We start from the raw sequence: 115343 nt of genomic DNA, 5'->3' as shown, positions 1-115343 counted from the left end.
GGGTCTCCGCGCCTGCCCCGCAAGCGAGAACTCGGCAAAATGGATTCGGCACGCTTGCGGAGCGTCCCGATTGTTTGCGCGCAAAGGCTGGGCAGTTTCTAACGAAATTATGCGGGATGTGAGCCTGAAGCACGATATCCCGGATCACCACCTGTGCCGAAACCGGTCAGCCCCTGGGCTGCAAGGTATCCAAGAAGCGGACGGCGGCGCCGCCGGAGGGGCCGGTGAGTTGGCCTTCCCACATCACCTTGCGGCCGCGCACGAAGGTGCCCACGGGCCAGCCGGTGACCTCTTTGCCGTCATAGGGCGTCCATTTGGAGCGCGAGGCGATCCAGTCGTTGGTGATGGTGGCGCGCCGCTTCAGGTCCACCACCGTGAAATCGGCGTCGTAGCCCACCGCGATCCGCCCCTTGCAGGCGATGTTGAACAGGCGCGCCGGGCCGGCGCTGGACAGGTCCACGAACCGCGCCAGCGACAACCGCCCGTTCGCCACATGGTCCAGCATCAGCGGCACCAGGGTCTGCACGCCAGTCATGCCCGAGGGGCTCTCAGGATAGGGCTTGGCCTTCTCCTCCAGCAGGTGGGGCGCGTGGTCGGAGCCCAGCACGTCCACCACGCCGTTGGCGATGCCTTCCCAGAGCATGTCGCGATGGCGCGCTCCGCGCACCGGCGGGTTCATCTGGGCGAGGGTGCCGAGGCGCTCGTAGCATTCCGGCGCCGCCATGGTGAGATGGTGCGGCGTCACCTCGGACGAGGCGACGTCGCGATGGGCGGCGAGATAGAGGATTTCCTCGGCGCTGGTCACATGCAGCACATGGACCCGCGCGCCGACCTCGCGCGCCAGGGTGATGAGGCGGCGGGTGGCGGTGAGCGCCGTGATTTCGTCGCGCCAGACCGGGTGGGAGGAGGCGTCGCCCGGCACGCGCAGGGGCTTGCGCTCGTTCAGGCGCGGCTCGTCCTCGCAATGGAACGCGGCGCGGCGGCGGATCACCTTGAGGATCGCCTTGACGCCGGGATCGTCCGCCACCAGCAGCGAGCCGGTGGACGAGCCGATGAACACCTTGATGCCCGCCGCGCCGGGCAGACGCTCTAGTTCGGGCAAATCGGCCACATTCTCGTGGGTGCCGCCGACATAGAAGGCGAAATCGCAATGCATGCGGTTGGTGCCACGCTTCACCTTGTCCGCCAGCGCCTCTGCATTGATGGTAAGAGGATTGGTGTTCGGCATCTCGAACACGCCTGTTACCCCGCCCATGACCGCCGCGAGGGAGCCGCTTTCCAGATCTTCCTTGTGTTCAAGGCCCGGCTCGCGGAAATGCACCTGGGTATCGATCACGCCGGGCAGGATGTGCAGGCCGGTGCAATCCACCACATCGCCGGCCTGGGCGGCCGAGAGATTGCCGATGGCACGCACCGCGCCGTCCTTCACGCCGACGTCGCGCACGGCCGCGCCGTCCGGGGTGACGACGGTGCCGCCTTTTAGGAGGAGGTCGAAGGTCTCAGCCATCGGTGCACACTCTCTTGAGAGGGATCGATGGGGGCTTTAAGTCTCCTGTTCAAATCTGACAAGGACCGGGCCATGCCCATCAGCTTTCTTTCCGACCGCGCCGTGCTCCGGGTTTCCGGGGCTGAGGCGCGGCATTTCCTGCACAATGTCGTCACCTGCAACGTCGAAACCCTGGAGCAGGGCGGTGCGCGCTTCGGTGCGCTGCTGACGCCGCAGGGCAAGATCATCAGCGATTTCCTGGTGCATCTGCCGGTGGGAGAGCCGGAAATCTTCCTGCTCGACGTTCCCCGCGCCCTTGCGGGCGACCTGATAAAGCGGCTGACGCTCTATCGCCTGCGCGCCAAGATCGATCTGGTGCTGGGAGAGGGTCTGGCGATCGCCGCCGCCTGGGGGGACGCGTCCTTGCCCGAAGGGGTGGACGCCTTCGCCGATCCGCGCCTGCCGGCGCTGGGGTATCGCCTTCTGCTCTCCCGCGCCGAGGCGGAGGTGCTGGAGGGCGACAGCGCGGCCTATGAGGCGCATCGCATTTCGCTCGGCATCCCGAAGGGTGGCGCCGATTTTGTCTATGGCGATGCCTTCCCGCATGAAACCGACATGGACCAGTTGGACGGCATCGACTTCAAGAAGGGCTGCTATGTCGGCCAGGAGGTGGTGAGCCGCATGCAGCACCGCGGCACCGCCCGCACCCGCACCGTCATGGCCACCTTCGATGCGGCGCCCGAGGCTGGCGCGGAAATCTTCGCCGGTGAGAAGCCGGTGGGCCGCATCGGCTCCTCGGCGCATGGCCATGGCATCGCCCTGGCGCGCCTGGACCGAGTGGCGGATGCGCGGGCGGCCGGGTTGCCGCTGATGGCGGCCGGCGTGGAGGTGGTTTTGAGCAAACCGGATTGGGCACGGTTTGCGATGGGCGAGTGAGTTATTCGGCGGGGTCGGAGTGGCGGGGGCGGTCAAGACGCGTCGCGCCATACCCCATCGCGATGACCACGAGGGGTAAAATGACGTAAGCGTAAATCCAAAGCGCGGTCATTTCAGACGTCCGAGAATGCCTTTTGCCAGCAAGTGTAGCATTGCCGCCGCAAACAGCCAAAATGCGCTGCCGACGAAGATAAGAGCATTCGCCTGCATCACAGCCATGCTTCCGATACCATATAGGACGGCAGCCGCCGGCCCCAACACGCCCACAGTCAGACATGCAGTGGATGCCCGGTCCAAGGCGTTGGCGGTCAGCTTGGTTCTTTCGTTATGGATCAAGCTCATGGACAAAGTGCCGTACCGGGGACAGCCGGTCGTTTCGGGTCGCGTCCAATCTCAACTTTAAGTTACAGGGACCCAATGAGCCTAGCCACCCTCCATCCCGACGGAAAGCATCGCTGCCCCTGGTGCGGCACGGACCCGGTCTACATGGCCTATCACGACACCGAATGGGGCGTGCCGGAGCGGGATTCGCGGGCGCTGTTCGAGAAACTGCTGCTGGACGGCTTCCAGGCCGGGCTCGCCTGGATCACCATCCTGCGCAAGCGCGACAATTTCCGCCGGGCGTTCGAGGGGTTCGATCCCGAGGTCATCGCCCGCTACGATGAGGCGAAGAAGGACGCGCTGATGGCGGATGCCGGCATCGTGCGCAACCGCGCCAAGATTGAGGGGGCGGTGCTGTCCGCCCGCGCCTATCTCGACCTTCGGGATAAAGGCGCCGATTTCTCCCAACTCATGTGGGAGAGCGTCGGCGGCGAACCATTGGTGCGACGGCCCGCCATGCTTTCGGATATTCCGGCCGAGACCGCGCAATCCACGGCGCTGTCCAAGCGGCTGAAGGAGGCCGGGTTCAAGTTCGTCGGCCCCACCATCGTCTATGCCGCCATGCAGGCGTGCGGACTGGTGGATGACCATCTCGCCGACTGCCACCGGGCCAAGCCGCGCGATTAGCTATTTTCCGTCGAGCCGCTTCCCGTCGAGCCGTTTGGAGAACACGATGCGCGGCTCTTCCTCGTAGCCGATGGCACCATAGAACGCGCGCACCTGCTCGTTTTCCGGCCGTACCAGGAGCATCAGCTTGGGTACGCCGCGCCCCCGCAGCCAATCCTCGGCGGTCTGGCTCAGCGCGCGGCCGAGGCCGGTGCGGGCGAGGCGCGGGGCGACGGCGAGGTAATAGATCCACCCGCGATGTCCGTCATGGCCCACCATGGCCGAGCCGACGATGGCGCCCTCCGACCGCGCCACCAGAATGGTGGAATGCGGACCCCGGCGGGCGAGGGCGATGTCGGCGCGCGGATCGTTCCAGGGCCGGGTCAGACCCGTCTCGGTCCAAAGCGCAACCAATGCCTCGGCGTCCTCGTCGCCCATATGCGCGATCACTGGGGTCATTTCAGTTGTCCTCTGGCATCAGCGGGCGGGGCGCGGCGGCGCGGTTGAGACGGTCGGCGATGGCTTCGCCCAGCCCGTCGCGGGGCAAGGGCACCACGGCGATGGACGATGCCCCGAGGCCGTCCAGCCGCCGCAGGGCGCCATAAAGGCTTGCGGCGGCCTCGATGAGGTCGCCGTCCGGGCTGAGGTCGAGCACGATTGAGGCGTTCTGCGCACCCGGCGGAAGGTTGCCGGCGAAGGTGAGCAGCGCCTCCCCCGGCGCCACGTCCCGCGCCTCCAGACGCACAATGGCGCGAGGGGCGTAATGGGAGGCGAGGCGACCGGGCGCGCTCGGCCGCTCGGCGTCGGTGGCGTCGGCATCGGCGAGGGCGTGGCCGAGCACGCGCTCGATCTCGCCCCGGGCGAGGCCGCCGGGGCGCAAAAGCGTCGGGCGCGGGCCGGAACAGTCGACGATGGTGGATTCAACCCCGACCTGGCAGGGGCCGGCATCCAGGATGACATCGATCCGCCCATGAAGATCCGCCGCCACATGGGCGGCATCGGTGGGGGAGACGTGTCCCGAGCGGTTCGCGCTCGGCCCGACCACCGGCCGCCCGACCGCGCGCAAAAAGTCCAGCCCCACGGCATGGGCGGGCACCCGAAGCGCCAGCGTGTCGAGCCCGGCGCGGGCGAGATCGCAGACCGCCCGCGTATCCCGGCAGGGCACCACCAGCGTGAGGGGACCGGGCCAGAAGGCAGCGGCAAGCCGTTCCGCCGCATCGCAGAAATCACCTAGCCGTGCCGCAGCCGCGGTATCAGGCACATGGGAAATCAAGGGGTTGAAGGCCGGGCGCCCCTTCGCCGCGTAGACCCCGGCCACCGCGCGCGGATCGCCGGCATCGGCGCCGAGGCCATAGACTGTCTCTGTCGGGAAGGCGACCAGACCGCCCTCGTGGATGGCGCGCGCCGCCGCATTCATCGCCGCCGCGCGGGCGGTTCCGCGTGTGGTCAGTGTGCGGGTGGCGCGCAGCGCGTCATAGGTGCGGCTTGAGGTCATCGGACCTTTCCCGGTGGGGGCTTGACGAACGCGGGCTCCCGCATCGAATTGTGTGCCCGCCAAGCGGCCTCCGCATAAGGCCGCGAGCGGTGTCAGGTCAATGCGGCGCGTGTGCCGGCGGAGGGGTCCAGTCATGTCCTATCGTGCGCCCGTGGAAGAGGTTTCGTTCTTCCTGAAGACCTGCACCTCGCTTCCGCGCCTGATGGAGGAAGGGCTGGTGGACCTGTCCTTCGATGTGGTGGACAGCGTGCTCCAAGAGGCCGGCAAGTTCGCCGCCGAAGTGATCGCGCCGCTCGACCGGGTTGGCGACACGGTGGGCAACACCTTGAAGGACGGCACCGTAACCACCGCGCCCGGCTGGCGGGAAGCCTATGCGGCCTGGACAGCGGCGGGATGGAACGGGGTTTTCGCCGAGGAAGCGTTCGGCGGCCAACATCTGCCTTGCGTGGTCACGTCCGCGCTTACGGAATTCTGGAACAGCGCCGCCCCGGCCTTCGCGCTCGGCCCGGTGCTCACCATGGGCGCCATCGAGGCGCTGACCCAGCACGGCTCCAAGGCGTTGCAGGACACCTATCTGGAAAAGCTGGTCAGCGGGGCGTGGACCGGCACCATGAACCTCACCGAGCCGCAGGCGGGCTCGGATCTCGCGGCGCTGCGCGCCCGCGCCGAGCGGGCGGGGGATGGCACCTATCGCATCTTCGGCACCAAGATTTTCATCTCCTACGGCGAGCACGACATCGCCGACAACATCGTCCATCTCGTGCTTGCCCGCCTGCCGGACGCGCCTGCGGGGACGCGGGGCATTTCGCTGTTTCTGGTGCCGAAAATCCTGGTCAATGCGGACGGGACGCTGGGCGCGCGCAACGACATTGTGGCGACCGGGCTGGAGCACAAGATGGGCATCCACGGCTCGCCCACCTGCACCATGGTGTTCGGTGACAAGGGCGAAGGAGCGGTCGGCTGGCTGGTGGGCGAGGAGAACCGGGGCCTCGCCTGCATGTTCACGATGATGAACAACGCCCGCCTCGCGGTCGGCGTCCAGGGCGTCGCGGTGGCTGAGCGCGCCACGCAGCGCGCCTTCGCGTTCGCCCACGAGCGTCGCCAGGGCAGCGCGCCGGGCGCGGAAGGCGCCGGCATGAGCCCGATCATCCAGCATCCCGACGTGCGGCGCATGCTCTTGACCATGCGCGCCGAGACCGACGCCGCCCGCGCCATCTGCCTGAAGACCGCCGACGCGCTGGATCGCGCGCGGCGCCTCACCGATCCGAACTTGAAGGCGGCGGCGCTGGCCGAGGCGAGCCTGCTCACGCCGGTGGCGAAGGCTTTCTCCACCGACGCGGGCATCAAGGTATCCTCGCTCGGTGTCCAGGTGCACGGTGGCATGGGCTATATCGAGGAGACCGGCGCCGCCCAGCACATGCGCGATGCCCGCATCTTCGCCATCTACGAGGGCACCAACGGCATCCAGGCGATCGATCTCGTCACCCGCAAGCTCACCCTTGGCGGAGGCACGCTGGTGGAGGGGCTGATCGATGATTACCGCACCGTTGCGGCGGACGTGTCGGCGCTGAACGACCCCGCGTTTGGCCACGCCGGCGAGCGCCTGTCGGAAGCGGTGGATGCGCTCGGCCGCGCGACGCGCCAGATGCTCGACTGGGTGCCGGAGGAGATGGAGAAGGCGCTGGCGGGGGCAACGCCATATCTCGCGCTATTTGCCCGCGCTGCCGGGGGCGCCTATCTCGCCCGCGTCGCTCTGGCTGCCCATGCGGCGGGCGGGGCTGAGGATAAGCGCCATGCTGCCCGCATCTCGGTGGCGCGCTTCTTCGCGGAGAACCTCGCGGTGGAAGCATCCGCCCTGGAGCGTGCCGTCGTTCACGGGGCGGGCGTGATCCTTGAAGGGGCGGCTGTGCTCGACGCGTAGCCGCCGTTCAACGCCGTCCGGCCGAGGGGCGAACGCCGGGGGCGGGCCGCTCGATCAGCACGTCGCGGCGGAAGCGCACCAGGCGGGCGGGGCGCCCGCCGGTGCCGGTGATCGTCTCTCCGGTTTCTTCCACGAGACCCTGGGTCTCCACGAGCCTGCGGAAATTCTGCTTATGCAGCCGCATGCCGGAGAGGGCTTCCACAGCGCGCTGAAGCTGCAGCAGGGTGAAGGCGGGGGGCATCAATTCAAACACCACGGGGCGATACTTGATCTTGCCCCGCAGCCGGCCGATGGCGGTGGCGAGGATGCGGCGATGGTCGAACGCCATGGCGCGGCCGAGCGGCGGAGACGACGGTCGCGCGCCTTCCTCACCGGCTGCTTCCTGCACCAGCCCGGCCTCATAGAGCAGTTCGTAACGTTCCAGCACCCGCTCATCGTTCCAGGCAAGCCCTTCCCCGAAGGCGAGGTGGCGGCGCTGGCGGCGGATCTCGGCGGTCTTGGCGTCCGGCGCCACCTGCGCCCAGGCTTCCAGCGCCACCTCGATCGCATCGAGGATGGCCGGGCGTCCGTCGCGCCAGTCCTCCCAGGGAAAGCAGCCGTACCAACCGAGCCACGCCGCTTCCATCTCGCCCGCCGGTCGCGCCTCGCGCACCAGGGCGAGGTAGGCGACCGAGAGCGCGCGCGCCCCGGCATCGTGCCGGTCGAGATCGCCGAAGGTGTAAAGCTGCTCGATATAATTCAGCTTCTGATTGGTCTGCCGTTCCACCCAGGAGCGCAGGCCCGCCTCCAGCGTGCGATGCGCCGGCTCAAGCGGGCCGGAGGGCAGCGCCGGGCGCTCGCCCCCATGCAGCGCGAGAACGCGCGGCTCCTCCGCCGTCACGGCCACGACGGCGGCTGACAGGTCGATGCTGACCCCCGGCTCGGGCCGGAGGGTGCGTCGAGGCGGGGAGGAGGGTCGCGGTGCGGCTTCGCCCATTGGGAACACTGAGATGGGAACACGGAAGGTGCCTGCCTGATCCTATGGCCTGAAGGCGCGTCCGCATCAATGCGCCGTTTGGCGGTGGCTTGCGCCGTCCCGTGTTCTGCGGGCTGTGCGTGGCGTCAGGGGCGCCGACGCCGCATTGACCGGTACCAGCCTGCGGCTCATCCTCGACGATATTATTCCCGGCGGGAGTTGCGTCGGCGCGCCGTGATGCGTTTGAAAATCACATGAAATATCGGAACCGAACCTGCCGTGTATGACGCCGGTTTTCTCGCGCGGATGGAAAATGGCCTGAGGCAGGCGCTGCCGCTTTGGGAGGTGAGGCCAGACACCCGGCTTGACCTGCTCGCCATTTCCGAGAACGCCACGTTCCGCGCCACCGGGACAGGGGCGCGGGACATGGTATTTCGTGTTCACCGGCCAGGCTATCACAGCCGCGCGGAGATCAGTTCGGAACTCGCCTGGATCGAGGCCTTAAGGGTCGCCGGGAACATTGCCATTCCCCACCCGATCCCATTACGCGACGGCTCTCTCATTGCCGATATCGACGATGCGGGGACGGATCGCCAGGTGGTGGCGTTCGAGTTCATTCCGGGCAAGGAGCCGGCGGAAGGTGACGATCTCGCCTCCTGGTTCGGCCATCTCGGCGCGATCAATGCCGGCCTGCATCACCACGCGCGCACCTGGGCGCGGCCGAGGGGTTTCACCCGCAAGGTGTGGAATTTTGACACCATGCTCGGTCGCCGAAGGCTTTGGGGCGACTGGCGGGCAGCTGTCGGGCTCGACGCGCCGGGCCGTGCGGTGCTGGAGCGCACGGTTGCCGTGCTGGAAGAGGAACTGAAGCGCATCGGTGAGGATGAGGGGGATTTCGGCCTCATCCATGCCGACCTGCGCCTTGCCAATCTGCTGGTGGATGGCGACAGGCTCACCCTGATCGATTTCGACGACTGCGGCTTCTCCTGGTTTCTCTACGACTTCGCCGCGGCGATCTCGTTCATCGAGCATGAGCCCTATGTGGACGACCTGCTGAAGGCCTGGGTCGAAGGCTATCGCACCCGCATGCCGCTCTCCGACGCGCGGGCGGCGCAGATTCCGCTGTTCGTCATGCTGAGGCGCATCCTGCTCACCGCCTGGATCGCCTCGCATGCCGAGACCCCGACGGCGCAGAGCCTGGGGGCCGCCTACACGCGCGGCACGGTTGAACTGGCGGAAGGCTTTCTCTCCCGCCAGCCGCGCCTCGTGCTGGCGGCCTCCTGAGGCTCAGGCGATTCCAGCCAGCAACGCCACGCCGGCCACCGCGACGGCCGCGCCCGTGCCGCGCACGAACACCTGGCCATGGGTTTCACCAAATCGGCCGATGGCTATGCCCGCCGCCAAGCCGACGAGGTGAAGGATGGCAGTGGCAAGCATGAAGCCGAAGCCATAGGCGAGGCCGTCGGCGCTTTCCGGCATTTCCGCGCCGTGGGCGTGACCGTGGAACACGGCGAACAGGCCGACCACCGCCATAGCTGCCACAAGTGGCGCCTTCACGCCGAACGCAACGGCCGCGCCCAGCACGACGACCGAGAGGGCGATGCCGATCTCCACGAACGGCACGTCGACACCGGAGATACCGAGCGCTCCCCCCACCGCCATCAGCGCCACGAAGGTCGCCGGAACCGCCCACACGGCGCGTCCGCCAAGCTGCCAAGCGAAGATACCAACCGTCACCATGGCCAGAACATGGTCGAGGCCGGTGATGGGGTGCATGAAGCCGTGCGTGAAGCCGTGGGCATCGCCGATGCCGGTATGGGCGAACGCCAGGGTGGGGGCGAGGGTGAGGAGAACAGCGAGGGCACAGGCGCGGGCGGAACGGATCATCACGAAAATCCCCAGTATTTCGCGCCATGCTAAGCCGTGAACATCGCACTGCGCAACGGACCACCGCGCGTGGATGACGCGCACCTCCGGTTGGCACCGCCGCCCGGTATTGATATGCACTGCTGCGATCTGTTTTCTAGCGAGAGCCCGTGATGACCTTTGATCCCTCCACTGCGCGCGCGCCCCTTCCCAAGGGCGGCTTGCGCGCCGGCCTGCTGGCGGGCCTGACGCTCCTCATGGCTGCGGGTTCCGCAACGGCTCAGACGCCTGCTGCGCCCAGCTCGCCTTCCGCCACGCCTCCCGCCGCACAGACCCAGCCACGGAAGCCTGCCACCCCGCCTCCCGCCGCCGCGAAGCCGGCAGCGTCTCAGCCAGCGGCGGCGGACGGCGGCCCGACCCGCACCAGTGCCACCTATGAAGACTGGGTGGTGCGCTGCGAGCGGGGCGAGAGCACCGGCGGTGCCAAGGTGTGCGAAGTGGCGCAGACCCTTCAGATCGGCAACCAGCAACAGAATCTCACCGCGCAGGTGGTGTTCGGCAAGCTCAAGAGCGACGGGCCGTTGCGCCTCGTGCTCCAGCTTCCGGTCGGCGTGTGGCTGCCCGGTGGGGCCTCGTTCACCGCGGGCGAAAATGGCAAGGCGCTCGCAGCCACCTTCAAGTTCTGCATCCGCGCCTGCATCGCCGATATGGACCTGACGTCGCTGGAAGCCACGGCTCTGAATTCGGCCACCGGACCTGCTTCGCTGGTGTTCCAGGATCGCAACCAGGCGCAAGTGACGCTGCCGGTTTCGCTGAAGGGTCTCTCCGCCGCGCTCGCCGCGCGCGACAAGATGTGATTCTCCGGTACTGCTTTTTCTGCCAAAAATCTTACTGCCGAAAAGAAAAATGCCCGGGCACTGCCCGGGCATTTTTTATGGAGGTGGGCGGGTTCAGGCGACTTCGGCCTGCTCCAACTCGGTGATCATGCTGTCGATCAGGTTGAGGCCGGTCTGCCAGAAGGCGGGGTCGCGGGCATCAAGGCCGAAGGGTGCCAGCAACTCGGCATGGTGCTTGGTGCCGCCCGCCGACAGCATTTCCAGATACCGCTCCGCGAAACCGTCCGAGGCGTTCTGGTAGACCCCGTAGAGCGAGTTCACGAGGCAGTCGCCGAAAGAGTAGGCGTAGACGTAGAACGGCGAATGGATGAAGTGCGGGATGTAGGTCCAGAACGTCTCGTAGCCCGCGCTGAGATTGATCCCCGGCCCGAGGCTCTCGCTCTGCACCTGCATCCACAGGGCGTTGATCTGGTCCGATGTCAGTTCGCCCTTGCGCCGCTCGGTGTGCACCAGGCGCTCGAAGGAATAAAAGGCGGTCTGCCGAACCACGGTGTTGATCATGTCCTCTACCTTCTGGGCGAGCATGATCTTGCGGTTCAACGGCGTTTCCGCATGGCTCAGCAGCTTGCGGAAGGTCAGCATCTCGCCGAACACCGAGGCGGTTTCCGCTAGGGTCAGCGGGGTCGGCGCCATCAGTGCGCCCTGGCGCCCCGCCAGCACCTGATGCACGCCGTGGCCGAGTTCATGGGCCAGCGTCATCACGTCCCGCGGCTTGCCCTGGTAGTTGAGCAGCACATAGGGGTGGGCCGAGGGGACGGTCGGGTGCGCGAAGGCGCCCGGCGACTTGCCCGGACGCACCGGCGCATCGATCCAGTTCTTGTCGAAGAACGTCCGGGCGATGTCCGCCATGCGCGGCGAGAACGCGCCATAGGCGCCCAGCACGGTGTCGCGCGCCTCGCCCCAGGCGATGTCACGGGTTTCTACCTTGGGGAGCGGCGCATTGCGGTCCCAGAACTCCAGCTTGTCCTTGCCGAACCAGTGCGCCTTCAGCGTGTAATAGCGATGCGACAGACGCGGGAAGGACGCGCGGATCGCGTCCACCATGGCGTCCACCACTTCCTTTTCCACCCGGTTGGCGAGGTGGCGGGAGGAGGCGACATCAGGAAAGCCCCGCCACCGATCGGAGATTTCCTTGTCCTTCGCCAGCGTGTTGGTGATGAGCGTGAACAGGCGCAGGTTCTTGGAGAGCACGTCCGCGAGGGCAAGGCCCGCGGTCTTGCGCACCTCCTCCCGCGTGTCCTGCATCATGTTGAGCGTCGGCTCGATGGCGAGTTCCTGGCCGTTCACCGGGAAGCGCAGGCTCGAGATAGTCTCGTCGAACAGCCGGCCCCACGACCCGCGCGAAGGGTTCGATTTCTCGTGGAACAGCTGCTCGATGCGGTCTTCGAGCTGGAATTCCTTGTCCTTGCGCAGGTCTTCCAGGAACGGCCGGTAATGGCCGAGGGCGGGCACCGACATGGCGGTTTCCAGCGCCGCATCGTCCAGGCGGTTCAATTCCAGGGTGAAAAACAACAGATGCGTGGAGGCGTCGGTGAGGCGCTCCTGGATGTCGCCGTAGAATTTGGCTCGCACGGGGTCGGCGGTGTTTCCAGCATAGACCAAGCTGCCATAGGAGGCGATGCGCCCGAGCAGGTCATCGATCTCCTCATACCGCTTCACCGCAGCGCCGAGTGCGTCTCCGGCGTTCGGCCCCGCGAGAAGATCGGCAAGCTTGCCCTTGTAGGCGTCCTCGAACGCCTTGCAGGCGGCGTCACCGGTTTCCAGGTCCGCCGCGAGGGCAGGGGAATCCATCGCCGGATACAGGTCGGTGAGATTCCACTCGGGCAGGACGTCCACTGTGGCGGGAGCGGTGGCGAGTTCGGCCGCGAACGTCGGGGATAAGCGCATGAGACCTCCGGCAGTACGGATCGAAACCCGTCAGTGACGTCTCATAATGCGCGAAGGGCGCCGATGGAAGCGCGCGCCGTGCACTGGGCTTAGACATCTCTTAACCGTGCGCCGTCCAAGCTCGCAGAATCAGCGTGCGCGGAGTCCCATGAGCCACCGTATTCTTGTTGTTGAAGACGATGCCGTGGAAGCACGCCGTCTTATCTCCGCCCTGGCGTGCCTCGGCCATGTCTGCGTGCACGCGGAAGATGGCGATGCGGCGCTGGCACGCCTTGCGGCGGAAGGCTTCGATTGCGTTCTGCTGGATCTGGTTCTGCCGGGACTGGACGGCATGGGCGTCCTGCGCGCGATGGATGCGCGGGGCATCGACGTGCCAGTCGTCGCCGCCGTGACGCCGGCCGGGATCGACGCGGTCGAATCCGCGCTGCGGGCCGGCGCACGGGATTTCGTGGTGAAACCCGCCGGCGCGTTGCGCCTGAAGGTCACGATCGCCAACGCGCTGGCGCATGCGGCGCTGTCGCGCGGTGCCTTCGGGAAAGAGGCGCCCCGCTCGGCTCACGATTGCGTGCGTTCGGAAATCAATGTGGTGGCGTTTCCCACGCCGGCGCGTGATCCTTTCGAGGCAGAGGACAATCTCCCCCTGGTGGATCGCAGCGGCCATGCCCGCCCCTTGGCACATCTGGAAAAGGACGTGATTCGCGCGGCCATGGCGCTTTATGGCGGTCGGATGAGCGAGGTCGCGCGGCGTCTCGGTATCGGCCGCTCGACGCTTTATCGCCGCATCGGCGAACTTGGCCTTGTGGTGGCGGAACCTCTAGCTTCGCTTTCCGTTGCTGCTGAGTGACGAGGTGGATAACAGGGCGGCGCCTGAGCTTGTGATTTGAACTGGCGCGCCGCCGGTGCAAGCTCTGGCGCCGGCATGTCCTGCGACTAACGACGATTTTCCTGGTCCGGACCGATGGTCCGGTTGTGCGTGCGCGGATTGGAGAGGCCGATGGCCTGGCGTGGGAAGAAGCCGCTTTATGTGTTTGCCGTGCTGGCCTCCGGTCTGGCGCTTCCGGCCGCAGGTTACACGCAGGGCGTGCCGGTCAGCGGTGATGCCGGGATGGGCACCGCGGATGCCGCATCCACCGAGGGCGGAGACCGCGTGCCCGAGCACCGCATGGGTGAGGCGCCGGTTCCTGGCGATGGCACCGCGCACCCCCAGACGCATCCCCACGCCGGTGTGAGCGCCTCCGGCAATATCCCGCTGCCCGAGGAGAGGCCGGCCGAGGTCTCCGCGCCCGTCACCTCCGCGCCAGTCACTGCGGAAGCCCCTGCCGAAGCGCCCGTGCCCGTGGTGGTGGACTTGCCGGCCGAGCCGGCACCCGCGACCGGGCTGGATGCGGCGCCGATGAAGGCGGAAGCACCGGTGGTCCCGTCCACTGCGCCGCATGTCCAGGTAGGCAATGCGCCGGCCGCTGCGACCCCCGCCCCCACGGCTCAAACGCCGGCGGTTCAGGCCCCGGTTGCCCAGGTTCCGGCCGATCCGCTGGCGCCGATTGCCCAATCCATCGCCCGCCTCCTGTCCGCCACGCCGATTCCGGCCGGCAAGGATCAGGAAGCCATCGCTGCCTTCTATGGCGCGCGCGCCGATGCGCCGGTGTTCGTCGACGCCCGTGGCTACAATGCACGCGGAAAGGCAATCCTCGCCCGCTTCGCCGGGGCCGGTAAGGACGGCCTGGAGCCCGCCGACTACAAGTTCCAGCCGATCACCGCCGAAGCGGATGCCGGCAGCCTCGCGCAGGCGGAACTGCGCCTTGCCGCGAGCGCGCTGCTTTATGCGCGCCACGCCCAGGCCGGGCGGTTTGATCCTATCCGGGTTTCGGCCCTCACCACCCCCACCCGCAGCATTCCCGATGCGCTCGGGGTTCTGCACACTCTGGCGAGCGCGCCGGATGCCAGCGCCGCGCTGGAAGCCTTCAACCCGCCCCACCCCGGCTATCTCGCCCTCAAGGCGAAGCTGGCCGAGGCGCGCAACACCTCTTCCACGCGCGCCTCTCTGCCCCGCGTGCCGACTGGCCCGAGCCTGAAGCCGGGCGATGTGGATGTGCGTGTGCCGGTGCTTCGCCAGCGTCTTGGCCTGAAGGCCGGCAAGACGCAGACGAACGAGCGGCTGTACGATTACGAACTGGTGGACGCGGTGCGCTTCTTCCAGGCGGAAAACGGGCTGGAGCCGGACGGCAAGGTCGGCACCGGCACGGTCGATGCCCTGAATGGCTTTGCAAATCCCGCCGACCGCGTGGCCGACATCATCGCCAACATGGAACGCTGGCGCTGGCTGCCCCGTGACCTCGGCTCGGCCAATGTGATGGTGAACATCCCGGAATATATGGTCCGCATCAATGACGGCGGGCGCATGATCCACGAGACCCGCGTGGTGGTCGGCAAGCCGGATACCCAGACCCCGCTGCTGACTCACGACATGGAATATGTCGTGGTGAACCCCTCCTGGAACATCCCGGCCAACATCGCCCGCAAGGAGATGCTGCCGAACCTCCAGCGCGATCCCTATTATCTCAAGCGCCAGGGCATCGAAATCGAGCGCGGCGGCCGGGCGATCGATCCCGGCACGGTGAATTGGCAGGCCGGGCTCGGGGGCTACTCGTTCCGCCAGCCGCCCGGCGAGCGCAATGCGCTCGGGCGCATCAAGTTCATGTTCCCGAACGACCACTCGGTCTATCTGCACGACACCGCCTCGCGCAGCCTGTTCGCAAACGAGAAGCGCGCCTACAGCCACGGCTGCGTGCGGGTTCAGGATCCTCTGTCCTTCGGCGAGGTCATCTTCACCCTGGGCATGCCTAACGACGGGTGGACCGAGACCAAGATCAGCAAGATGTTCGGCGGGCAGGAGCGGTACATCAACCTGAAGCGCCGCATCCCGGTGCACCTGGTCTATTTCACGGCACTTGTTGATGCCTCCGGCCAGTTGTCCATGCGCCCGGACATCTACGGAATCGACGAGCGCGTGAAGGAGTTGCTGGGTCTCACGGGTGCGCAGCACCTCGCGTCCGGCAAGGCCAAGACGGTGGCCCGCTAGCCTCTTCAACGTCTTCATGGTCGGCACTGCCGACCATGAAGACGTTGGCTTGATGCATGGCGATGCTGTGGACAATTGCAGCCATGCTTAAGAATCCAGCAACCATAATCGCTGGACCGCGCGCGTTAAAAATCCGCCGCAATCCGAATTTCTCATGCTACTGCATAGTTAGTGCTTGTTCGTGATTTTTTTGTCGCATGGAACTAGCACGTTTTCGCCACACTCTCCCTCTACTCACGTCACCGTGACCGAAGCGAAAGTCGCGAATTTCGCGTATTCGTTCGGGGGGAACGGTGGCGTCAATACGCCCTTAACCGAACCCGGCAAGACTCTGTTGAGTTTCGCGTCGCGCATTCAGGTGCGCGGCAGAGAGATAGAATTGAGCCTCGGGTTCGCGACATTGCAGATTTTTCAGCGTATCCCCGTCCTTGCCCGCGCCGCAGTATCGGCGCGCCGGACGCGCGCCGCCGCCGCTGCTCTCACCCTCATCCTGGTGGGTACGACTTCGCTTCAGAACGCGGCGGCAAACGGCGACACCCGCACGATCTATCTTGAGAATGCCCACACCGGCGAAAGCGGCGCCTTCACCTTCAAGAAGGAAGGTCGCTACGACGACGACGTGCTGAAGAAGCTGAACTGGTTCCTGCGCGATTGGCGCAAGGCCGAACCCACCAAGATGGACCCCGAGCTGTTCGACCTGCTCTGGGAGGTCTATCGCGACGTTGGCGCCAAGGAAGAAATCCAGGTTCTCTGCGGCTATCGTTCCCCCTCCACCAACGCCATGCTTCGATCCCGCTCCAAGGCTGTCGCCGAGCAGAGCCAGCATGTGCGCGGCAGGGCGATGGACTTCTTCATCCCCGGCGTGAACCTCGCGGAATTGCGCGCAGCTGGCCTGCGCATGCAGCGCGGCGGCGTCGGCTTCTATCCCAGCAATAATTTCGTCCACATGGACACCGGCAGCGTGCGCATGTGGCCGCGCATGACCCACGACCAATTGGTCAAGGTGTTCCCGGACGAGAAGACCGTCCACGTTCCCGCCGACGGCAAGCCGCTCGCCAATTACCAGCAGGCGCTGGCGGAGCTTGAGGGCGGCAAGACCGTCGCGGTGGCGCAGGGCGATGCCGGTGCCGGCATCCGCAAGTTCTTCGCCTCGCTGTTCAGCGGCAAAACGGTGGACGAGGAGGAGGACGAAGAGGTGTCTCCGGCGGCCGCCAAGCTCGCCGCCCGCTCTAAGGCCGCCGAGGTCAAGGTGGCCAGCGCCGCCCCGCCGGAAGAGACCCCCGCGCCCGTCGCCGCCCCGATCAAGGTTGCCACCAAGCCGCTGCCGGTGCCCCGGCCTGCGGAGATCACCGCTGCCATCATAACCGCACAGGCGGTGGTGGCGCCTCTGCCGACCGCCCCGCTTCCGCTGCGGCGGCCCATGCCGGCTGACGCGGTGTTCACCGCGAGCGTTGCACCATTCCCGGCGCCGTTCCCGGCCGTCATCACGCGGGGCTCGCAGACGGCTCCCGAGGGGACGCTCTCTTATGCGCCCTCGAGTGGTGATCTGGATGCCCGCCGGCCGCTGTCGCAGGAGGTTATCGCCGCTCCCGCGCTCCAGGCGCGCCAGCGGTCCAAGACGGCTGAAGTGCCGTTCGGACGGCTGTTCGTGGCGCCGAGCCTGACGACCGAGCCTTATCTGCGCCCACCGGAGCTGCGGGTGTTCACCGCCTTCATGACGGCGCCGCGACAGGTGGTGGCGACTGGTTTCTCCAGCGACGCGACGCGCGGTCTCTCGACCAGCCATTTCTCAGGCACCGCGATGGCGTCCCTGCCGGTCTACGTGTTCGGCCCGCCCAATATCCAGCTGACGCAGCGCGTTCCCTGATCTTGCCAATCTGAGCTTGTCGCGCATTGCGAGCGCCCGGCCGACTAGCTGGGGGCTCGCAGAAGCGGGCTTCAGACAAGAAAAAAGGCCGCGCAGGGCGGCCTTTGGAGGGGTTTTGGAGGTGTAACAGTGGCCGGTCCGCTCGTCACCCCGGGGGGCTGGGGGGCTGGGATAGACCGGAGCAACCGCGAACCGGCCCTGCTACATTTCGAATATGATGGGGCCCATGGGCGAGGTCGGGGCCGAAAAGCGACCATAGTGTGATTGTGTTGACGACCCCGTGAGGTCGCCCCTCAGCCGGCTTCGCAATACCCTTGCAAGGCGAGGCAACCCGAACGATCATGAACCATCGCGTCCAAGAGGAGGCCCGATGGGAGAAGTCGAAACCCTACGCAAGACCGGTATGGCCGCCCAGGCGCATGCGCAGCCGGCCGGTGCACAATCCACCACCACCACACATCCATCCGCCTTATCGCCGCCCCCGGTCAGGGTGACTTTTGACCGGCGCGAGCTTGATCGCATCCTCGATCTCTACGGGCGCATGGTGGCGGCGGGCGAATGGCGGGACTACGCCATCGATTTCCTGAGGGACAAGGCGGTGTTCTCGATTTTCCGACGCGCCCTCGACGTGCCGCTCTATCGCATCGAGAAAGACCCCAAGCTGGCGCGACGGCAGGGAGAATACTGTGTGGTCTCGCAGACCGGCCTTATTCTCAAGCGCGGCCACGAGCTTCCCCGCGTGCTCGCGGTGCTTGAGAAGCCGCTGAAGGCGATCGGCTAAGGGTTGTCCCGGGCGAAGGCGTCGGGCATCGTGCGCGCCGCCTTCGAATGGAACCACCGATGTCCGCAGCTCCCCGCCCGATCCAGCCCGGTGACCATGTCTTCCTGGTGGATGGGTCCTCCTTCGTCTTCCGCGCCTATTTCCAATCCATCAATCAGGACCGGAAGTACAATTTTCGCTCGGACCGTCTGCCGACCGGCGCGGTGCGCCTGTTCTGCACCAAGCTGTTTCAGTTCATCCGCGAGGGGGCGGTGGGCATCAAGCCGACCCATCTCGCCATCATCTTCGACAAATCCGAGGATTCGTTCCGCAAGGAGCTTTATCCCGCCTACAAGGCAAACCGCTCCGATCCGCCGGATGAACTGATCCCCCAATTCCCGCTGATGCGCGAGGCGGTGAAGGCGTTCGGCCTGATCCCCGTCGAGATGGCGCGCTACGAGGCGGATGACCTGATCGCCACCTACGCCTGCCAAGCGGCGGCGGCTGGCGCGGACGTGCTGATCGTCTCGGCCGACAAGGATTTAATGCAGATGGTCGGGGAGCGGGTCGGGATGTACGACCCGGCCTCAGGCGAAGCCGGCGGGCGTGGCGCCCGGCCGGAGCGGCGCATCGGCGTGCCGGAGGTGCTGGAATATTTCGGCGTGCCGCCGGAATTGGTCACCGATGTCCAGGCACTGGCCGGGGATTCCACCGACAATGTTCCCGGCGTTCCGGGTATCGGCATCAAGACCGCCTCCGCGCTCATTCAGGAGTATGGCTCGTTGGATGCGCTTCTGGCTCGCGCCGGGGAGATCAAGCAACCCAAGCGCCGCGAGTCCCTGGAAAACAAGGAAAACCAGGACAAAGCCCGCATTTCGAAGATGCTGGTGACGCTGGTGCGCGATGTCCCGGTCGAGGTGCCCCTGGAAAACCTGGTCCTGGAGGACCCGGACGGCAAGCGCCTCATTGCCTTCCTCAAGGCCATGGAATTCACCACCATCACGCGCCGCGCCGCCGAGACCTTCGGGGTCGATGCAGCAGCGATCGAGGCCGACCCCGCGCTTGCGCCGGGCGGCGGGCAGGCGCCTTCACCGGCGACGGAAGATGCGGCGCCCGCCCCGGTCGCCCGCCCGTCCTCGTCGGGCCGTCCTGATATCCTTACCCCGTCCGATCTCGTGACCGCGCGGGCGCAGGAGGCGCGGGCGGTCAAGGTGGATCGTTCCCGCTACAAGATGCTCACCGATGCCGCGACGCTGACGGATTGGTGCGCGCGCGCTGTGGACCAGGGCCTGGTCGCCTTCGACACCGAGACCACCGGAATCGACCCGCAGCAGGCGGATCTGGTGGGCGTCTCCCTGGCGCTGGCGCCGAACGAGGCCTGCTATATCCCGCTCGCTCACATTGGCGCGGGGGACGGCCTGTTCAGCGAGGGCAAGCTGCCGGGGCAAATCCCGGTCGAGGAGGCGCTGGCGATCCTGCGGCCGATGCTTGAGGACAAGGGCACGCTGAAAATCGGCCACAACGTGAAATATGACGCCGCCATATTGGCGCGTCACGGCATCGTGGTCGCGCCCTACGACTGCACCATGTGCATGTCCTATGCGCTCGACGCCGGGCGAAACAATCATGGCATGGACGACCTTTCGGTGCGCCATCTCGGCCATCAGCCGATCGCCTTCTCCGAGGTCGCCGGGAAGGGCAAAGGCCAGATCACTTTCGACAAGGTGCCGCTAGAGGCCGCCACCGCCTATGCGGCAGAAGATGCCGACGTGACCTTGCGGCTGTGGCGCGTGCTGAAGCCGCGCCTCACCGCCGAGGGGATGAGCACGGTCTACGAGACCCTGGAGCGTCCGCTGATTCCGGTCCTGGGGCGGATGGAGGCGCGGGGCGTCTCCATCGACCGCAATATGCTCTCGCGCCTGTCCAGCGAATTCGCCCAGGGCGCGGCGCGGGTGGAGGACGAGATCGCGGAACTCGCGGGTGAGCGCCTCAATGTGGGTTCGCCCAAGCAGATGGGCGACATCCTGTTCGGCAGGATGGGCCTGCCCGGCGGCACCAAGACCGCCACAGGCGCGTGGTCCACCAAGGCGAACGTGCTGGAGGAACTGGCGGAGGCCGGTCACAAGCTGCCGCAGAAGATCCTGGAGTGGCGGCAACTCGCCAAGCTGCGCTCCACCTATACCGATGCGCTGCCCGGATACGTGAACCCGCGCACCAACCGGGTTCACACCGGCTATGCGCTGGCGGCGACCACCACCGGCCGCCTGTCCTCATCCGAGCCCAACCTTCAGAACATCCCGATCCGCACCGAGGAAGGCCGCCGCATCCGCAAGGCGTTCGTTGCGGAGCCGGGCAACCTCCTGGTTTCGGCGGATTATTCGCAGATCGAACTGCGCCTGCTTGCGGAGATCGCCAATATTCCGAGCCTGCGGCAGGCGTTCCAGGATGGGCTGGACATCCACGCCATGACGGCATCCGAAATGTTCGGCGTGCCGGTGGAGGGCATGCCGAGCGAGGTGCGCCGCCGCGCCAAGGCGATCAATTTCGGTATAATCTACGGAATCTCGGCCTTCGGGCTCGCCAATCAGCTCGGCATCCCGCGCGAGGAGGCGGGGCTCTATATCCGACGCTATTTCGAGCGTTTCCCTGGCATACGCGCCTATATGGACGAGACCCGCACCTATTGCCGCGAGCATGGCTACGTCACCACCCTTTTCGGGCGTCGCTGCCATTATCCAGACATTGCCGCTTCCAACCCGTCGATCCGCGCGTTCAACGAGCGGGCGGCGATCAATGCCCGCCTCCAGGGCACGGCGGCGGACATCATTCGCCGGGCGATGATCCGCATGGAGCCGGCCCTGGCGAAGGCCAAGCTCAACGCCCGCATGCTGCTTCAGGTGCACGATGAACTGGTGTTCGAGGTGCCTGAAGGCGAGGTGGAGGCGAGCCTGCCGGTGATCCGCGCGGTGATGGAGCAGGCCTCGCTCCCTGCGGTACAACTGGCGGTGCCGTTGAAGGTCGATGCGCGCGGGGCGCTGAACTGGGACGAGGCGCACTGAGCGCGCTTCTCTCGCCATCTTGGCAAAGCCTTCGCATACGCACACATTGATTTCTGCCGCTCTCCCTCCCCCCCTTGCGGGGGAGGGTTGGGGAGGGGGTACCGGTGTCGCAAGCGCCTTCTCGCAGGCTCGCACGGAAGCATACCCCCTCCCCAGCCCTCCCCCGCAAGGGGGGAGGGGACGTGTTTTACTCAAGGGATGACCAATGGCCCCACCGGCCGACACCGACGACATCTCCCGCGCCCCCCGCGAACGGCGTGGCGGGCGCATGGACCCGCTCGCCCGGTTGCCGGTGTTCTTCGCTCTGGCCGGCAAGCAGGTGGTGGTGGCCGGCGGCGGGGAGCCGGCGGTTTGGAAGGCGGAACTGCTCTCAGCCGCAGGCGCTCATGTCTCGGTGCTCGCCACAGACCCCTGCGCAGACATGCGCGCACTTGCGGCCTCCCCGCCCGACGGCCCGATCCTGCTGGTCGAACGCCTTTGGCAGCCGGCTGACCTTGAGGGGCGCGCGCTGGCCATCGCCGATGCAGAGGATGATGCGGAGGCCGCCCGTTTCGCAGCCGCCGCCCGTGCTGCCGGCGTACCGGTGAATGTGGTGGACCGGCCGGCCTTCTGCGATTTCGCCTTCGGTGCCATCGTCAACCGCTCGCCGCTGGTGGTCGGCATCTCCACCGATGGCGCCGCCCCGGTGTTCGGGCAGGCGATCCGCGCCAAGATCGAGGCGCTGCTGCCGTTGGGTTTCAAGAAGTGGGCGCAGGCGGCGCAGGATTGGCGCACGGCCGTGTCTGCGCTGGGCCTGTCGTTTCATGGCCGCCGCAGCTTTTGGGAGGGTTTCACTGCGCGCGCGCTCACCGCGCCGGAGCGGGTGCCGGATGAGGAAGACCGCCGTGCTCTGTTCGCCGCCGCCGAGACCGCGCGCGCCGCGCCCGACACAGGTTCTGTGGTTTTGGTGGGGGCGGGGCCGGGCGATCCCGAACTGCTCACGCTGAAGGCGGTGCGCGCGCTGCAATCCGCCGAGGTGGTGCTCTATGACGACCTGGTTTCGCCCCAGGTGCTGGATTTCGCCCGGCGCGAGGCGAAGAAGATGCTGGTGGGCAAGACCGGCTATCGCCCCTCCTGCAAGCAGGACGACATCAACACCCTCATGATCCGGTTCGCCAAAGAGGGCCGGCGGGTGGTGCGCCTGAAGGGCGGCGACCCGATGATCTTCGGTCGGGCAGGGGAGGAGATTTCCGCCTGCCGTGCCGCCGGCATTCCGGTCGAGGTGGTGCCGGGCATCTCCTCCGCCCAGGGCGCGGCGGGGCGTCTCGTGACGTCGCTGACTCATCGCGATCATGCCCGGCGGCTGCAATTCGTCACCGCCCACGCCCGCGACGGCAAGTTGCCCAAGGATTTGGACTTCAAGGCGCTTGCCGACCCCGCTGCCACCACCGTGGTCTACATGCCGCGTCGGACGCTGGCCGATCTCGTGGCCCGTCTCGACGAGGCGGGAATTGACATGGAAACGCCGGCGCTGGCGGTGTTTTCCGCGACCCGTCCCGAGGAGGTGGTGATCGCGGCGTCGCTCTCCCGCCTTCCCCCGGCGGTGGACGCAGCGGTGGAGGCCGGAGCGTCCGGTCCCTGTCTCGTTCTGTACGGCTACGCACTGGCAGAAGGTCTAGCAGCGCAGGTGCTGGCGGATAGCGTCCTACTGGTGCGCGCGAGAGGGCTGGGCTGAGGCCCTTTACAAGAGAAAACACCCTCCGCGCCGCCGCGAAGGATGTTTCACAATCCGATCAATTACTGGACGATCACTGGCAGGCGTGGCGCAGCCCGTCGTAGCCCATGAAGGTGCCGGTGCGCGGATCGAACGATCGATAGCGGTTCGAGCAATAGGCATACCATTCCGGCGAGCCGGGAGGGGGACCGGCGGGGCCAGGGGCGTAGTAGACCGCCGGAGGACGGCTGTTCTGCTGGGCGATGCTTGCCGCCGCCGCGCCGAGCGCGAGGCCGCCGATCACGCCGGCTGCGACCGCCGCGCCGTTATTGTTGTTATTGCAGTTGTTCCAGCCGCCGCAGCCGCGGTTGTAATAGCCAGGTCCGGGACCCGGACCCCAGCCGGGACGGGGACCCCACTGCACATTGGTCACGCCGCTCTCCACCACCGGCATAGCGGGCCGCAGCGCCTGGGCGTTGGCGCCCGAAGCCGCAGTGACGCCCACCACGGCCGCGGCGGCGAGGAAGGTCACAAACTTACGCATTTTTCTCGGTCTCCTTCGGGAGATAAACGCTCCAGGCGGGGAAATAGATCAGTGCGAACGGATCACTTTCCACGCGCTGGATTATGAACGGGTTTCTGCGGCAGACATCACGGGCAAGCGTGGCGTCGTCCGTCATAGCCGAGGTAGGTACCTGTGGCAGGATTATAGGATCTGAACCTTGCGGAACAGTATGCGACCGCGTTCCCGCGATAAACCGGACCGGGGGCGCTCGCGATCGCCGAGCCGACGATGATGCCTGTGGCGAAGCCTGCTCCAGGTCCCCAACCACCGCCCCAGCCGCAATTACCCCAACCGCATCCGCCCCAACCCGGGCCACCCCAGCCACCGCCGGCCCAGCCGCGATTCCAACCCGGACCCCATCCGCCGCCGCCGCGCCAGCCGCGATTCCAGCCGGGGCCACCGCCGTTCCAGCCAGGGCCACCGCGGTTCCAGCCGGGCCCGCCGCCATTCCAGCCTGTGCCACCGCGCCCTCCGCCGCCGCGCCATCCACCACCGTTCCAGCCGGGGCCGCCGCCACCGCCCCGCCACTGAACCTGTTCAGTGGGTGCAGGGACGTTGCGTGCCGCGTCCGGCATGGCGCCGAGGCGGAGCGCCTGGGCGTGACCTGGAGAGGTGAGTGCGAGGGAACCCATCATCGTGAGGGCCGTCGCGAAGATAGAAATCTGACTACGCATGTGACGTCTCTCCCTGCCGCTTTTCTGTTAAAGCCGTGGCGGCAAGCATCGGATCCCCTATCCCAGCGTGATCACACGAGATTGAAGGGGCGGCATCAAGGCGTTGCCGCGGCGTCCGCAAGGCTTTCCAGGCCCCCGCCGAAGGCTTAGCAGGGCCCCGCTTGCGTTTCCCGCCATCCTCCTGTAACGAGTGCGGCCTTCTGAACTGGCCGGCTAACAAGGGCTGCCGCGCTGGTTCTTATCGCTCACAGCAACAAAGGCTGAGCATCCCGCGCCACGCGCGCGTCGGATCACGGCCACGGAGAGCCAAATGCCCAAGATGAAGACGAAGTCGGGAGCGAAGAAACGCTTCCGTCTGACCGGTAGTGGAAAAGTGATCGCAGGCCAGGCCGGAAAGCGGCACGGCATGATCAAGCGGACCAACAACCAGATCCGCAACCAGCGCGGCACCACCATCCTGTGTGAGAGCGATGCGCGGATTATCCGCAAATCGTTCCTGCCCAACGGCTGAGCTAGCGAAGGAGATTTTCCATGTCCCGCGTCAAACGTGGCGTCACTTCGCACGCCAAGCATAAAAAGGTCTTCAAGGCCGCCAAGGGTTTCTACGGTCGTCGTAAGAACACCATCCGCGCCGCGAAGTCCGCCGTCGAACGGTCGATGCAGTATGCCTACCGCGACCGCAAGGTTAAGAAGCGCAACTTCCGTGCGCTTTGGATCCAGCGGATCAACGCCGGCGTTCGCGAACTCGACCTCGGCCTGACCTATTCGCGATTTATCGATGGTCTCACCAAGGCCGGCATCGAGGTCGATCGCAAGGTGCTCTCGGATATCGCCATCCATGAGCCCGAGTCGTTCAAGGCCCTCGTGGAGAAGGCGCAGGCTGCTCTCGCAGCCTGAGTTTTTCCACCTGAGTCGATTGGGCTCCCGCCCTTTCCGAGACCTAAGAAGCCCCGGCGGTCCACCGTTCGGGGCTTTTCGCTTTTGTCTCGCTACCGGTATAAGCACCGCGAATTCCCTCATGCGGACGTCATAGCCGGGCTTGTCCCGGCCATCCACGCCGATCCGCATGGTGGAGCTTAAGGGATAGCCGTGGATGCCTGGGACAAGCCCGGCATGACGGTTCTCTATTGGATGCGCCTTCGAAGGACCATTCCATGTCCGATCTCGTTCTGACCGATCATCCCGGCCTCGACGCCCTGGAGCGTGAGATCGCCACAAGCATCCTGGCTGCGGACGACGAGGGCGCGCTTGAGCAGGTGCGCATCGCCGCGCTGGGCAAGAAGGGCAGCGTCTCCGACCTGCTGAAGTCCTTGGGCAGCATGAGCCCTGACGAACGCAAGACCATGGGTCCGGCGATCAACGGCCTGCGCGATCGCGTGCAAGGCCTGCTTGGGGGCCGCAAGGACACGCTGAAGTCCGCCGCCCTTGAAGCGCGCCTTGCCGGCGAGCGGGTGGATGTGACGCTGCTGGTGCGCGAGGCGCCCGCCGAGATCGGCCGTGTCCATCCGATTGCGCAGGTAACGGAAGAACTCACGGCGATCTTCGCCGACATGGGCTTCTCGGTCGCCGAAGGCCCCGACATCGAGACCGACTTCCACAATTTCACCGCGCTGAACTTCCCGGAAGGGCATCCGGCGCGCGAGATGCACGACACCTTCTTCCTGCCGCCGAACGCGGACGGGCAGCGCAAGGTGCTGCGCACCCACACCTCGCCGGTCCAGGTGCGCACCATGCTCACCAAGACGCCGCCGATCCGCGTCATCTGCCCCGGCCGCACCTATCGCTGCGATTCGGACCAGACCCACACGCCGATGTTCCATCAGGTGGAAGGGCTGGTGATCGACAAGACCTCCCACATGGGCCACCTCAAGTGGATCCTCGAGGAGTTCTGCAAGGCGTTCTTCGAGGTGGAGAGCGTGACCATGCGCTTCCGCCCGTCCTTCTTCCCGTTCACCGAGCCGTCGATGGAAGTGGACATCCAGTGCGATCGCTCGCGCCCTGGCGAGATCCGCTTCGGCGAGGGTAACGATTGGCTGGAGATCCTCGGCTGCGGGATGGTGCATCCCAACGTGCTGAGGAATTGCGGCATCGACCCCGATGTCTACCAGGGCTTCGCCTGGGGCATGGGGATCGATCGCATCGCCATGCTGAAGTACGGCATGAACGATCTGCGGGCGTTCTTCGAGGCCGATGTGCGCTGGCTGTCCCATTACGGCTTCCGCCCGCTCGATTTCCCAACCCTTGCTGGAGGGCTCAGCGCATGAACGGCCCGTTGATTCCCCCCAGCATCACCAAGCTGACCCTGGAACGCACCAGCGGCGTGCGCTCGGCGCGCCCCTCTCCGGCCTTCGGCGGCGTCGGCAACTGGCGGCTGGGCAACAGCCCCTCGTCTCGGGAAGAGCGCGCCGCCTCCGACTGGCGCCTGCCGATGCGGGTGACTGTGGAGGGCGCGGACACGCGCGCCGCCGCCATGGATGCCGAGGAGAAGCTCTGGTTTGAACTGCGCGCCCATCGGCTCGTTGGCCTCGGGTTCCGCCGCCAGCATCCGGTGAGCGGGTACGTGGTGGACTTCGTCTGCAAGACCGCCAAGCTGATCGTGGAAGTGGAGGGCGGCGAGACCTCCGACGTCCGGGACGCGGTTCAGGACGCGCGCCGCACCTCCGCGCTGGGCAGGAAGGGCTTTACGCTGCTGCGGTTCAGCAAGACCGACGTGTCGCAGAACATGCGCGGCGTTCTTAAGACAATCACGGAAGCCGCACGTCCGATGCTGCCCGCCCTCCCGATTTCGGGGAAGGTGCGGGGAGAGCGGATTGGAGACGATCGATGAAATTCACCCTCTCCTGGCTCAAGGAGCATCTCGACACTTCGGCCTCGCTCGACGCCATCGCCGAGGCGCTGACTCTGATCGGCCTTGAGGTCGAGGGGATCGAGGACAAGGCGAAGGCGCTCGCCCCGTTCGTGGTGGGCGAGGTGCTGACCGCTGAAAAGCATCCCAATGCCGACAAGCTGCGGCTCTGCACCGTGTCCATCGGCACCGGCGCACCGATCCAGGTGGTGTGCGGCGCCCCCAATGCGCGCGCCGGGCTTAAGACCGTGTTCGCCGCGCCGGGAACGATCATCCCCGCCACCGGCATCGAGCTGAAGATTGGCAAGATCCGCGATGTGGAAAGCCGGGGCATGCTGTGCTCCGCGCGGGAGATGGGCCTTTCCGAGGAGCATGACGGCATTCTGGAACTTCCCGCCGATGCACCGGTGGGCAAGCCGTTCGCGGAAGTGCTCGGGCTTGGCGATCCGGTCATCGAGATCGCGGTGACGCCGAACCGGGCCGATTGCTTGGGCGTGTCTGGCATTGCCCGCGACCTCGCCGCCGCCGGCCTCGGCACGCTGAAGACGCCTGGGGTGGCGCCCGTGGCGGGGACCTTCCCGTCTCCGGTGAAGGTCCGGCTCGATTTCGGCGATACTCCCGCGCTCTGCCCGGCCTTTGCCCTGCGCGTGGTGCGCGGCGTGAAGAACGGCCCCTCGCCCGAATGGCTCCAGGCCAAGCTCCGCGCCATCGGCCTGCGCCCCATCAATGCGCTGGTGGACATCACCAATTTCCTGACCATGGACCGCGACCGCCCACTCCACGTCTTCGACTTGAAGAAGGTGCATGGCGACCTCGTGGTGCGTCGGGCGTTTTCCGGCGAAAGCCTGCTGGCGCTGGATGGGCGGACCTATCAGCTCGACCCGTCCATGTGCGTCATCGCCGACGACAAGGGCGTTGAGAGCCTCGCCGGCATCATGGGCGGCGAGGAGTCCGGCTGTGACGAGGCCACCACCGACGTGGTGATCGAAAGCGCGCTGTGGGAGCCCATCAACATCGCTCAGACCGGGCGCAAGCTCGGCATCAATTCCGACGCGCGCTTCCGCTTCGAGCGCGGCATCGATCCCGCTTTCATGGCTCCGGGTCTTGAGCTAGCGACCCGGCTGGTGCTGGACATCTGCGGTGGCGCGCCGTCCGAACTGGTGCTTGCGGGCGTCGTGCCCGACACCACGCGCACCATCGATTTCCCGCTTGCGGAGGTGAAGCGCCTGTCCGGCCTCGAAGCCTCCGAAGGCGAGATGCTCGACGTGCTCTCCCGCCTCGGCTTCAGCGTCAGCGGCACCGCGCCGGTGGTTCAGGTGGCGCCCCCGTACTGGCGTGCGGATGTGGACGGCAAGGCTGATCTCGTGGAAGAGGTGGTGCGCATCCTGGGCCTTGCCCGCGTGCCTGCCACCGAGTTCCCGCGCGAGGGTGGCGGCCGGGCGCCGGTGCTCACCGCGCTGCAATTGCGCACCCGCAAGGCGCGCCGGTCCCTGGCGGCGCGCGGTCTCGTGGAAGCGGTGACCTGGTCGTTCCTCTCCGCCAAGGAGGCCCGGCTGTTCGGCGGCGGGGCGCCGGAACTGGCGCTGTCCAACCCCATCGCCTCCGATCTCTCGGATATGCGCCCGAGCCTGCTTCCAGGACTGATCCGCTCGGCCCAGGCCAATGCCGATCGTGGCTATGGCGACGTTGCCCTGTTCGAGGTGGGGCAGGTGTTCGCTGGCGACAAGCCGGAAGACCAGCGCCAGGCCGCGTCCGGCGTGCGCCGTGCGACGGCCAAGCCCACTGGCGCGGGCCGTTTCTGGACCGGTGCCGCCACCGCCGTGGATGCCTTTGATGCCAAGGCCGATGCCCTGGCCGCACTCGCCGCCTGCGGCGCGCCGGTGGCGAACCTTCAGGTCTCGGCTGATGCGCCGGGCTGGTATCACCCCGGTCGTTCGGGATCGTTCCGCCTCGGGCCGAACGTGATCGGCACCTTCGGCGAACTGCACCCTTCCGTGCTTGAGGCGCTCGACGTCTCGGGGCCGCTGGTGGCATTCGAGATCATCCTCGACCGCGTGCCCGAGCCCAAAGCCAAGCCGACCAAGGTGAAGCCGCTGCTCGACCTCTCGGCGTTCCAGCCGGTGAAGCGCGATTTCGCCTTCGTGGTGGACCGCAGCGTGGGCGCCGCCGATATCCTGCGGGCGGCCCAGGGCGTGGACAAGAAGCTGATCTCCGGGGCCAGCGTGTTCGACGTCTATCAGGGGCCGGGCATCGAGGCGCAAAAGAAGTCGGTGGCCATCGAAGTGGTGCTCCAGCCGCGCGAGCGGACGCTGACGGACACCGAGATCGAGGCGGTGGCGACGCGGATCGTCGCCGATGTCACCAAGAAGACCGGAGCGGTGCTGCGGGGCTGATTACCCCTTGCCGCGCCCGGCGCAGGTCTGACCTGCGCCGGGAAACGCGGCTTCCGATGCGTGATTTCTTGCCGAACCACTGTGCAATTTGATATGAGGCGGTGCGCGTGCGCTGGCACAGGCCAATGCTGCGCGCAAGACAACTCGCAATATAGGCTTCATCCATTTGCAGAATACCTGGAATACCGGTCTGACCGACCGTCGCAAGGCCTCTTCCGACGCCAAGAAGGCCTTGTTCGAGAAGTTTCGTACGAAGACCGCTGAGCCTGAGCTTGCGGCCAAGCTCGCAGAGCGTGAAGCCATCGCGGCCGCGCGCGAAGAGCGTCTCGCGGAGCGGGAGCGTCAGAAGGCGCAGGAGCGTGAGGCTCTTTTGGCCGCCGAGGCAGAGGCTGCACGACTGGCGGAACTCGCCGCGAACGAAGAGGCGAACAAGCGGGAAGCCGCTGATCGCGAACGGATCGCCCGCGTTTTCACCGATCAGGCAGCCGCCAAGGCATTGCGCGACAAGCGTTATGCCGAGCGCAAGGCGCGTGGCAGGGGCTGAGGCTCCACGCGGCCGGTGGATCACCGCCGGCCTGTTACCGTGCTCAAGCACGCATCGACGCGCCCGCCCAAGGACGCGTCATTTCCGTCAAGGGCCATCAACGGGCGCGCGGCTTATCCAACGTCCCACCCCTTCGCCCGCGCTTGCCGGAATGCGGAGAGGTAGACGAGAAACAGCATGCAGAAGAACCGCTGCATGGTAGAGCCTAGGCGCGGCCCCGCGACATAGCATCCCCGCTGCGCGGTCACGACCACGAGGCCCGCCTGCTCGGCAAGGCGCAGCGTCTCCAGCGCATGGGAGCGGGACACGGAGAAACGCCGTGCCATCCCGGTGACCGAAATGGCCTGCCCTTCCCGCTGGATCAGCATGGAAAGCAGCATGGTGATGCCGGCATCCCGGTCGGCGAACGGCCGCATTTCCGGAACATAGATGAACATCTGCCCGCCGCTCTGGTAGGCGCGAACGAGAATCTGCGCGCAGTGGCCGACGAAGGCCGGGTCGCGCAACGCGTCGGTGGCGCCCTGCGCTTCGGGTGAAAGGGTCGCGAGAAGCTTGAACACAACCGACCACCGGGAGCGATGTATATCGATCAGAGCTTCGGTCGGCGCGAGCAGATTCGTGCGCCGGTCTGCGTTCTGTACCGGCGTGAGAAAGCCTGAGAGGCGGAGGGTTGCCAGGAACGCCGTGATGCGCCCGCTGCTGCACAGATTGGCGGCCAGCGCGGCTCGCTTGAGCTGGGCGGCGGTGAAGCCGCGCCCCTCACCCTCGCTGAAATGCAGGCTGAGGATCATCAGGGATGCGACGAAGCGGCCGCGATCGTTCAGCAACCGGTTGAGCAGCCAGCGTCCCTGATAGGTGTTCACCGCCGAGGTGGCGGCGCTGCGGACGACGGCGGGAAAATCCGGATGCGCTTCCAGGGCAGCGATCGCCTCGGGCCCGAGATCGGGACCAGCGGCGTCCTGAAGACATTGCTGCGCGTCCGCCACTCCGAAATCCGCCTCTTGCTCAGCTTCCGCATTCGGATCGTGCGCCACGGAATGCAGCCAATCATATCAAATTTAGCCGTCGCATCCGGCGATATGCCGAGCAAGTCGATTGCACGCAAACGTCATGCTCGACCGCGAAAACACTGTGAACAATTCATGTCGGTGGGGCAACGCACCTCACGGGGCGAGGTCACTTCAGCCAGCCGGGGAACATGGCGCCCAGTGCGCCCCCGACCATTTCCATGGCGATGGCCGCCAGGATGATGCCCATCAGGCGCTTGGAGATGGAGAGCGCAGTGGGGGACAGGCGGGCGCCGAGCAGCGGGGCGAGCGCCATTGAGGCGGCGAAAAACAGCAGGTAGCCGATGAGGCCGGTGTAGAAGCCGACCACTTCCCGCGGCGCCTGCGCGGCCTGAGCATAGACAATGATGGTCGCCATGGTGCCCGGACCGAGCGCGATGGGCAGACCGAGCGGATAGACACCGGGATTGCTGGTCGACTTGAACTGCTGCTTCTCGTCTTCGCTGCCCTTGTGGGAGGGGTGCTCGTCGCCGCTCAGCATGGAGAGCGCGATCATCAGGACAATCAGCCCGCCCGCGAGGCGGAAATGCGCGACATCGATGCCGAACAGGGCCAGCAGGGTATGGCCGGCCAGTGCGCAGACCAGCGCGCCGATGGTCACGGTGGCGATAAGGGCAATCAACGTGCTGCGCCGCGCGGCCGAATCCAGATCGGCCGTCAGAGCCAGGAAGATCGGCACGATGCTGAGCGGGCCCATGATGGCGAACAGCGCCGCGAACAGTTTCGCGGTCAGTGTGAAATCGATCATGCCCGCCCCTGCGTTGATTCGTCCGACTGCCTGTGCCTGATTTTCCGGCCGTTTTCCAGCGTCCCGACAAGATCATCTTTAGTGCGTCGCCACCGGCGGTCGACGAATGGACCCGGCATTGGCTGCCGTCCTTGATCGACCGGCCCTATCTGCTCACCTTTGCATTCCCCATTTTTGTACGGTTTTTGCTTCGATTGATCTGAAGATGATGGATTCGACGAAGAGGCCGATGAGGATGACGCTGAGGAGCCCGGCGAACACCTTTGGTGTTTCGAGTTCCGAGCGGGCCTCGAAGATGTACCAGCCGAGGCCACCGGAGCGCGAGGAGACGCCGAACACGAGTTCAGCGGCGACCAGGGTGCGCCAGGCGAAAGCCCAGCCGATCTTGAGGCCCGAGAGGATGGCGGGGAAGGCGGCGGGGACCAGGATCAGCGCGACATAACTCAGGCCCTTGAGACCGTAGTTGCGCCCCGAGAGGCGTAGGGTCTCGGGGACGGAGCGGAAGCCGGTGAGAGTGGAGAGCGACACCGCCCACAGCACCGAATGGATGATGACGAACACCAGCGAGGGGACGCCGAGCCCGAACCAGATCAGGGCCAGCGGCAGCACGGCGATGGCCGGGAGCGGGTTGAACATGGCGGTGAGGGTGGTGAGCACGTCCGCCCCGAAGCGGGATGAGACCGCGAGCGAGGTGAGGATCGCGGCGAGCGCGATGCCGCCGAGATATCCCAGCGCCAGGGGATAGAGCGAGGTGCGGGTGCGGTCGATCAGCGTGCCGTCGAGCAGATCCCGCATGAAGGTCTCGATCGTCAGGGTGAAGGTCGGAAACAACAGGGGATTGTCGAGCCAGCGGGCATAGAGTTCCCAGGCGATGACCAGGATGACGAGGACGCCGACGCGCCTGATGCCATCATTGTTGACGATGCGTTCGAGCCAGGAGAGGCGGCGCTGGACCTCGCCGATGCCGCTGGCATCCGAGAGCGCACACTCGAAGTCGGGGCGCGGCTTGGGGAGGGCGGCTTTCGGCTTCGCGATGTCGAGCGTGCCGGGGCGGGTGTCGATGATGGACATGGCTTTTCCCTCAGCTCGCTGCGGCCAGATGGGCGGGTTCGGAGGGCGCGGCAGACGCGTGGTTCACCTCCTCCTCGAACAAGAGCGCGTGGATGCGCTTTGAGAGGGCGCCGAAGGCCGGGGTGTCGACATCGGCATAGGAGAGATCGCCGGCCTCAAGTTCCGCGCGGACGCGTCCGGGATGGGGCGAGAGGATGAGGATGCGCGAGCCCACCACGATCGCCTCCTCGATGGAATGGGTGACGAACAGCACGGTGAAATGGAGCTGGTCCCAGAGCGAGAGCAGCTCCTCCTGCATCTTGCGGCGGGTGAGGGCATCAAGGGCTGCGAACGGCTCGTCCATGAGCAGGACGTCGGGCTCCATCGCCATGGCGCGGGCGATGGCGACGCGCATCTTCATGCCGCCGGACAGCATGTGGGGATAGACGTTCCTGAACTTGGTGAGGTTGACCTTGTCGATGGCCGACAGGGCGCGCTCGCGGGCCTCCGACTTCCAGTATTTGCCCGCGGCTTGCATGGGGAACATGACGTTCTGGAGCACGGTCTTCCAGGGCATGAGCTGCTCGAATTCCTGGAACACCATCATGCGGTCGGGCCCCGGCTCGCGGACCTCGCGCCCGTTGACGACGATGGAGCCGCCGACCGGCCTGATGAAGCCGCCGATCGCCTTGAGCAAAGTGGACTTTCCGCATCCCGACGGCCCGAGGATGACATAGCGATCGCCGCGCTCGACGGTGCAGGAGACCTTGTAGGTGGCGGTCACCAGATGGTCCGGCGTCTTATATTGCAGCGTCACGTCGCGGACCTGCACGAGGCCGGTCGAAGACAGGGCCGTCATGGCGCGAATCCTTTCCATCCAGGACGAGCCTGAGACTGGACTGAGACTTGGACTGGCGGCTCGCCCCTGAAGGGACGAGCCGAGCGATGGCGGGTTGGCGCGAGGGTCAGTCGCCCGGCTGGTTGTGGACGTAGACGAAAAACAGGTCCTTCCAGCTATCCGGCGTCGTCTTCATGCTGCCGATGCGCTTCAGGAAGCTCACGAACGTCATGAATTTCTGCGGCGTCAGGCTGTAGACCGTGCCGGGATCGTTCAGCAATTCGACGATATCCGCCTTCGACGTATTCTTGCTGTTGGACATCTCGATATAGATTTCCGCCGCCTTCTCCTTGTTGTTCCGGATGAAGGTCTGGGCATCATCGAGCGACTTCACAAATGCTTCCACGGCCTTGGGATTGTCCTCGCCGAACTTCGCGGTGGTGAACAGCAGGTTGAACGTGGAGGGCCCGCCCATCACCTCCTCTGAGGTAAGGATGGTGCGGATGCCGGGGGTCTTGACCTCCGTGTTCTGGAACGGCGGCGAAGTGAAATGCCCGGTGATCTCGGTCTTACCCGCGAGCAGCAGGTTCATGCCGTCGGGGTGGGACAGGGACACGGTCAGGGGATCGAACTTGGCATATTCCGCGTCGCCATAGGCTTTCGCGGCCGCCATCTGGAGCAGGACGGCGGGGGTCGAGGTCTTCACCGCCGTGATGGCGATGCGGTCTTTGTCGGTGAGGTCGCGCACCGACTTCACGTTCGGGTCGCGGGTGTTGAGCCACATGGACTGGCTGAGCAAAGGCGCGATGCCCTTGATCTCGTTCCGCGTGCCCTTGGTCTTCGACCAGAACAGCAGGAAGCCGGGCGGGCCATTGGTGATGACGTCGAGATTGCCCGAGATCAGAGCCTCATTGGCGGCCGTATTGGTGCCAAGCGTCATGTAGACCGGCTTGGTGGTGATGCCGAGTTCCGCCGCCCGCTTTTCGTAGAGCTTCTGGTTCTCCATGATCATCAGCGGCAGATAGGCAAGGCCATACTGCTTGGCGATGCGGATTTCAGCGGTCTCCGCCATTGCTGCGGAGGCAGCCGTGGCGAGCCCTGCGGCGAGAGCCAGGGCGATACCAAATCGAGATGTCCTAAGCATGCGAGTTCCCCTTTGTTATTGAATGCACGCCTTGGGAGTTTCTTCCCCTGCTCTTTGTTGTTTTCAGTTTCTGGAGCGGACCTGACCGTTGGAAGGAAACGGGCGGTCCGCTTTTTATTTCACGTTCTTATTTCGGGTCTTGCGCGGCAATCAGGTCGATTTCGACGAGATAGCCGTAGTGCAGTTCCGGCACCGGAACGACGGAACGCGCGGGCCGGGCGCCGGCGAAGACTTCGGCATAGACCCGGTTGAAGGTCGGCCAGTTTTCGCCGCCGACGATATAAGCCGAAACCTTCACCGCCCGGTCGAGCCCCGACCCGGCGGTCTCCAGGATCGCCGTGAGATTTGCGAGCACGCGGCGCAACTGGGTCTCGAACGGCGCCGCCGCATCGTGGGGGCTGCCCATGACGACCGGGAGCTGGCCGGAGACATAAACGAGGCCGCCATGAACGATGGCCTGCGAATAATGCCCGCCGGGTGCCGGGGCGTTCGGCGAGAGGATGGCGATCAGATCGTCTGTGGGCATCGGGGTCACCATCCTCTGAAGCGCGGCCAGTAGCCGTGCGTGCGGTTGGAGCCTTCGCGCACCACCACATAGCCATCGTACTGGGCGGCGGTGGAGCAGGCGTGGTTGGGCAGGATGCGCAGCTTGGTGCCGAGGGGCAGGTCGGGCATCGCGGCCGTGCTGCCGGGACGGCGCGAGATAATGCCGTGCTCCTGGTTTGCGGTGATCATGATGAGGTCCGGATACGGTTTCCCATCCGGGCCGCAGACCAAGCCATAGCCCTGGTTCACGCTCTGCGCCGCCGTGCCGAGATCCCGCGACATGGCCATCCAGCCGGCGTCGACGATGATCCAGTCGAGGTTCTTTCTATGGCCGATGACGGTGGTGAGCACCGAGATGGCGATGTCGTCCATGGTGCAGACGCCGATACCGACCTGCACGAGATCGGAGAACATAAAGACGCCCGCGCGCACTTCGGTGACACCGCTGAGATTGCGCGCATTCAGGGCGGTTGGCGTGGAGCCGACGCTGACCACCGGGCAGGGAAGGCCGGCGGCCCGTAGCGTCTCCGCGGCCTGAACCACCCCCGCTCGCTCCTGCTCGGCGCTCGCTTCACATTCCGCCTGTGTGCGATCGGCATAGCTTCCGCCGGCATGGGTGAGCACGCCGCGCAGCGCGCCCGCGGCGTGGAGGATGCGGCCGATGGCGACGATCTCCTCGCCCTCGTCCGGCGTCAGCCCCGAGCGGTGGCCGTCGCAATCGATCTCGATCAGGGTTGGAAGCACCATGCCGTCCGTTGCAGCAGCGGCGATTGCGGTGGCCTGAGCACGCGAATCCGCCACGATGGCGATATCGGTGCCGGCACGGCGCAGAGCGGCGACGCGGGAGAATTTCGAGGGAGCAATGCCCACCGCATAGATCATGTCGCTCACCCCGGCGCGGGCGAACACCTCCGCCTCCTTGAGGGTGGAGACGGTGGCGGGGCCGGAGGGATGGGACAGCACGCGCCGCGTCACATCGAGGGATTTCGCGGTCTTGAGGTGCGGCCGGAACGCGACGCCCAGCGCGGAGAGCCGCTGGCTCATCCGCTGGATGTTCGCATCAAGTCTGCCTTCGTCCAGCAGCAGGCACGGCGTATCGAGATCTTCGATGCGCTCGGGCAAGTCCAGGGACGGGTCGGCGAGGGTCTGGAGCATCAGCCTACTCGGTTCGGTTCGAGGTCGAAGCGGCCATTGTGCGTCTGGATTGCCACGGGCGTCATCTCAGGTGTTCCGCGTGCTGGGCCGGTCTTCGGCCCGAGGCGCCCCGAGGGACGCCCCGGGCCGCTCGCCGCGAGCGTGTCAGGGCTTTGACCCCGACGAATGCCAGCGCGCGGAGACGCGGTCATGCCGCGCCCTGATCCTTGTAGTCGTCGATCATGAGGCCGCTGATGCGCAACGTCTGCCAATAGGATTTGTCGGCGTAATGGACGATCGTGCATTCCGGGCTGCGGACGAGCACTTCGCCTTCGTAGGAATGACCGAGCGCGATCTGTGCCACTTCATCCGGCAGGCCCACCGTCAGGCAGACATGCATGCCGTAGGGCGGGTGTCGGAAGATCGGCCAGCCGGCCTTGCTCGGCTGCGCCTTGCGGCTCGCCTGCTTCACCGGGTCGTATTCGTAGGGCTTGCCGACGTCATGGCACAGCGCGCCGGCCACCAGGATGTCCTTGTCGACCGGAAGTTCGGGAAATTGCTGCTTCAGGGCATGGGCGATCTGGATGGCGATGGCGGCGACGCCGCGCAGATGGTCCGCCTGGGTGCCGCGGATCAGCCGGTCGGTGTTCCACATGCCCGAAGCGCGTAGGTCGCTGATGCAGGTGAACGAGGTGTGGGCGATGGCGACGGCCCAGGCTTCCACCACCCGATCCCGTATGGTGTCGCTGCCGATTTCATCAAGCTCCGGCTGAAGCTCCGCGCGGATGGTTGCGCGTAGTTCATCGGAGACTTCGTTCTGGGCGAGGTCGCTCACAGCATTGGATGTCATCGTTGGCTCTTTGCTGTTCAGATCGTTGATTGCGTAACGGCGTGGGCGCGGTGTCAGTTTTCAAAAACGATATTTAATTTCACGATTATTGCGAAAAACGAGTGTTCCGGATTTTTCGCTTTGAAAACGAAGCCATACTTCTCTCGATATCATGCGTCGGGTCGCTTGCTTCCAGTCTGCCCGGCTGATCTGGCTTGCAGTTTAGACCCAAAAAATATCAAATCTAATTTGAATAATTGAGGCTCTTAGATAGGAAATGACTATCGATGCGGTTCACCCTCGCGCAGCTTGAGGCGTTCTACTGGGTCGCCAAGCAGGGCACTGTCCGCGATGCCGCCCTGCGCCTGAACCTGTCCCAGCCATCGGTCTCTCTGCGCATCCGCGAACTGGAGACGGCGCTCTCGACCATTCTGTTCGAGCGGTCGCGCACCGGCATGCGCCTGACTGACGACGGGACCGAACTGATGGAGCGGGCCTTCCTGATGCTCGGGGAGGCGGAACGTATCCGCAATCTCGCGAAGTCCGAGGAGGCGGTGCGCGGCACGCTCAGGCTCGGCATGCCGGAAGTATTCGCCGTGCGCTGCCTGCCAACGCTGCTCGCGAGCCTTGGCGCGGCATACCCCTATCTCAGGGTGGAACTGCACATCGCCACCAGCGCCGAACTGGTGGAGGACGTGGCGGAGCGACGGATCGACCTCGGCTTCATCATCGATCCGGTGAAGGCGCAGCATCTCCACATGGTGCCACTGGGCTATCTGGAGCGCCGCTGGGTCGGCGGGCTGAAGGCGAGCGTGAAGGAACCGCTGAGAGCGGAGGACATCCGCCATATGCCGATCCTCACCATCCCGCCGCGCGGTTCGCCCGAGACGACGGTGACGCGGTGGTTCCGGAGTGGTGGCGCGGAGCCCTCGCGCCTGATCCCCTGCAATAGCGTCTATGTGATCGTCCAGCTCATCAAGCGCGGCATTGGTATCGGTATTCTGCCGCTGCCGCTGATCGAGGCGGAAAATGCCGATGGGGAGTTGCGCATCCTGGAAAGCCACCCGCCGGTGGAAAGCTCGATGATGTACGCGGCCTACAAGCTGGAAGCGACCAGCCCGAACATCGCGGCCCTGATCCGCATGACCAAGCGGACGCTTGGCGAAATCGGCTTCCTCGGAACGACGTGAGCCGGGCGACAGGCCGAAACGCCAATCAAAATGGCGACCAGCCGTCGCATAGTTGACATCCTGGATCCTGGATACTTAACTTCAGACATTGGTTTTCGCCTTGTCGGTTATGATGTTACTTATCGTTCAAAACGCTTCAGGTGCGGGCGCGGACGTGTCTTATGTCTCCGCCTCCGGCGCTACATTTCCCGTCACGGAGCCGCTGTGGTGCGCGCCGGATGGCGGCCGGCTTGGCTTGACGCCGGGCCGTGGCCTCACCCGTTCCGATATTGCGACCCACGAGAATTCCCTTTGGCGCTATGCCGCCGCCATCCGCGTCGATGCCGCCCAGCGGGTTACTTTGGGCGAGGGCTTCACCCCGCTGGTGTCTACCCGCTTCGGTGGCCGCGAGGTGGGTATGAAGCTCGAATTCATGGCGCCCACTGGGTCGTTCAAGGATCGCGGCATGGCGGTGCTGATGACCTATCTCAGGAGTGTCAGCGTCACCCGCATCCTCGAGGATTCCTCCGGCAATGCGGGCGCCTCCATGGCGGCCTATGCGGCGGCGTGCGGCATGGCGTGCCGCATACTCGTTCCGGCCTCCGCCCCCGCTGGAAAGCTGGTGCAGATGCGCGCCATGGGCGCCGATGTCGTGCCCGTGCCCGGTACCCGCCAGGACGTCGCCGACCAGGCGCTGCGCGAGGCGGCGGAGATTTTCTACTCCAGCCACAACTGGCAGCCGTTCTTCATCGAGGGCACCAAGACGCTGGCGTTCGAGCTTTGGGAGCAGGCCGGCTTCACGGTTCCGGACGTCGTGGTGGTTCCGCTCGGCTATGGCAGCAACGTGCTCGGCTTGCGCATCGGCTTTGAGGAATTGAAGCAGCGCGGCGCGATCGACCGTATTCCCAGGATTTTCGGCGTTCAGGCGGCGAACTGCTCCGCTTTTGGTGCCTCGCAGGATGCCGGGGTCGACCATGTCGTGCCGTTCCAGCCCCGCCCCACGGTGGCGGGGGGCATCGCCTCGCAAAAGCCGGTCCGGGTGGCGGAGGTTCTGTCCGCCATGCGGGACAGCGGCGGTGGGCTTGTTCGGGTCTCGGAGGACGAGATCGCCGCCGGCCTGCGCGCGCTTCTGGCGGTCGGATTGTTCGTGGAGCCGACTTCGGCCGCCGGCGCTGCGGGGTTGCTGCAACTCCAGGCGCAAGGGCATATCGGCCCTGAGGAAAGTGTGGTGTTGGTGTTGACCGGCCACGGCCTCAAGGCGACGCAGGATATCGAAGACATGATCGCGGCATCACCGCGCTAACAGTCCGGAGAACAGTCATGGCGACGAAGCTGGCCCTCGCAACCGCACCGCTCGATGAGAGCGAGGGGCTCAGCGCCCGCCTCTGCGCCGACATCGCAAGCTGGCGCTACGAAGACTTGCCCGAGGCGGTCGTGCGCACCGTCAAGCTGTTCCTGGTGGATACGTTCGGTGTGATCGCCGGGGCCGCTCGGGCGCCGGGGATTGCCGAGGTACGGGGCCGTTTCGCGCGCTGGGAGAAGGACGGCAGCGCGACCGTCCTCCTGGGCAAGAACCGCATGTCGCCGCCCCACGCCGCCCTGGTGAACGGCGCCGCCGCCCACGCGCTGGATTTCGACGACATCCACGACCCGGCCCGCGTCCACACCTTCTGCGTCATGCTCCCCGCCATGCTCGCGGCGGCGGAGGACATCGGCAGCGTCGATGGCAAGCGCCTCATCCTCGCCCTGGCGATCGGCGCCGAACTGCACGCGCGCCTTGGCCTTGCCGCCTACAATTGCCTCGGCAAGGGCTGGCATCCCACCATGACGCTCGGCGCGCTCGCAGGTTCGCTCGGGGTCGGCAGCCTGCTCGGATTGGACGAGACCGGCATGCTGAACGCCCTCGGCCTTGCCCTGCACCAAGCCAGCGGCACGGCGCAGCCCATGCTCGACGGCGTGCTCGCGAAGCGGCTCGGCGCGGGGATCGCGGCTCGCGGCGCGGTGACGGCGGGCTTTCTCGCCAAGGACGGCGTCACCGGCTCGTTCCGCCCGCTGGAAGGGGATGCCGGCCTGTTCCCGTTCATGGAGCGCGGCGAGGCGCGCATCGGCGAACTGATGGACGGCCTGCGGGAAGAATGGCGCGTTCTTGAATATTCCTTCAAGCCATTCCCTTGCTGCCGTTGCACCCACACGGAGATCGGCCTCGGCTTCGAACTGCGCCGGCTGGGCGTGACGCCGGAAGACATCGCCTCGGTTGAGATCGCCCTCGGCAAGGTCAATTTCCAGACCGTCGGCCAGCCGTACGAGGCCAAGCGCGACGCCGTGGTCCATGCGCAGTTCAGCGCCGCCTACACGTTCGCGCGCGCCCTCACCGACGGCAAGGTGGACCTCGCCACCTTCACCCGCCCGAACATCACCGATCCCCGGATCGCCGCCTTGGCGGAGAAGGTCACCGCCATCATCGATCCGGGCGAGGCGGCGACCGACATGGCGCCGGCTCGCGTCACCATTACCCGCACCGATGGCAGCGTGCTCACGGTCGCGAGCCGGCTGATCCCCGGCAGCCCGGATGCGCCCATGAGCGAGGCAGACATCATCGCCAAATTCGAGGGCTGCGTCGCGTTCGGCCTGGGCCTAGACGCGGCGCAGGCGCGGCCGTTCGCGGAACGCCTGCTCGCCATCGATGAATTGCCTGACGTGTCGGTCCTGGCGCGCGATTTCCCCAACTGAATTTCACGTCTCACGAATTGGAGAACGGCATGTACGGCTGGCGCGGACGGATCGGGCTTCTGGTGCCCTCCATCAACAACACCATGGAGCCGGAATTCTGGCGCATCGCGCCGGAGGGCGTTTCCGTAAGCACGGCACGCATTGCCGGCGGGCGCCACGGCACGCCGGAGGAATTGCGCGGGATGGAGAAGGAATCCCGCGCCGCCGCCGCGCGCGTCGCCAATACCGAGCCCAATGTGGTGGTCTATGGCTGTACCTCCGGCAGCTTCTTCGAGGGGCCGGAATGGAATCGCATGATCTGCGATGAACTCACCAAGATCACCGGCGCGCCCACCATCACCACGGCGGGCGCCATGGTCGAATGCATGACGCGCAACGGCCACAACAAGGTGGATGTGGTCACGCCTTATGTCGAACTCACCAACGAGCGCCTGAAGCAGTTCCTGCGCGCCTACGGCGTCGAGGTCACGAGCCTCGCCACCTTCGACATGCTGGATATGTTCGACCACGCGAAGATCCGCCCGGACGAGATCTATCAACGCGTCAAGGAAACGGTGACGGAAGACTCCACCGCCGTGTTTGTCGCCTGCACCCAGCTTCGCGCGCTGGAGGTGGTGGACATGCTGGAGCGGGATCTCGGCAAGCCGGTCTATTCCGCCAACCAGGCGAGTGCCTGGCTCGCCTATGAGGCGCTCGGTATCGATCCCGGCATCAGCAATTGCGGCAGCCTGCTGCGCTCGCTCTCCGAGACGGGCCGCCGGGCGCCTCAGCCCTTGCGACAGATTGCGTGAGTGGCAGGAGTGCCGCATACGGTGTCGGAGCGCCTGCCTGCCTGGATTCGCTTGGGTGAAACCGGCGACGATGCAATCGCGGGTGTCCCGTTGAGGCGTCCTCAGGGGCGCCTTGGGCGGGGCATCGGGAGGGGCTAAAGACGCCGTGCCGGTAAGGAGACTTGCCGGCAAGGCCATCCGTCGGGGGAATGAGCGCCACATGCCCAGCCTGGTCCGCACCGAGCCGCTTTACGATCAGATCTACGAGATCCTGTGGGAGAAGATCCTCGGGCTGGAGATTGTCGCGGGCGCGCGCCTGCGGGACATCGAATGGGCCGAGAAGTTGGAGGTCAGCCGCACCCCGGTGCGCGAGGCGCTGCGTAAGCTCCAGAAGGATGGCGTGCTCGAGCCGGTGGGCCACGGCCGCTACGTGCTGAAGCGCATCAGCCCGACGGAATTGCGCGCGCTGTACCGCTGCCGCGCGGTCCTGGAGGCCCTGGCGGTGCAGGATCTGAAGGGGCATCTGAAGCCCCGCGACGTCGCCGCTCTATCGACCCTGGTGGAAAAGACCCAGGCCGCTCTTGAGGCGGGCGATTTCCGCAGCGCCTTCCAACTCAACACCGAGTTCCACCAGCGTCTCACGACGCTCAGCGGCAACACCTATCTGATGCTGCTGCTGGACAATATCCGCCGCCTGATCCTGTACGCCCGTTCCACATTGCGCACGCTGATCGAGCAGAGCGACAGCCTCAGCGGCCTGTATGCCGCGCATCTCGGGCGCGGCCAGTCCTACCATGTGGCGATCGTCGACGCCCTGAAGGCCGAGGATTACGCGGGCGCCGCCAAGTCCATGGAGCAGCATCTGTTCCAGACCGCCGAGGACATGAGTATCCTGTTCGAGCGGGCGACGCAGGGCGCGCCCGCCGTCGCTGCGGGCGCCTGATTTAACGGTTCACCGTTGCATTCCCCACTTCTGCACGGTCCTGGCTTCGATGGACCTGAAGATGATGGATTCGACGAAGAGGCCGATGAGGATGACGCTGAGGAGCCCGGCGAAGACCTTTGGTGTTTCGAGTTCGGAGCGGGCCTCGAAGATGTACCAGCCGAGGCCGCCGGAGCGGGAGGAGACGCCGAACACGAGTTCCGCTGCGACCAGGGTGCGCCAGGCGAAAGCCCAGCCGATCTTGAGGCCCGAGAGGATGGCGGGGAAGGCGGCGGGGACCAGGATCAGCGCGACATAACTCAGGCCCTTGAGACCGTAGTTGCGCCCCGAGAGGCGTAGGGTCTCGGGGACGGAGCGGAAGCCGGTGAGGGTGGAGAGCGACACCGCCCACAGCACCGAATGGATGATGACGAACACCAGCGAGGGGACGCCGAGCCCGAACCAGATCAGGGCCAGCGGCAGCACGGCGATGGCCGGGAGCGGGTTGAACATGGCGGTGAGTGTGGTGAGCACGTCCGCCCCGAAGCGGGAGGAAACCGCGAGCGAGGTGAGGATCGCAGCCAGCGCGATGCCGCCGAGATATCCCAGCGCCAGGGGATAGAGCGAGGTGCGGGTGCGGTCGATCAGCGTGCCGTCGAGCAGATCCCGCATGAAGGTCTCGATCGTCAGGGTGAAGGTCGGAAACAACAGGGGATTGTCGAGCCAGCGGGCATAGAGTTCCCAGGCGATGACCAGGATGACGAGGACGCCGACGCGCCTGACGCCATCATTGTTGACGATGCGTTCGAGCCAGGAGAGGCGGCGCTGGACCTCGCCGATGCCGCTGGCATCCGAGAGCGCACACTCGAAGTCGGGGCGCGGCTTGGGGAGGGCGGCTTTCGGCTTCGCGATGTCGAGCGTGCCGGGGCGGGTGTCGATGATGGACATGGCTTTTCCCTCAGCTCGCGGCGGCCAGATGGGCGGGTTCAGGCGCGGCAACCGGCGCGTGGCTCACTTCCTCCTCGAACAAGAGCGCGTGGATGCGCTTTGAGAGGGCGCCGAAGACGGGTGTGTCGACGTCGGCATAGGAGAGGTCGCCGGCCTCCAGCTCGGCCCGGACCCGCCCGGGATGGGGCGAGAGGATGAGGATGCGCGAGCCCACGACGATCGCCTCCTCGATGGAATGGGTGACGAACAGCACGGTGAAATGAAGCTGGTCCCAGAGCGAGAGCAACTCCTCCTGCATCTTGCGGCGGGTGAGGGCATCGAGGGCGGCGAACGGCTCGTCCATGAGCAGGACGTCGGGCTCCATGGCCATGGCGCGGGCGATGGCGACGCGCATCTTCATGCCGCCGGAGAGCATGTGGGGGTAGACGTTCCTGAACTTGGTGAGGTTGACCTTGTCGATGGCCGACAGGGCGCGCTCGCGGGCTTCGGACGTCCAGTATTTGCCTGCGGCCTGCATGGGGAACATGACGTTCTGGAGCACGGTCTTCCAGGGCATGAGTTGCTCGAACTCCTGGAACACCATCATGCGGTCGGGCCCCGGCTCGCGGACCTCGCGCCCGTTGACGACGATGGAGCCGCCGACCGGCTTGATGAAGCCGCCGATGGCTTTGAGCAGGGTGGACTTTCCGCATCCCGACGGCCCGAGGATGACATAGCGATCGCCGCGCTCGACGGAGCAGGAGACCTTGTAGGTGGCAGTCACCAGATGGTCGGGCGTCTTGTATTGCAGCGTCACGTCGCGGACCTGCACGAGGCCGGTCGAAGACTGGGCCATCGAAGACTGGGCCGTCGAAGACTTGGCCGTCATGGCGCAAACCTTTCCATCCAGGACTAAAGGCTGGCGGCTCGTCCCGAGGGACGAGCCGGGCGATGGCGGGCGGGGCGAGGGTCAGTCGCCGGGAAGGGCTTGCACATACTCAAAGAACGGCTCGTTCCAGGTGGCGGGGATCACCTTGAGCGAACCCACCGCCTTCAGGAATTCCGCATACTTCATCATCTTCTGCGGGGTCATCGTATAGATGGTGCCGGGATCGTTCAGCAGAGCAACGATATCTTCTTTCTTGGCCCCGCCTTCCTTCGAGAACGACAGATATATGTCGGCGGCCTTGTTCTTGTCTTCGTTGATCAGCTTCTGGGCGTCGCCCAGTGCCTGGACGAACGCCTGCATGGTCTTCGGGTTTTCTTCCTTGAATTTCACCGTGCTGAACAGGATCGACCAGGTGGAGGGGCCGCCCATCACGTCCTCGGAGGTGAGCACGGTGCGAATGCCCGGCGCCTTGGCCTCGATGTTCTGGAACGGGGGCGATGTGAAGTGCGCGCTGATCTCGGTCTTGCCCGAAAGCAGGATGCTCATGCCGTCGGGATGCGGCAGGGAGACGGTGAGAGGGTCCAGCTTGTTGTACTGGCTCATGCCCCATTCTTTGGCCGCCGCCATCTGGAGGATGATGGCGGGAATCGAAATCTTCACCGCCGACAGCGCGATCCGGTCCTTATCGGTGAAGTCCTTGATGGTCTTCACGTCGGGATTGCGGGTGTTGAGCCAGCTCGACTGGCTGAGGAGCGAGGCGATGCCCTTGATCTCGGAGGAGGTGCCCTTGGCCTTCGACCATACGGTGAGGAAGCCAGGCGGGCCGTTGGTCACGACGTTCACGCTGCCCGAGATCAGCGCCTCGTTCACCGCCGTGTTGTTGCCGAGCGTCATGTAGACCGGCTTGGTGGCGATGCCGAGTTCTGCCGCGCGCTTCTCGAACAGCTTCTCCTTCTCCATCACCATGAGCGGGAGGAAGGCGAGGCCATACTGTTTGACGATGCGGATCTCGTCGGTTTCCGCCAATGCTGCCGGTGCCACGCAGGCGAGGCAGGCGGCGGAGACCAGCAATGTGCAGCCGAGACGTTGTGCGATCCTGAACATCCTGTCTTCCCCTTTTTTGTGAGACTGGAGCAGAGCTTTACGGTGGTCTCCCTAGATGCCGGCTCCGACGTTGGCCGGGCGGCGGCTCTTGCTGGCCATGAATTCTCCGGCGACCTCGACCACCCGGTCGATGTCGTCTTCGTTGTTGTAGAGATGCAGCGACAGGCGAAGCATGCCGCGCCGGATGGTGTGGCGCACATGGGCCGCGGTGAGCCGCGCATTGAGGGCGATGAGCATCTCGTCGCCGACGGAATCGTGCTCCTCGCTGAGGTTCTCGCCGATGGCGACGATATGGCCCCGGTCCGCGCAGGACGGGCCGCCGAACACCGGCACGCCGACCGCACACAGGCCTTCCGCCAGCCTCTGGGCAAGACCGCAGACCCGCGCCTCTATGGCTCGTGTGCCAATGGCCGCGATTTCCCCGAGGGACTGGCGCACCGCGACCGCGCCCACGAAGTTGAAATTGCCGACGTCGAAGCGGCGCGCGCCCAGGGCATAGCCGAAGGCGTCGGGGTCACCGGAAGCCGCTTCATGCTCGGCGGCGATGCTGACCCCGGCGCGGGAGAGATAGGCCGGCACCAGCGTGTCGGCGAGTTGGCGCCGCACATACAGGAATCCGGAGCCGTAGAGCCCCAGAAGGCCCTTCTGGGTGGAGGAGGCGAGGGCGTCGACGCCCATCGCCTTCACGTCGGTGTGGAGAATGCCCGTGGACTGGGCCGCATCCACCAGCACTCGCACGCCGCGCGGCCGGCAATGGCGGGTCAGGTCTTCGACCGGAAAGCGGAAGCCGGGCGCGAACGAAACGGTGGAAACCGTGACCAGGCGGGTGCGGGGATCGATCGCGTCGATCACCTTGTCGAGCGGCACGCGTCCGCCCACCGGCCGCACCACCTTCACCTCGACGCCGCGCAGACGTGCGAGGTTCTGCCAGGGGAAGATATTGGCGGGATGCTCCAGCGCCTGACAGACCACGACATTGTCGCCCGCTTGCCAGGGCAACGCGTTACCGAAGGCGTTGATGCCTTCCGAGATGTTCTTGGTGAGGCTGATCTCTTCGCTGTCGGCGCCGATGAGATCGGCGAAGCGGCGGCGGCTGTCCTCCGCGAGCGAGAACATCCAGGCCTTGTCGCCGCCCTCGATCATGCGGTGGTCGAGATAAGCGTCGATGGCGCCGCGCACGCCCACCGAGATCAGGCCGCGCGCCGCCACGTCGAGATAGGCGTAGTGCCCGGTGCCGGGATAGGACGCACGGCGCGCCGAAAACACATCGCCCGCAGACAGTGCGCTCATGCCGCATTCTCCGTGGGCAGCGAAGCGCCTTTCGCGGATGGGGCGGTGACGCGGTCCTCGCGCACATCCTTGTCCATCAGCGCGCTCGGGCGGCGCTCGGGCGGTCCATAGCCGCCACCGCCCGGTGTGAGGATGGAGAGCACCGAATCCGGCGGCAGGGCGACGTCCGCCTCCGCCGAATTGAGGATGCGCTCGCGCGGCGTGCCGGGGTCGAGCACGAACACGCCCAATGCGCCATGGACGCCGCCGGCAAGGCCGGGCGCCGGCACGTTCTGCCGCTCGGCGGAGAGGCTGACCGTGATGCCCTCGGCGAGCGCGCGATATTCGCGGATCACGCCCGCGCCGCCCCGGTGCTGGCCCGGTCCCCCGGAGCCGTCGCGGATGGCGTAGCGTTCGATGCGCAGCGGATAGGCGTGCTCCAGCGCTTCGACCGGCAGGTTGGCGGCGCCGGAGGCATGGACCCGCACCGCATCGATGCCGTCGCGGTTGGGTCGTGCCCCCATGCCGCCGGCTATGGTCTCGTAATTGACGAAATAGCCGGCATTGCGCGGATCCGGGCCGGCGAACACCGCGAGATGGTGCGGGCCGCTGCCGGCGATGGCCCGCTCCGGCATGGCTTGCGACAAGGCGAGGGCGATCACGTCGCCCAGCACGCCCGCACTGATGGAGCGGCAGCCGACCGGCGCAGGCGCCACCGGCTGCACCACGCTGCCCTGCGGCGTGGTGATGGTGATGGTGTCGAAATAGCCGGCATTAGCCGGCACGTCGGGGTCGAGCAGGCTTTTGGCGACCGTGTAGACGGTGGCGATGAGCGCCTGGTTCGGGATGTTCCGCGCCCAGCTCAGTTGCGCCGCCGAGCCGGCGAAATCCAGCTCCATGCGATCACCTTCGATGGTGAGCTTGAGCGCGATCCGTGCGGTCTCTCCCGGCGCGTCGCCGTCCAGGAAATCCTCCACCCTATAGACCCCCGGCTTGATGCGGCCGATGGCGGCGGCGAAGCGGCGGCGGGTGAAGTCCACATAGGCCTCGATCGCCGGTTCGGTCGCCTCGCCATAGCGGGCGAACAATCCTTCCACCGCCCGGATGCCGGTCACGTTGGAGGCGAACTGTGCCCTCAGATCGCCGCTGCGCTCGTCGGCGGTGCGGGAGTTGAGCAGGATGATGTCGAAGACGTCGCGGTTGATCTCCCCGCCCCGCATGATGCGCACGGGCGGGATGCGCAGCCCCTCCTGGAAGATCGAGCGGCACACGGCGGCTTCGCTGCCGGGCACCATGCCGCCGACGTCGGCGTGGTGGGCGATGTTGGCGACATAGGCGACGATGCGCCCGTCCCAGAACACCGGCGCGATGATGTTGATGTCCGGCAAATGCGAGCCGCCGCCGGAATAGGGATCATTGGCCACGAACATGTCGCCCGGCGCGATCTCGTCCACCGAAAAGCGGGCGGTCACGGCGAGTACCGCGCCGATCATGGAACCGAGATGGATCGGCACCCGCTGCGCCTGCGCGATCACGCGACCCTTGGCGTCGAACACCGCCGTGGAGCAGTCGGCGCGCTCCTTGATGTTCGGCGAGAATGAGGTGCGGATCAGCGTCGCGGCCATCTCTTCCGAGATCGACAGAAGATGGCGGGAGACGACCTCGGCGGTGATGGAATCCACACTCTTCGCGCTCATTGCAGCAGTCCTTCCGAAGCGGTGGGGATTGCGATCATGAGGTTGCCGGCACGGTCCACGTCCACCGTGGCGCCGGGCGGGATCACCGTGGTGGTGTCCATCTGCTCGACGATGGCGGGGCCCTGGAAGCGGGTGTCGGCGGGCATGCGGTCGCGGTCATAAACGGGTGTCGGCGCGAAACCCGAGCCGAAGAACCACACCTCGCGTTCGTCGATCACGGCGTCGCGCAGCGTGCCGCGCGGCACCGCGGTGTTGAGCGGGGGAATGGGCCGCTGGACCGTCACCGCGAGGCGCAGGTTGACGATCTCCACCGGCCGCTCCGGCATGGCGTAGCCGTAGGCGGCCTCGTGGGCGGCGTGGAAGCGCGCGATGACAGAGGCCAGGGTCTCGGCATCGAGGTGCTGGTGGGGCAGGGCGGCGGAAAGTTCGAAATTCTGCCCGAAGTAGCGCAGGTCTCCCTGCCACTCGAACAGTGCGGCTGCCCCCGCAGCTTCAGTCTCCAGCCAGGCTTCGCCCCGCCGTTTCAACTCGGTGAGGCCGGCGTTGAGGGCGCCAAGGGACGACGGCTCGGCAAGCACCAGCCGGGTGAGGCTGAAATCACCCCGCGCGTCTGCGTGCAGCAGCCCCATGGCTGAGAGCAGGCCCGGCCGCTGCGGCACGAACACGCGCGGCATGCCCATCATGACCGCCACGTCTGCCGCATGCAGCGGGCCGGCGCCGCCGAACGGCATCAGAGCGAAGTCGCGCGGGTCCTCGCCGCGCTCCACCGAGATGACGCGGACCGCGCCCATCATGTTGACGTTGACGATCTCGATGATGCCGGACGCCGCCCGCACGAGATCGATGCCGAGCTGCTCGCACAGATGGGTCTCGATGGCCTTGCGCCCGAGTTCGGGGAACACCTCCATTCGGCCCTGGAGCAGCGCCTTCTGGTTCAGTCGGCCGAGCACCATGTTGGCATCGGTGACGGTGGGGCGCTCGCCGCCGCGGCCGTAGGCGGCGGGGCCGGGCATGGCGCCGGCACTCTGGGGTCCGACCTTCAGGAGGCCGCCTGGATCGACCCAGGCAATGGAGCCTCCGCCCGCGCCGATGGTGTGGATGTCGAGCGTGCGGGTGCGTACGGGGAAGCCGCCCATCTCGCGGACATTGTGCTTGGCCGGCACGCCGTCGCGGATCAGCGCCACGTCGGTGGAGGTGCCGCCCATATCGAAGGTAATGATGTCCTTCGTGTGCACGGCGGCGCCGATACCCACGGCGCCGATCACACCGCCGGCCGGGCCGGAGAAGAAGGTGTTGATGGGCGTCCGTCGCACGGTGGCAGGGGAGACCGCCCCGCCGTTGGATTGCATGATGGTGGGCTGCGCGCCGATGCCCAGCGCCGCCACTCCGCGCTCGAATCGCTCAAGGTAGCGGTCGATCACCGGCAGCAGGCTGGCGTTCACGGTGGAGGTGGCGAACCGCTCGTATTCGCGGAATTCCGCGAGGATGTCGGACGAGGCGCAGACGAAGGTCTCCGGCCACATCTCCCGCACGATCTCGGCGGCGCGACGCTCGTGGTCCGGGTTGGCATAGGCGTGCAGGAAGCAGATGGAGACCGCCTGGGCGCCGCGCGCCTTCAGGGTGGCGACCGCAGCGCGCACCGCATCCTCGTCCAGGGGCGTGACCACGGCGCCATCGTGCGCGATCCGTTCAGTGACTTCGATGCGCAGGTCGCGGCTGGACGGCGGGGCGGGTTTTTCAAGATCAAGATTGAAGAAGCTCGGGCGCCGCTGGCGCGCAAGCTCGATCACGTCGCGGAAGCCCTGCGTCGTGATCATGCCGGTTCGCACCCATTTGCGTTCCAGCACCGCGTTCGTGGCGAGGGTCGTGCCATGGCAGACCAGATCCACCTCGGAGGGGTCAAGTTCGGCGAGGCGGAGGATTTCCTCCATCCCGCTGAGAATGCCCCGCGAGGCATCGTCCGGCGTGGTTGGTGTCTTGTGCAGCCACTGGGCGCCGCTTTCCACGTCCACCAGGACCAGATCTGTGAAGGTTCCGCCGGTGTCGATGCCGAGCCACGCTTTATGCTGCACTTCCGGTCTCCATTATTGGATACTGGACCCTGTATAACGTTCTGCGGAATGGGTGGTCAATGTTTGGTCGTTAGCAAAGGCTGCTCGAAGATTGTGCATCGCAAGCAGGCGGGCTGTGTCCTGCAACTCAAAATGGCGTGCGACAGCGGTCCCGCGCGCTATGCGGCGGGCCAAAAGTTCGCCAGATCCAGAAAACGAAAGGCTTGCCAGCCTTCGGGCGTAGGCCCGGTCAGACCCGGAGCGCGTCCGCCAGGGCTTGGGCTGCGATTTCGATCTCGCCCGCAGCGATGTCGAGGTGGGTGACCGCGCGCATCAGGTGGGGCCCTTCCAACGACATGCGGACCCCCCGCTCGCCTAGCCGCTTGAGGATATCGCTGGAGACATGCCCGGTCGCGGCGATATCGATGAAAACGATGTTGGTTTCGACGCGCGGAAAGGCGAGGCGGACGCCGGGAATCTGCGAAACGAAATCGCCCAGGCGCCGGGCATTGTCGTGGTCAATCGCCAGCCGGTCCACATTGTGGTCTAGGGCATGGAGGCAGGCGGCTGTGAGGACGCCGGACTGGCGCAAGGCGCCGCCGAGCCTGTGCTTCCAGGCCCAGGCGTCCGAGATGAAGTCGCGCGAACCTGCCAGCACCGCGCCAACCGGACAGCCCAGGCCCTTGGAGAAATCGAGCCAGACGCTGTCGCACGGGCGGCCAAAATCATGTGCCGCCACGTTGGAGGCCACCACCGCGTTGAGCAGCCGCGCGCCGTCCATGTGCACGGCGAGGCCGGCGTCATGTGCCTTCAGGGCGACATCCTCCACCAGCGCGAGCGGCCACACCGCCCCACCGCCGCGGTTGGAGGTCTGCTCCATCACGACCACCCTGCTGCGCGGCGCTCTCTGGCGCGCGGGCCGGATGGCGCTGAGGACGGCATCGGCATTGAAGATGCCGTCCGGCGCATCGATGGGCCGCACGAAAGCCCCCGCCAACGCGGCCGCGCCGCCGCCTTCCGAGCCGTAGATATGCGCCTGCTGGGCGGCGATGATCTCATCCCCGGCCTTGCAGTGCACCAGGAAGGAGATTTGATTGCACATGGTCCCGGAGGGCAGGAACACTGCGCTTTCCTGCCCGAGCAGGTCGGCCGTGCGTTCTTCCAGAGCGCGGGTGGTTGGGTCCTCGCCCCGCTGCTCGTCGCCGACCGGCGCGCGCGCCATGGCCTGAAGCATCTCCGGGGACGGGCGCGTGGACGTGTCGCTGCTCAGATCAATCTTGATGGCGCGCTCGATCATGATGCCCACTCGAAATGCCGGTGATGACGGAACGCCCGCCGCAATGGCGGGATCAGACCCGCCAAGCATCGGCGGCGCAAGAGGAGACGCCATCATGCCTGCCATGTCCGCGCCGCGCGAGCATGTTCAAAATCGTCCGGCAGTGCGACATTCCGGGGATGCGGTCAAAAATTGCCGGTCTATCGGGGGATGCGCCCTTGTTCCCCGTCAACCCCTCCTTTATGCCGGTGGGGGTCGCACATTTTGTGGATGGGGTAGCGTCGGGAAATCAAGTTTTTCCAAGCGTTTGGAGTCATCCTCTCATCATTCTTCCAGCATGTGAGATCCGCGTAAGGGCTGCTGTCTCCGGATCTGTCGGGTGTTGTGCGGTAGCGGGGCGCGCCCGCTTTTGGTTAGGGCAGGGGCGATGAGATCAAAGGGGCCGTTTTTGGCCGCTACCGCGCTTCCGGAGCGTCTCCGGGGGCAGCGCAGGCGTGTCAGCGCCCTGTTGAGCAGCTGCGCTACCGTGGCTTTGATGATGGCGCCGGTGATCGTCACCCTGGGCGTCACCTTGCCCAATCGGGTGCGTGCGCAGACCGTGTCACTGCCCAGCACCAGCGGCGGCATTGTGCTGCAAAGCTATGCCGGGTATTCCAGCTTCCTCATTACCCCACTGACGGCGATCTCCGGCCCCACCACGGCGGTCTCCGGCAACAATTCCCATATCTGGACCCTGACAAATTCCGGCACCGTGACGGGTGTCTCCGGTCACGGCATCAGCTTCGCCGCTGGCGGCCAGATCGAGAATTCGGGCTCCGCCTCCGCCATTTTTGGCGACGACCGGGGCATCGACATCGCCGGGGCGCTGGGCACCGTCACCAATGACGGAAGCATCAACGGCGGATACGGGGTGTTCCTCGGGGCCGGCGGCACCATCACCAATTCAGTCTCGGGCCGGATCAGCGCCAGCGTTGCCGATGCGGTCGTGATCGATGGCGGCCCGGGCACGGTTCAGAATTCCGGCACCATCATCGGCCTGATGGACGGGGTCCGCCTGCTGGCCGGCGGTTCGGTCGTCAACACCCTTACCGGCGTGATCCAGGGCTATTGCAACGGCGTTTCGGTGATGGGCGGCGCCGGCGCGGTCAGCAATTCCGGCGTCATCGGGGGAAGCTGCACCACCGCATACGGCGTCCATCTCTATGACGGCGGCGAGGTCACAAACCTCGGCACCGCCTCCCTGATAACCGGCACGAGGGGCGGCGTCCTTTTCACGGCTGAACCCGGCACGGTGGTGAACGAAGGTTCCATCATGGGAACCGCCGACGCCTTTGCCGGTGTCTTCCTGGGCGACGGCGGCAGCGTGTCGAACGTCGGGCCGGCATCGCTGATCTCCGGTGAGACCTACGGCGTCACCGTCTTCGGCGCGGCGGCCACCATCACCAATGCCGGACGGATCGTCGCGACCGGCACCGACGGCGTCGGCGTCGCGTTCGACGTTGGCGCCTATGACAACACGCTGACCAATTCCGGGACCATCATCGGCACCGGCGGCACGGCTGTGCAGTTCGGGGCCGGCAATGACCTCCTGACACTGCAAGCCGGCGCTACCTTCACCGGTGTGGTGGACGGCAGCGGGGGAAACAATACCCTCGCTTTCGATGGCACTGGCGGGAGCTTTACCGGGCTCGGCGGTGCGGACTTCGTCAATTTCGGTGGGGTGAGCGTCAACAGCGGCGCGGAGTGGACATTCACGGGCGGCAACACCGTCGCGTCAGGGGTGACCCTGACCAATTCCGGCACGCTGGCGAACAGCGGCACGTTCACCAACGACGGGCTTCTGACCACGTCAGCCGGCGTACTCACCAGTTCCGGAACCATGACCAATTCCGGCAGCATCGACGGCACGGTGACGCTGACGGGAACAGGCATCCTGAACAATCTGCTCTCCGGCGCGATCACCGGCGGCGACGTTGGCGTGTACGGGGCGGGCGGCAGCAATCCGACCATAACCAACCTCGGTTCGATCAACGGCGCCAACACGCGCGGCATCTACCTACGCAATGGCGGCCTCATCACCAACGGCGGAACGGCGAACGCGACGGCCCGGATCAACGGCGGCCAGGACGGCATATTCATCGCCGGCAGCACGGCGACGATCACCAATTACGGCAGCATCACCGGCAACGACCACGGCATCCAGTTCCGCGATATCAGCGGCAGCGTTACCAACGCGAGCACCGGCATCATCACTAGCGCCATGGGGGTCTATTTCGCTTATGCCCCCGGGACGATCACCAATGCCGGGACCATCATAGGCACCAACGGCCCCGGTGTTTACGTCTATGCCGGCGGGGGAAGCTTCACCAACGAAGCCACCGGAACGATTTCCGGCACCGGTGGCGGTGTTAATTTCGGCGGTGGCGGCGAAGTCACCTTCACCAACGATGGCGAGATTTCCAGCACGGGCGGCGGCTGGGCCGTCACCGTCAGCCAGGGGACCATGGTCAACCGCGGCACCATTCAGGCGAGTGGCACGGCGGTCGGCGGCTTCCAGTTCGGCTCTGGGACGCTCACCAACTATAACTTCATCGACGGCGGGAACGGTGCCGGCGTTCGTGTCAACAACTCCGGCGCAAACCTGATCAATCAGGCGGCAGGCACCATCACCAGCACGACGCTGGGCGTGATGATATTCGGCGGGACGCTGTCGAATTTCGGCATGGTCCAGGCCACCGGCACCGCCGGCGTGGGGGGCTATTTCTACGCCGCCGATGCGGTCAATAATTTTGGCACGGCTTCCCGGATTGAGGGAGCGCTGAGCGGCCTCCAGCTCCGGAACGCCGGCTCCCTGCTGCACAATGAAGGCACCATCATCGGCACCACCGGTTACGGTGTTGACCAGAACACCAACGGCGCCATCGAGAACTTCGGCACGGCTTCGCTGATCAGCGGCGGCCTCGGAGGCATCCTGATTGCCCAAGGCACCTTCACCGGCGGTCCGATGGCGGTGCAGATCACCAATGCCGGCACCGTCATGGCCACCGATGCGGGGGGCGTTGGCATCAGGACGCTCGACGGCCTTGGGACTATCGATAACACCGGGATGATCCAGGGCGGCACGGCCGGGACCGGCATCCACATGGGCGCCGGCGGTTCCGTGCGCAATCTGGGCACCGCCTCGCTTGTCTACGGAGGGCTGCGCGGCATTTATGCCGCGGGCGCCCCTGGCACGATCACCAACTACGGCAGCATCGGCGGCGGCACGGGCAGTGGCATCGTGCTCACCGCCGGCGGTTTGGTGATCAACAGGGGGGCGGGTTCGCGGATTTCCGGCGCTGTCGGGCTCAACATCGGCGGCGGGCTTGGGACGCTCAGCAACGAGGGTACGATCAGCGCCACCGGCGCCTACCCGGCTGCGGCTGTTTCCCTGGGAAGCGGCGGCAATGTTACCAATACCGGCACGGCCAGCCTGATATCGGGCAGCAACGTCGGTGTTGCCGTCGGTGGCGTTGGCGGCACACTCGTCAATCACGGCAGCATAGCCGGTAGCCTATGGGGCGTCTTCTTCAAGTCCGGCGGCGCGGTTGCTCAGGTCACGAATGACGGAACCGTCAGCTCTTCGGCGGGCACCGGCCTGTACTTGCAAAGCGCGGGGACGGCCACCAATTCCGGACTGATTGCGGGCGGCAGTAAAGGCGCCTACATTTTAAATGGATACGGCAGCGGTGGTCTGCTGACGAATTCCGGAACCATCCGGTCCACCGGCACGGACACTACGTCTAACGCCGGCGTGGTGTTCAATGTTATTGGCTTCACCAACACGCTGGTGAATAGTGGCGCCATTATCGGCGACAGCGGTATCGCGGTTCAATTCAAGCGTACCAGCGACGATACGGTCCGCCTGCTGCCGGGCGGGTTCTTCACGGGGGTGGTCGACGCCGGGGATGGCACGGACCTGCTGGAGTTCGCCGGAACCACCGCCGCCACCTTCTCCGGGCTAAACAACACCAATTTCACCGGCTTCGAGCAGATCAGCGTCGCGGCCGGCGCGAACTGGACCTTTACCGGAGCCAATTCCGTCACCTCCGGTCAAGTGATGACCAATAGCGGTCAGATGTCCGCCGGCGGCACATTCACCAATTCCGGTTCGTTCCAGAATTCCGGCACGCTGGGGATCACCGGCCGCTTTCTCGATGCCGGCACGCTGACGAATTCCGGCAGCATCTCGGGCTCGGTGACGCTGACCGGTGCGGGCCTGTTTTCCAACTCCGGCACCCATACCGCCGTCGGCACGGCAGTGCAGGGCGCTGCGGGTGCGACCGGCGCCAGCGTGTTCAACTCCCGCCTGATCTCAGGCTTGTATGGCGTCTATCTGAAGGCGGCCGGCCTGATCACGAACAGCGGCACCGCGGCGGTGATTAGCGGGACGCGCTACGGTGTCTACGTGTCTGCCGGCGCCGGGACCGTGATCAACAGCGGCTCCATTTATGGCAACATAGGCATCGGGTTGAGTGCCGGCGGCACGATAACGAACCAAGGCACCATATCCGGGACGCAATACGGCATCTCCGTCAACAATATCGCTGGAACAGTAAACAACGCTGGCACCATCATCGGCAACAACGGCACTGCGGTGCGGTTCGGCGCTGGAGACGACCTTCTGGCGCTTCAGCCGGGCGCGGTCTTCACCGGCGTGGTGGACGGCGCCAGCGGCACCAATACGCTGGAACTCTCCGGTTCCGGCGGCAGCCTCACGGGGCTCGGAACGAGCTTCCTGGCGTTCCAGCAAGTGACCATCGCCAACGGCGCCGCGTGGACCCTCACCGGCAGCAATGACGCCACCGCCAGCACGATAACCACTGCCGGCACGCTCACCAACGCCGGCACGCTATCTGGCAACGTCGTACTCTCCAGCACCGGCCAGTTCGCGAACCTGGCGGGCGCGACGCTTACCGGCACGGGCAACCTAGTCTCCGCTGACAATAATCAGACCATCACCAACGCCGGCACAATCACCGGAACCGACACCACCAGCATCGGCATCTTCCTCAACTCCGCAGGCTCCATCCTCAACACCGGCACGGGCGCTCGGATTTCGGGCGGCATCGGCGTCTACACGAAATATAGCGCCGCCATCGTGAGCAACGAGGGCACGATCATCGGCTTGCAGGAAGCCGGCGTGCAGCTCAAGCAGGGCGGCACGCTCACGAATTTAGGTCAGGCGAGCTATATCTCCGGTACCCAGGTCGGGGTGTCTCTCACCGGCGGCTATGGCGTGACCGTCATCACCAATGACGGCACCATCACGCAGAGCGGGACTGCCACCCCGGGCGCGGGTGTTTTCACACTTTATGGCGCCACGATAACCAACACCAACACTGCCGCGCGCATCTCCGGTGCGAAGTACGGCGTCTATTCGACCAATGTTCTCGACCCGGCACAAACTGCGACGTCCATAACCAATGCGGGCACCATCGGTGGCGGCGTGAGAGGCATCGTGCTGGTGAACGCCGGCAATGGCACGATCGTCAACCAAGGCACGACGTCCCACATCTACGGCACCGCGAAATATGGCATATCCGTCGATAGTGCCAACGCGGTCGCGATCACCAATGAAGGCACCATCTCCGGCGGCCTGATCGGCATCACGTTCGCCGATAATTTCGGCACCGCCAACAACACGATCACCAATTCCGGTGCCATTATCGGCAGCGGCGGCACGGCGGTGCAATTCGGCGCCGGCGCCGACCTGCTAACGCTGCTGGACGGTGCCTCCTTCACAGGCACGGTGGACGGCGGGGCCGGCAGCAACACCCTGGCGTTCTCCGGCAACGGCACCTTCACCGGCCTCGGCGGCGCGAGTTTCATCAATTTCGCGCAGGCCAGCATCGACAGCGGCGCTGAATGGACTTTCGGCGGCGACAGCACCATCGGCTCGGGCACCACCCTGACCAATTCCGGCACACTGGCGAACATTGGCTCGTTCACCAATGACGGGCTGCTTGCGACCTCTGCCGGCGTGCTTACCAGTTCCGGGACGATGACCAATTCCGGCAGCATCGACGGCACGGTGACGCTGACGGGAACCGGCGTCCTGAACAATCTGCTCTCCGGCGCGATCACCGGCGGCGACGTTGGCGTGTACGGCGCCGTCGGCAGCACGCCGACCATAACCAACCTCGGTTCGATCAACGGCGCCAACACGCGCGGCATCTACCTGCGCAATGGCGGCCTCATCACCAACGGCGGAACGGCGAACGCGACGGCCCGGATCAACGGCGGCCAGGACGGCATATTCATCGCCGGCAGCACGGCGACGATCACCAATTACGGCAGCATCACCGGCAACGACCACGGCATCCAGTTCCGCGATATCAGCGGCAGCGTTACCAACGCGAGCACCGGCATCATCACTAGCGCCATGGGGGTCTATTTCGCTTATGCCCCCGGGACGATCACCAATGCCGGGACCATCATAGGCACCAACGGCCCCGGTGTTTACGTCTATGCCGGCGGGGGAAGCTTCACCAACGAAGCCACCGGAACGATTTCCGGCACCGGTGGCGGTGTTAATTTCGGCGGTGGCGGCGAAGTCACCTTCACCAACGATGGCGAGATTTCCAGCACGGGCGGCGGCTGGGCCGTCACCGTCAGCCAGGGGACCATGGTCAACCGCGGCACCATTCAGGCGAGTGGCACGGCGGTCGGCGGCTTCCAGTTCGGCTCTGGGACGCTCACCAACTATAACTTCATCGACGGCGGGAACGGTGCCGGCGTTCGTGTCAACAACTCCGGCGCAAACCTGATCAATCAGGCGGCAGGCACCATCACCAGCACGACGCTGGGCGTGATGATATTCGGCGGGACGCTGTCGAATTTCGGCATGGTCCAGGCCACCGGCACCGCCGGCGTGGGGGGCTATTTCTACGCCGCCGATGCGGTCAATAATTTTGGCACGGCTTCCCGGATTGAGGGAGCGCTGAGCGGCCTCCAGCTCCGGAACGCCGGCTCCCTGCTGCACAATGAAGGCACCATCATCGGCACCACCGGTTACGGTGTTGACCAGAACACCAACGGCGCCATCGAGAACTTCGGCACGGCTTCGCTGATCAGCGGCGGCCTCGGAGGCATCCTGATTGCCCAAGGCACCTTCACCAGCGGTCCGATGGCGGTGCAGATCACCAATGCCGGTACCGTCATGGCCACCGATGGCGTGGGCATCAAGACGCTCGACGGTCTGGGAACTATCGACAACACCGGCACGATCCAGGGCGCCGGCAGCACCGGAGTCGGCGTCTACCTGGGCGCCGGAGGGTCGGTCAGCAATCTGGGGACCGCCGCGCTTATTTCCGGCGACCAATACGGCATCTCCGCCACGGGCGCGGCCGGCACGGTTACCAACCAAGGCAGCATCGGCGGCGGCGCGCACGGCATCTTCCTCGCGGCTGGCGGCAGCGTCACCAATGGCGGCACCGCCAGCGCCACTGCCCTGATCAATGGCGGCCAGGACGGCATATTCGTCGCCGGCAGCGCGGCAACGATCACCAATTACGGCAGCATCACGGGCACGAACCACGGCCTCAATTTCCGCTATGTCGGCGGCAGCGTCACCAATGCGAGCACGGGCACCCTCAGCGGCGGCATCGGCGTCTATTTCTACAAGGCCCCCGGCACGCTCACCAATGCCGGGACCATCACCGGCACGAGCGGGGCCGGGGTTTACGTCTATGCAGGGGGAGGAAGCCTCACCAACACCAATACTGGGGTGATTTCCGGCGCCATGGGCGGCGTCAATTTCGGCGGGAGCTTTACCGGCGACGTCACCTTCACCAATGACGGCCAGATCTCCGCCACAGGCGGCTGGGGCGTTAACGTGAACCAGGGGTTGATGGTCAACCGCGGTACCATTCGGGCGGATGGCACCGCGGCCAATGGCGGCTTCCAGTTTGGCTCGGGCACGCTCACCAACAGCGGGCTCATCGACGGTGCCGACGGCCCCGGCGTCCGCTCGAACAATCTCGACGTCCATCTCATCAACCAAGCGTCCGGGACCATCACCAGCACGACGCAGGGCGTGATGATGTGGGGCGGCACGCTGAGCAATCATGGCGCCATTATCGGCACCGGCACGTCTGGCGTGGGGGGCTATTTCGATGCCACCGACGTGGTCAACAATTTCGGCACCGCTGCGCTGATTTCGGGTGCTGCGAGCGGACTGCAGCTCAGGTTCGCCGGCTCCCTGTTGCACAATGAAGGCACCATCATCGGCACCACCGCCTATGGTGTCGACCAGAACACCAACGGCACCATCGAGAACATCGGAACCGCCTCGCTCATCAGCGGCGGCCTTGCCGGCATCGTGATTTCCAACGGCACCTCCACCACCGCGCCGATGGAGGTGTTCATCACCAATGCCGGCACGATCGTGGCCACCGGCACCAGCGGCATCGGCATCAAGACGCTCGACGGCCTGGGCACCATCGACAACACCGGTACGATCCAGGCGACGCTGGGGACCGGCATCTATCTCGGTGCCGGTGGCTTCATCCGCAACCTGGGCACCACCGCGCTCATCTCCGGGTACGATCGCGGCATCTATTCAAAGGGCGCCGCCGCCACCGTCACCAACGAAGGCAGCATCGGCGGCGGGACCAGCTACGGCATTCTGCTTAGCGCGGGCGGGACAGTTACCAATTCCAGCTCGGGCCGGATCACGTCCACCCTTTGGGACGCCGTCGGCATCGACGGTGCCGCAGGCTACGTGAGCAATTCCGGCACCATCATCGGCCAGTCCGATGGCGTTCGCCTGATGGCGGGCGGCACGGTCACCAATTATGCGGGCGGTCTGATCCAGGGCTATTGCAACGGCGTTTCGGTGCTGGGCGGTGGCGCGGTCACAAATTCCGGCTCCATCCGGGGGACCTGCGGAAGCTCGGTCGGTGTCTATCTCTCAGACGGCGGCTCGGTCACCAATTCCGGCACCGGCTCGGAGGTTTCCGGCGCCATTGCCGGCGTCATCATCTCCACCGCGAACGGCACCGTGACCAACGAGGGTGCCATCACGAGCACCTATATCGGCGTCTCCCTCAAGGCGGGCGGCCGCGTTCAGAATGACGGGTCGGCGGCGCTGATTTCCGGCGGGCTGATGGGCATTTATGTGGTCGATGGGGCGGCCACGATCACCAATGCCGGGACGATCACCTCCGATGGCGTCGGCATCCTTTTCGATGTCGGTACCTACAGCAACACGCTGACCAATTCCGGCACCATCATCGGCAACAGCGGCGCGGCGGTGTTGTTCGGTGCCGGCGACGACCTCCTGACGCTACAACCCGGCGCGATATTCGTCGGCATCGTGGACGGCGGGGCAGGAACAAATACCCTCGCCTTCGAGGGCACGGGCGGCAGCTTCACGGGCCTCGGCGCCGACTTCTTTGAATTCGGCCTCGTGAACGTCAACAGCGGCGCGGAGTGGACATTCACGGGCGGCAACACCGTCGCATCAGGGGTGACCCTGACCAATTCCGGCACGCTGGCGAACACCGGCAGCTTCACCAATGACGGGCTTCTGAGCACCTCTTCCGGCGTGCTCACCAGCTCCGGAACCATGACCAATTCCGGCAGCATCGACGGCACCGTGACGCTGACGGGAACCGGCATCCTGAACAATCTCCTTTCCGGCGTGATCACTGGCGCCGATGTCGGTGTGTACGGCGCCGCCGGCAGCAGCCCGACCATCAGCAATCTCGGCACGATCAGCGGCGTCAGCACGCGCGGCATCTACCTGAGCAACGGCGGCATCATCACCAACGGCGGCACCGCGAACGCGACCGCCCTGATCAACGGCGGCCAGGACGGCATCTTCATCGCTGGCAGCGCCGCCACGATCACCAATTACGCCAGCATCACCGGCACGGACCACGGCATCCACGTCCGCTATGTCGGCGCCAGCGTCACCAATGCGAGCACGGGCACCATCAGCAGCGCGATGGGCGTCTATGTCTATCGCGCGCCCGGCACGATCACCAATGCCGGGACCATCATCGGCACGAGCGGGCCCGGCGTTTACGTCTACGCCGGCGGGGGAAGCTTCACCAACGAAGCCACCGGAACAATTTCCGGCACCAGTGGCGGCGTGAATTTCGGCGGCGGATTTTCGGGTGACGTGACCTTCACCAACGATGGCCAGATTTCCAGCACGGGCCTTGGCTGGACCGCCAACGTCAGCCAGGGAGCCATGGTCAACCGCGGCACCATTCAGGCGAGTGGCACGGCAGCAGGCGGCTTCCAGTTCAGCTCCGGGACGCTCACCAACAGCGGGCTTGTCGACGGTGGGAATGGTGTCGGCGTCCGCTCCAACAATTCCGACGCCCACCTCATCAACCAGGCCGCTGGCACGATCACCGGCACGACGCTGGGCGTGATGATGTGGGGCGGCACGCTGGGCAATTTAGGCACCGTCCAGGCCACCGGCACCGCCGGCGTGGGGGGCTATTTCGACAGCACCGATGTGGTGAACAACTTCGGCACCGCGTCCTTGATCTCGGGCACGGTGGACGGGCTGCAGCTCCGGTCCGCCGGCTCCCTGCTGCACAATGAAGGCTCGATCATTGGCACCGAGGGGATCGGTGTCGACCAGAACACCAACGGCGCCATCGAGAACTTCGGCACGGCTTCGCTAATCAGCGGCCGCCTCGCCGGCATCGTGATCGCCCAAGGCACCTTCACCGGCGGTCCGATGGCGGTGCTGATCACCAATGCCGGCACCATCATGGCCACCGGCACGTTGGGCGTCGGCATCAAGACCCTCGACGGCCTTGGAACCATCGACAACACCGGCACGATCCAGGGCGGCACGGCGGGAACCGGCATCTATCTGGGCGCCGGCGGTTCTGTCCGCAATCTGGGGTCCGCGGCGCTCATCAGCGGCGCCTACGGCATCTATTTCGCAGGCACGACCTCGAACGGCGGCACCGTCACCAACGAAGGCAGCATCATCGGCACCGCCCGTGCCGCCCTCTCCATGTATGCCGACGGCAGCGTCACGAACCGCGCGTCCGGAATCATCCAGGGCGCGGAAAGCGGAATCAGCATTTCCGGCGCCGGCACGGTCGCCAATTACGGCCTGATCAGCGGCCTGTCCCAGTACGGCGTCTCCATCGGCTCCGGCACCATCACCAATGCGGCCACCGGCGTGATCAGCGGGGCCGTCGGCATCTTCACCGTCACCGGCGGGGTCACCAATTCCGGCACCATCACCGGCACGGGCACCGCCGGCACCGGCATCAATGTCACCAACGACGCGCGCGTCACCAACACCGGCACTGGCCTGATCACCGGCGTGCTGGCCGGCGTGAACATGTTCGCCGGCACTGTGGTGAACGAGGCCGCCATCAGCGGCACCGGCGCAGCCGGCATGGGCATCTATGCCAGCAGTCTTGTGCAGGTGACGAACCAGGGCACGTCGGCCGTGATCTCCGGCGTCGTCGCAGGCGTCTATCTCCAGGCCGGCGGCATGGTGAGCAACCAGGGCACGATCGCCGGCACCGGCACGGCTGGCATCGGCGTGCAGTTCACCGGCACGTTCGGAAATACCCTGATCAATAGCGGAGCCATCAGCGGCGCGAGCGGCACGGCGGTGCAGTTCGGCGCGGGCGACGATCTGCTGCAGATCCTGGCGGGCGCCTCCTTCGATGGCGTTGCGGACGGCGGAGCCGGTTCCAACACGCTGGAGTTCGTCTCCGGCACCGGCACAATCACTGGCTTCACCAATTTCGCCAATGTCGCGGTGGATTCCGGCGCGGACTGGACCCTGGCGGCGACCGGAAGCACGGTGACGCTCACCAACGCCGGCATATTCAGGAACAGCGGCACGCTGACCAATACCGTCACCTTTATCAACAGCGGGACCTTCGTCACCTCAGGCATCTTCACCGAGGAGGGCGCGCTGACCAATAGCGGCAGCATCTCCGGCACGGTGATGCTGAGCGGTGCGGGCCAGATCACCAACCAGGCGGGCGGGCGTATCACGGCCGCCGACGTCGGCATTTCCCAGGCCATCGGCGCCACCGGCACCATCCTCAATGCCGGCACCATCATCGGAACCTCCACTGCCGGCATCCTTCTATCGGGGGCCGGCACGGTCACGAACCAAGGCACGGCATCGCGGATCGACGGCGGTTTCTACGGCATCAACAGTCTGAATGCCGCCAGCACGATCCAGAATGAAGGGACCATCGGCGGGTCGGCCTCCATTGGCATCCGTCTCGACGCCGGTGGCAGCATCTCCAACCAGGGCACCGCTTCAAGGATCGCAGGCGTCGACTACGGCGTCATCACGTTCAATATCCCGGGTAGCGTGACCAATGCGGGCACCATCGCTGGCGGCACTGCCGTCTACCTGGCCGCAGGCGGAAGCCTGACCAATTCCGGCGCCGCCTCCCGCCTGTCGGGCACCACCAACGGTGTCTTGGTCCTCAGCGGTGTGGGCGTGGTGGACAATGCCGGCACAATAGCCGGTGGTGCGGCGGGCGTGCGTTTCCTCGACGATGGCGGCACCTTCAACAACACGGTCATCAACAGCGGCACGATCAGCGGCACGACCTTCGCGGTGCAGTTCGGCGCCGGTGCCGATCTGCTGCAGCTGTCGTCCGGCTTCGCATTCGGCGGCGCTGTGGACGGCGGAGCGGGGGTCGACACGCTGGATCTGCTCTCCGGTAGCGGCGCCTCGGCGGGCTTCAGCAATTTCGAGGTGCTGATCGTCCACGCCGGCGCCAGCTGGACGCTGAGCGGCACGGACTCTGTCGAGACCATCACCAATGCCGGCACGCTGATCAATCTCGGCACGCTCGCCAACCTCGACACCATCGTCAACGACGGCACGCTGCAGAACAGCGGGACGATCCTGACGACGGTGACGCTCTCCGCCGGCGGGGTCCTGGACAACCAGACCGCTGGGCTCGTGGCTGGGCCGGACGACGGCGTGGTTGGCACGGGCATCGCCGCCCGCACGCTAAGCAATGCCGGCACCATCATCGGCACCCTGGGTCGGGGCATCTACTTCTCGTCCGGCGGCAGCATCACCAATTCCGGCAGCGCCTCTGTGATCTCCGGGGGCACCCAAGGCATCCTGATCGCAGGCGCCGCCGGAGCGGTGAGCAATGACGGCTCCATCTCCGCCACCAGCGTCGCCGGCACCGGCGTGTCGCTCCTGGCGGGCGGCAGCGTCGACAACACCGCCTCGGGGAGGATCGAAGGCGGCGGAGTGGGCATCGCCATCGCCGGCGCCACGGGGACTGTGACCAATTCCGGCTCCATTGCCGGCCCGTCCAGCTATGCGGTTTCCCTTTCGGCCGGCGGCGACGTCATGAACACTGCCTCGGGCCGCATCTCGGGCTATGGCGGCGTGGCGATCCAGGGCGGCGGCACTTTGACCAATGCCGGCACCATCGTCGCCACCGGACTTTACGCCGTGAGCCTTGTCTCGGCGGGCGGCAGTATCTTCAATCAGGGTACCGCCTCATCCATCACCGGCGGCACCTGGATCAGCGGCGGCGCCGGCAGCCTGACCAACGAGGGCAGCATTCGCGCCGTGGGCTTCCCATCAAGCGTCGGCGTCATTCTCGTCGCGGGCGGCAGCGTGACGAACCAGGGCACGGCCTCCTACATCTACGGCAGCCTCAACGGCGCGCAGATCGCCGGCACCGGCATCGTGACCAATGCCGGCAGCATCCGTGGCAACACCGATAGCGGCGTCCAATTGCGCGGCGGCGGACAGGTCACCAACGCGAGTTCCGGCCTGATCTCCGGTGCCCTCCAGGGGGTCTATTTCCGCGGCGGCGCGGGCACGCTGACCAACAGCGGCACAGTCACGGGTGCGGCAGGCCTCCTCGTGTCGGATACGTTCGGCACCTTCAACACGACGCTCATCAATAGCGGCACCATTGCCGGTACTGGTACCGCCGGCATGGCGGTGCAGTTCGGGGGCGGCGACGACCTGCTGCAGGTTCTTTCTGGCGCGGTTTTCACGGGCCGTGTCGATGGCGGTGGCGGCACCGATACGCTGGAATTCCTCTCCGGCACGGGTACGCTGAACTTCACCGCCTTCACCACTGTGACGGTTGCAAGCGGCGCCGCCTGGACCAGCACCGGCGTGTCCGATGCCTCCACCCTGACCAACGCCGGCACCTTCACAAACAGCGGTACGCTGACGGTCAGCGGGGGGCTGAGCAGCAGCGGCACGCTCGCCAATGCCGGCACCATCGCTGGAATGGTCACGATCCTCGGCGGCGTGATGGACAATCAGGCCGGTGCCTCCATCATCGGCACGACCGGTGTGCTCACTGACGTCGCGGGCCTGGCCATCACCAACGCCGGCACCGTCACCGGCACCGCCGACTTCGGCATTCGGATGAATGCCGGCGGCAGCGTGATGAACATCGGTGCCAACGCGCTGGTCGCGGGCGCCACGGCGGGCGTCCACACGAAGGGTGGCGCCAGCACCGTCACCAACGAAGGCACAATTGCCGGTACCGGTACCGGCATCGGCGTCTTGTTCGCCGACACCGCCGGTACCTTCAACAACACAATCATCAACAGCGGCACCATCGCCGGCGGCGGCGGCACGGCGATCCAGTTCGCCGCCGGCGATGATCTCCTGACCCTGAAGGCGGGTTCGGTGCTCACCGGCTTGGCCGATGGCGGCGCCGGCAGCAACACTTTGGCACTCGCGGCGGGTGTCGGCACCGGCAGTCTGAGCGGCCTCGGGTCCAGCCTTCTTGGCTTCCAGACCGTAACGCTCGCCAGCGACGCCGATTGGGCCTTCACGGGGACGAACCAGCTGGCACCGGGCGGCACCCTGACCAATGCCGGCACGCTGACCAACACCGGGACACTGGTGACGAGCGCAGGCACGCTCTCCAACACAGGCCTGCTGACCAATAGCGGCAGCATCGCCGGCACGGTCTCGGTGAGCGGCAGCGGTGTGGTGGACAACCAACTTGTCGGCAGTATAACCGGCGCCGCCTTCGGTATCATCAGCAGCGGGACGACGCTCGCCAACGCCGGCAGCATCATCGCCAGCGACGCTGCTGGCGTGGGCGTGCTGATGTCTTCGTCCGCGAGCGTGACGAATGCCGACAGTGCATCGCTGATCCAGGGCGGCCAGACCGGGCTTTCGATTACCGGCATCGGCTCGGTGGTCAACGCCGGCACCATTGCCGGTGTGCTGGCCTATGGCGTTGCGCTCGCCATGGGCGGGAATGTCGCCAACACCGGAGCGACTTCGGTCATCCGGGGTGGCGACACAGGCGTTTCCTTCGGCGGGACGGGCACGCTCACCAATGCCGGGACCATTGCCGGCCTCTCCGGCTCGGGCGTGGCGCTGGCAGCGGGCGGCGATGTCTCCAATTCCGGTCTCCTGACGGGGGCCATAGCCGGCGTGAGCGTCGCGGGCGGGTCGGTGCTGATCATCAATCATGGTGTTATCGAAGGCACCGGTACGGCGGGCGTCGGTGTGCTGTTCACGGGCGGCTCGGGCACCATCGATAATTTCGGCACCATCTCCGGTGCGAGCGGCACGGCGGTGAAGTTTGCGGGCGGCACCAACCGGCTGATCCTGGAGAGCGGTAGCGCGTTGATCGGCGCGGCGGACGGTTCCCTGGGCGTGAACACACTGGTGGTCGAGGGCAGCGCCTCGCTGATCGGCGTCAACGCCGTCGGCTTCCAATATGTGGGCTTCCTCAACGCCACCCAGGCGATCGATGCAAACTCCACCATCACCAATGCGGTGGTGATCGCGGGAACGCTGACCAACCACGGCACGCTGAACGGCGTCGTGACTGTCGACACGGGCGCGACGCTTGCGACCGATGGCAGGGTCTCGGTGGATGGTGCCTCGGTGAACAGCGGCCTGATCTCGAACGCCGGTACCTTGTCGATCGCCAGCACCCTGACCAACGCCGGCACGCTCACCAACAGCGCCTTGCTCACCAACACCGGGCTTTTGCTGAACACCGGTACGCTCACCAACAGTGGAACGCTGGTGACGAGCGCAGGCACGCTCTCCAACACAGGCCTGCTGACCAATAGCGGCAGCATCGCCGGCACGGTCTCGGTGAGCGGCAGCGGCGTGGTGGACAACCAACTTGGCGGCAGCATAACCGGCACCGCCTTCGGCCTCGTCAGCAGCGGGACGACGCTCGCCAACGCCGGCAGCATCATCGCCAGCGACGCGGCGGGCGTCGGTGTGCTGATGTCTTCGTCCGCGAGCGTGACGAATGCCGGGAGTGCATCGCTGATCCAAGGTGGCGACACCGGCCTTTCGATCACCGGCGCGGGGACGGTACTCAACGAAGGCATGATAACGGGCCTAGCGGGCCCGGGCGTTGCGCTGGCATCAGCTGGCAGCTTCACCAATAGCGGCAGCAATTCCTTCGTTCAGGGTGGCCAGACCGGCGTCTCCATCGGCGGCCTAGGCACGCTCATCAACGCCGGCACGATCGCCGGTTTACTGGGCTTCGGCGCTGCTCTCGCCATGGGTGGGAGTGTCTCCAACAGCGCGGCGACTTCGCTCATCCAGGGAGGCGAGACGGGCGTTTCCTTGGGCGGTGCAGGCACGCTCACCAATGCCGGCACCATCACGGGCCTCTCGGGTTCCGGCGTGGCGCTGGGGGCGGGTGGCAGCATCTCCAACTCCGGTCTGCTGACCGGGGGGGCGGCGGGCGTGAGTGTCGCGGATGGAGCGGCACTGATCACCAATCATGGCGTCATCGAAGGCACGGGAACGGCGGGCATCGGCATGCTGTTTACCGGCGGCTCAGGCACCATCGATAATTTCGGCACCATCTCCGGTGCCGGCGGCACGGCGGTGAAGTTTGCCGGCGGTACCAACCGGCTGATCCTGGAGAGCGGCAGCGCCTTGATCGGCTCGGCGGATGGTTCGCTTGGCGTGAACACGCTGGTGGTCGAGGGCAATGCGAGCTTGATAGGCGTGACGGCCATCGGCTTCCAGTATGTGGGCTTCCTAAACGCCACCCAGGCGATCGATGCCAACTCGACCATCACCAACGCGACGGTCATCGCCGGAACCCTGACCAACTATGGCACGCTGAACGGCGCGATCACGGTCGAGATGGGCGCTACGCTTCTTACCGACGGCATCGTGTCGGTGGATGCAGCTTCGCTGAACAGTGGCCTGGTCTCGAATGCCGGCACGTTGAGCATCGCCAGCACCCTGACGAATGCCGGCACCCTCACCAACAGTGCACTGGTCACCAACACCGGGCTTCTGCAGAACAACGGCACGCTGACCAACAGTGGCACGCTGGTGAGCGATGGTGGCACGCTCTCCAACGCGGGCCTTCTGACCAACAGCGGCACCATCTCCGGCACGGTCACCGTGAGCGGCAGTGGCGTGGTGCAGAACCAGCTTGGCGGTCGCATCGCAGGTATCGCCTCTGGCATCGTCAGCAGCGGCACGACGCTCTCCAATGCCGGCAGCATCATCGCCAGCGATGGGGCAGGCATCGGCGTACTGATGTCCTCGGCGGCAAGCGTGACCAACGCCGGCAATGCATCGCTGATCATGGGTGAGCTGACCGGCGTTTCGATCGTCGGCACGAGCGCGATGGTCAACGAAGGCACCATCACAGGCCTCGCGGGCACCGGTGTCGCATCGGCATCGACTGGCAGCTTCACCAACAGCGGCAGCGCGTCGTTCGTCCAGGGTGGCCAGACCGGCGTTTCCATCGGCGGGTTGGGTACGATCATCAACGCCGGCACCATCGCCGGCGTGATGGCCTACGGCGTCGCGCTCGCCATGGGCGGCAATGTCTCCAACAGCGGAACCACTTCGGTCATCCAGGGTGGAGGCACCGGCGTGTCCTTAGGCGGAACCGGTACCCTCAGCAACGCGGGAACCATCGCCGGCCTCTCCGGCTCCGGCGTGGCGCTGGCGGCCGGCGGTCTCGTCACCAACACCGGGCTCATCACCGGCGCCCTGGCCGGAGTGAGCGTGAGCGGCGGCACCGCGCTGATCACCAACCACGGTGTGATCGAAGGCACGGGCGGGTCCGGTGTCGGCATTCTGTTCTCCGGCGATGCGACGGGCACCATCGACAATTTCGGCACCATCTCTGGTGCCGGCGGCACAGCGTTGAAGTTCGCTGGCGGCACCAACCTGCTGGTGCTCGAGGGCGGCAGCCTGCTCAGCGGTATCGCTGATGGTTCGCTCGGCGTTAACACACTATTTGTGCACAACAGTGCGCAGCTGGACAGCGCGCAGATCGTCGGCTTCCAATATGTCGGGTTCCTGGACGCGAACCAGACCCTCGACGCGGGCACGACCATCACCAATCTGGTCGTCTTCAGCGGCACGCTCACGAACCTCGGCACGGTCAACGGCAGGCTGACGGTGGATGCGGGGGCGACGTTGTCAAACGGCGGCTTGGTTTCGGTCGATAACACGTCGACCAATAGCGGTTTGATTACCACCAGCGGTTCGCTCACCAACAACAGCAGTTGGACCAACAACGGTACGATCAGCAACGCCGGCACCTTCACAAACCTCGCGTTGCTCACCAACAACGGCGCACTCAGCAATTCCGGCGACCTGTCGAACCTGGGGACGATCAGCGGGCCGGGGTCGTTCTCCAACACCGGCAGCTTCACCAACAGCGGCGTGGTGATCGGTGCCTTCAACGGCGTCAGCGGCTCCGGCACCATCCAGAACAGCGGCACCATCGTCGGCACCGGCGACACGGGCGTTAATCTCGGCGCGGGCGGGCAACTCACCAACACGAGCACCGGTTTCATAGAAGGCGGCATCTACGGCGTGCAGATCGGCGTGGGCGCGCGCGTCTTCAACGCGGGCACAATTCTCGACGATGCCATCGCCGGTGCGGCACTCGCCAGCGCCGCGACGCTCGTCAACGACAGCACCGGAACGGTGGGCGGCGTCATCGGCGTGTTGTTCAACGGCACCGGCGCCAGCGTGACCAATCGCGGCACGATCTTTGGCAGCGCCGGCGTGGCGGTGCAGTTCGGTGCCGGCGTCAACACGCTGACCCTCGACACTGGCTCGGTCCTGCAAGGCGGGATCGACGGCGGAGCGGGCGCGGGCCAGATCTTCCTGACCGGCACCAACACAATGGCGAACACCATCGCCAATTTCGGCACTGGAAGCGCGCTCAGCGTCGCAGACGGCGCTACCTGGGCCGCATCCGGCAACTGGACCATCGCTTCGGTGAGCAATTCCGGGACGCTCCAGCCCGGCACGCCGGGAAGCGCCTTGAATTTGGCTGGGAATTTCATCCAGGCGGCGGGTGGCACCTTGCAGGTGGTGACGAACCCAGCCGGCCAAAACTCGCAGTTGCTGGTGACGGGAAGCGCCACGCTGAACGGCGGCACGGTTTCCGTCCTCGCGGGAAGCGGAAGCTATCAGCCGTCCACTGTGTTCACGCTCCTGACCGCCGCATCCGTGACGGGCCAGTTCGCGGATGTGGTTTCCGATCTCGCGTTCCTCACGCCGTCGCTGAGCTATGACGGCCAGCATGCCTATCTGACGCTGTCTACGGGCGAGCAGCCGGTGCGCTTCTCCAGCGTGGCGGTGACGCAGAACCAGTTCAATACCGCCAACGCGGTCCAGGCCGGCGGGGCTGGCTCTGCTTTGTATCAAGCGGTGGTCGGCTTAAATGCGCCGGGTGCGCGCCTCGCCTTCACCATGCTCTCCGGAGAGGCCTACGCCAGCGCCAGCACGGCGATGCTGGACGACAGCCGTATCGTGCCGCAGGCCATGTTCAATCGCCTGCGCCAGCAATCCTATGGCGAAACCGGCGGCGCCATCGCTGCGCTGGGCACCGGTGGCCAAATGACCGTCGTGCCGGGCAGCGCCCTTGGCTACACCGACACCGGCTCGACGATGGCGACCCCGCGCGCGGCGGCCAACATTCCTGCGGGACAGGCCATGATGCCGGACGGTGCGGCTTCCCGCATTACCGCGTGGGGGCAGGCGTTCGGGAGCTGGGGTGAACTGAGCGGCAACAGCAACGCCGCCTCCGTGAGCCACGACCGCTCCGGCTTCATGACCGGCCTTGACGCGAAGGTGGGGGAGGACTGGCGCTTCGGGCTAGCCGGCGGATACACCACGACAGACCTTGCCATCAGTGATCGCGCAAGCTCCGCCCAGATCGGTACCTTCAGCCTGGGGCTTTATGGCAGCCGCTCATTCGGCGCGCTCAACCTGCGGTTCGGCGGCGCCTACAGCTGGAGCGACGTGGACATGAACCGCTCGGTTGTCTTCCCCGGCTTCCAGAATCAGCTCAGCTCCAGCTACGACGCAGGCACCGCGCAGGTGTTCGGCGAACTGGGCTATGGCATGAACTGGAATGCCATCGCGCTCGAACCGTTCGTCGGCCTCTCCTACGTCCAGCTCAACACCGGCAGCGTGAATGAGGCCGGTGGAACGTCCGCGCTTCATGTCGAGGGGGCGAGCGACGCGATCACCTACACCACGCTTGGCCTTCGCCTCGGCACCACCTGGTCGCTGGACAACAATGTCACGATCATGCCCCGCATGATGGTGGGCTGGCAGCATGCGTTCGGCGACATCAATCCCACTGCCAATCTCTCCTTCCTCTCCACGGGGGTGGGTTTTTCGGTGACAGGTGCGCCTCTGGCCGCCGATGCAGCGCTGGTCGAAGTGGGCTTCGACTGGCTGATGGGCCGGAATGTGAAGCTGGGTGTCTCCTACCAGGGCACGTTGTCCGGCAACGTGCAGGACAACGCCGTAACCGGAAGCTTCACCTGGGCGTTCTGATGAGCAGTATGGGTGCAGGATCGGGTGAGAGAGATTTTATCGCGAAATTATACAATCTAGGGTTGATTAATTTTAGATTTGGTTGCAATGAAAGGGGGAAAAATCGGAGCGGGCCGCATGAACCAAGCTTCCAATGCTCCGGAGACAGAGGGTGGAAATGGTGAACGATATTTATGCTCATTCGCTTTTCGGAGAGCCTTACGAGCGTTGGGAGGCCTACGCCCGGCACGCAGAGAATGTGGCGAAACGCGCTGCCGATAATGCCGGCGCGTTTGGATTTGCGGAACTGGCCCGGCTCTCCGGGCTTCTGCATGACCTCGGAAAACTGTCACCCGAGTTTCAGGCCTATATCCGCCAGAAATGCGCAAGCGGTGGAGATCATTCTTCCGCCGGTGCCCGTCTCGCACAGGACATCTATGGTGCCGGCGGATTGGTCGGGAGTGCGCTTGCCGCCATCATCGCAGGTCACCACGCCGGTTTAGCGGACGGTGTCTGTCTGCGGGGGAGAATGGAGCGCGCGAAGGGCCTCGTACCGCCCGATTGGCGCACGGCGACAGGCCCGTTGCCGGAACAGGCTGTGCTTTCGCCGACGGTTCCCTTCGATGTGCGCAAGGGACCTGCGGGCTTTGCCGTCTCCTTCCTGATCCGCATGCTTTTTTCGTGCCTGGTAGATGCAGATTTCATCGCAACCGAAGAGTTTTATGCCCAGGCCAAAGGGCAGAAATTGGAACGGGGCGGGCATACGCCTTTGCCGGTTCTTCTGGAGCGGCTGCGCAATCACATGGCCGATCTTGCAGCTGCCGCGCCCGCGAGCGATCTGAACACATGGCGCGGGGATATTCTGCGCCATGCGACTGAAAAATCTGCGCTCACACCAGGGTTGTTTACCCTCACGGTTCCCACCGGCGGCGGCAAGACACTGGCTTCGCTAGCATTTGCTCTTGAGCATGCCGCCCGGCACAAGCTCGACCGCATCATCTACGTTATTCCTTACACCTCGATCATTGAACAGACGGCCTCCGTCTTCCGCCGCGCTCTCGGCAGCAAGAACGACATCCTGGAGCACCACGCCAGCTTCGATTGGGAGGCCGCGCGCCGCTCAAGAAAGGCGGATGACGAAGCGCCGGAGGCCATCGCCAAGCTCGAGCGTGCGGCGGAGAATTGGGACGCGCCGATCATCGTCACCACGGCGGTGCAGTTCTTCGAGAGCCTGTTCGCCAACCGCACCTCGCAGTGTCGCAAGCCGCACAATATCGCCAGGAGCGTGGTCATTCTGGATGAGGTGCAGACGTTGCCCGTCAAGTTGCTGCTGCCGTCCATGGCGGCGGTGGAGGAACTCAGCCGCAACTATTCCACCAGTGTCGTCCTGTGCACGGCGACCCAGCCGGCGCTGCGCAAAATCGACGGCGCCATCCGCGACAAGCAGAAGGCGCCCATGGGGTTCGACATCGACGACACGCGCGAACTCGCCCCCGATCCGAAAGGCCTGTACGAGAAATTGAAGCGGGTGCGCGTCGAGCGGCGTGCGGACAAGGTCCCGGACGCGGAGATCGCAGAGCGGTTCGCCGCGCAGCCTCAGATGCTGTGCATCGTCAACACGCGCCGGCATGCCCAGGAACTGTTCTCGGTGATCCGCCATCTGCCGGGGGCCGCGCATCTCTCCACCTATATGTGCCCCCGCCACCGCCGGCTCGTCCTCGAGGACCTGCGCACCAAACTCCGCGACAAGCAGCCAGTCCGCTTGGTGGCCACCTCACTTATCGAAGCCGGCGTAGACATCGATTTTCCCGAGGTTTGGCGCGCCGCCACAGGCGCGGATAGCATCGCGCAGGCGGCGGGGAGGGCCAATCGGGAAGGGCGCCTGAAGGACGAAATGGGTCGGCCTAAATTGGGTCGTGTCGTGGTTTTCGAGCCCTCCGAGCATGCGCCTCGCCACGACATGCGCATCCGCTGGCAGGCCTCGCAGGAGCCGTTTCGCCGGCACGAGGATGTGCTCGGTCTTGATGCCATGACGCTCTATTTCCAAGAACTCTATTGGCAGAAGGCGGGTGATGATCCTTCCGCTGCCTTGGACGCCGTCGAGATTCCGGATGAGCAGCGCGGTATCCTTCCGACCATCGCCGGTCGCGGCAGCACATTCGACTTTCCCTTTGCCAAGATCGCTGCCGCGTTCCGGATGATCGACGAGACGATGGAGCCGGTGATCGTGCCGTGGCAGGCGGCTCCCGGTGATATGGACGCCGAGAACCTGCTGGCGCGGATCGCACATGCGGAAAAGCCCGCGCGCGACGACATGCGGCGTCTTCAGCAATATGTGGTGCAGATCCCCAAGAAGGCGCGAGACGAGTGGCTTGCGCGCGGTGCGCTTGTCCCCGTGAGGCCATCGCTTGGTGATGCGCTTCTGCGCTTTCCGGACCTGTCGCATTACCGTTCGGAAACGGGCGTCGATCTTACGCAAAGCACGTACCGGGAAGCAGAGAGCAATATGTTCTAAATGCTTTCAATCTCCGATTGCGAATCGCATTTGCGCTAACCTAAGCTCTGCCGGGGAGACAACGCATGAGCTATGGCATCCGGCTTCGGGTGAAGGGCAAACGTGCATGCTTCACGCGGCCTGAAATGAAGGTGGAGCGCGTCTCCTATGACGTGATGACGCCTTCGGCCGCGCGCGGCATTCTGGAAGCTATTCTCTGGAAGCCTCAAATCCGCTGGGTCGTGGACAGGATCCATGTGCTGGCGCCGGTGCGCTTCCAATCTTTCCGGCGCAACGAGGTGGGGGCAAAGATCAGCGCCGACAAGGCGCGCAGCGCCATGCGCTCCGGCAATGTGGCGGGCCTCGGCCTGGTGGTGGAGGACAATCGCCAGCAGCGCGCCTCCACTTTGCTCATCGACGTGGACTACGTCATCGAGGCGCACTTCGAGCTGACTGCGAAGGCGGAGCCGGGCGACACGTCGGCGAAATACATCTCCATGTTCAACCGCCGCGCCGGCAGCGGCCAATGCTTCCATCAGCCCTGCCTCGGCACGCGCGAGTTCGCCGCTGATTTCGAACTGATCCCGGACGGCGAGGATGTGCCGGCCCATAAGTTGCCCGATGACCAGAAGGACCGCGACCTCGGCTGGATGCTGCACGACATCGACTTCACCGACGGTCGCAATGAATCGCGCTTCTTCCGCGCGCGGCTGAAGGATGGTGTGCTCGACGTGAACGCCTGCCTCGCTGAGGGGAGCGCGGCATGACCATCCTTCAGGCGCTGAACGGCTATTACGACCGCATGGCTGCGCGGGGGGAGGCCGAGCCGTCCGGTTTTTCGCGCGAGAACATCAGCTTCGCGATCACGCTTTCTCCGACGGGTGAGGCGGTGTCGATCCTCGATCTGCGCCAGAAGAACGGGAAGAAGCTCGTCCCCCAACGCCTCTCGGTTCCGGCTGCAGTCAAGCGCACCGTCGGCATCTTGCCTAATCTGTTCTGGGACAAGAGCGCCTATGTTCTTGGGCGCACCGCAGGTGAGGGAAAGCGCACAGCGCTGGAGCATGCGGCATTCAAGACGGCGCATCTGGAACTGCTGGCCGCCAGTGACGATCAAGGTTTGGTCGCGCTCCGCCAGTTCCTAGAAGCTTGGGTGCCGGAGCGCTTCGACACGCTTCCCTTCACGAGCGAAATGCTCGACGCGAACCTGGTGTTCCTATTGCAAGGCACCCGTGAATATTTGCACCAGCGTGCCGCCGCGCGCGCATTGCTTGCCGGGCGCGCGAAAGGTGAAACCGGGAAAATATTCTGCCTGGTTACGGGGGATGAGGCTTCCGCGCAGCGCCTGCACCCGACGATCAAGGGCGTGAACGGAGCGCAGTCGTCCGGTGCTGCGCTCGTCTCCTTTAACCTCGATGCTTTCACGTCCTACGGCAAAGAGCAGGGAGATAACGCGCCGACATCAGAGGATGCCGCGTTTCGCTACGGCGCGGCGCTGAACTCCATGCTAGAGCGCGCAGGCGCGAACCGTCTCAAGCGCGGAATTGGTGATGCTACGGTCATCTTCTGGGCGGACGCATCGGACGCAGCGCAGGAAGAGGAAGCCAAGGCCGCCGAGGACTTTTTCGCTCAGGCGGCCGAGCCGCCGAGCGACGGGAACGAGGCGGTGAAAATCCATGACGCGCTGCTTCAGGTTGCCAAAGGCACCCCGGTCGGGAGCCTTGATCCGAAGCTGCACGGCAAGACGACATTCCATATTCTCGGCCTCTCGCCCAATGCCGCCCGCCTGTCCGTCCGCTACTGGCTAACGGACGAGTTCCAGAACTTCGCGGAACGGCTGGGCAGGCACTATGAAGCCCTGCGCATCGAGCCCGCCCCGGTCGGCTGGACGCAGCCCTCCGTTAACCTGCTCCTGGCGCGCACCACAGCACTTCTCGGCAAGTTCGAGAACATCCCCGAACCGCTCGCCGGAGAAGTGACCCGCGCCATCCTCACAGGGGCTCCCTATCCCCGTACGCTGCTTTCTGCGGTCATCCAGCGTCTGCGGGCGGGCGATAGCCCCCGCCTCGGCTGGCATGCCGCGGTGATCAAGGCCTGCATCAACAAGCACCCGGACAAGGAGGATCTCTCCGTGGCTCTCAACCCCGCATCCACGAGCGCCGCCTACCAGCTGGGGCGGCTATTCGCCGTCATGGAAGCCGCGCAGTTCGCCGCGCTCGGACAGGTGAACGCGCCCATCGGCGACCGCTATTACGGCGCGGCTTCCGCGACCCCCGCGCGCGTCTTTCCTTCGCTGCTGCGCGGCCTGAAAGTACATATCGCAGACGCCCGTAAGCGCGGCCGTGGAGGGTGGATCGAGCCCAAGGTGGCGGAGATCATCAGCCGCCTGTCCGATGAGCTTCCGCGGACGCTGCGCCTTGAGGACCAGGGCCGTTTCGCAGTCGGCTACTACCACGAGCGCGGCTTCGCCCGCAGTAAAGCCGAGGTTTCGGCGAAGGACGAACAGGGGGGAGAGACCGGTGAGTGAAAGCAAGCCGCTACAGCACAGGCACGAATTCGTCCTGTATTTCGATGTCGCCAACGGCAACCCGAACGGCGATCCCGATGCCGGAAACATGCCGCGCATGGACCCGGAAACCGGGCATGGCCTCGTCAGCGATGTCAGCCTGAAGCGCAAGGTACGCAATTTCGTCGAGATGGCGAAATCAGATGCGCCGCGCTTCCGCATCTACGTCACCGAAGGTGCCATCCTTAACGAGAAGCATCGCGAGGCCTATCTGCGCGTGCGGCCGGATGATGCAGACGTTAAGAAGGCTAAGAAGCTGACGCCGAAGTCCGACGAAGAGGCTGCTGAAGTCCGCCAGTTCATGTGCGACAACTTCTTCGATATCCGCACCTTCGGCGGGGTGCTCTCGACGGGCATCAATGCTGGCCAGGTGCGCGGCCCCGTCCAATTCGTCTTTGGCCGTTCCGTGGAGCCGATCATGCCCATGGAGGTCTCCATCACCCGAATGGCCGCCACCAGCGAGGCCGAGAAGAAGGATCGTACCGAGGGCGACGACGATAACGAAAAACGCGGCGACAAGCGCACCATGGGCCGCAAGCACATCGTGCCTTACGGCCTCTACCGCGCCCATGGTTATATCTCTGCTTCGCTTGCCTCGCACCCGGTGAAGGGGACAGGCTTTTCCGAAGGCGACCTGGAGCTTTTGTTCGAGGCGCTTGAGAACATGTTCGAGCACGACCGCTCGGCGGCGCGTGGCGAGATGTCGACGCGCAAGCTGATCGTGTTCCGTCATGCCTCCGCGCTCGGCAACGCCAAGGCTCATGAACTGTTCGACCGCGTGAAAACATGGCGCGTATTCAAGGGCGAAACGCATGAACTGGATGCCGACGGACTGGATAACGCGCCGCCCGCGCGCAGCTTCGCGGATTATGCGATTACACTAGATGGGCAGCCGCTTTCCGAGACCTTCAACCTGATAGAGGTCAACGGATAATGTGATGGCTCCCGTCCCGCCCCTCGATCCTGCCGTGGAAGATGCGCTGATCCCATTGTCGGCGTTGCAGCACTTCCTGTTCTGCCCGCGCCAGTGCGCCCTCATCCATGTGGAGCAGCTCTGGGCGGAGGATGGCGCCACCGCCGAGGGGCGCCTGCTGCACGAAAAGGCCGACGCGGGGGTGCCGGAGCGGCGGCCGGGCATCCATATCGCCCGTGGCATTGCCCTGCGCTCGGTGCAGCTCGGCGTCTCCGGCAAGGCGGACGTGGTGGAGTTCCGAGGATCAGATCGAGGTGCGCGCACGCCCTTTCCGGTCGAGTACAAGCGCGGCAAGCCGAAGTCGCACCGCGCCGACGAGGTGCAGCTTTGTGCGCAGGCTATCTGCCTTGAGGAGATGTTCGCAGTTTCGGTACACGAAGGTGCGCTCTTCTACGGCGTCACGCGGAGGCGCGAGCCAGTCGCGTTCGACGAGGAACTGCGTACGCTCACGATCCGCATCGCTGCGGGAGCGCGCGCCATGATCGCCGCGGGACAAACCCCCTTGCCCGTTAAGACACCGGGCTGCCGCCGCTGTTCGCTCGAAGATCTGTGCGAGCCCGGGCGCCTTGAGAAGCCACCTTCCATCTCTAACTGGCTCTCGCGGCAATTGACGATGGAGTGAGTGTCATGCGCCGCATGCTTAACACCATCTATGTCACCAGCGAGGATGCGTGGCTGCGCAAGGACGGCGCAAATCTCGTGGTGGAGGTGGACGGCGCGGAGCGCGGCCGCGCGCCTCTGCATATGCTGGAGGGGGTGGTCAGCTTTGGCAGGCCAGGCGCCTCGCCTGCGCTGCTCGCCGCCTGTGCCGAAGCGGGCGTGACCATTTCCCATCTCGACCCCAACGGCCGCTTCCTCGCACGCATGGAAGGGCCGCGTACCGGCAATGTGCTGGTGCGCCGTGCGCAGTTTCGTCTCGCCGATGACCCAGGGCGCACCGTGCCCATCGTTCGTGGAATTGTGGCTGCCAAGGCGGCCAATCAGCGGACCGTCATTCTGCGGGCCATGCGGGACCATGGCGAGGATATCGGCGAGGGCGTCGCGGCGTTGCGCAGTGCAGAGGCTCGGCTGGCGGATATTGCCCGCCGCACCTTAGCCGCTGGCGATGTCGACACCTTGCGCGGCCTCGAAGGAGAGGCGGCCAATGTCTATTTCGGCAATTTCGGCCGACTTGTACGCACGCCGGGCGACACGTTCGCATTTCTACATCGCTCGCGTCGCCCGCCTCTTGACCGCATCAATGCATTACTATCGTTCCTATACGCCATGCTGGGACATGATTGCCGGTCCGCTTTGGAGGCGCACGGCCTCGATCCGCAGGTGGGGTTCCTGCATACGGATCGGCCCGGGCGAGCGTCTCTGGCGCTGGACCTGATGGAGGAGTTGCGGCCCGTTCTCGCCGACCGGCTGGCGCTCAGCCTGATCAACCGGCGCCAGCTCGTCGCTGATGATTTCATCATGGAGGAAGCGGGCGGTGTGCGCCTCACAGATGATGCGCGCAAGCGAGTTCTTGTCGCCTGGCAGGAGCGCAAGCGCGACGAGTTGCGCCATCCGTTTCTGGATCAGGCGGTGCCGCTCGGGCTCGTCGCGCATATTCAGGCGCAGCTTCTTGCACGTCACCTGCGCGGCGATCTTGATGGCTATCCGGGCTTCATCTGGAGATAGCCATCCATGCTTATGCTCGTGACCTATGACGTGAACACCGAAGGCCCCGCCGGACGCCGTCGGCTGCGCCGCGTTGCGCGCGCCTGTCTAGATTACGGGCAACGTGTGCAGAATTCGGTTTTTGAATGCGAGGTCGACCCGGCACAATGGACTGCGCTCAAGGCGCGCCTCATCGCCGAGATTGATCCAGGCAAGGATAGCCTGCGCTTCTATCGACTGGGTGCCGAAGGCCGCCGCCGGGTTGAACATATCGGCGCCAAACCCGTTCTGGACCTTGAGGGTCCGCTGGTTTTCTAAGCGCGCGAACCACCAGCACACATGATTTTCCCGGCAGGTTCGCGCAACCTCCAAGGCGCTGCGATTGTGCAGTTTTCCTGTCCGCCCCAAAGCGCGGCCTCACCTTCCGCCCACCAATCCCACAGGTTCGCGCAAAGCCACCAATTTCTCTCGCATCTGCAATCTGTTAAGCTGGTAGGTGTCGCTCCCTCACGGGGGCGCGGATCGAAACACGATGGCGTCGCCCAGCAGCACCGCCGTCAGAAGTCGCTCCCTCACGGGGGCGCGGATCGAAACAACCGGTGGTCCAGCCTGATCATTGCTTGAGCCTGTCGCTCCCTCACGGGGGCGCGGATCGAAACAGGAAATCAAAGACTATACCCGCTGACTCAGAGGTCGCTCCCTCACGGGGGCGCGGATCGAAACGCGACCTCCGCCAGAATATCGGCGCCGGAGCGCAGTCGCTCCCTCACGGGGGCACGGATCGAAACTGCCATACGAGATAGGGCAGCGCATCAAGGATGGCGTCGCTCCCTCATGGGGGCGCGGATCGAAACAGGCAATGTGATAAGCCGTCCCGGCAGCCGTTTGGTTTCACCAGCCTCACACGGAACCGCGCGCCTCCTTCAGAGCTTCTTGTCGCCGATACGGAGGTCAAAAATGAGCCGCGGCTACCCTTCAATGACTGCACTGCTTGGCCTGTTGGCTATAGCGGGCTACCAAAATCGCGATAAAATCTCCGAGATGCTCGGAAAACTGGGTGGAGGCACGACCTCCGCTGAGCCACATCCCCAGAATGTCCACCCGGAGGGCAATTCATCCGGCAACGACGGTGGCCTTCTCGGAAATCTCGGCGGGCTCTTGGGCGGTGCCAGTGTCGGCTCGCTATTGAATGGGGGCCTCTCCGAGCTTATGGAGCGGTTTCAAAAATCCGGCTATTCCCACGAGGCGAACTCCTGGGTCCAGCCGGGGCCCAACAAGGATCTGCAGCCACCGCAGATTGAGCAGGCAATCGGACCCGATGTTCTTGATGCTCTCGCCCGGCAGACCGGTCTTTCAAGGGAAGAGATACTGGCGCGATTGTCGCGCGAATTGCCGTCGGCGGTGGATCGCTACACCCCGGACGGCCGTCTCCCAGCCGCCTGAAATCACTCGCTCGCGTGAGTGCCTTGTGGGGTTGGCGGCGGTCAGATGTCTACAGATCTTGATCGCCGTCAATTTAGTTAAATACGTAGTTATTTTTATAGATAAAAAATTTCTATTCAAAAAACGATCAATTTAAATAATGAATCCATATTAATCCATCTTATTTAAAGAAACTGATATGATATAGCCTGTAATTATTTAAATATAACAAATGATAATTTTCTAATTCTCTTATGCCTCCGAGCTGCGCCGATAGATTATTTAAAATATCGGAACAATTAATCTGAATGCGCGTTTTTCGGGCATCCACACTTCATCGCAATGATCGAGCGTGACGAAAATAACCCCGGAGAAGAACATGGCCGCGACCGTGAAGACCCTTTCCGACGCTTTCTACGAGACGTTGAAGGATGTGTACTTCGCCGAAAAGCAATCGGTAAAGGCGTGTAAGAAGTCGGCAAAGGCCGCGAAGTCGCCTGAGCTGAAAGCCGCCTTCGAGACTCATGGCGAAGAAAGCGTAATCCAAGTCGAGCGCCTTACGCAGGTGTTTGAAATTCTCGGCAAGCCGGCTCGCGCGAAAACCTGCGACGCAATGCAGGGGATCGCGTCCGAAATGGAAGAGGATTTAGAGGATTTCGGAGACACCGCCGCTGGCGACGCCGTTCTTATTGGCTGCGGGCAGGCGATCGAGCATTACGAAATCGCGCGGTATGGAATGCTGAAGACCTGGGCGACGCAGCTCGGTCTCAAGGACGCAGCCAAGCTTTTGGACCTGAGTCTTCAGGAAGAAAAAAAGGCTGACGCCCTTCTCACGCAGATCGCGGAAGGCAGCGTTAACAGCAAGGCTGCCAAGGCCGCCTGACTTTCATCAAACCCGTCAGGCCTGCTCGACGCTGGATTTCCGGCGGAGGTCGAGCCTGACTTTGTCAACGCCACTAAGGAAAAAACGCCATGAAACGCCTCATTCTGCCCGCCATCGCTCTGATGGCGATGACCTCCGGTGCTTTCGCTCAGATGGGGAATACCCCGGCTGTTGCACCGAAGGAAACCAATCCCGCAGCGCCCGTTGCCGGTGCAAACAGTTTCACAGAGGCACAGGCCAAGGAGCGGATTGAGAAGGCTGGATACACGTCCGTCTCTGGCCTCACCAAGGACGATAAGGGAATCTGGCAGGCTAAGGCCTCCAAGGCCGGCGCGCCCTCGAATGTCATGGTCGACTTTCAGGGCAACGTCGTCAGCAAGTGAATTCCCTATAAATACAGGAGCTTAACATGAAAAAGACTGTTTCCGGTCTCTTCGATGACTATGACGATGCGGTAACCGCCGTTCGCGGCCTTGAGGCTGCCGGCGTTCCCCGCTCCGAGATCAGCATCGTCGCCAACAACGGCGATGATAATCACACGAGCCTCGATAAGAAGGATGTCGCGGGCGACGCCGGCATAGGTGCGGGCATCGGTGCGGCCGCAGGCGGCGCAGGCGGCCTGCTTACGGGTCTCGGCCTGATGGCCATTCCCGGCGTCGGTCCGGTTGTCGCTGCCGGCTGGCTTGTCGCGACCGCTGTCGGCGCTGCTGCCGGAGCCATTGCTGGTGGGGCCGTCGGAGGAATTGTCGGCGCCATGACGGAAGCCGGAATTCCCGAGAAGGATGCGCATGTCTATGCAGAAGGTGTCCGCCGCGGCGGTACCCTTGTCACCGCACGCGTGGACGATGCAATCGCTAGCCGCGCGGACACTATTCTCAAGCAGGATCGTTCAGTCGATCTGGTCACCCGTCGCGCGACATATGAAGGCGAGGGATGGACAAGCTTTGACGACACCATTCCGGTCCCGCCCCGCGACCGTGTCCTTGATACGCGCAGTCGCGTGCTCTGAGCAGCACAACATTCAAGGTCATTAGACATGGAGAGGCCCGCCATTTTGGCGGGCCTCTTTACGACATGACTGCGCTGTTGCAGCCATATCCCCTGGTCAAGCGATCACTATTACATATACTCAGCACGCTCCGGCAGCATGAAGCCTTTCGCCGCTTCCCCGTACACACCATTGCCCTTGTCCTTCTGGACAAGAACTCTGGCGCCATCTTTGACGGGAGCGTTGCCCGCCAGTGCATCACCGAGCCAATCCGCCAGAAGAATCTCGTGATCAAGCTGGCCAAAATGATCGTAATCATTCATTCCGTGAAATGCATCCTCAATAACCCATAGTTCCTTAGGTCCTTTTACCATTTCAAAAATCTCAAGCGCGTCTTCCAGTGGCGTCAACGGGTCATACTCACCGGTGACCATGAGTGTTCGTGCTGTAATCTTATCGGCATGATCAAAGAGATGCATCTTTCCAGCCATCTCATCAAAGGCTTTTTCATCATCCATGCCTGCCATGTACATGTAGATTTGCTTGAACCTTGGCGATGCCACGGCAAGGTGAACTGAGCGGCGCCCATAGTTCGCGACGGCGGTGGCCACAGCCGCTACTCTCTTATCGGTCGCGGCAATTCTCATACCCCAGAACGAGCCATTGCTGCGGCCCGAGACACCGATCTTATTGGCGTCTACTTCCGGGCGAGTGACGAGATAATCAATGAATACAGACGCTGCCTGTTCGTAATTGTCGTCGGTGACGCGGATCTTGCGGAGATTTGCGACCCCCTGGCCAGGGCCGTCGATGGAAAGAATGTTCATCCCCCGCTTAGCGTATGGATTTTTCCCAGGCGCCGGAAAGGCCTCCTTGGTCATGTCCATTCCCGGGCAATAGAGGATGGTCGGCTTGGGGCCATTTCCCGGCGCGAGATGCAGTAAACCGGAAAGCCGGCCACCCTTGAAATCTACATCAACGCGCTCGATGCGATCGGCCGTAAGCTCAATGCATTTATCGTAACAAGCATCCATCTTGCCATTGATGAAGATATTTTCTGCGTCATCGTCGCGGAAGATCGTGTGCTGCGCCAAGCGATAATCTTCTGATGCTTCGTAATACAGCGATGCCGCAGTATGCCGGTGCCCGCGATCTTCGGCGTTTTTGGCCAGCCGCTCCTTGTGGAGCCCGCGTTTGGTGAGGATACGCGCAATCATTCCATGAGTTTTAATTTCAGGCGGGAAGCGGCGCTTCGCCTCGACTTGCTCCCAGTTCTGCTCCTTCCCTGTGACCTGGATCATCCAGTCCAGAACATATTGATGCCCGTCCCGTTCGCGGGTGAGATCCATCGATCTTTTGGGGTCATTACCCGGCATGGGTTCGCTCCTGTTCGAGCTTTGGCTCGTGTTTGAATCGTTGATCGCCGAGCCCCGCGCGAAGCCGGGGTTTGAGGAGATCAGCTCTTGACGGGGTGGAGGCGCTGTTCGAGCCAGTCGGCGATATAGTCGATGCCCACCTGGCGGTTATCGACCTGGACGTGGGTGGAGCCGCCGTCGCGGGCCGTGAAGATTTTCAGGGTTCGGTCGGTGGAGCCGACATTGTCGTGCAGTTGCTGCGCGATCTCCGGCGGGGAGAGTGTGTCGTCCTGGCCGTGGCAGATCAGGATCGGGCATTTGATCTGGTGCGCCACACCGGCGAGCGTGAACTTCTTCAGCTTCTTCATGGCGGCATCCATATCGGGCTCGCCCAGCACCCAAGGAAGCTGGAAGTGCGAGGTCGCCGCGCTCTTGGCGCTCGCCTGCATGACCTCCCAACGCTTCTGCCAGACGGCGTGGTAGTCATAATGCGCGCCCCAGGCGATCAGGGCGGCATAGCGCGGCTCGAACGCGGCCATGCGCGGCGCGTAATAGCCCCCCGCACTATAGGCCATGAGCGCGACCCGATCCGGGTCCACGTCGTCCCGGGTCAGCAGATATTCGTAAGTCGGGGTTCCCGCCTTTTCGGAATCGTAGCGGGCATGGAAGCCACGCAGGCGCAGGGCCTCACCCTGGCCCGGCCCGTCGATGGCAAGGACGTGGAAGCCGCGAAACGCCAGTTCCAGCCCGGCGAACAGCACGCTCATTTCTTTGCAATTGTCGAGGCCGTCGAACACCACCACGGTGGGCGCGCGACCCTTGGCATATGGCGATTTCAGGAAGTAGGCGGGCAGGGCGCCGCCTTCGTAGGGCACGTCCACGGTCTCGATATTGGGATGGCGCCGCCGCAGCCCTTCCTGATAGCAGCGCAGGCTCTGCCGGTAGATCGCGGTCTTCTCTTCGCTGGGCGGCACCATGCGCTCGCCGGTGTAGTAATAGTTGCCAGCCCGCAGGTAATAATTGCCGGCCGTGGCGCTGCGCCCTTCGGCGGCGGCGGTATCGGCCTGCACCTCAAGGCGCGCCGCCATTGCGCACCATTCCTCCCACCAGGCGTGGGCTTCGCCCTGGCGCGCATGCAGGGCCTGAATGATCTGGTCGATCTCACCGAGCGCCACCGCGCCCCAGGGCGCCATGCCCTTGGTCACGAGGGTGGCGTTGGACCACTGATGATGCTCCGGGAAACTCTCGATCCAGTTGCCGGGGTAGAAGCTGCCGATCTTGGCCATGTCAGAGGGCCTCCGCGCTGGTGATGGAACGGGCGAGGTCGAGGAATTCGGCGTCCGTGAGCGGGCGCTTGCGCCATTGCATCTCGTCCTGCAAGGCTTCGAGCATGATCTTCACCTTGCTGTCGGGAATGGCGATGCCGAGCGCCTTGGCATGCAGGCGCAGGCCGAACGGCCCGGCCCATTCGCTAAAGCCGACACGGCCCTTGTTGCCCACCATTTCCGGCTTCATCGGCACGAACATGAAAGGAAGCTCGGGGTATTGGTGGTGCTTGTCGTGCATCACCACGAACGCGTCGTCGCCGACCAAAGGGGCGATCTTCGACAGCGGGTTCTTCATGATGTCGGCGATCAGCGTGCAGGCGGGGCGCAGGTTCTCCATCCTGATGCCGGTGTCGAAGCCGTAGAGCGCCTCCAGGTGGTAGGCGGTCTCGGCGAGGCTCACATGCCCGGTGCCCTCGCCATAGCCGTTGACGCCCACCGTCACCATCTCGCAGCCGCCTTCTACCGAGGCGAGCGCGGCCGCAACCGCCATGCCTGCGTGATTGTGGGCATGCACGCCGAGCGCGGTGCGATCCAAGATGACGCCGCGCACCTGCTTGAAGGTCTCCTTGTAGAGAATGGGCAGGCCGATGCCGCCGCCGAAATCATCCAGGATGATGGTGTCGGCGCCAGCCTCGCTGACGATGCGCGAGAAGGTCTTGAGGAACTCAAGGTCGGCCCGCAGGAAGTCCTGGAAGTTGACATTGACCTCGGTGATGCCCTTGCGGCGGGCATAGGCGATGGCTTCCAGCGTGGTATCGATCTCCTGCTTGCGCAGGTCTTCGCGGGACATCTGCCCGTCGCCGCGATGCTCCGCGCAGGCCTTGAGGAAGGTGTCGGAGGAGGCGATGCACAACACCGCGCCGAAGCCGCTGTCGGCGATGATGTCGAGGGTGGACAGGAGCTGCGCAGTGTTGAAGTCAGGGGAGTTCTGGTGCGCGCTGGTCATCGCCTCGGTACGCACCGGCCGGCCGCAGCCGTCCAGGAAGCGCCGCACCGCCTGCATGAAGGCCCGATCGCGCGGGCGATAGCCGCCCATCTGGATCATCGGCAGGTTGAGGTCGTGGACCAGCACCTCGGCGATGCGCACGCACTCGTCGACGGTTAGAATGGTGCCCTCGAACTGGCGCCCCTCGCGCAGCGTGATGTCATTCAGCACCACCCGATTGGGCAGGCTCATCTGGCTGCGAATGGCCTGCGAAAACACCGCAGGCGTCACTCCAGTCAACGTGTTGATCGCAGCTTCGCCGCGCAATCCAGACATAATTGTTCTCCTAGAAACCCGACGTCCAAATTGATGGCACTGTCGGGATGGTTTTGCTCAAAAGTGGCGAATGGCACGCCGATCGTTGCGCCACGTCGTGGTGCCCGGCAGCTCTTCTTCCCGCTTCGTTCGGAAATCTCATAAGCCGTTCGCCTCGCATTCAGAGGAGATGCTTCCGGCATCCTAATCTATGTCTCTGTCTTCAAGGGTATAGACAAGATCGTACAATCCAGTGGAAGGCATTGGCGCATCGGATGAGATTTTATACAATCGTCTATCTTCGATAATGTTCAATATATGTGCTTTGCTCAACGCCTCGATAATGAGGACGTCGCCAAAGTGGCCCGTGGGGTCGAGGGCGGTTTGCATGCGGTCCGTCCGCATCGAAGTCGTCCCGTCGTCGACGATCCCGTGATGGAGCGCCACGATGTCGGGATGCAGGGAAATCAAATCAGACAAGGTCATCCCCGGCGCCGCCCGGATGACGGCAGCAAAAGTCCCGATCCCCATCCCGTGGGTGCTCTGTGTTCGGCAAATGCGGCGGACGAAATGTGTAATATTCGCCGCCATTCTCACATTCCAGGGCGTGCGGTTCATGACCCGCGTCGAGTATTCCTCCGCCTGGAACGTGGAAACGCCATCAACCTCATAGACCGTCAGGTACTTCTCCGCCGCATGGGCATCCGCGTTGACATAGCGCCGACCTCGAATGAAGCCTTTGATAGCGAGGCGCTCCGGCATATGTTCGATGCGGTGCCAGTATTCGAATTCCTTCTGCGCGGCTGGCTCGACATCATTCCAGGCGATCAAAAATGCACTTGCGAATGTCATGTTCTTTCGTCCTAGGCATGTCTCTGCGAGAAGCGGACTGCTCCGCTTCGTGCATCAGTCATCAGGAAATTATATATATTTTCGAACAGGTGATTTACTGCATCTTGATGTTGTTTTCTTTCACGATCTCCTTCCAAAGGATCATCTGCTCCTTCACGAAGGTCTTCATCTCGTCGGGCGTGGATGGATACGCAACGACGTCGATATTGGCGAGCTTGTCGCGGACGTTCTGAGAGTTGAGTGCCTTGACGAGTTCCGCATTCATCATGTCGATGGTCTTGGAGGCCACACCCTTGGGCGCAACCAGGCCGATCCAATCGCCGAATTCCATGCCGTGAAATCCGACTTGCGTCATGGTGCGTAGATCTGAAAGTTGATCGCGTCGGGTCGGTGCGAATACGCTCAGCGCCTTCAACCGACCATCCTTGATGAATGGAAGTGTTACAGCGACCGGAGAGATGATCGCATCAATCTGTCCGCTGGCGGCAGCAGTGACTGATTCCGCACCCTTGAAGGGAACATGAGTGACATCGATGCCGGCTTTATTGGTGAACAGCTCGATCGCAAGGTGGCTGGAGGTGAGATATCCCGCAGACCCCAGTCGGATGGCACCTGGATGGGCCTTGGCATAGCTGATGAATTCCTCAAGAGTATTTACCTTTACTGAGGTATTAACAGCCACGACCAGTGGAACGATGCCGATCATGCCCACGTAACGAAAATCGGTATCGCTGTCGTACATCATATTCTTTATGACGAACGGGTTCACTGCAAAGGAGATATTCGCGACGCCGTACGTCGTACCGTCCGGCTCCGAGCGCGCAACGTCGCCGAGCCCGATTGTGCCCGCTCCGCCGTTGCGATTGAGTATGACGATAGAGCGGCCCATGCTTCTGGACATCTCATCGGCAACAATCCGGACAGTAACGTCGGTCGACCCGCCAGGATTGAAAGGGACAATGATGCGAATGGTACGATTGTTCTCCTCGGCCATCACCCCGCCGCTTAAGAGCGCGATCATTGCCAAGGCCATGGCGATTTTGGTTTTGAAAAAAGAAACCACGTTTTCCCCCTTATATTTTTTTGATTCCGGCTGCAGATTTTTTTCTGCAGCTCTCAAGCAAAGTATTTCTTCTGATTTTCAATATTTACACTGTATGTGTATTTAAGAATCACATGTATTGGGCGCGCTCAGGCAGCATGAACCCGGCAACCTCTTCGCCGTAGATTCCGTCGCCTTTGTCCTTCTGGATCAGAAGGCGAGCGCTGTCCTTGACCGGGGCCTTGCCTGCGAGTGCATCGGACAACCAGTCAGCCAGCAACGTCTCGTGGTCCATTTGGCCAAAATGGTCGTAATCATTCATGCCGTGGAACGTATCCTCCACGACCCAAAGCTCCTTTGGTCCGCGAACAAGTTCGAACACCTCAAGCGCATCCTCTAGGGAGGAAAGAGGGTCGTATTCGCCTGTAACCATTAAGGTGCGGGCAGTGATATTGGCCGCGTGATCGAGAAGGTGCATTTTTGCAGCCATCTCATCGAACACCTCCTCGTCGTCCATTCCGGCCATATACATGTAAATTTGCTTGAAGCGCGGCGATGCCATCTGGAGGTGCATGGACCGGCGTCCGTAGCAAGCCACAGCCGACGCCACTGCTGCGATACGCTTGTCGTGGGCTGCAATGCGCATGGCCCAGAACGACCCCATGCTTCGGCCCGACGCACCTAGTCTCGATGCATCCACATCGGGACGGGTGACCAAGTAATCGATAAAGGCCGACGCAGCTCGCTCATAATTATTGTCGGTCGCGCGAATTTTCCGAAGGTTTGAGACGCCCTGACCCGGGCCGTCCATCGACAGGATGTTCATTCCGCGCTTGGCGTAGGCATTCTTGCCTGGAGCCGGGAAGGCCTCCTTCGTCATATCCATGCCAGGGGCATACACGATGGTCGGCTTCGGGCCGGTGCCAGGCGCGAGATGCAAGATCCCCGATATCTTATGGCCTTCGAAGTCGACGTCGATGCGCTCGATACGATCGCCGGAAAGTTCAATGGCTTTATCGTAGCAGGCCGCCATGCGGTTGTTCATGAAGATCTTCTCCGCGTCGTCGTCGCGGAAAATGGTGTGCTGCGCCAATCTGAAATCTTCTGCGGCCTCGTAATACAAGGCAGCGGCGGAATACCGGTGGCCGCGCCGCTCCGCACCGCCAGCGAGGCGCTCCTTGTGCAGTCCGCGCTTTGATAGGAGCCGGCCTATCATCCCGTGGGTTTTAACCTCCGGGGGGAAGCGCCGCTTCGCCTCGACCTGCTCCCAATTCTGCTCCTTCCCGGTCATTTGGATCATCCAGTCGAGAACATACTGGTGACCATCGCGGTGGCGCGTCAGGGCCATGGACCGCTTCATTTCTTCATTATCAGTCATATTTCATCTCAATTATCATCGCAATTTGCTGCGTCGCACAAGTTTTCGTAGACACATCAACTGTTGACGTAAGGTCGTGTGTAGCTGGCGAAGTCTCCGAGACCGAGTGTATCTAGTCAAATTTCTTATTGTGATCTTGTCATAACTTTTGTTATATATACCCGTGCGGTGTTGGGTTGGCGCGCGGTGTCTTGGCTCATGAATGGGAAGCGAAGTGCAGCAGCGCACGAAAATAAGATGCTTAAATTGGTTTGGAGGAGGCGATGAAATGTTCGGCCCGGCAACTCGTGCATCTCGCCGCTGTCGTTGAAGCGCGGTCATTCACTGTTGCAGCGCAAAAGATTGGCCTGACTCAGCCGGCACTTTCTAAAAGCATCAAGGATCTGGAGGGGCGCATCGGCGGCACCCTGTTTCGTAGGAGTTCGTTCGGCACCACGCCCACGCAACTAGCAATGGTGCTGGCGGACTATGGCACCACCATCGCGGGGCTAGAGGAGAAGGCTGGGAGAGAGGTCGACGAGCTGATCCGCGCGCGGAAGATCAACCTGCTCGTCGGTGCTCCTCCCGCAATTGCGACCTATCTTCTGCCAAATATCATGTCGTCGTTCCTGAAATCGCGGCCCAACGTTCATGTAAAATTGACCGCGTCCAATTCGGCCACTCCGCCCTTCGATCTGATCGGAAACGTCATTGATCTATATGTCGGAGTTCTGAGAATCAAAGAGGCTCCTGCGGGCATTATTTCTGAGCCGCTTTTCGAGGACAAGTTGGAGATATTTGTCCGCAAGGGGCACCCGCTTCTGTCGAAATCGAGCATTGCCGTCACTGATATTAATCATTACAGCTGGATCAAATCCCCTTCCGGCAGCTTCGCTAGAGAATTAACCGAAACTGCTTTGCATCTCGCGGGTTTTGGCGAGATAAATGTTGCGTTCGAGGTGGAGTCATTTGCCGCGCAGATGAATATGCTGGAGGGCGCCGATTTCGTATGCATGTTGCCGCAACGGATGCTGGGCAATAAGCCAGGATTGGTTGCAATAACTGAGAGTATACCCGGATTAGCGGCGAGTATTCCGGTGGGCGTGTTTCGTGACGGGGCAGTCCCCGTCTCTCCCCTGGTGCGGGACTTCATCGCCCAGCTGCGCTCGGTTCTGTGCAACCCACCAACAGGGGCGGCTCGTAGTTAGGTGCCGTTTGGAAATTCGGATGCCGCAGGATTCCAGCGGGGCGGGGATTATGATTCAAGCTCTCGATGTGGACACCAGAGCAGCGAGGCCGGATGGCCAGGATCGCCCGAAGACGAAGCTCTATCGTCGGATCTGACGGATGACGAAGGGGAGCGGATGGCGCCTTTGATGCCGGGTCCCGGGCGTCGCGGACGGCCCCGCGCGGTCGAGTTCCGGAAGGTGATCAATGCGTTACGCTATCTGGTGCGTTCGTGTTGCGGCTGGCGGATTCCGCTGATTCATTTCCCAGCAATGGCGCACGGTCTATGGTTGGTTCAGCGCGTTGGCACGTCGCTTTCCTGCTCCAGACCATCCACGCTGTCGACTGATGCGTGAGCGGGCCGGGCGCGTGGCGAGCCCGACGGTCCCTGTCATCGACAGTCTATCGGTCAAGCCTCCATAAGCTGAAGCCAGGGGCTTACGATGCGGGCAAGAAGATCGTCGGGCGCAAGCGCCAAATCGCGGTCGACACCTTCGGGCAGCTTCTTATAGTCAATCTGACGTGCGATGGTATCTCCGACAGCGCTGGCGCACAGGACATTCTTGACGCCATCCAGCAAACGCTGGCCCTGGTGAAGCATCTCTTCGCCGACGCCGCCTACGACCGGCTCAATCTGATGGACAAGGCCGCCTATCTCGATTTCGTCGTCAAGATCATCCGCCGCCGCGACGGCGCGCAGGACTTCGAGGTTCTGCCGCGCCGCTGGGGCGTGGAGCGAACCTTCGGCTGGATGACACGTTGGCGTCGCCACGCGCGTGACTACGAGTGCCGCATCGACGTATCAAAGGCCATGATCCTCGTTGCTATGGGTGGCAATCTTGCCCGGAGAAATGCCCATCTCTGATTTTCCAAACGGGCTTTAAACTATGCATTGAACGAATTGCCTTCAGGTTTTTCTGAATCATGATTGGAACTCAAGGCCTGCTAGCCCGCGATGTTCCTTCGCTCATAGATCAATCATCAGGCGTCACCACTTCATCGACAAAGGCCTTTAGTTCGGCTTTCCAGAGAGCCGCGTGAAGGGCGGAGTGGTGGCCCTTGGAGTTTGGCCCTGCGGGGAAGATTACCGCGCGACCATTTTTCACCTTGGCGATACCCGCTTCCAAAGTGCCCAACTCCGCAGGGTTCAGTTCGTCATCGGCGAAATTGAGCGCGAGGACGCGCGCATTAATGCGTTCAAGAAGCGGCGTGGGATCATAGTCCATCGATGACTCAAGCTGGTAGAGGCGATCGTTGGCATCGGCGCCTTGGGCACGCTCGCATAAACGAGCATAAAGCGCGTCGGCGGCTTGCCGCGTGGGCGCTTGCCGCTGCAGATCGACGGCGCTGGCAATCATAAGGGCCCCGAATGGCGCCCGCGTATAATAGGTGGGCTGCTCGCGATAATCACCGTCGTGCCAGCCCGGATCGTTACGGATTAGCTCGATCTGCATTCTGCGCTGTAGCCAGTTTCGGCCGCTCATCGGGCCCGGCTGACAGGCGATCGGCACGAGTGCGTCCATAAAGTCGGGAAATAGCCCGCCCCACAGCCAACCGAGCATCCCGCCCATCGACAAGCCGACGATCATCTGAAGGTGGTCGACGCACAATTTCTCGGTCAACAGCCGATGCTGCGCCACGACAATGTCGTGGTAGCGAAACCGGGGAAATCGTGCGCGGAGGCCGTCACTCGGCTTGCTTGAGCCGCCAAAGCCTATTGCATCGGGCATGATCAGGAAGAAGCGCGAGGCATCCAACGCCTGCCCTTCACCAAAGAGTTCTCCGCCAAGCGCCGGTGAGAACCACTCCCGGCTGCTACCGGTGGTGTTGTGCAGGAGCAAGGCCGCATTCTCAATGCGGCCGGCCGCATCCCTCCTCGGCGTACCGAGCGTCATGTAGTTAAGGCGGACACTTTTAAATACATCTCCTCCCTCAAGCAAAAAATCGGATATCTCGTACGTATCGAAGACCGCTCTATTCATTATATCCAGATCTTTCATTTTATATTCTGTCATTTTTCGGAATAAATAATATTTTTATATATAAAAATTGACTTTCATATTTATACGCCAATATGAATTCAATAAATTCGACATGGAGTGCCAATATAATGAGTGAAATCGTGCAATCCGTGGAGGCGGTCGATCTGGCCGTGACCGACCTTGCGGAAGCCAGACGGTTTTTCGAGCATGCTTGGAATCTCGAGGTGGCTCAGGATGTGGGTGGACAGCTCCATTTCCGCGCCAGCGGCGCGCCGTTCAGCGTTTTGGTGCTGCGTCAGTCCGAGCGAAGCGGACTTGTCCGTATTCGGCTCGAAGGTGCATCGCGCGCTGCGGTCGATCTGGCCTACCAACGCGTTGCTGCCTCGGGCCACAGCGTTGACGGCCCGCCGCGTGTTCTCACGAGCCCGGGTGGCGGGTACGGCTTTGGATTTGTTGATCCGGAAGGCCGTAACTTCAGCCTTGTCCATGGCATGGAGCGAAATACGGGGCGCGGGTGTGTCGTCGATCGTCCCACCAAGCTTGCGCATGTGAACCTGAACTGCCGGGACAATGACGCTTCCTATCGCTTCATGACCGAAGTGTTGGATTTCAAGCTTTCCGATCAAACCCGAATGTTCCGATTTTTGCGTTGCGGTACTGATCATCACAGCCTTGTCCTCGGTTTTTCCGATAACGCGCTTCTCAATCACGTTGCTTTCGAAGTTCCCGACACCGAGTCGTTGATGCTGGGCATCGGACGCATGCGTGATCATGGTCATCCCGTCGAATGGGGCCCCGGTCGTCATGGGCCTGGCAACAATGTGTTTGCCTACTTCTGCGGACCGGGTGAGTTGCCGCTGGAGTACACGACCGAAGTCGCGCAAATCGACGACAACTACCCAATTCGCCGACCGGAGGAGTGGCGTTGGCCGCCAGGCCGCTTGGATCACTGGGGTTTGACCCCGGGCCCCAGCGAACGCGTTAAAAAGGCCCAATCTTTCTTCCCATTTATCGAGGGAGGACATCACCTAGATTGAAACTTACGCTCGGCTGGTACCGGGGTTCAGTCGAGCGTGATCTTCGCCTTCGCGACGAGTTCGCTCCATTTGGTGCGTTCTTCCTTGGCCAAGGCATCGAACTGCGCGGGCGTACCGCCAACGAGAACGAGGCCCATATCGGCGCCGAGCTTGATCATCGCCGGCTGGGAAATCGCCTTGCGGACTTCCTCGTAGAGCCGATTGATGATCGCAGGGGCCGTTTTGGCCGGTGCGACAAGACCGAACCACGACGACACACGCCACTCGGGCAAGCCGGCTTCGGCAGATGTCGGAACATTGGGCAGGGAAGGTAGCCGAACGTCACTCGCCACGGCCAAAGCGCGGAATGCCCCGGACTGAATATAGGCCATGACGGTCGGGGGATTATCCACCACTCCGTCGATGTGACCGCCGAGTAGGTCATTCACTGCTGGAGCCGCGCCCTTGTAGGGCGTGTGACGAAGCTTGATGCCCGCCGTGTAGGAAAGCAATTCCATCCCCAGATGACCTGTCGTCCCATAACCAGCCGACCCAAAATTGATCGTATCTGGCTGAGCTTTGGCCGCCTCGATAAATGCTTTCAAGGTCTGGAACTCACTCTTGCTACCCAACACAACCAGCATTGGCATGTCGGCGACAAGAGAGATCAGTTCGAAGGCGGTCTCAGGATTGAAGGGCATTTTCTTATAGAGGAATTGGTTGATGCTGAGGATGCCGGGAGAGACCATCATCAGCGTGTAACCGTCCGGCGGGGACTTCGCGACGGATTCGGCTCCGATATTGCCTCCGGCGCCGGGGCGGTTCTCGATAACGACCGGCTGCCCCATGGATTTCGATAATTCCTGGCCGAGCGCCCGCGCCAACACATCGACGACGCCGCCTGCGGGAAATGGAGCGACAATCTTGATCAGTTTATCGGGATAGGTTTCTGCCTGAGCCACATGGCTAAACGCCAAGGCGCAGGCAAGGCCAGCGCCCACAAGAACCGCTCTCATCGTCATTCGTCTCTCCCAGGTCTTCAGCTTGGATTTGATTTCCAGCCTTGATGCGCGTGGCCAGTTATTTGGGCACTTGCGTCGATCGTCCGGCAGCTCGTCAGGGCGCACCTCTGATCTTCCTATGCCTTCTTAATTTCGAAATTAGCCGAACTTACGTCTCAATTTCTAGCCCTATCTCGTCAAATTTCGGTTGTAATTTCGGAATTTTTAGCTACGCCTTGGGGTGCGAGTGAACGGAGGCGGTCGCCGTGGGCGCAGATAAGACCCTGGCCGACAAGGCCTATCGAAAACTGCGGGCCGAAATTCTGGATGGCCACCTAGCTGCGGGCCAAAAGCTGAAGCTTGAGGCTTTGGTGAAGGACTGTGCTGTCGGCATGTCGCCTTTGCGCGAGGCCTTGGCTCGCTTGCAAGGAGACCTGCTTGTCGTATCCGAGGCCCAACGCGGCTTCTGGGTCGCGCCGTTGCCGATGGATGAGATCGATGACGTTTCGCGGGTCAGGGCCATGGTGGAGACCGAAGCCCTAAGCGCCTCCATCGTAAAAGGGGCGGCGGCATGGGAGCGGCGCGTGGTGGAGGCTTTCGAGCGCCTGTCTCAGCTCGAGGAAGGTCTCCCCCCACCCGGAAAAGAGCGATCTTCCGCACTGCTCAATGAATGGGAGGAACGCAACCACACCTTTCATTCAGCGCTCGTCTCCGGCTCGGGTTCGCCCAATCTCACGCGCCTGTGTGAACAGTTGTACCAGCAGTCTGAGCGCTATCGTCGGGTCTCGCGCCTGGTCTCGGGTGGTCGGCGGGACGTTCATGAGGAACATCTCGCCATCTATCGCGCCGCGATTAACCGCCAGCACTTGAAAGCCTGTCGCCTCGCTGAAGCGCATATTCTACGCACCGCAGACCAGATCCGCCTTTCCATGAGCCGACACGAGCTGCCTAGCCTCTGAGCCCCTTGCCGTTCCCTCCCTTTTCTAGCCCAATGGACCATCATGCTGACCCTCGCCGAACGTCAAAAGGCCGTTGAGATTCTCCTTGAGGCCGAAAGCACTCGCACACCCGCTGTGCAGTTATCAAAGCAGTATCCCGGCATAGAGATCGAAGATTCGTATGCCATCTCCAGCATGGTAACCGAGCACAAGATCAGGAACGGCGCGAAGCTGATAGGCCATAAAATCGGCCTGACTTCCAAGGCGATGCAGGCCTCTTCCCTCATAGACGAACCGGACTACGGCCATCTCCTCGACACCATGCTCCTCAACGACGGGGCCAAGGTGAAATTCGATGATTTCTGCGTACCTCGGGTCGAACCGGAACTGACCTTCATTTTGAAGGAGCCCCTGAAAGGACCCGGCATCGGATTGGTGGACGTGCTGCGCGCAACTGAATGGGTGGTGCCCTCCATCGAGATCATCGATGCGCGCGTGCAGAACCCGCGCAAGATCGTCGATACGGTTGCCGACAATGGCGCTGCGGCGGGCATCGTGCTGGGCGGACGACCGGTGCGGCCGACTGACGTGGATTTGCGTTGGGTAGGGGCGGTGTTCTACCGAAATTCCGAGATCGAGGAGACCGGCCTCGCCGCCGGGGTCCTGGGTCATCCCGCCATGGCCATCGCTTGGCTTGCCAACAAAGTCGGGCGTTTTGGCACTGTGCTGGAGCCCGGACATCTCATGCTGTCCGGCTCCTTCACCCGCCCGGTTTGGGCAGCGAAGGGCGATACGCTCCATGCGGACTTCGGCCCGCTCGGTAGCGTTGCCGTGCAGTTCGTCTGACTGGAAGCAGGGTCATGAATCTTCCACACAACACATTCAAGCAGGCCCTCGCCACCGGGGAGCAACAGATCGGGCTCTGGTGCAGCCTTTGCAGCAACATCGCCGTCGACGTTGTTTCCGATTCCGGATTCGATTGGCTGCTGCTCGATTCCGAGCACGCGCCCAATGAATTGCCCGGCATCCTTACGCAGCTCCAGGCGGCGCGCGGCGGCACTGCGACGCCCATCGTGCGTCCATCGTCCAACGACCCTGTGCAGATCAAGCGGCTCCTCGACATCGGCGCGCCCGGCCTGCTCATCCCATATGTGCAGAACGTTGAAGAAGCGCGGCTCGCCGTCGCTGCAACGCGCTACGCGCCAGAAGGCTTCCGGGGCGTGACCGGTTCTGGCCGTGCCAGCCGGTACGGCCGCGTCGGCGACTATCTCCAGAACGCCGCCAGCGAAATCTGCGTGCTGCTACAGGTGGAGACCCGCGAGGCGCTTGAGCAGATAGAAGAGATCGCGTCCGTAGACGGTGTGGATGGCGTGTTCATCGGACCCGCCGACCTATCCACGTCGTTCGGTCTCTACGGCAACTGGACCGGGCCGGAAATGCAGGCCGCCATCAAGGACGCCGTGGATCGGCTGACGAAGGTGGGCAAGCCTGCCGGCATCCTGACAGCGAACGAGGAAGAAGCTCGCCGATTCATTGAGTGGGGTTACAAGTTCGTCGCCGTAGGTGCGGACCTCGGCCTCCTGCGCAATGCGGCGGACCGACTAGCGAAGCACTTCAAAGCAGCGGCTCCCGCTTAGAACCAGTTTGGAAAATGAGGGATGGGCATTTCTCCGGGCGAGATTGCCACACATAGCAACGAGGATCATGGCCTTTGAGACGTCGATGCGGCGCTGTAGTCACGCACGAGGCGTCGCCATCGTATCATCCAGCCGAAGGTTCGCTCCACGACCCAGCGGTGCGGCAGAACCTCGAAGTCCTGCGCGCCGTCGCGGCGGCGGATGATCTCGACGACGAAAGCGAGATAGGCGGCCTTGTCCATCAGCTTGAGCGGGTTGTAGGCGGCGTCGGCAAAGAGATGTTTCACCAGGGTCAGCGTTTGCTGGATGGCGTCAATAATGGCCTGTGCGCCAGTGCTGTCGGAGCAGGCTGTGCGACCCCAAGCGCGACCGCGCCCCGCGTGAAACTTCCTTCTCGGGCTACGGCGATAAAAGCGACCAGATCGCTGACATTGTTTCGGAACATTTATTATAAACATTTATAAGAATATGATCATATAAGTATATTATCATATTATTTTGTCTGGCATAAATTACATTCCAGATCATGTCGCGAGATAGGTGTTCGACCCTCCGGCGCCAGTAAAAAATCACTGGAAGAGATGAATTATAAAAACACTCGCACTTGGTCTCGCTCTGTCTATTGGACCTGTCGCGGGATTGCTGTGCTGGCGTCTCTGGCTTTCGCGCAGGATATGTCCAATGGCGCCGACAACTTCTACAAGAGCGACAAGGTCGAGGTGAAGCGCGTCACATTTCCCAACCAGTACAACATGGGCCTCGTCGGCCACCTATTCACTCCGAAGAACCTGGCCAAAGAAACAAGTTGGCCGCAATTGTCGTCGGGCATCCGATGGGAGCCGTGAAAGAGCAGAGCGCCGACCTCTACGCCACCAAGATGGCCGAGCAGGGCTTTATAACTCTTTCAATCGACCTATCCTTCTGGGGAGAGAGCGAAGGCCACCCCCGTCACTCTGTCGCACCGGACATCTATTCTGACGGCTTCGTCGCGGCGGTGGATTTCCTCAGCACGCAAAACTCCGTCGACAAAGAGCGTATCGGCGCGATCGGGATTTGCGGAAGCGGCAGCTTCGTTATCAGTGCCGCCAAGATCGATCCACGTCTGAAAGCGATTGCGACCGTGAGCATGTATTACATGGGCGCGGCCTTCCGCGATGGCCTGAATAAATCGGTGACGCTAGAGCAGCGTCGTGCGCTCATAAACAGCGCCACTAATCAGCGCTTGATTGAATTCGCCGGAGGCCAGATCTCTTATATTACCGGCACCGTGAACGAGATCGATCAAAATACAGATCCGATCCAGCGCGAATTATTCGATTACTACCGCACATCCCGAGGTTCGTTTACTGCCAAAGGCGAGGTCTCGGACCTGACCACGAAGCCGACGCTGAGCAGCGCCGTGAAGTTCGTGAACTTCTACCCGTTCAACGATATCGAGACGATCTAACTGCTCCCGATGCTCTTCATCACAGGCGACAAGGCCCATTCGAAAAGAGTTCAGCGAAGACGCATACAAGCGCGCAGGCGAGCCGAAAGAACTCTACATCGTGCCAAACGCCGAACACGTCGAACTCTACGACCGCGTGAATATGATTCCGTTCGGCAAGTTGACTGATTTTTTCCGTGGAAACCTCGGCTCGTAACGGTCAGCCGCGCGTTCAACAGCAATGAAAATCCAGCATCCGGTCGATTGAAGATGCCGGAGGTGGCGCTTCTGAGAAATTAAGGACCTGCCATGAAACAAGGGCATACAAAACAAGAAAATGGACTGGATCCGGAGCAGGCGCGGTGGGGCGCTGTGTTCGCCCTCACGCTCTGTGTGGCCACGTTGATTGCATCCGAGTTCATGCCGGTCAGTCTACTCACGCCGATCGCGTCCGATCTTGCAATGAGTGAAGGCGCAGTCGGTCAGGCGATCGCTGTATCGGGTCTCTACCCGGTTGTTACCAGCCTCTCCATCTCGACGTTCATACGTGGTGTCGATCGGCGTGTCGTTCTTCTCTGCCTGACGATGATGATGCTGATTTCCGGCGTCATGGTCGCGTTCGCGCCGAGCGCTCTCTGGCGCAAGTTGCTATACTTCGCACAAGGAGTCGTCGTCATGATTTCATTTGACTTGGCATCATTCGATTTGCCGACCTTCGATACGGTCGCGCGGCCTCGCGCCACTGCCGCCGCCAAGAGGCCCGCCGCGATGGTCGCCAGCGCGTGCGCCTCATGCCGGAGCCGGTCGCTACGGCCGCCGAGATGGTTGCCCTGCAATCCGAACTGGCGGTGCTCCGGGCGGAGCTTCAGGCGATCAAGGACGCGCCGATTATAGAAGAGCGGCGACGCATCAATGCCCGGCTTGCCTTCGCCGACATTGCATATCGCAACGGTTTGAAGTGACGGCGTGCTGCTAGGAAAGCGCCCGGTCGATCCGGGCGAACTCCTTGTTCTCAATCATCATGAAAACGCCTTTCCCGGCCGAGCGGTCTGCCCATAGGTCACCGACCAAGCGCTTCTCTTTCGAGTCGTCATTGGTGAAGTAGGGCGCGCCCTTGTATTCGATGACGACGGCCCGCCCGTGATGCGTCTGTGCAACGAAGTCGGGATAGAACCTGTCCGATGACGTTTGCAGCCAAAAGGAGTGCGGCTGGCGCGACGTGTTGCGCACCCACGCCTTCACCGCATTCGAGCGTTCAAGGTAGACGGCGCATTCGTATTCCTCGCCGGTCGGTTCCAAATCGCCGATGACGCGGAAGAGGTGCTTCTTGAAGTCCGTGCCGCCCTTGTAGGGCTGATTGTATGCATATCGGCTTTCATCGAACACAAGACCGATGTCCGAACTGGTCTCAAATTCGAGGCCGCTTTGCGGAAACAAGGCGCGTTCGAATGCGGTGGCCTCGCGCGCGTCGCGGTTCTTGGCGATCACCCGCACGAGCGCTTCGACAAGCCGGAACTTGGCGCGTGCCAGCCCTTCCATGCCGAGCCCCGTCTTGGCGTCGATCAGGTCCAGCGCCTTGGCGATGAACAGCGTTGACGACACACGGGTAATGTCTCGGCGCGAGGAAAACGGCAATCGCCGGTCCAGCCAGTTCACGAGCGCGTTCTTCGTCCAGCCGCGTTCCTGCAACGCAAGGGCAAGTTGATCGTGAAGGTCGGTGACGAAGGCGAGCGTGACTTGCCCGGCCGCGCTCACGTCCACATGCGCTTCGTCGGCGGCCCGCTTGGGTGGCGCGAAATAGTCGAGAATCGGAGCCGGATCGTCTTCTTCCAGCTTCCACGGAATGTCGAGGAAATGCGCCCGGTCGAAAAGCTGGAGCCCGTTTGGCGAGCGTACGCCAAGGCGAGGCACGACGAAGCGCACTGGCTCCGGCGTCGCGTCCACGGCCTTCAGCTGCGCGCCGCGCGACTTGTGCACGAGCGCTTCCACGGCCTTGGCGGCGGCCTCCGGCATCGCCAGCAACATGGAGGTGCGGTCATAGTCGGTTAGCGCGCCACGCGCCCGAAACACGCCGCTGGCCATGTCCACTTCGACGCGGCCGCCGGTGGCGCTTTCCACGTTGGTCTTGAAGGTTTCCGCGTCGATCCCTTCGGGTATCGGCTCTTCATAGATGAAGGCCGCGCCGCCCTCTTCCATGCCGGGCAGCGAGTCCGGCGCGAGGCGCACGAGCGCTTGCGCCTCAACCCGTTGAAAGCCGTTGTTCACGAGCCCGTCGCGCAACGTGTTGGCGGCGTTCTGAAAGCTCGTGGTCGTGGCGAAGGCGTAGGCGCGATTCAGTTCCTCGCGCCGCTTACGCTTGGCGTAGGGCAGCCGAAGCACGCGACCTAGAAGCTGCTCCACGGCGCGCGGCGACTTCTGTTCGGCAACCGAACACAGCACATAGGCAAACGAGCAATCCCAGCCCTCGCGAAGCGCCTGTTGCGTGATGATGAAGCGCACCTTGCATTCACGGTCGAAGAGATCGACGCCATTAAGCCCTTTCGAGTCGCCCGTCGCGATGACGATATGCGCGTCGGGCACGCGGAAATCTTCGACAAGCAGCTTCTTTACTTCCTCCGCGTGCAGCGTTGGCTTGTCCTTGGATTTTGGCTCGGCCTGCACGAGCATGACCGGCCTCACGAACTCGCCGGTCTCGGCCTCTTCGGCTCCGGCGAGCGATACGAGTTCGTCAAGCCACGCGATGGCGTCACCGATGGTGTCGCGCGGCTCCGGCCGCCCGCGAAGGATCACAGGCAGCTTGATCATGTCCGCCGCCTTCAATTCGGCGGCAGAAATGTGATGCAGCACGTTGGAAGCGTATATACCTTTGATAGGGGCGGCTTCCTGAGGCGTGACGGGCGTCGCGGTAAACTCCACGATCAAGGACGGATTGAGACGCGCCAGCGTATCGAAGGAAAGGCTCGTGCGCGCATTGTGCGCTTCGTCCACGATCACCATTGGCCGGTGCAGGCGAAGCACATTGGCGAGAGAGGGCAGCGGGTCGCCCGACGGCCCCGCTTCGAGCTTGCCGCGCAATGCTTCCGGCACGCCGCTGAAATGGTCCATGAGTTCGCCGTTGGCCTCATAGACCTTGCGGCCTTCGGTCTCTTCGACGCGGAAGGCTTGAATGGTTGCGACGATGATCACCGCCCCGCCGTCATAGTCGGCCCGCTTGGCGTAGAGCGCATGGGCAACGCCCATGATCCGCACATTCTCGCCGAAGCGATCCGCTAGCGCGCGGCGGTTGGGGTGCGCACGGTCCTGAAGCGTCGCGAGCGTCTGATCGCGGATTGTCTGCGATGGCACAAGCCAAAGCACGGTCGGCGCGTCGGTGCGAAGAAAGCTGTCGGCCGCCACGCCAACCGAATGCGCGGCGAGGATCGTCTTGCCGCCGCCGGTCGGAATGCGCAGGCATACATACGGCAGGCCGGGCAGGCTCGGCAGTTCGAAATAGGGTCGGTTCGTTTGGTCAATGAAAGCGGTCGAGACCTTACCGAACTCGACAGACTTGCCGAGGAATCGCCGGAGAACGGCGAGTGTCTGAATCTGGTAGTCCTTCAGTGTTAAGAGGGGCAGGCTCACGGGTTACAGGCCCTCAATCTGATAGGGTACCTGCTTGAAGGTGACGCCCCGGCGTGCAAGCCGGTCGTCGGTCACCGTGCAGCCTTCGGCGTAGACGACGCGCGCGCCGTCGAAATCCGGTTCGGGCAGCGGCAGGGTTTCCAGCACGGTGGTCGTGAGCACGTTCCCGGCATTGGCGCTGGCGACGCCAATCGCGTCGGCCGAGTGAAGCAAGTAAATCGCCCGACCCTGAAATGCGCCGATCAAGGGCGAAGAGCCGTCGGCACGGCGCGGGATTGGCGATCCCGTCTCACAGAAGAAGACGTGAGCGGCAAGATCGGGATAGGTAACGGCCGGGCTGACATTGCCGTCGGCATCGAAGAGCGGTTCGCCGAGCGTGCAGAACCGGAAGCCGCCGCCGGTCCCCTCAACGTGTTCCTTTGATCCATTCGAACGATCATACCCTTCGATGACGCGCTTCAGGCGAACGGCAGTCACGTCTTGGCAAATCGAAGGCTCCATTTCGATCAAGATGAATCGCCTACCGCCGCCCTCGCGGGCAACGGCAACGCCGGTCGTGCCAGACCCCGCAAACGAGTCCATAACAATGTCGCCCGGTTCGCTGGCGATTTCGACTATGCGCTTCATCAAGCGGGTCGGCTTCGGCGTAATGAAGACCGCTGCGCTGTCTGCGAAGGCCACGGTCTCTAGCAGTTCCTTCTTGGCTTCCTGGGTGTGACCAACATCTCTGTAAAACCATAGGTTTGCGGAACTACGCCTTGCTTAACTTCTGACAGGAAGCGTTTGAGGCGCGGAACATTGTCCTTAGTGTCCCCCCACCACACTCGCCCGTCTTGGTCTAGCTCCTTCATTTTGGTTTTTGACACGCGCCAATACATGCCGGTCGGTGGTCCCGGAATGACGCGGCCTGACGGGGTGTCAACAGGATACGTGCCTTCGCTATAGAAATTGCGCGCAGAAAAATCGCCGGAGGTCCAAGGGCCGCGTGGGTCGTTGTCGGGATTGGTGTATCTGGCGTCCTGCTCCGCGCTGCGGGCCAACAAGCCGAGTTGGCAAAGCCCAATGTTCTTGGCCTAGGCGTAGATATAGTCGTGATCATCGGAGAAGAATTGCGCCGAGTTTTTCGGAGAAAAGACCTTCTGCCAAATGATCGACGCAAGAAAATTTCCGCGCCCGAATACATCATCAAGCACCATGCGCAGTGAGCCGGATTCGCTGTCGTCCATTGACACGAAGATCGACCCGTCTTCGGTCAAGAACTCCTTCAGCAACCGAAGGCGCGGATACATCATGCACAGCCACTTGTCGTGGCGGGACAGGTCTTCGGCTTCCTTGCCCACGGTCGCGCCGAGCCACACGCGGATTTCCGGAGAGTTCACATTGTCGTTGTAGACCCAGCCCTCATTTCCGGTGTTGTAGGGCGGGTCGATATAGATGCACTTCACCTTGCCCGCGTAGTAGGGAAGCAGCGCCTTCAGCGCTTCAAGGTTGTCGCCCTGCACAAGCAGATTGCCCGCATCCGGGTCGCCAACACTCTATCCTTGTCGCAATGGATCAGACGGTAAGGCACGTCGCGGTGATGGTTGACCACGGCCTTCTTGCCGATCCAATCCAATGTAGGCATGTGCAGACGCCCCCCGAACGCTTCGAACTCTAGACGCGCCTGCCCGACCTGACCACAGGCAGCAGCCGTGACGACAAGAAGCGACCCGAACGGGCGATTTGCTTCGCGGTGGCGACTCCGTGGCGATTCAGCGCGACGCGGACACTATCACGCGCGAGACGCTTGCTTTGCAAGTATCTGATCTTATTGTAGAAAAATGGCGCGCCCGAAGAGATTCGAACTCCTGACCCCCAGATTCGTAGTCTGGTGCTCTATCCAGCTGAGCTACGGGCGCCTGATCCCTGACCGGCTGGAGCCGGCTGGAGGCGCTCTTGGGGAGAGCCTCCGGGACTCGCGACGGCAGGCCGTCAGCGAGGGGCGTCAGGTACCTCGTTTTGTTTCCCGTGGCAAGGCCCTGGACGCGCTTTAGGCGCGGGCGCGGAGGGTGCGCTGGCGAAGTTCGGTCGGGCGGTCCGGAATGGAGATCAGGAAAGTGGCGCCGATGGTGCCTTCTACTAGGCGGATCTCGCCGCCGTGGGCGCGCACCAATTCGTCGGCGATGGGCAGGCCGAGGCCGGTCCCGCCGCGTCGCGCGGAGGCGCGGAAGGCGGAAAACAATTGCGCGCGCCGGGCCGCGGGAATTCCCGGGCCGGTGTCGCTCACCTCGATTTCCACCACCGCGCCGCGCCGACGTGCGCTTATGCGGATCTGGTCGCGCTCGGGATTGTTTGGTGCGCGGACCTCCAGCGCCTCCTTGGCGTTGCGAGACAGGTTCAGCAGCACACGGAACAACTGGTCCGGGTCCGCATCAACGGAGAGAGACCGCTCCATTGAGGCGCTCCAGCCCAGCGGGCCGTCCACCTGGATGCCTAGCGTGTCGCGTACCTCGTCCACCAGGGCGGCGACATCCACGTCGCGTCGCTCCGGCAGCGGCTCCTGTGCCTTGCCGTAGGAGAGGGTTTGCTCGCAATAGGTGATGGCACGGTCGAGCGCCGCCACCAGCTTCGGTGCGAATCGCTGTACCGCAGGGTCGGGCAAAGCGGCGAGACGGTCTGAGATCAATTGTACCGAAGCCAGCAGATTGCGTAGATCGTGGTTGATCTTGGAAACCGCCAGCCCGAGGGCGGCAAGGTGGTTCTTCTGCGCCAGAGTCTGCGACAGGCCCCGCTGAAGTTCCGCCAGGGCTTCCTCGGCGAGGCCGATTTCATCGTCGCGCCCGGATGGCACCATGATACGCGAAACATCCTCGGGCGCGTCTCGGAAAATCGCCATGCGCTCGGTGAGGCGCCGCATGGGTCGTACCAGCAGCATGTGCAGGCTCAGATAGATCAGCAGGCCGGCCACCCCCGAGATCAGGAAGGAGATGAAGAAGATGGTTATGGCGAACTTCACCATCGCCTGATGAAGCGGGCGCTCGGATAGGACGATTTCCATGAAGTCGCCATCGCGCGGCGCGTCGGCCACCACGCGCAGAACCCGGTTGCGGCCGGCGAACAGTGTATCGAACGCATCCACCACCGCGCGCCAGAACGGCGTGTCGCGCATGTCTACGTGCTGGTCGATGGTGGGGGGCATATCGGACATGGCGAGCAGCCGGCGGGTGTCCTCGCGCTTTACTACGACGAGTTGGGCGCCGACGCTCTCCAGAATCTGCCGTGCCAGTTCGGGCGGGAGGGTGGCCTCGGGTGCAGCCTCAAGCACCAAGGCAGCGGTGCGCGCGGCGGCAGCACGATCGGAAAGCCAGGAGAGGCGATAGTTCGCCATGGATGGAATGAAGATGGCGAGTTCCGCCAGCGTCACGAAAACCACGGTGAGGATTAGGAGCTTTCCGGACAGGCCAAACCGCACGCGCCGCAACGGCGCTGCGCGCGGTTCGAGAGGCGAGGCTAGGTCCTGGCTGAACATGACCTTTACCACCGGCGCGGCATCACGGGAGAAAGTCCCGCATCATGCGCGCCACGGTTTACCACATGCAAATATGGCTTTCGGCGGGCAGAGGCGGCAGATGGGGCTTAAGAGACCCTATTCTCCCTCGCCGAACCGATCGCCCACCAGGGCTTCCAGAGCGTCGAGCACGTCCTGAGCTTCAACACCGGTGGCTGTAACCGTGACGGTGGTTCCGGGGGCCGCCGCGAGCATCAGCAGGCCCATAATGGAGTTTCCGTCCACGGCCTCGCCGTTTCGGCACACCTTCACGGCGGCGCCGAAACGCTCCACCGTCTGGACAAATTTCGCGGACGCGCGCGCATGCAGGCCGCGCTTGTTGATGATGGGCAGCACCCGCACGAGGGCGCCCTCCGCCGCAGTTCCACCGCACGCCTCGGCAACGGGGTCCATATCACTTCCCGGCAAGGACACGGCTGGCGACATTGATGTATTTCCGGCCGGCTTCCTGGGCCACGTTCACCGCCTCGGAAAGCGGCAGTTCGGAGCGCACCTTGGCGAGCTTGACCAGCATGGGGAGATTGATGCCGGCCACCACTTCCACATCGGGTGAATTCATCACCGAAATTGCGAGATTGGAGGGGGTGCCGCCAAACATGTCGGTGAGGATCACTACGCCCTGACCGGTCTGAACCGTGTTCACGGCATCTATGATGTCGCGACGGCGGCGCTCCATATCGTCTTCTGGACCAATAGAGACGGCGATGACCTGCGCCTGGGGGCCCATTACATGTTCCAGGGCGGAGCAGAATTCCGCCGCCAGCCGACCGTGGGTTACGAGCACGAGACCGATCATGTTGCCTCCGCCTCCGCTCAGTGCGGAAGCCTCCCGCCTTGGCGGGGCGTCATATTCAGAGCGGCTCAAAAATTACGCAAGGGGTGCATCGCACAAAAGCACAATGCGCTTAGAAAATCTTGCTCCTCAAGGCTGCGGCAATAAGGAGCGCCGCATCCACGCCGCCTGGAACCGCAATGCGAAAGACGCGATACCCCTCAAGAACCACATGTGCGTCTTCGTCGCGGGGCAGGCGTTCAACATCGTGCGCGCCGAGATCCACCACAAGGCGCAGATCAGCCTCGTCCAGGTGCGGCAGGCGGCGCAGGCCGAGGAAGCGGGCTTCAATCAGTCCCGCGAGTTCAACGGGCGGCTTGGCAAAGAGGCGATCCGCGCGGGCCTCCAGGCGTACCCGGTCATCCGCCACCAGAATAGCGGGGGGCAGGGCAAGCGGCGGGTCGAGGATCAGGCGCAGGGCCAGCGCGGACTTGCCGCTGCCTGACGCACCACGGATCAGCACGCCCAGGCCATCCAGGCTCACACAAGTCCCATGGATGGTGGGAATGGGCACGCTCAGCCGCTCGGGAGGCTGAAGATGAGGCGCGCGCCCAGCACCTTCTCGCCGTCCGCCTCGTCCAATGTGCGGTTCTCGGCCCAGATACGCCCGCCGTGGGCCTCCACGATCTGCCGCGAGATTGAGAGGCCCAGTCCGGAATTCTGGCCGAACCCCTGGTGCGGCCGGTCGGTATAAAATCGCTCGAAGATACGGTTGAGGGCGTCGGGCCGAATACCGGGTCCGTCGTCGTCAACAATGATGGTGACGCCCTGCTTCTGCCGTTCGCAGGTGACGGTGACAGTGCTGCCCTCGGGTGCGAAGGAGCGGGCGTTCGACACCAGATTATCCACCACCTGGCCGAGCCGGGAGGCATGGCCGACGATGATGAAATTCTGCGGTGCGCCGGTTGCACGCTCGAATTTTAGGGCGACGCTCACGCCATCGTCGCGGCGTACGTCCTGCGCCATACCGACGACCATTTCCAGCAATTGGCGCATGTCCACGTCGCCAGCTTCCTGCCGCTGGAGTTCGGCGTCGAGGCGGCTGGCGTCGGAAATGTCGGAGATCAGACGGTCGAGGCGCTTCACGTCGTGTTGGATCACCTCCAATAGCCGCGCACGGGAATTGTCGTTGCGCGCGAGGGGCAGGGTTTCGACGGCGGAGCGCAGGGAGGTAAGGGGGTTCTTCAATTCGTGCGCGACATCCGCTGCGAAGCTCTCGATCGCCTCAATGCGGTTATAGAGCGCGCTTGTCATGTCGCGCAGTGCGCCGGAAAGATGGCCGATTTCGTCGGAACGCGATGTGAAGTCGGGGATTTCGACCCGCGTTTTGATGCGCCGACGCACCCGTTCGGCGGCGTCTGCCAGCTTGCGAACCGGGTCGGCGATCGTCCCGGCGAGCAGCACCGAGAGCAGCACCATGACCGCCGCGGCCACCAGGAACACGCGCACGATAACGAAACGCTCGGCCTCCACCGCCTCGTCGATTTCACCGCCCTGGGTGGAGAGCAGGAGAACGCCCAGGATGGCACGGAACCGCTGGATCGGCACTGCGACTGAGACCACGACGCGACCGCGCTCGTCCACGCGCACCTCGCTGGCCTTCTGGCCGAGGGCGGCGGAGGCGACTTCTGGGTAGTCCTTGCCGCTTTGCGGCCCGAGTTCCTTGTAGAGCGGCAGGTCGCCGCGCCCGACCCAGCCGTGGAGCCGGCGCCAGGCGCGCTCCAGGAGGCCAGGTGGGGTCTGCGTGGGCGGGGGCAGGTCGAATCGCAAAATCTCGCCGCGGGAATAGAGCGAGCGGGAATCCAGCAGCATGATGCCGTCGCGGTCGTAGATACGCGCGCGGGTGCCGGTCGGCCCTACAAGGCGGCGTAGTACGGGAGCAACTCGCTCTGGATTTATGGGGAATTCGAGCGGGGAAAAGCCTTCTTCGGAAGGTCCGAAGCTGTCGCCGGTCTGCAATTCCAGCAACCGCTCGGGATCGATGGTGATGGCGTTGGTCTCGACCTGTGCTGACGCGGCGATGGCGGCTGCGATGATCTCGCCCTGGACCAGAAGGCTCTGCACTCGCGCGTCGATGAGGCCCGAGCGGAATTCGGAGAGATAGAGAATACCCGAGACCAGCGCGCACAACCCCGCCAAATTGAGCAGAACGATGCGCCGGGTGAGGCTGGAGAAGCTCTTGAAAATGACAAAGCGACGCGCACGGCGCAGCGCAGAGAGAACGCCGAATCCGCGCCTTGTCCGCTGCTGCTCGGCGGGGAGCTTTTGTGTCTCGGCGCTCAGTTTTATAGCTCGACGCTAATGGAGGCGGGCGCTGTCGCGCGCCCGCTCTCAGGCTTCCTTGAAACGATAGCCGACCCCGTAGAGGGTCTCGATCATGTCGAAATTGTCGTCCGTGGACTTGAATTTCTTACGCAGCCGCTTGATGTGGCTATCGATGGTGCGGTCGTCCACATAGACTTGATCGTCGTAGGCCGCATCCATGAGGGCGTTGCGGCTCTTGACCACGCCAGGACGCTGGGCGAGCGCCTGGAGGATCAGGAATTCAGTCACGGTGAGAGTCACCGGCTCATTCTTCCAGGTGCAGGTGTGCCGCTCCGGGTCCATACGCAGCAGGCCGCGCTCCAGAACCTTGGCGCTGTCGGTCTCGCGCGGGGCGACGCCGTCCTTGCCGGCGAAACGGCGCAGCACCGCCTTGACCCGTTCCACCAGCAGGCGCTGAGAGAACGGCTTCTTGATGAAATCGTCGGCGCCCATCTTGAGGCCGAACAGTTCGTCGATCTCTTCGTCCTTGGAGGTCAGGAAGATCACCGGCATGTCGGTCTTCTGGCGCAGGCGGCGCAGCAGTTCCATTCCATCCATGCGCGGCATCTTGATGTCGAGGATGGCAAGGTCGGGCGGATTGCTCTTGAAGCCGTCGAGCGCGGAGGCACCGTCGGTGTAAGTGTCGATCCGATACCCTTCGGCCTCCAAAGCGATGGAGACGGACGTCAGGATGTTGCGGTCGTCATCGACGAGGGCGATTGTGGGCATGTCACCTCTTTCAAGCGTCGGGCGGCCGCTGGAGCTTCACCGGTGAAGCCGGTTCGCGTGGCCGAAATGTGACACCGCGCCTGATTTGTCACTTAAGATAGCTCGAAAACCCTTTGCCGCCAATGAGGCGGTGCTTAGCCTGAAAAAGGCTCCGCGTCCGGGAAGATGCGCGATCGGATGCGTCAGGCGGTGGCGAATATTCAATCAGGGGCTTCCTTCGCGCGCCGGCTGCACCAATATCGAAAATTATCAGTGTATATGTCGAGCTCGGAGGGTAGTTTAAGGCGCCATCTATAGTATTTTTGATTAAATAAGCGGTCAAATGGTATCAGATAACCAAACAAAAACCAATTTACCCATCTTAGAAGTAAATCTCTTTCCATGGGGGGCGTTTTTGTAAAAATATTCCAACTTCCATCTTTGAATGAAGATTCTCCTAAAATATAAGCTGGATTATTTCGTAATAATGCCTCGAATCCTACGCTAGAATTAACAGTTATCACTGCATTGATTTTATCAAGAAACTCTGAACTTGTCGCGCTGGCATCCCATGTGACAGGAATTCCATCAAACCTAGCGGCACGCGCAGGGTGAGGGCGGACAATCGTGCGCCCGGTGAAGTATCTCAGCGCGGTTACGATAGCTTCATAGTTGGAGAATCCATTGCTAAATGCAAGCATATTAGAATCGTCAGGGCATTGTAAAGCAACGCCAACATCATAGTCTTTATCGTTTCTATCGTTGCTGAAGTCGGGTTTCTGATGCGATGCATTGGAAAATAGCTGATCCAACTCATCATATCCCATAATAGGAACGGTGCACTTCTCATCGAGAAATGCCTGCCAACGGGTTGATGCGCTTGTGCGGCCGTTTACGCCCTCGAAATCAAAATAGGCCGTAAATTGAAATCGCGGGGGGCGGAGGGGCCCTAATTCATTATGAATGACCTTGATTCCGAGATCTGCTGCAACAGCTGTGACTGAAGCGCAATTGGTCCATATCAGAATTGCTTCCAGAGGTAAGTGTGGTTCTAATAAAGATCTTATGTGTCGTTCTAGAGAAGGTATTCTTTGAGTGATCGTGTGGGCCCAGACAAGGTTTGGGCCTATAAGATCTTGCTCCAGCTCCGAGATGCCCTCTGAGAGTAGGGGTATTTTCTGAATCTGAGAAATCTGATCGGGAGACGGCGCTTTATATCTGAAATAATCTTCGATGTATTCCAATGTCGCCCAGCTGCCAGATAATTTTCGCTCTTCGATGTCGGTCCAATAATGTTCAGGAGCGAGTAGGCATAGGTCAATTTTACTATCAATTGCTTTGTACATCATCCATTCGTACGTAAATCTGTCGCCCCTAACATCAAATGGAAGTATGAATTGGCAAAACATATTCAAGTCCGTAATTTACATTGCTTCAAAGGTGAGGCGTGGTTCGCATGGCCGAATTTTGCTCTACGCTTGATTTTTCGTTTAAATTAGCGAGAAAATCTTTTGGCGCCAATGCGTATGGCGCCTCTCGGCCGAAACGCTCCGGATTTCCCCTAAACAATCCCCCACACCTTCTGTCTACGGCCAGCCTTAGGATCGATCGACATTCAGGATTCCCAAGTTGTGCGAATGCTGATTCATAGAGGGCCGTGTTTTTGCAGCACGGAGCCCTGGAATGGCCGCGAAGCGGTACGAGTTGAGCGACGTCCAATGGACGAAGATTTCGCAGCTGCTTCCTGGCAAAGTCACAGATCCGGGCCGGACAGGCTCGGATAACCGCTTGTTCGTGAACGGTTGTCTGTGGGTTCTGCGCTCCGGAGCCCATTGGTGCGACCTTCCCGAGCGCTATGGCCGCTGGAAGAGCGTGCATAAGCGCTTCAGCCGGTGGTGCCACGCAGGAGTTTGGGAAAGGGTGTTCGAGGCCCTGACCGCTGATCATGACAACCAATATCTGATGATCGACAGCACCATCGTCCGGGCTCACCAGCAGGCGGCGAGTGGAAAAGGGGGGCCAAGGATCAGGCGCTGGGGCGTTCCCGAGGCGGGCTGACCACCAAAATCCACATGCTTGCCGACGCGCTGGGACGTCCTCTGCGTTTCATCATCACGGCCGGTCAGGTGGGCGATGTCACCACCGCTCCCGCCCTGGTCGACGGTCAGGCCGGCGGTGCCGTGCTCGCCGACAAAGCCTATGACAGCAATGCCTTCCGAAGGCAGGTCGCCAGCCTCGGTGCGGCAGCGGTGATTCCTTCCAACCGAAGCCGGAAGATCCTCATCCCGCACGATGCAAAGGCCTATAAGCGTCGCAACTGCATCGAGCGCTGCTTCAATCGCCTCAAGCACTTCCGCCGCTTCGCGACGCGATACGATCGGCGGACGGTTCACTTCACAGGCTTAATCCACCTCGCCGCAATCATGATCTGGCTACGGTGAATGTCGATCGGTCCTAGGTGTTTGATCCCGGGCTTTGATGGTGCAGTCTTTTCGCGGGAGTGGAGGGAGGCACTATGGGCCAGTTTCTACACGGGAGCGCCACGACGACTGAGGCAGTCCGTCGAGCGATACAGCATAGTCAAGAGAGCCTGAGGGCTCTGGCGAAGCGCTATGGGATCAACCAGAAGACCGTCGCCAAGTGGAAGAAGCGGACCTCGGTCGCCGATCTGCCGACTGGTCCGAGAGAGCCGACATCGACGGTTCTGTCGATTGAAGAAGAGGCCATCATCATCGCTTTCCGCCGGCATACGCTGCTGCCGCTCGACGACTGCCTCTATGCCTTGCAGGCGACGATCCCGCATCTGACGCGCTCATCCCTGCATCGCTGCCTGCAGCGCCACGGCATCAGCCGGCTGCCGGAGGAGGAGGGCGACAAGAAGCCGAAGAGGCGGTTCAAGTCCTATCCGATCGGCTTTTTCCATATCGATATCGCCGAGGTGCAGACCGCCGAGGGCAAGCTGTACCTTTACGTAGCCATTGACCGCACGAGCAAGTTCGCCTTCGTGCAGGTCGTCAGGAAGACAGGCCGGAGCTCAGCCTCGGCCTTTCTCATGGCCTTGATCAACGCGGTGCCCTACCGGATCCATACCGTTCTTACCGACAACGGCATCCAGTTCACCTTTCCGCCTCGCTACGCCGATGGGCCGACAGCTCGCTACATCACCCATATGTTCGACATGCGCTGCCGAGAGAACGGCATCGAGCACCGCCTGACTAAAGTGAAGCACCCCTGGACCAATGGCCAGGTCGAGCGGATGAACCGGACCATCAAGGAAGCGACCGTCAAGCGCTTCCACTACGACGACCATCATCAGTTCGAAACGCATCTCACCGACTTCGTCGCCGCATACAATTTCGGCCGGCGCCTGAAGACCCTCAGGGGGCTCACGCCCTACGAGTTCATCTGCAAATGCTGGACTTCAGAGCCAGAGAGATTCATCCTCGACCCCATCCATCAAATGCCGGGACTAAACAACTAGCGCTATCGGCTATTCCGGTTTTGCCGATTTTGGCTTCTACCGGATGGCGGTAGAAGAGGCGCATCTGGTTGAGGGGTTCGGACGCATCTCGACCGTTGAGGGCAATGCGGTCGGCATCGACTGGACCGGCGCCGAAGCCGTGCGGGCGGCGCAGGGAGGAATCGTAAGCCATATGAACGAGGACCATGGCGACGCCATCGACCTCTATGCACGGGACCTCATGGACCTCGAAGGGCAGGGGTGGCGGCTCCTTGAGGTGGACCCTCTCGGCTGCAACCTGGTCCGCGAATCGCAGGTGCGGCGGATGGAGTTTCCGCATCGCGTCACAAGTGTTGTTGCAGTGCGAGAAGTCTTCGTTGCGCTCGCACAGCAGGCCCGCTCTGTACGAAACGTGTAAATTTAATCGGTTGAAGTGCTCCATAGCCGGTTCACAGTTGGCCTGCTCCGCTTTAAGTTCCGCGCTTCCGCCAAAGCTCAGGCGCTGGTGGGGCGAAAGCCCAACATCATGTTGAAGCAATCTAAGGAGACGAGCTGTGCTCGAAACGGGACAACGCAACAGCGCCTATGGGGCGGACAGCTTCGGGCTGCGGCACCTGACCGGCTTGCACTGGAATCTC

At 63.6% G+C, this 115343-nt stretch carries 87 protein-coding genes, 1 tRNA gene, 3 pseudogenes and 1 CRISPR repeat array; of the genes and pseudogenes, 46 read left to right on the top strand and 45 right to left on the bottom strand.

Features of this window, described 5'->3' with window-relative positions:
• Nucleotides 1–166: 166 nt before the first annotated feature.
• Nucleotides 167–1507 (bottom strand): dihydroorotase, encoded by a 1341-nt coding sequence (locus ADADO0_RS04030; protein WP_511303802.1) that lies wholly within the window; start codon nt 1505–1507, stop codon nt 167–169.
• Between the two features lie 72 nt (nt 1508–1579).
• Here ADADO0_RS04030 and ygfZ point away from each other — a divergent pair, with 72 nt between their 5' ends.
• Nucleotides 1580–2422, top strand: coding sequence for a CAF17-like 4Fe-4S cluster assembly/insertion protein YgfZ (ygfZ, locus tag ADADO0_RS04025; RefSeq protein WP_511303801.1), 843 nt, complete (start codon nt 1580–1582; stop codon nt 2420–2422).
• Between the two features lie 108 nt (nt 2423–2530).
• On the opposite strand, the gene ADADO0_RS04020 is transcribed toward ygfZ, so the two are convergent.
• Nucleotides 2531–2764: a hypothetical protein gene (locus tag ADADO0_RS04020; protein WP_511303800.1), complete on the bottom strand. Its 234-nt coding sequence runs from the start codon at nt 2762–2764 to the stop codon at nt 2531–2533.
• 75 nt (nt 2765–2839) lie between these two features.
• Between ADADO0_RS04020 and ADADO0_RS04015 the strand changes: the two genes are divergently transcribed.
• On the top strand, nt 2840–3430 hold the full coding sequence (locus ADADO0_RS04015) for a DNA-3-methyladenine glycosylase I (RefSeq protein ID WP_511303799.1): 591 nt from the start codon (nt 2840–2842) through the stop codon (nt 3428–3430).
• On the opposite strand, the gene ADADO0_RS04010 is transcribed toward ADADO0_RS04015, so the two are convergent.
• Together ADADO0_RS04010 and ADADO0_RS04005 are read right to left on the bottom strand one after the other, a co-directional pair.
• A complete protein-coding gene (locus tag ADADO0_RS04010; protein WP_511303798.1) occupies nt 3431–3868 on the bottom strand; it encodes a GNAT family acetyltransferase in 438 nt (145 codons plus the stop codon).
• Nucleotide 3869: 1 nt separating this feature from the next.
• Nucleotides 3870–4826, bottom strand: coding sequence for an L-threonylcarbamoyladenylate synthase (locus ADADO0_RS04005; protein WP_511303884.1), 957 nt, complete (start codon nt 4824–4826; stop codon nt 3870–3872).
• A 211-nt stretch (nt 4827–5037) separates the two neighbouring features.
• On the opposite strand from ADADO0_RS04005, the gene ADADO0_RS04000 reads away from it, so the two are divergent.
• Nucleotides 5038–6825 carry an acyl-CoA dehydrogenase family protein gene (locus ADADO0_RS04000; RefSeq protein WP_511303797.1) on the top strand — a complete coding sequence of 596 codons (1788 nt, stop codon included), beginning with the start codon at nt 5038–5040 and terminating at the stop codon, nt 6823–6825.
• A 7-nt stretch (nt 6826–6832) separates the two neighbouring features.
• Here the strand turns inward: ADADO0_RS04000 and ADADO0_RS03995 are convergent, their stop codons facing one another.
• A complete protein-coding gene (locus ADADO0_RS03995) occupies nt 6833–7801 on the bottom strand; it encodes an NUDIX hydrolase (protein ID WP_511303796.1) in 969 nt (322 codons plus the stop codon).
• A gap of 258 nt (nt 7802–8059) precedes the next feature.
• Between ADADO0_RS03995 and ADADO0_RS03990 the strand changes: the two genes are divergently transcribed.
• Complete coding sequence (locus tag ADADO0_RS03990; protein WP_511303795.1) at nt 8060–9064, top strand: phosphotransferase enzyme family protein; 1005 nt, start codon at nt 8060–8062, stop codon at nt 9062–9064.
• A gap of 3 nt (nt 9065–9067) precedes the next feature.
• Here the strand turns inward: ADADO0_RS03990 and ADADO0_RS03985 are convergent, their stop codons facing one another.
• The gene (locus ADADO0_RS03985) at nt 9068–9667 is read right to left on the bottom strand and encodes a HupE/UreJ family protein (RefSeq protein WP_511303794.1); all 600 of its coding nucleotides are present in this window, start codon (nt 9665–9667) and stop codon (nt 9068–9070) included.
• A gap of 152 nt (nt 9668–9819) precedes the next feature.
• On the opposite strand from ADADO0_RS03985, the gene ADADO0_RS03980 reads away from it, so the two are divergent.
• Complete coding sequence (locus ADADO0_RS03980; RefSeq protein WP_511303793.1) at nt 9820–10503, top strand: invasion associated locus B family protein; 684 nt, start codon at nt 9820–9822, stop codon at nt 10501–10503.
• A 93-nt stretch (nt 10504–10596) separates the two neighbouring features.
• Here ADADO0_RS03980 and ADADO0_RS03975 read toward each other — a convergent pair whose 3' ends face one another.
• The gene (locus ADADO0_RS03975; RefSeq protein WP_511303792.1) at nt 10597–12429 is read right to left on the bottom strand and encodes a M3 family oligoendopeptidase; all 1833 of its coding nucleotides are present in this window, start codon (nt 12427–12429) and stop codon (nt 10597–10599) included.
• Nucleotides 12430–12577: 148 nt separating this feature from the next.
• Here ADADO0_RS03975 and ADADO0_RS03970 point away from each other — a divergent pair, with 148 nt between their 5' ends.
• From ADADO0_RS03970 to cysG, 6 genes are all read left to right on the top strand, one after another.
• Entirely contained in the window at nt 12578–13273 is a 696-nt protein-coding gene (locus tag ADADO0_RS03970) for a response regulator transcription factor (RefSeq protein ID WP_511303791.1), read from the top strand.
• Between the two features lie 150 nt (nt 13274–13423).
• Nucleotides 13424–15508, top strand: coding sequence for a L,D-transpeptidase family protein (locus ADADO0_RS03965; RefSeq protein ID WP_511303790.1), 2085 nt, complete (start codon nt 13424–13426; stop codon nt 15506–15508).
• A gap of 379 nt (nt 15509–15887) precedes the next feature.
• Entirely contained in the window at nt 15888–17375 is a 1488-nt protein-coding gene (gene mepK, locus ADADO0_RS03960) for a peptidoglycan L,D-endopeptidase MepK (protein WP_511303789.1), read from the top strand.
• A gap of 370 nt (nt 17376–17745) precedes the next feature.
• The gene (locus ADADO0_RS03955) at nt 17746–18156 is read left to right on the top strand and encodes a DUF2794 domain-containing protein (RefSeq protein WP_511303788.1); all 411 of its coding nucleotides are present in this window, start codon (nt 17746–17748) and stop codon (nt 18154–18156) included.
• A 59-nt stretch (nt 18157–18215) separates the two neighbouring features.
• Nucleotides 18216–21194, top strand: a complete 2979-nt coding sequence (polA, locus tag ADADO0_RS03950; RefSeq protein WP_511303787.1) for a DNA polymerase I — start codon at nt 18216–18218, stop codon at nt 21192–21194.
• 205 nt (nt 21195–21399) lie between these two features.
• Nucleotides 21400–22908, top strand: coding sequence for a siroheme synthase CysG (gene cysG, locus ADADO0_RS03945; protein ID WP_511303786.1), 1509 nt, complete (start codon nt 21400–21402; stop codon nt 22906–22908).
• A 73-nt stretch (nt 22909–22981) separates the two neighbouring features.
• Here the strand turns inward: cysG and ADADO0_RS03940 are convergent, their stop codons facing one another.
• Nucleotides 22982–23431: a BA14K family protein gene (locus ADADO0_RS03940; protein ID WP_511303785.1), complete on the bottom strand. Its 450-nt coding sequence runs from the start codon at nt 23429–23431 to the stop codon at nt 22982–22984.
• A 107-nt stretch (nt 23432–23538) separates the two neighbouring features.
• Nucleotides 23539–24126: a BA14K family protein gene (locus ADADO0_RS03935; RefSeq protein WP_511303784.1), complete on the bottom strand. Its 588-nt coding sequence runs from the start codon at nt 24124–24126 to the stop codon at nt 23539–23541.
• 310 nt (nt 24127–24436) lie between these two features.
• Between ADADO0_RS03935 and rpmI the strand changes: the two genes are divergently transcribed.
• The 6 genes from rpmI to ADADO0_RS03905 all read left to right on the top strand — a co-directional run bounded on the left by rpmI (nt 24437) and on the right by ADADO0_RS03905 (nt 29908).
• The gene (rpmI, locus tag ADADO0_RS03930) at nt 24437–24637 is read left to right on the top strand and encodes a 50S ribosomal protein L35 (protein WP_511303783.1); all 201 of its coding nucleotides are present in this window, start codon (nt 24437–24439) and stop codon (nt 24635–24637) included.
• A gap of 20 nt (nt 24638–24657) precedes the next feature.
• Nucleotides 24658–25023 (top strand): 50S ribosomal protein L20, encoded by a 366-nt coding sequence (gene rplT, locus ADADO0_RS03925; protein ID WP_511303782.1) that lies wholly within the window; start codon nt 24658–24660, stop codon nt 25021–25023.
• A gap of 257 nt (nt 25024–25280) precedes the next feature.
• On the top strand, nt 25281–26390 hold the full coding sequence (gene pheS / locus ADADO0_RS03920) for a phenylalanine--tRNA ligase subunit alpha (RefSeq protein WP_511303781.1): 1110 nt from the start codon (nt 25281–25283) through the stop codon (nt 26388–26390).
• The gene (locus ADADO0_RS03915) at nt 26387–26953 is read left to right on the top strand and encodes an endonuclease domain-containing protein (RefSeq protein ID WP_511303780.1); all 567 of its coding nucleotides are present in this window, start codon (nt 26387–26389) and stop codon (nt 26951–26953) included. Before pheS ends, ADADO0_RS03915 begins: the two co-directional genes overlap by 4 nt.
• Entirely contained in the window at nt 26950–29364 is a 2415-nt protein-coding gene (gene pheT / locus ADADO0_RS03910) for a phenylalanine--tRNA ligase subunit beta (RefSeq protein ID WP_511303779.1), read from the top strand. Before ADADO0_RS03915 ends, pheT begins: the two co-directional genes overlap by 4 nt.
• Before the next feature lie 166 nt (nt 29365–29530).
• On the top strand, nt 29531–29908 hold the full coding sequence (locus ADADO0_RS03905; protein WP_511303778.1) for a DUF6481 family protein: 378 nt from the start codon (nt 29531–29533) through the stop codon (nt 29906–29908).
• A gap of 113 nt (nt 29909–30021) precedes the next feature.
• Here ADADO0_RS03905 and ADADO0_RS03900 read toward each other — a convergent pair whose 3' ends face one another.
• The 8 genes from ADADO0_RS03900 to ADADO0_RS03865 form a co-directional block, all read right to left on the bottom strand.
• Nucleotides 30022–30942: a hypothetical protein gene (locus ADADO0_RS03900; RefSeq protein WP_511303777.1), complete on the bottom strand. Its 921-nt coding sequence runs from the start codon at nt 30940–30942 to the stop codon at nt 30022–30024.
• Nucleotides 30943–31084: 142 nt separating this feature from the next.
• The gene (locus ADADO0_RS03895) at nt 31085–31723 is read right to left on the bottom strand and encodes a MarC family protein (RefSeq protein WP_511303776.1); all 639 of its coding nucleotides are present in this window, start codon (nt 31721–31723) and stop codon (nt 31085–31087) included.
• Between the two features lie 153 nt (nt 31724–31876).
• Nucleotides 31877–32794 carry an ABC transporter permease gene (locus ADADO0_RS03890; protein WP_511303775.1) on the bottom strand — a complete coding sequence of 306 codons (918 nt, stop codon included), beginning with the start codon at nt 32792–32794 and terminating at the stop codon, nt 31877–31879.
• Between the two features lie 10 nt (nt 32795–32804).
• The gene (locus ADADO0_RS03885; RefSeq protein WP_511303774.1) at nt 32805–33632 is read right to left on the bottom strand and encodes an ABC transporter ATP-binding protein; all 828 of its coding nucleotides are present in this window, start codon (nt 33630–33632) and stop codon (nt 32805–32807) included.
• 106 nt (nt 33633–33738) lie between these two features.
• On the bottom strand, nt 33739–34755 hold the full coding sequence (locus ADADO0_RS03880; protein ID WP_511303773.1) for an ABC transporter substrate-binding protein: 1017 nt from the start codon (nt 34753–34755) through the stop codon (nt 33739–33741).
• Between the two features lie 127 nt (nt 34756–34882).
• Nucleotides 34883–35281 carry a RidA family protein gene (locus ADADO0_RS03875; protein ID WP_511303772.1) on the bottom strand — a complete coding sequence of 133 codons (399 nt, stop codon included), beginning with the start codon at nt 35279–35281 and terminating at the stop codon, nt 34883–34885.
• A gap of 5 nt (nt 35282–35286) precedes the next feature.
• The gene (locus tag ADADO0_RS03870; protein WP_511303771.1) at nt 35287–36456 is read right to left on the bottom strand and encodes an alanine racemase; all 1170 of its coding nucleotides are present in this window, start codon (nt 36454–36456) and stop codon (nt 35287–35289) included.
• A 187-nt stretch (nt 36457–36643) separates the two neighbouring features.
• Nucleotides 36644–37285, bottom strand: a complete 642-nt coding sequence (locus tag ADADO0_RS03865) for an HD domain-containing protein (RefSeq protein WP_511303770.1) — start codon at nt 37283–37285, stop codon at nt 36644–36646.
• A 266-nt stretch (nt 37286–37551) separates the two neighbouring features.
• On the opposite strand from ADADO0_RS03865, the gene ADADO0_RS03860 reads away from it, so the two are divergent.
• From ADADO0_RS03860 to ADADO0_RS03840, 5 genes are all read left to right on the top strand, one after another.
• Nucleotides 37552–38454 (top strand): LysR family transcriptional regulator, encoded by a 903-nt coding sequence (locus ADADO0_RS03860; protein WP_511303769.1) that lies wholly within the window; start codon nt 37552–37554, stop codon nt 38452–38454.
• Between the two features lie 154 nt (nt 38455–38608).
• Nucleotides 38609–39736 carry a threonine synthase gene (locus ADADO0_RS03855; RefSeq protein ID WP_511303768.1) on the top strand — a complete coding sequence of 376 codons (1128 nt, stop codon included), beginning with the start codon at nt 38609–38611 and terminating at the stop codon, nt 39734–39736.
• Between the two features lie 17 nt (nt 39737–39753).
• A complete protein-coding gene (locus ADADO0_RS03850) occupies nt 39754–41163 on the top strand; it encodes an MmgE/PrpD family protein (RefSeq protein ID WP_511303767.1) in 1410 nt (469 codons plus the stop codon).
• A gap of 29 nt (nt 41164–41192) precedes the next feature.
• A complete protein-coding gene (locus tag ADADO0_RS03845) occupies nt 41193–41954 on the top strand; it encodes a maleate cis-trans isomerase family protein (protein ID WP_511303766.1) in 762 nt (253 codons plus the stop codon).
• 199 nt (nt 41955–42153) lie between these two features.
• Complete coding sequence (locus tag ADADO0_RS03840) at nt 42154–42876, top strand: GntR family transcriptional regulator (protein WP_511303765.1); 723 nt, start codon at nt 42154–42156, stop codon at nt 42874–42876.
• A 9-nt stretch (nt 42877–42885) separates the two neighbouring features.
• Here the strand turns inward: ADADO0_RS03840 and ADADO0_RS03835 are convergent, their stop codons facing one another.
• From ADADO0_RS03835 to ADADO0_RS03805, 7 genes are all read right to left on the bottom strand, one after another.
• On the bottom strand, nt 42886–43803 hold the full coding sequence (locus ADADO0_RS03835) for an ABC transporter permease (RefSeq protein WP_511303764.1): 918 nt from the start codon (nt 43801–43803) through the stop codon (nt 42886–42888).
• Between the two features lie 10 nt (nt 43804–43813).
• Nucleotides 43814–44671 carry an ABC transporter ATP-binding protein gene (locus ADADO0_RS03830; RefSeq protein ID WP_511303763.1) on the bottom strand — a complete coding sequence of 286 codons (858 nt, stop codon included), beginning with the start codon at nt 44669–44671 and terminating at the stop codon, nt 43814–43816.
• An 81-nt stretch (nt 44672–44752) separates the two neighbouring features.
• The gene (locus tag ADADO0_RS03825) at nt 44753–45775 is read right to left on the bottom strand and encodes an ABC transporter substrate-binding protein (protein ID WP_511303762.1); all 1023 of its coding nucleotides are present in this window, start codon (nt 45773–45775) and stop codon (nt 44753–44755) included.
• A gap of 51 nt (nt 45776–45826) precedes the next feature.
• Entirely contained in the window at nt 45827–47065 is a 1239-nt protein-coding gene (locus ADADO0_RS03820) for an aminotransferase class V-fold PLP-dependent enzyme (RefSeq protein WP_511303761.1), read from the bottom strand.
• Nucleotides 47062–48741: a hydantoinase B/oxoprolinase family protein gene (locus ADADO0_RS03815; RefSeq protein ID WP_511303760.1), complete on the bottom strand. Its 1680-nt coding sequence runs from the start codon at nt 48739–48741 to the stop codon at nt 47062–47064. Before ADADO0_RS03815 ends, ADADO0_RS03820 begins: the two co-directional genes overlap by 4 nt.
• Nucleotides 48738–50813: a hydantoinase/oxoprolinase family protein gene (locus ADADO0_RS03810; RefSeq protein WP_511303759.1), complete on the bottom strand. Its 2076-nt coding sequence runs from the start codon at nt 50811–50813 to the stop codon at nt 48738–48740. Before ADADO0_RS03810 ends, ADADO0_RS03815 begins: the two co-directional genes overlap by 4 nt.
• Before the next feature lie 229 nt (nt 50814–51042).
• The gene (locus ADADO0_RS03805; protein WP_511303758.1) at nt 51043–52185 is read right to left on the bottom strand and encodes a threonine aldolase family protein; all 1143 of its coding nucleotides are present in this window, start codon (nt 52183–52185) and stop codon (nt 51043–51045) included.
• 409 nt (nt 52186–52594) lie between these two features.
• Here ADADO0_RS03805 and ADADO0_RS03800 point away from each other — a divergent pair, with 409 nt between their 5' ends.
• From ADADO0_RS03800 to ADADO0_RS03745, 12 genes are all read left to right on the top strand, one after another.
• Nucleotides 52595–72886 (top strand): hypothetical protein, encoded by a 20292-nt coding sequence (locus tag ADADO0_RS03800; RefSeq protein WP_511303757.1) that lies wholly within the window; start codon nt 52595–52597, stop codon nt 72884–72886.
• A gap of 157 nt (nt 72887–73043) precedes the next feature.
• Nucleotides 73044–75380 (top strand): CRISPR-associated helicase Cas3', encoded by a 2337-nt coding sequence (gene cas3 / locus ADADO0_RS03795; protein ID WP_511303756.1) that lies wholly within the window; start codon nt 73044–73046, stop codon nt 75378–75380.
• 65 nt (nt 75381–75445) lie between these two features.
• Complete coding sequence (gene cas5c / locus ADADO0_RS03790) at nt 75446–76126, top strand: type I-C CRISPR-associated protein Cas5c (protein WP_511303755.1); 681 nt, start codon at nt 75446–75448, stop codon at nt 76124–76126.
• Nucleotides 76123–77883 carry a type I-C CRISPR-associated protein Cas8c/Csd1 gene (cas8c, locus tag ADADO0_RS03785; protein ID WP_511303754.1) on the top strand — a complete coding sequence of 587 codons (1761 nt, stop codon included), beginning with the start codon at nt 76123–76125 and terminating at the stop codon, nt 77881–77883. The genes cas5c and cas8c overlap by 4 nt, the downstream gene beginning before the upstream one ends.
• Nucleotides 77876–78856 (top strand): type I-C CRISPR-associated protein Cas7/Csd2, encoded by a 981-nt coding sequence (cas7c, locus tag ADADO0_RS03780; RefSeq protein ID WP_511303753.1) that lies wholly within the window; start codon nt 77876–77878, stop codon nt 78854–78856. Before cas8c ends, cas7c begins: the two co-directional genes overlap by 8 nt.
• Before the next feature lie 4 nt (nt 78857–78860).
• Nucleotides 78861–79517 carry a CRISPR-associated protein Cas4 gene (gene cas4, locus ADADO0_RS03775; protein WP_511303752.1) on the top strand — a complete coding sequence of 219 codons (657 nt, stop codon included), beginning with the start codon at nt 78861–78863 and terminating at the stop codon, nt 79515–79517.
• Between the two features lie 5 nt (nt 79518–79522).
• Nucleotides 79523–80560 (top strand): type I-C CRISPR-associated endonuclease Cas1c, encoded by a 1038-nt coding sequence (gene cas1c / locus ADADO0_RS03770; RefSeq protein WP_511303751.1) that lies wholly within the window; start codon nt 79523–79525, stop codon nt 80558–80560.
• A 6-nt stretch (nt 80561–80566) separates the two neighbouring features.
• On the top strand, nt 80567–80857 hold the full coding sequence (cas2, locus tag ADADO0_RS03765) for a CRISPR-associated endonuclease Cas2 (protein ID WP_511303750.1): 291 nt from the start codon (nt 80567–80569) through the stop codon (nt 80855–80857).
• A 180-nt stretch (nt 80858–81037) separates the two neighbouring features.
• Nucleotides 81038–81394: direct repeats of the CRISPR family, unit length 32 nt; unit sequence GTCGCTCCCTCACGGGGGCGCGGATCGAAACA.
• 102 nt (nt 81395–81496) lie between these two features.
• Entirely contained in the window at nt 81497–81982 is a 486-nt protein-coding gene (locus ADADO0_RS03760) for a YidB family protein (protein WP_511303749.1), read from the top strand.
• A gap of 358 nt (nt 81983–82340) precedes the next feature.
• A complete protein-coding gene (locus ADADO0_RS03755) occupies nt 82341–82844 on the top strand; it encodes a YciE/YciF ferroxidase family protein (protein ID WP_511303748.1) in 504 nt (167 codons plus the stop codon).
• An 89-nt stretch (nt 82845–82933) separates the two neighbouring features.
• Nucleotides 82934–83227: a PepSY domain-containing protein gene (locus tag ADADO0_RS03750; protein WP_511303747.1), complete on the top strand. Its 294-nt coding sequence runs from the start codon at nt 82934–82936 to the stop codon at nt 83225–83227.
• Between the two features lie 26 nt (nt 83228–83253).
• Nucleotides 83254–83853 carry a general stress protein gene (locus ADADO0_RS03745; protein WP_511303746.1) on the top strand — a complete coding sequence of 200 codons (600 nt, stop codon included), beginning with the start codon at nt 83254–83256 and terminating at the stop codon, nt 83851–83853.
• A gap of 110 nt (nt 83854–83963) precedes the next feature.
• On the opposite strand, the gene ADADO0_RS03740 is transcribed toward ADADO0_RS03745, so the two are convergent.
• From ADADO0_RS03740 to ADADO0_RS03715, 6 genes are all read right to left on the bottom strand, one after another.
• On the bottom strand, nt 83964–85208 hold the full coding sequence (locus ADADO0_RS03740) for an alpha/beta hydrolase family protein (RefSeq protein WP_511303745.1): 1245 nt from the start codon (nt 85206–85208) through the stop codon (nt 83964–83966).
• An 80-nt stretch (nt 85209–85288) separates the two neighbouring features.
• Nucleotides 85289–86473: an alpha/beta hydrolase family protein gene (locus ADADO0_RS03735; protein WP_511303744.1), complete on the bottom strand. Its 1185-nt coding sequence runs from the start codon at nt 86471–86473 to the stop codon at nt 85289–85291.
• A 1-nt stretch (nt 86474) separates the two neighbouring features.
• Entirely contained in the window at nt 86475–87776 is a 1302-nt protein-coding gene (locus tag ADADO0_RS03730; protein ID WP_511303743.1) for a hydroxymethylglutaryl-CoA lyase-like TIM-barrel protein, read from the bottom strand.
• A 183-nt stretch (nt 87777–87959) separates the two neighbouring features.
• A complete protein-coding gene (locus ADADO0_RS03725; RefSeq protein WP_511303742.1) occupies nt 87960–88607 on the bottom strand; it encodes a hypothetical protein in 648 nt (215 codons plus the stop codon).
• A 94-nt stretch (nt 88608–88701) separates the two neighbouring features.
• Nucleotides 88702–89727 carry a Bug family tripartite tricarboxylate transporter substrate binding protein gene (locus ADADO0_RS03720; protein ID WP_511303741.1) on the bottom strand — a complete coding sequence of 342 codons (1026 nt, stop codon included), beginning with the start codon at nt 89725–89727 and terminating at the stop codon, nt 88702–88704.
• A gap of 52 nt (nt 89728–89779) precedes the next feature.
• Nucleotides 89780–91027, bottom strand: coding sequence for an alpha/beta hydrolase family protein (locus tag ADADO0_RS03715; RefSeq protein ID WP_511303740.1), 1248 nt, complete (start codon nt 91025–91027; stop codon nt 89780–89782).
• 263 nt (nt 91028–91290) lie between these two features.
• Here ADADO0_RS03715 and ADADO0_RS03710 point away from each other — a divergent pair, with 263 nt between their 5' ends.
• Together ADADO0_RS03710 and ADADO0_RS03705 are read left to right on the top strand one after the other, a co-directional pair.
• Entirely contained in the window at nt 91291–92214 is a 924-nt protein-coding gene (locus ADADO0_RS03710; protein ID WP_511303739.1) for a LysR family transcriptional regulator, read from the top strand.
• 65 nt (nt 92215–92279) lie between these two features.
• Nucleotides 92280–93098: pseudogene (locus tag ADADO0_RS03705) on the top strand (IS5 family transposase).
• 109 nt (nt 93099–93207) lie between these two features.
• Here the strand turns inward: ADADO0_RS03705 and ADADO0_RS03700 are convergent.
• Nucleotides 93208–94233 (bottom strand): alpha/beta fold hydrolase, encoded by a 1026-nt coding sequence (locus tag ADADO0_RS03700; protein ID WP_511303738.1) that lies wholly within the window; start codon nt 94231–94233, stop codon nt 93208–93210.
• 110 nt (nt 94234–94343) lie between these two features.
• Here ADADO0_RS03700 and ADADO0_RS03695 point away from each other — a divergent pair, with 110 nt between their 5' ends.
• The gene (locus ADADO0_RS03695) at nt 94344–95252 is read left to right on the top strand and encodes a VOC family protein (RefSeq protein WP_511303737.1); all 909 of its coding nucleotides are present in this window, start codon (nt 94344–94346) and stop codon (nt 95250–95252) included.
• Between the two features lie 26 nt (nt 95253–95278).
• On the opposite strand, the gene ADADO0_RS03690 is transcribed toward ADADO0_RS03695, so the two are convergent.
• Nucleotides 95279–96358 carry a Bug family tripartite tricarboxylate transporter substrate binding protein gene (locus tag ADADO0_RS03690; protein WP_511303736.1) on the bottom strand — a complete coding sequence of 360 codons (1080 nt, stop codon included), beginning with the start codon at nt 96356–96358 and terminating at the stop codon, nt 95279–95281.
• Nucleotides 96359–96498: 140 nt separating this feature from the next.
• Between ADADO0_RS03690 and ADADO0_RS03685 the strand changes: the two genes are divergently transcribed.
• The 3 genes from ADADO0_RS03685 to ADADO0_RS03675 are packed head-to-tail and all read left to right on the top strand — an operon-like array spanning nt 96499 to nt 98807.
• Nucleotides 96499–97191, top strand: coding sequence for a GntR family transcriptional regulator (locus ADADO0_RS03685; RefSeq protein ID WP_511303735.1), 693 nt, complete (start codon nt 96499–96501; stop codon nt 97189–97191).
• A gap of 42 nt (nt 97192–97233) precedes the next feature.
• Nucleotides 97234–98016, top strand: a complete 783-nt coding sequence (hpaH, locus tag ADADO0_RS03680) for a 2-oxo-hept-4-ene-1,7-dioate hydratase (protein ID WP_511303734.1) — start codon at nt 97234–97236, stop codon at nt 98014–98016.
• 14 nt (nt 98017–98030) lie between these two features.
• Complete coding sequence (locus ADADO0_RS03675) at nt 98031–98807, top strand: HpcH/HpaI aldolase family protein (protein ID WP_511303733.1); 777 nt, start codon at nt 98031–98033, stop codon at nt 98805–98807.
• On the opposite strand, the pseudogene ADADO0_RS03670 reads toward ADADO0_RS03675, so the two are convergent.
• Both ADADO0_RS03670 and ADADO0_RS03665 read right to left on the bottom strand, forming a co-directional pair.
• Nucleotides 98772–99151, bottom strand: a pseudogene (locus tag ADADO0_RS03670) (transposase); the annotation flags it as partial. The gene ADADO0_RS03675 and the pseudogene ADADO0_RS03670 sit on opposite strands and share 36 nt — an antisense overlap.
• Entirely contained in the window at nt 99100–99252 is a 153-nt protein-coding gene (locus tag ADADO0_RS03665) for a helix-turn-helix domain-containing protein (protein WP_511303883.1), read from the bottom strand. The pseudogene ADADO0_RS03670 and the gene ADADO0_RS03665, both read right to left, overlap by 52 nt.
• 199 nt (nt 99253–99451) lie before the next feature.
• On the opposite strand from ADADO0_RS03665, the gene ADADO0_RS03660 reads away from it, so the two are divergent.
• The 3 genes from ADADO0_RS03660 to ADADO0_RS03650 all read left to right on the top strand — a co-directional run bounded on the left by ADADO0_RS03660 (nt 99452) and on the right by ADADO0_RS03650 (nt 101195).
• Nucleotides 99452–99652, top strand: a complete 201-nt coding sequence (locus ADADO0_RS03660; RefSeq protein ID WP_511303732.1) for a hypothetical protein — start codon at nt 99452–99454, stop codon at nt 99650–99652.
• On the top strand, nt 99613–100254 hold the full coding sequence (locus tag ADADO0_RS03655; RefSeq protein WP_511303731.1) for an alpha/beta hydrolase: 642 nt from the start codon (nt 99613–99615) through the stop codon (nt 100252–100254). Before ADADO0_RS03660 ends, ADADO0_RS03655 begins: the two co-directional genes overlap by 40 nt.
• A gap of 770 nt (nt 100255–101024) precedes the next feature.
• Nucleotides 101025–101195 carry a hypothetical protein gene (locus ADADO0_RS03650; RefSeq protein ID WP_511303730.1) on the top strand — a complete coding sequence of 57 codons (171 nt, stop codon included), beginning with the start codon at nt 101025–101027 and terminating at the stop codon, nt 101193–101195.
• A 10-nt stretch (nt 101196–101205) separates the two neighbouring features.
• Here ADADO0_RS03650 and ADADO0_RS03645 read toward each other — a convergent pair whose 3' ends face one another.
• The 11 genes and pseudogenes from ADADO0_RS03645 to ADADO0_RS03595 form a co-directional block, all read right to left on the bottom strand.
• Nucleotides 101206–103854, bottom strand: a complete 2649-nt coding sequence (locus tag ADADO0_RS03645; protein WP_511303729.1) for a DEAD/DEAH box helicase — start codon at nt 103852–103854, stop codon at nt 101206–101208.
• A 3-nt stretch (nt 103855–103857) separates the two neighbouring features.
• A pseudogene (locus ADADO0_RS03640) lies at nt 103858–104583 on the bottom strand (DNA methyltransferase); the annotation flags it as partial.
• Nucleotides 104584–104927: 344 nt separating this feature from the next.
• Nucleotides 104928–105356 (bottom strand): DNA methyltransferase, encoded by a 429-nt coding sequence (locus tag ADADO0_RS03635; protein ID WP_511303728.1) that lies wholly within the window; start codon nt 105354–105356, stop codon nt 104928–104930.
• 319 nt (nt 105357–105675) lie between these two features.
• Nucleotides 105676–105752 (bottom strand) — tRNA-Arg (locus tag ADADO0_RS03630).
• Between the two features lie 131 nt (nt 105753–105883).
• Nucleotides 105884–107362 (bottom strand): sensor histidine kinase, encoded by a 1479-nt coding sequence (locus ADADO0_RS03625; RefSeq protein ID WP_511303727.1) that lies wholly within the window; start codon nt 107360–107362, stop codon nt 105884–105886.
• Between the two features lie 117 nt (nt 107363–107479).
• Complete coding sequence (locus ADADO0_RS03620; RefSeq protein WP_511303726.1) at nt 107480–107794, bottom strand: HPr family phosphocarrier protein; 315 nt, start codon at nt 107792–107794, stop codon at nt 107480–107482.
• A 1-nt stretch (nt 107795) separates the two neighbouring features.
• Nucleotides 107796–108197 carry a PTS sugar transporter subunit IIA gene (locus tag ADADO0_RS03615; protein WP_511303725.1) on the bottom strand — a complete coding sequence of 134 codons (402 nt, stop codon included), beginning with the start codon at nt 108195–108197 and terminating at the stop codon, nt 107796–107798.
• Nucleotides 108198–108306: 109 nt separating this feature from the next.
• The gene (locus ADADO0_RS03610) at nt 108307–108747 is read right to left on the bottom strand and encodes an HPr kinase/phosphorylase (RefSeq protein ID WP_511303724.1); all 441 of its coding nucleotides are present in this window, start codon (nt 108745–108747) and stop codon (nt 108307–108309) included.
• 2 nt (nt 108748–108749) lie between these two features.
• On the bottom strand, nt 108750–110516 hold the full coding sequence (locus tag ADADO0_RS03605) for a sensor histidine kinase (protein WP_511303882.1): 1767 nt from the start codon (nt 110514–110516) through the stop codon (nt 108750–108752).
• Between the two features lie 48 nt (nt 110517–110564).
• The gene (locus tag ADADO0_RS03600) at nt 110565–111266 is read right to left on the bottom strand and encodes a response regulator transcription factor (protein ID WP_511303723.1); all 702 of its coding nucleotides are present in this window, start codon (nt 111264–111266) and stop codon (nt 110565–110567) included.
• Nucleotides 111267–111466: 200 nt separating this feature from the next.
• Entirely contained in the window at nt 111467–112654 is a 1188-nt protein-coding gene (locus tag ADADO0_RS03595; RefSeq protein ID WP_511303881.1) for a GT99 family glycosyltransferase N-terminal domain-containing protein, read from the bottom strand.
• A gap of 274 nt (nt 112655–112928) precedes the next feature.
• Here ADADO0_RS03595 and ADADO0_RS03590 point away from each other — a divergent pair.
• The 3 genes from ADADO0_RS03590 to ADADO0_RS03580 all read left to right on the top strand — a co-directional run bounded on the left by ADADO0_RS03590 (nt 112929) and on the right by ADADO0_RS03580 (nt 115123).
• A protein-coding gene (locus ADADO0_RS03590) for an IS5 family transposase (RefSeq protein ID WP_511303722.1) occupies nt 112929–113686 on the top strand; the annotation gives its coding sequence in 2 pieces (ribosomal slippage) (nt 112929–113271 and nt 113271–113686; 759 coding nt in all).
• 74 nt (nt 113687–113760) lie between these two features.
• Nucleotides 113761–114726 carry an IS481 family transposase gene (locus ADADO0_RS03585; protein ID WP_511303721.1) on the top strand — a complete coding sequence of 322 codons (966 nt, stop codon included), beginning with the start codon at nt 113761–113763 and terminating at the stop codon, nt 114724–114726.
• 43 nt (nt 114727–114769) lie between these two features.
• Nucleotides 114770–115123 carry a DUF2470 domain-containing protein gene (locus tag ADADO0_RS03580; RefSeq protein ID WP_511303720.1) on the top strand — a complete coding sequence of 118 codons (354 nt, stop codon included), beginning with the start codon at nt 114770–114772 and terminating at the stop codon, nt 115121–115123.
• Nucleotides 115124–115343: the final 220 nt, after the last annotated feature.

Origin of the sequence: Aquabacter sp., from assembly GCF_965279295.1 — a bacterium.
Taxonomy (GTDB): Bacteria; Pseudomonadota; Alphaproteobacteria; order Rhizobiales; family Xanthobacteraceae; genus Aquabacter.
Note: the sequence above shows the minus strand (reverse complement) of the source record. Positions and strands in the feature narration are given on the sequence as shown.

Coding starts and splice junctions, on each gene's coding strand:
- ADADO0_RS04030 (WP_511303802.1), bottom strand. CDS start 1,507: ATGGCTGAGACCTTCGACCTCCTCCTAAAAGGCGGCACCGTCGTCACC.
- ygfZ (WP_511303801.1), top strand. CDS start 1,580: ATGCCCATCAGCTTTCTTTCCGACCGCGCCGTGCTCCGGGTTTCCGGG.
- ADADO0_RS04020 (WP_511303800.1), bottom strand. CDS start 2,764: ATGAGCTTGATCCATAACGAAAGAACCAAGCTGACCGCCAACGCCTTG.
- ADADO0_RS04015 (WP_511303799.1), top strand. CDS start 2,840: ATGAGCCTAGCCACCCTCCATCCCGACGGAAAGCATCGCTGCCCCTGG.
- ADADO0_RS04010 (WP_511303798.1), bottom strand. CDS start 3,868: ATGACCCCAGTGATCGCGCATATGGGCGACGAGGACGCCGAGGCATTG.
- ADADO0_RS04005 (WP_511303884.1), bottom strand. CDS start 4,826: ATGAATGCGGCGGCGCGCGCCATCCACGAGGGCGGTCTGGTCGCCTTC.
- ADADO0_RS04000 (WP_511303797.1), top strand. CDS start 5,038: ATGTCCTATCGTGCGCCCGTGGAAGAGGTTTCGTTCTTCCTGAAGACC.
- ADADO0_RS03995 (WP_511303796.1), bottom strand. CDS start 7,801: ATGGGCGAAGCCGCACCGCGACCCTCCTCCCCGCCTCGACGCACCCTC.
- ADADO0_RS03985 (WP_511303794.1), bottom strand. CDS start 9,667: ATGATCCGTTCCGCCCGCGCCTGTGCCCTCGCTGTTCTCCTCACCCTC.
- ADADO0_RS03980 (WP_511303793.1), top strand. CDS start 9,820: ATGACCTTTGATCCCTCCACTGCGCGCGCGCCCCTTCCCAAGGGCGGC.
- ADADO0_RS03975 (WP_511303792.1), bottom strand. CDS start 12,429: ATGCGCTTATCCCCGACGTTCGCGGCCGAACTCGCCACCGCTCCCGCC.
- ADADO0_RS03970 (WP_511303791.1), top strand. CDS start 12,578: ATGAGCCACCGTATTCTTGTTGTTGAAGACGATGCCGTGGAAGCACGC.
- ADADO0_RS03965 (WP_511303790.1), top strand. CDS start 13,424: ATGGCCTGGCGTGGGAAGAAGCCGCTTTATGTGTTTGCCGTGCTGGCC.
- ADADO0_RS03955 (WP_511303788.1), top strand. CDS start 17,746: ATGGGAGAAGTCGAAACCCTACGCAAGACCGGTATGGCCGCCCAGGCG.
- polA (WP_511303787.1), top strand. CDS start 18,216: ATGTCCGCAGCTCCCCGCCCGATCCAGCCCGGTGACCATGTCTTCCTG.
- cysG (WP_511303786.1), top strand. CDS start 21,400: ATGGCCCCACCGGCCGACACCGACGACATCTCCCGCGCCCCCCGCGAA.
- ADADO0_RS03940 (WP_511303785.1), bottom strand. CDS start 23,431: ATGCGTAAGTTTGTGACCTTCCTCGCCGCCGCGGCCGTGGTGGGCGTC.
- ADADO0_RS03935 (WP_511303784.1), bottom strand. CDS start 24,126: ATGCGTAGTCAGATTTCTATCTTCGCGACGGCCCTCACGATGATGGGT.
- rpmI (WP_511303783.1), top strand. CDS start 24,437: ATGCCCAAGATGAAGACGAAGTCGGGAGCGAAGAAACGCTTCCGTCTG.
- rplT (WP_511303782.1), top strand. CDS start 24,658: ATGTCCCGCGTCAAACGTGGCGTCACTTCGCACGCCAAGCATAAAAAG.
- pheS (WP_511303781.1), top strand. CDS start 25,281: ATGTCCGATCTCGTTCTGACCGATCATCCCGGCCTCGACGCCCTGGAG.
- ADADO0_RS03915 (WP_511303780.1), top strand. CDS start 26,387: ATGAACGGCCCGTTGATTCCCCCCAGCATCACCAAGCTGACCCTGGAA.
- pheT (WP_511303779.1), top strand. CDS start 26,950: ATGAAATTCACCCTCTCCTGGCTCAAGGAGCATCTCGACACTTCGGCC.
- ADADO0_RS03895 (WP_511303776.1), bottom strand. CDS start 31,723: ATGATCGATTTCACACTGACCGCGAAACTGTTCGCGGCGCTGTTCGCC.
- ADADO0_RS03890 (WP_511303775.1), bottom strand. CDS start 32,794: ATGTCCATCATCGACACCCGCCCCGGCACGCTCGACATCGCGAAGCCG.
- ADADO0_RS03885 (WP_511303774.1), bottom strand. CDS start 33,632: ATGACGGCCCTGTCTTCGACCGGCCTCGTGCAGGTCCGCGACGTGACG.
- ADADO0_RS03880 (WP_511303773.1), bottom strand. CDS start 34,755: ATGCTTAGGACATCTCGATTTGGTATCGCCCTGGCTCTCGCCGCAGGG.
- ADADO0_RS03875 (WP_511303772.1), bottom strand. CDS start 35,281: ATGCCCACAGACGATCTGATCGCCATCCTCTCGCCGAACGCCCCGGCA.
- ADADO0_RS03870 (WP_511303771.1), bottom strand. CDS start 36,456: ATGCTCCAGACCCTCGCCGACCCGTCCCTGGACTTGCCCGAGCGCATC.
- ADADO0_RS03865 (WP_511303770.1), bottom strand. CDS start 37,285: ATGACATCCAATGCTGTGAGCGACCTCGCCCAGAACGAAGTCTCCGAT.
- ADADO0_RS03860 (WP_511303769.1), top strand. CDS start 37,552: ATGCGGTTCACCCTCGCGCAGCTTGAGGCGTTCTACTGGGTCGCCAAG.
- ADADO0_RS03850 (WP_511303767.1), top strand. CDS start 39,754: ATGGCGACGAAGCTGGCCCTCGCAACCGCACCGCTCGATGAGAGCGAG.
- ADADO0_RS03845 (WP_511303766.1), top strand. CDS start 41,193: ATGTACGGCTGGCGCGGACGGATCGGGCTTCTGGTGCCCTCCATCAAC.
- ADADO0_RS03840 (WP_511303765.1), top strand. CDS start 42,154: ATGCCCAGCCTGGTCCGCACCGAGCCGCTTTACGATCAGATCTACGAG.
- ADADO0_RS03835 (WP_511303764.1), bottom strand. CDS start 43,803: ATGTCCATCATCGACACCCGCCCCGGCACGCTCGACATCGCGAAGCCG.
- ADADO0_RS03830 (WP_511303763.1), bottom strand. CDS start 44,671: ATGACGGCCAAGTCTTCGACGGCCCAGTCTTCGATGGCCCAGTCTTCG.
- ADADO0_RS03825 (WP_511303762.1), bottom strand. CDS start 45,775: ATGTTCAGGATCGCACAACGTCTCGGCTGCACATTGCTGGTCTCCGCC.
- ADADO0_RS03820 (WP_511303761.1), bottom strand. CDS start 47,065: ATGAGCGCACTGTCTGCGGGCGATGTGTTTTCGGCGCGCCGTGCGTCC.
- ADADO0_RS03815 (WP_511303760.1), bottom strand. CDS start 48,741: ATGAGCGCGAAGAGTGTGGATTCCATCACCGCCGAGGTCGTCTCCCGC.
- ADADO0_RS03805 (WP_511303758.1), bottom strand. CDS start 52,185: ATGATGGCGTCTCCTCTTGCGCCGCCGATGCTTGGCGGGTCTGATCCC.
- cas3 (WP_511303756.1), top strand. CDS start 73,044: ATGGTGAACGATATTTATGCTCATTCGCTTTTCGGAGAGCCTTACGAG.
- cas5c (WP_511303755.1), top strand. CDS start 75,446: ATGAGCTATGGCATCCGGCTTCGGGTGAAGGGCAAACGTGCATGCTTC.
- cas8c (WP_511303754.1), top strand. CDS start 76,123: ATGACCATCCTTCAGGCGCTGAACGGCTATTACGACCGCATGGCTGCG.
- cas4 (WP_511303752.1), top strand. CDS start 78,861: ATGGCTCCCGTCCCGCCCCTCGATCCTGCCGTGGAAGATGCGCTGATC.
- cas1c (WP_511303751.1), top strand. CDS start 79,523: ATGCGCCGCATGCTTAACACCATCTATGTCACCAGCGAGGATGCGTGG.
- cas2 (WP_511303750.1), top strand. CDS start 80,567: ATGCTTATGCTCGTGACCTATGACGTGAACACCGAAGGCCCCGCCGGA.
- ADADO0_RS03760 (WP_511303749.1), top strand. CDS start 81,497: ATGAGCCGCGGCTACCCTTCAATGACTGCACTGCTTGGCCTGTTGGCT.
- ADADO0_RS03755 (WP_511303748.1), top strand. CDS start 82,341: ATGGCCGCGACCGTGAAGACCCTTTCCGACGCTTTCTACGAGACGTTG.
- ADADO0_RS03750 (WP_511303747.1), top strand. CDS start 82,934: ATGAAACGCCTCATTCTGCCCGCCATCGCTCTGATGGCGATGACCTCC.
- ADADO0_RS03745 (WP_511303746.1), top strand. CDS start 83,254: ATGAAAAAGACTGTTTCCGGTCTCTTCGATGACTATGACGATGCGGTA.
- ADADO0_RS03740 (WP_511303745.1), bottom strand. CDS start 85,208: ATGCCGGGTAATGACCCCAAAAGATCGATGGATCTCACCCGCGAACGG.
- ADADO0_RS03735 (WP_511303744.1), bottom strand. CDS start 86,473: ATGGCCAAGATCGGCAGCTTCTACCCCGGCAACTGGATCGAGAGTTTC.
- ADADO0_RS03730 (WP_511303743.1), bottom strand. CDS start 87,776: ATGTCTGGATTGCGCGGCGAAGCTGCGATCAACACGTTGACTGGAGTG.
- ADADO0_RS03725 (WP_511303742.1), bottom strand. CDS start 88,607: ATGACATTCGCAAGTGCATTTTTGATCGCCTGGAATGATGTCGAGCCA.
- ADADO0_RS03715 (WP_511303740.1), bottom strand. CDS start 91,027: ATGACTGATAATGAAGAAATGAAGCGGTCCATGGCCCTGACGCGCCAC.
- ADADO0_RS03710 (WP_511303739.1), top strand. CDS start 91,291: ATGAAATGTTCGGCCCGGCAACTCGTGCATCTCGCCGCTGTCGTTGAA.
- ADADO0_RS03700 (WP_511303738.1), bottom strand. CDS start 94,233: ATGAAAGATCTGGATATAATGAATAGAGCGGTCTTCGATACGTACGAG.
- ADADO0_RS03695 (WP_511303737.1), top strand. CDS start 94,344: ATGAGTGAAATCGTGCAATCCGTGGAGGCGGTCGATCTGGCCGTGACC.
- hpaH (WP_511303734.1), top strand. CDS start 97,234: ATGCTGACCCTCGCCGAACGTCAAAAGGCCGTTGAGATTCTCCTTGAG.
- ADADO0_RS03675 (WP_511303733.1), top strand. CDS start 98,031: ATGAATCTTCCACACAACACATTCAAGCAGGCCCTCGCCACCGGGGAG.
- ADADO0_RS03665 (WP_511303883.1), bottom strand. CDS start 99,252: ATGTTCCGAAACAATGTCAGCGATCTGGTCGCTTTTATCGCCGTAGCC.
- ADADO0_RS03650 (WP_511303730.1), top strand. CDS start 101,025: ATGCCGGAGCCGGTCGCTACGGCCGCCGAGATGGTTGCCCTGCAATCC.
- ADADO0_RS03625 (WP_511303727.1), bottom strand. CDS start 107,362: ATGTTCAGCCAGGACCTAGCCTCGCCTCTCGAACCGCGCGCAGCGCCG.
- ADADO0_RS03620 (WP_511303726.1), bottom strand. CDS start 107,794: ATGGACCCCGTTGCCGAGGCGTGCGGTGGAACTGCGGCGGAGGGCGCC.
- ADADO0_RS03615 (WP_511303725.1), bottom strand. CDS start 108,197: ATGATCGGTCTCGTGCTCGTAACCCACGGTCGGCTGGCGGCGGAATTC.
- ADADO0_RS03600 (WP_511303723.1), bottom strand. CDS start 111,266: ATGCCCACAATCGCCCTCGTCGATGACGACCGCAACATCCTGACGTCC.
- ADADO0_RS03595 (WP_511303881.1), bottom strand. CDS start 112,654: ATGTTTTGCCAATTCATACTTCCATTTGATGTTAGGGGCGACAGATTT.
- ADADO0_RS03585 (WP_511303721.1), top strand. CDS start 113,761: ATGGGCCAGTTTCTACACGGGAGCGCCACGACGACTGAGGCAGTCCGT.
- ADADO0_RS03580 (WP_511303720.1), top strand. CDS start 114,770: ATGGCGGTAGAAGAGGCGCATCTGGTTGAGGGGTTCGGACGCATCTCG.